Annotated in this window: 102 protein-coding genes, 1 other RNA gene and 3 pseudogenes (2 of these 106 cut by a window edge); 46 read left to right on the top strand and 60 right to left on the bottom strand. The window is 55.3% G+C overall.

Annotation, left to right across the window (positions count from 1 at the left end):
* Positions 1-902 carry the 3' portion of a MocR-like pyridoxine biosynthesis transcription factor PdxR gene (gene pdxR / locus ACUTSU_RS10850; RefSeq protein WP_445654143.1) on the top strand. 565 nt of this gene lie to the left of the window's left edge, so the window shows 902 of its 1,467 coding nt (coding positions 566-1,467); its start codon lies off the left edge, out of view; the stop codon is at positions 900-902.
* Between the two features lie 13 nt (positions 903-915).
* On the opposite strand, the gene ACUTSU_RS10845 is transcribed toward pdxR, so the two are convergent.
* Positions 916-2,535: an ABC-F family ATP-binding cassette domain-containing protein gene (locus ACUTSU_RS10845; RefSeq protein ID WP_445652042.1), complete on the bottom strand. Its 1,620-nt coding sequence runs from the start codon at positions 2,533-2,535 to the stop codon at positions 916-918.
* 425 nt (positions 2,536-2,960) lie between these two features.
* Here ACUTSU_RS10845 and ACUTSU_RS10840 point away from each other — a divergent pair, with 425 nt between their 5' ends.
* A complete protein-coding gene (locus ACUTSU_RS10840; RefSeq protein WP_445654142.1) occupies positions 2,961-4,982 on the top strand; it encodes an oxidoreductase in 2,022 nt (673 codons plus the stop codon).
* Positions 4,983-5,183: 201 nt separating this feature from the next.
* On the opposite strand, the gene rlmG is transcribed toward ACUTSU_RS10840, so the two are convergent.
* Positions 5,184-6,323, bottom strand: a complete 1,140-nt coding sequence (gene rlmG, locus ACUTSU_RS10835; RefSeq protein ID WP_445652044.1) for a 23S rRNA (guanine(1835)-N(2))-methyltransferase RlmG — start codon at positions 6,321-6,323, stop codon at positions 5,184-5,186.
* A 149-nt stretch (positions 6,324-6,472) separates the two neighbouring features.
* On the opposite strand from rlmG, the gene ACUTSU_RS10830 reads away from it, so the two are divergent.
* The 5 genes from ACUTSU_RS10830 (at position 6,473) to sstT (ending at position 11,607) form a co-directional block, all read left to right on the top strand.
* A complete protein-coding gene (locus ACUTSU_RS10830) occupies positions 6,473-6,979 on the top strand; it encodes a M48 metallopeptidase family protein (RefSeq protein WP_445652045.1) in 507 nt (168 codons plus the stop codon).
* Between the two features lie 50 nt (positions 6,980-7,029).
* Positions 7,030-8,010, top strand: a complete 981-nt coding sequence (locus ACUTSU_RS10825; RefSeq protein WP_445654141.1) for a Gfo/Idh/MocA family protein — start codon at positions 7,030-7,032, stop codon at positions 8,008-8,010.
* Between the two features lies 1 nt (position 8,011).
* The gene (locus ACUTSU_RS10820) at positions 8,012-8,743 is read left to right on the top strand and encodes a glutamine amidotransferase (protein ID WP_445652047.1); all 732 of its coding nucleotides are present in this window, start codon (positions 8,012-8,014) and stop codon (positions 8,741-8,743) included.
* Positions 8,744-9,127: 384 nt separating this feature from the next.
* Positions 9,128-10,105, top strand: a complete 978-nt coding sequence (locus ACUTSU_RS10815; protein ID WP_112363732.1) for a TerC family protein — start codon at positions 9,128-9,130, stop codon at positions 10,103-10,105.
* Between the two features lie 266 nt (positions 10,106-10,371).
* Positions 10,372-11,607 (top strand): serine/threonine transporter SstT, encoded by a 1,236-nt coding sequence (sstT, locus tag ACUTSU_RS10810; RefSeq protein WP_445652048.1) that lies wholly within the window; start codon positions 10,372-10,374, stop codon positions 11,605-11,607.
* Between the two features lie 66 nt (positions 11,608-11,673).
* On the opposite strand, the gene ACUTSU_RS10805 is transcribed toward sstT, so the two are convergent.
* Together ACUTSU_RS10805 and uxaC are read right to left on the bottom strand one after the other, a co-directional pair.
* Positions 11,674-13,164 carry a UxaA family hydrolase gene (locus ACUTSU_RS10805; protein ID WP_445654140.1) on the bottom strand — a complete coding sequence of 497 codons (1,491 nt, stop codon included), beginning with the start codon at positions 13,162-13,164 and terminating at the stop codon, positions 11,674-11,676.
* A gap of 20 nt (positions 13,165-13,184) precedes the next feature.
* A complete protein-coding gene (uxaC, locus tag ACUTSU_RS10800) occupies positions 13,185-14,597 on the bottom strand; it encodes a glucuronate isomerase (protein WP_445654139.1) in 1,413 nt (470 codons plus the stop codon).
* A gap of 390 nt (positions 14,598-14,987) precedes the next feature.
* On the opposite strand from uxaC, the gene ACUTSU_RS10795 reads away from it, so the two are divergent.
* The 11 genes from ACUTSU_RS10795 to ACUTSU_RS10745 all read left to right on the top strand — a co-directional run bounded on the left by ACUTSU_RS10795 (position 14,988) and on the right by ACUTSU_RS10745 (position 22,493).
* The gene (locus ACUTSU_RS10795) at positions 14,988-16,286 is read left to right on the top strand and encodes an MFS transporter (RefSeq protein ID WP_445654138.1); all 1,299 of its coding nucleotides are present in this window, start codon (positions 14,988-14,990) and stop codon (positions 16,284-16,286) included.
* 115 nt (positions 16,287-16,401) lie between these two features.
* Complete coding sequence (gene exuR / locus ACUTSU_RS10790) at positions 16,402-17,178, top strand: transcriptional regulator ExuR (RefSeq protein ID WP_445652052.1); 777 nt, start codon at positions 16,402-16,404, stop codon at positions 17,176-17,178.
* 185 nt (positions 17,179-17,363) lie between these two features.
* On the top strand, positions 17,364-17,810 hold the full coding sequence (locus tag ACUTSU_RS10785) for a hypothetical protein (protein WP_445652053.1): 447 nt from the start codon (positions 17,364-17,366) through the stop codon (positions 17,808-17,810).
* Positions 17,811-17,947: 137 nt separating this feature from the next.
* Complete coding sequence (locus ACUTSU_RS10780; protein ID WP_445652054.1) at positions 17,948-18,619, top strand: DedA family protein; 672 nt, start codon at positions 17,948-17,950, stop codon at positions 18,617-18,619.
* Positions 18,619-18,990 carry an EnvZ/OmpR regulon moderator MzrA gene (gene mzrA / locus ACUTSU_RS10775; RefSeq protein WP_445652150.1) on the top strand — a complete coding sequence of 124 codons (372 nt, stop codon included), beginning with the start codon at positions 18,619-18,621 and terminating at the stop codon, positions 18,988-18,990. The genes ACUTSU_RS10780 and mzrA overlap by 1 nt, the downstream gene beginning before the upstream one ends.
* A 223-nt stretch (positions 18,991-19,213) precedes the next feature.
* Positions 19,214-19,585, top strand: coding sequence for a DUF1090 domain-containing protein (locus tag ACUTSU_RS10770; RefSeq protein ID WP_445654137.1), 372 nt, complete (start codon positions 19,214-19,216; stop codon positions 19,583-19,585).
* Between the two features lie 163 nt (positions 19,586-19,748).
* On the top strand, positions 19,749-20,054 hold the full coding sequence (locus ACUTSU_RS10765; protein ID WP_004948431.1) for a DUF883 family protein: 306 nt from the start codon (positions 19,749-19,751) through the stop codon (positions 20,052-20,054).
* Between the two features lie 2 nt (positions 20,055-20,056).
* On the top strand, positions 20,057-20,458 hold the full coding sequence (locus ACUTSU_RS10760) for a phage holin family protein (protein WP_445652056.1): 402 nt from the start codon (positions 20,057-20,059) through the stop codon (positions 20,456-20,458).
* A complete protein-coding gene (locus ACUTSU_RS10755; protein ID WP_012147027.1) occupies positions 20,455-20,742 on the top strand; it encodes a YqjK-like family protein in 288 nt (95 codons plus the stop codon). The genes ACUTSU_RS10760 and ACUTSU_RS10755 overlap by 4 nt, the downstream gene beginning before the upstream one ends.
* A gap of 295 nt (positions 20,743-21,037) precedes the next feature.
* Positions 21,038-21,433, top strand: a complete 396-nt coding sequence (locus tag ACUTSU_RS10750; protein ID WP_202672031.1) for a DoxX family protein — start codon at positions 21,038-21,040, stop codon at positions 21,431-21,433.
* 73 nt (positions 21,434-21,506) lie between these two features.
* Positions 21,507-22,493, top strand: a complete 987-nt coding sequence (locus tag ACUTSU_RS10745; protein ID WP_445652057.1) for a glutathione S-transferase family protein — start codon at positions 21,507-21,509, stop codon at positions 22,491-22,493.
* Between the two features lie 37 nt (positions 22,494-22,530).
* Here ACUTSU_RS10745 and ACUTSU_RS10740 read toward each other — a convergent pair whose 3' ends face one another.
* Entirely contained in the window at positions 22,531-23,436 is a 906-nt protein-coding gene (locus ACUTSU_RS10740; protein WP_445652058.1) for a LysR family transcriptional regulator, read from the bottom strand.
* A gap of 107 nt (positions 23,437-23,543) precedes the next feature.
* Between ACUTSU_RS10740 and ACUTSU_RS10735 the strand changes: the two genes are divergently transcribed.
* Complete coding sequence (locus ACUTSU_RS10735) at positions 23,544-24,245, top strand: pirin family protein (protein WP_445652059.1); 702 nt, start codon at positions 23,544-23,546, stop codon at positions 24,243-24,245.
* Between the two features lie 58 nt (positions 24,246-24,303).
* Here the strand turns inward: ACUTSU_RS10735 and rnpB are convergent.
* Both rnpB and rsmI read right to left on the bottom strand, forming a co-directional pair.
* An RNA gene (gene rnpB, locus ACUTSU_RS10730) (RNase P RNA component class A) lies at positions 24,304-24,682 on the bottom strand.
* A 41-nt stretch (positions 24,683-24,723) separates the two neighbouring features.
* Entirely contained in the window at positions 24,724-25,587 is an 864-nt protein-coding gene (rsmI, locus tag ACUTSU_RS10725) for a 16S rRNA (cytidine(1402)-2'-O)-methyltransferase (protein WP_012147032.1), read from the bottom strand.
* 62 nt (positions 25,588-25,649) lie between these two features.
* Between rsmI and ACUTSU_RS10720 the strand changes: the two genes are divergently transcribed.
* From ACUTSU_RS10720 to ACUTSU_RS10700, 5 genes are all read left to right on the top strand, one after another.
* Positions 25,650-27,674 (top strand): penicillin-binding protein activator, encoded by a 2,025-nt coding sequence (locus tag ACUTSU_RS10720; protein WP_445654136.1) that lies wholly within the window; start codon positions 25,650-25,652, stop codon positions 27,672-27,674.
* Positions 27,671-28,024, top strand: coding sequence for a YraN family protein (locus ACUTSU_RS10715; protein WP_445652061.1), 354 nt, complete (start codon positions 27,671-27,673; stop codon positions 28,022-28,024). The genes ACUTSU_RS10720 and ACUTSU_RS10715 overlap by 4 nt, the downstream gene beginning before the upstream one ends.
* A gap of 51 nt (positions 28,025-28,075) precedes the next feature.
* Positions 28,076-28,666 carry a DnaA initiator-associating protein DiaA gene (gene diaA / locus ACUTSU_RS10710; protein ID WP_020831820.1) on the top strand — a complete coding sequence of 197 codons (591 nt, stop codon included), beginning with the start codon at positions 28,076-28,078 and terminating at the stop codon, positions 28,664-28,666.
* 9 nt (positions 28,667-28,675) lie between these two features.
* Positions 28,676-29,251, top strand: a complete 576-nt coding sequence (dolP, locus tag ACUTSU_RS10705; RefSeq protein WP_445652062.1) for a division/outer membrane stress-associated lipid-binding lipoprotein — start codon at positions 28,676-28,678, stop codon at positions 29,249-29,251.
* A gap of 117 nt (positions 29,252-29,368) precedes the next feature.
* Complete coding sequence (locus tag ACUTSU_RS10700) at positions 29,369-30,931, top strand: S10 family peptidase (RefSeq protein ID WP_445654135.1); 1,563 nt, start codon at positions 29,369-29,371, stop codon at positions 30,929-30,931.
* Between the two features lie 55 nt (positions 30,932-30,986).
* Here ACUTSU_RS10700 and mtgA read toward each other — a convergent pair whose 3' ends face one another.
* From mtgA to ACUTSU_RS10680, 4 genes and pseudogenes are all read right to left on the bottom strand, one after another.
* Positions 30,987-31,718: a monofunctional biosynthetic peptidoglycan transglycosylase gene (gene mtgA / locus ACUTSU_RS10695; protein ID WP_445652064.1), complete on the bottom strand. Its 732-nt coding sequence runs from the start codon at positions 31,716-31,718 to the stop codon at positions 30,987-30,989.
* Complete coding sequence (gene elbB, locus ACUTSU_RS10690; protein ID WP_445652151.1) at positions 31,715-32,368, bottom strand: isoprenoid biosynthesis glyoxalase ElbB; 654 nt, start codon at positions 32,366-32,368, stop codon at positions 31,715-31,717. Before elbB ends, mtgA begins: the two co-directional genes overlap by 4 nt.
* Before the next feature lie 237 nt (positions 32,369-32,605).
* Positions 32,606-34,951 carry an aerobic respiration two-component sensor histidine kinase ArcB gene (arcB, locus tag ACUTSU_RS10685; RefSeq protein ID WP_445652065.1) on the bottom strand — a complete coding sequence of 782 codons (2,346 nt, stop codon included), beginning with the start codon at positions 34,949-34,951 and terminating at the stop codon, positions 32,606-32,608.
* A gap of 92 nt (positions 34,952-35,043) precedes the next feature.
* Positions 35,044-35,537 (bottom strand): annotated as a pseudogene (locus tag ACUTSU_RS10680) (hypothetical protein).
* A gap of 695 nt (positions 35,538-36,232) precedes the next feature.
* Between ACUTSU_RS10680 and gltB the strand changes: the two are divergent.
* The 3 genes from gltB to ACUTSU_RS10665 all read left to right on the top strand — a co-directional run bounded on the left by gltB (position 36,233) and on the right by ACUTSU_RS10665 (position 42,784).
* Complete coding sequence (gltB, locus tag ACUTSU_RS10675; RefSeq protein ID WP_445652066.1) at positions 36,233-40,693, top strand: glutamate synthase large subunit; 4,461 nt, start codon at positions 36,233-36,235, stop codon at positions 40,691-40,693.
* Positions 40,694-40,703: 10 nt separating this feature from the next.
* Complete coding sequence (locus tag ACUTSU_RS10670; protein ID WP_445654134.1) at positions 40,704-42,122, top strand: glutamate synthase small subunit; 1,419 nt, start codon at positions 40,704-40,706, stop codon at positions 42,120-42,122.
* 182 nt (positions 42,123-42,304) lie between these two features.
* Positions 42,305-42,784, top strand: coding sequence for a hypothetical protein (locus tag ACUTSU_RS10665; protein WP_445654133.1), 480 nt, complete (start codon positions 42,305-42,307; stop codon positions 42,782-42,784).
* Between the two features lie 67 nt (positions 42,785-42,851).
* Here the strand turns inward: ACUTSU_RS10665 and sspB are convergent, their stop codons facing one another.
* The 5 genes from sspB to zapE form a co-directional block, all read right to left on the bottom strand.
* Positions 42,852-43,349 (bottom strand): ClpXP protease specificity-enhancing factor, encoded by a 498-nt coding sequence (sspB, locus tag ACUTSU_RS10660; protein WP_445652069.1) that lies wholly within the window; start codon positions 43,347-43,349, stop codon positions 42,852-42,854.
* A gap of 5 nt (positions 43,350-43,354) precedes the next feature.
* The gene (sspA, locus tag ACUTSU_RS10655; RefSeq protein ID WP_445652070.1) at positions 43,355-43,996 is read right to left on the bottom strand and encodes a stringent starvation protein SspA; all 642 of its coding nucleotides are present in this window, start codon (positions 43,994-43,996) and stop codon (positions 43,355-43,357) included.
* 336 nt (positions 43,997-44,332) lie between these two features.
* The gene (gene rpsI, locus ACUTSU_RS10650; protein WP_012147044.1) at positions 44,333-44,725 is read right to left on the bottom strand and encodes a 30S ribosomal protein S9; all 393 of its coding nucleotides are present in this window, start codon (positions 44,723-44,725) and stop codon (positions 44,333-44,335) included.
* A gap of 15 nt (positions 44,726-44,740) precedes the next feature.
* On the bottom strand, positions 44,741-45,169 hold the full coding sequence (rplM, locus tag ACUTSU_RS10645) for a 50S ribosomal protein L13 (RefSeq protein ID WP_012147045.1): 429 nt from the start codon (positions 45,167-45,169) through the stop codon (positions 44,741-44,743).
* A 275-nt stretch (positions 45,170-45,444) separates the two neighbouring features.
* The gene (zapE, locus tag ACUTSU_RS10640) at positions 45,445-46,575 is read right to left on the bottom strand and encodes a cell division protein ZapE (protein WP_445652071.1); all 1,131 of its coding nucleotides are present in this window, start codon (positions 46,573-46,575) and stop codon (positions 45,445-45,447) included.
* 231 nt (positions 46,576-46,806) lie between these two features.
* Here zapE and zapG point away from each other — a divergent pair, with 231 nt between their 5' ends.
* From zapG to degS, 3 genes are all read left to right on the top strand, one after another.
* Entirely contained in the window at positions 46,807-47,208 is a 402-nt protein-coding gene (zapG, locus tag ACUTSU_RS10635; RefSeq protein WP_012147047.1) for a Z-ring associated protein ZapG, read from the top strand.
* Between the two features lie 196 nt (positions 47,209-47,404).
* Positions 47,405-48,775 (top strand): serine endoprotease DegQ, encoded by a 1,371-nt coding sequence (gene degQ, locus ACUTSU_RS10630; RefSeq protein ID WP_445652072.1) that lies wholly within the window; start codon positions 47,405-47,407, stop codon positions 48,773-48,775.
* A 96-nt stretch (positions 48,776-48,871) separates the two neighbouring features.
* A complete protein-coding gene (degS, locus tag ACUTSU_RS10625; RefSeq protein ID WP_445652073.1) occupies positions 48,872-49,930 on the top strand; it encodes an outer membrane-stress sensor serine endopeptidase DegS in 1,059 nt (352 codons plus the stop codon).
* A gap of 68 nt (positions 49,931-49,998) precedes the next feature.
* On the opposite strand, the gene murA is transcribed toward degS, so the two are convergent.
* The 7 genes from murA to mlaF all read right to left on the bottom strand — a co-directional run bounded on the left by murA (position 49,999) and on the right by mlaF (position 54,810).
* Positions 49,999-51,258 (bottom strand): UDP-N-acetylglucosamine 1-carboxyvinyltransferase, encoded by a 1,260-nt coding sequence (murA, locus tag ACUTSU_RS10620; protein ID WP_012147050.1) that lies wholly within the window; start codon positions 51,256-51,258, stop codon positions 49,999-50,001.
* 55 nt (positions 51,259-51,313) lie between these two features.
* Entirely contained in the window at positions 51,314-51,568 is a 255-nt protein-coding gene (ibaG, locus tag ACUTSU_RS10615) for a BolA family iron metabolism protein IbaG (protein ID WP_012147051.1), read from the bottom strand.
* A 140-nt stretch (positions 51,569-51,708) separates the two neighbouring features.
* The gene (gene mlaB, locus ACUTSU_RS10610) at positions 51,709-52,008 is read right to left on the bottom strand and encodes a lipid asymmetry maintenance protein MlaB (RefSeq protein WP_445652074.1); all 300 of its coding nucleotides are present in this window, start codon (positions 52,006-52,008) and stop codon (positions 51,709-51,711) included.
* Entirely contained in the window at positions 52,008-52,637 is a 630-nt protein-coding gene (mlaC, locus tag ACUTSU_RS10605) for a phospholipid-binding protein MlaC (protein WP_445652075.1), read from the bottom strand. Before mlaC ends, mlaB begins: the two co-directional genes overlap by 1 nt.
* A 14-nt stretch (positions 52,638-52,651) precedes the next feature.
* The gene (gene mlaD, locus ACUTSU_RS10600) at positions 52,652-53,203 is read right to left on the bottom strand and encodes an outer membrane lipid asymmetry maintenance protein MlaD (RefSeq protein ID WP_012147054.1); all 552 of its coding nucleotides are present in this window, start codon (positions 53,201-53,203) and stop codon (positions 52,652-52,654) included.
* 4 nt (positions 53,204-53,207) lie between these two features.
* Positions 53,208-53,990: a lipid asymmetry maintenance ABC transporter permease subunit MlaE gene (mlaE, locus tag ACUTSU_RS10595; protein WP_445652076.1), complete on the bottom strand. Its 783-nt coding sequence runs from the start codon at positions 53,988-53,990 to the stop codon at positions 53,208-53,210.
* A 4-nt stretch (positions 53,991-53,994) separates the two neighbouring features.
* Entirely contained in the window at positions 53,995-54,810 is an 816-nt protein-coding gene (mlaF, locus tag ACUTSU_RS10590) for a phospholipid ABC transporter ATP-binding protein MlaF (RefSeq protein WP_135318170.1), read from the bottom strand.
* A 567-nt stretch (positions 54,811-55,377) separates the two neighbouring features.
* Here mlaF and ACUTSU_RS10585 point away from each other — a divergent pair.
* The 11 genes from ACUTSU_RS10585 (at position 55,378) to npr (ending at position 63,555) form a co-directional block, all read left to right on the top strand.
* Positions 55,378-56,355 carry a calcium/sodium antiporter gene (locus ACUTSU_RS10585; protein ID WP_445652077.1) on the top strand — a complete coding sequence of 326 codons (978 nt, stop codon included), beginning with the start codon at positions 55,378-55,380 and terminating at the stop codon, positions 56,353-56,355.
* 20 nt (positions 56,356-56,375) lie between these two features.
* Complete coding sequence (gene kdsD / locus ACUTSU_RS10580) at positions 56,376-57,362, top strand: arabinose-5-phosphate isomerase KdsD (protein ID WP_445654132.1); 987 nt, start codon at positions 56,376-56,378, stop codon at positions 57,360-57,362.
* Between the two features lie 148 nt (positions 57,363-57,510).
* Positions 57,511-58,065 carry a 3-deoxy-manno-octulosonate-8-phosphatase KdsC gene (gene kdsC / locus ACUTSU_RS10575; protein WP_017894144.1) on the top strand — a complete coding sequence of 185 codons (555 nt, stop codon included), beginning with the start codon at positions 57,511-57,513 and terminating at the stop codon, positions 58,063-58,065.
* Positions 58,062-58,640, top strand: coding sequence for an LPS export ABC transporter periplasmic protein LptC (gene lptC, locus ACUTSU_RS10570; protein WP_135318174.1), 579 nt, complete (start codon positions 58,062-58,064; stop codon positions 58,638-58,640). Before kdsC ends, lptC begins: the two co-directional genes overlap by 4 nt.
* Positions 58,609-59,148 carry a lipopolysaccharide ABC transporter substrate-binding protein LptA gene (gene lptA, locus ACUTSU_RS10565; protein WP_445652079.1) on the top strand — a complete coding sequence of 180 codons (540 nt, stop codon included), beginning with the start codon at positions 58,609-58,611 and terminating at the stop codon, positions 59,146-59,148. Before lptC ends, lptA begins: the two co-directional genes overlap by 32 nt.
* Before the next feature lie 6 nt (positions 59,149-59,154).
* Positions 59,155-59,880: an LPS export ABC transporter ATP-binding protein gene (gene lptB, locus ACUTSU_RS10560; RefSeq protein WP_445652080.1), complete on the top strand. Its 726-nt coding sequence runs from the start codon at positions 59,155-59,157 to the stop codon at positions 59,878-59,880.
* Positions 59,881-59,930: 50 nt separating this feature from the next.
* A complete protein-coding gene (rpoN, locus tag ACUTSU_RS10555; protein WP_445654131.1) occupies positions 59,931-61,364 on the top strand; it encodes an RNA polymerase factor sigma-54 in 1,434 nt (477 codons plus the stop codon).
* A gap of 23 nt (positions 61,365-61,387) precedes the next feature.
* Positions 61,388-61,675 carry a ribosome hibernation promoting factor gene (gene hpf, locus ACUTSU_RS10550; protein ID WP_445652082.1) on the top strand — a complete coding sequence of 96 codons (288 nt, stop codon included), beginning with the start codon at positions 61,388-61,390 and terminating at the stop codon, positions 61,673-61,675.
* 163 nt (positions 61,676-61,838) lie between these two features.
* Positions 61,839-62,300, top strand: coding sequence for a PTS IIA-like nitrogen regulatory protein PtsN (gene ptsN / locus ACUTSU_RS10545; protein ID WP_012147064.1), 462 nt, complete (start codon positions 61,839-61,841; stop codon positions 62,298-62,300).
* Positions 62,301-62,431: 131 nt separating this feature from the next.
* Positions 62,432-63,286 carry an RNase adapter RapZ gene (rapZ, locus tag ACUTSU_RS10540; protein ID WP_012147065.1) on the top strand — a complete coding sequence of 285 codons (855 nt, stop codon included), beginning with the start codon at positions 62,432-62,434 and terminating at the stop codon, positions 63,284-63,286.
* Complete coding sequence (gene npr / locus ACUTSU_RS10535) at positions 63,283-63,555, top strand: PTS phosphocarrier protein NPr (protein WP_012147066.1); 273 nt, start codon at positions 63,283-63,285, stop codon at positions 63,553-63,555. Before rapZ ends, npr begins: the two co-directional genes overlap by 4 nt.
* 55 nt (positions 63,556-63,610) lie before the next feature.
* Here npr and ACUTSU_RS10530 read toward each other — a convergent pair whose 3' ends face one another.
* From ACUTSU_RS10530 to ACUTSU_RS10485, 10 genes are all read right to left on the bottom strand, one after another.
* Positions 63,611-65,527, bottom strand: a complete 1,917-nt coding sequence (locus ACUTSU_RS10530) for a BglG family transcription antiterminator (RefSeq protein ID WP_445652083.1) — start codon at positions 65,525-65,527, stop codon at positions 63,611-63,613.
* Between the two features lie 51 nt (positions 65,528-65,578).
* Positions 65,579-66,793, bottom strand: a complete 1,215-nt coding sequence (locus tag ACUTSU_RS10525; protein ID WP_445654130.1) for a lactonase family protein — start codon at positions 66,791-66,793, stop codon at positions 65,579-65,581.
* 92 nt (positions 66,794-66,885) lie between these two features.
* Positions 66,886-67,626, bottom strand: coding sequence for a 2-dehydro-3-deoxy-phosphogluconate aldolase (dagF, locus tag ACUTSU_RS10520; protein WP_130382137.1), 741 nt, complete (start codon positions 67,624-67,626; stop codon positions 66,886-66,888).
* Complete coding sequence (locus tag ACUTSU_RS10515; protein ID WP_445654129.1) at positions 67,623-68,741, bottom strand: DgaE family pyridoxal phosphate-dependent ammonia lyase; 1,119 nt, start codon at positions 68,739-68,741, stop codon at positions 67,623-67,625. Before ACUTSU_RS10515 ends, dagF begins: the two co-directional genes overlap by 4 nt.
* The gene (locus tag ACUTSU_RS10510) at positions 68,725-69,864 is read right to left on the bottom strand and encodes an amidohydrolase/deacetylase family metallohydrolase (RefSeq protein ID WP_445654128.1); all 1,140 of its coding nucleotides are present in this window, start codon (positions 69,862-69,864) and stop codon (positions 68,725-68,727) included. The genes ACUTSU_RS10515 and ACUTSU_RS10510 overlap by 17 nt, the downstream gene beginning before the upstream one ends.
* Before the next feature lie 62 nt (positions 69,865-69,926).
* Complete coding sequence (locus tag ACUTSU_RS10505; RefSeq protein ID WP_445654148.1) at positions 69,927-70,577, bottom strand: DUF4310 family protein; 651 nt, start codon at positions 70,575-70,577, stop codon at positions 69,927-69,929.
* 11 nt (positions 70,578-70,588) lie between these two features.
* Positions 70,589-71,365 carry a DUF4311 domain-containing protein gene (locus tag ACUTSU_RS10500; RefSeq protein ID WP_445654127.1) on the bottom strand — a complete coding sequence of 259 codons (777 nt, stop codon included), beginning with the start codon at positions 71,363-71,365 and terminating at the stop codon, positions 70,589-70,591.
* A gap of 30 nt (positions 71,366-71,395) precedes the next feature.
* Positions 71,396-71,692: a DUF4312 family protein gene (locus ACUTSU_RS10495; RefSeq protein ID WP_061807823.1), complete on the bottom strand. Its 297-nt coding sequence runs from the start codon at positions 71,690-71,692 to the stop codon at positions 71,396-71,398.
* Positions 71,692-72,057: an SFCGS family glycine-rich protein gene (locus tag ACUTSU_RS10490; RefSeq protein WP_445652088.1), complete on the bottom strand. Its 366-nt coding sequence runs from the start codon at positions 72,055-72,057 to the stop codon at positions 71,692-71,694. Before ACUTSU_RS10490 ends, ACUTSU_RS10495 begins: the two co-directional genes overlap by 1 nt.
* A gap of 34 nt (positions 72,058-72,091) precedes the next feature.
* A complete protein-coding gene (locus tag ACUTSU_RS10485; protein ID WP_445654126.1) occupies positions 72,092-72,439 on the bottom strand; it encodes a glycine dehydrogenase in 348 nt (115 codons plus the stop codon).
* 422 nt (positions 72,440-72,861) lie between these two features.
* Between ACUTSU_RS10485 and rnk the strand changes: the two genes are divergently transcribed.
* The gene (rnk, locus tag ACUTSU_RS10480; RefSeq protein ID WP_261092743.1) at positions 72,862-73,272 is read left to right on the top strand and encodes a nucleoside diphosphate kinase regulator; all 411 of its coding nucleotides are present in this window, start codon (positions 72,862-72,864) and stop codon (positions 73,270-73,272) included.
* 57 nt (positions 73,273-73,329) lie between these two features.
* On the opposite strand, the gene cybC is transcribed toward rnk, so the two are convergent.
* Complete coding sequence (gene cybC, locus ACUTSU_RS10475) at positions 73,330-73,716, bottom strand: cytochrome b562 (RefSeq protein WP_445652089.1); 387 nt, start codon at positions 73,714-73,716, stop codon at positions 73,330-73,332.
* A gap of 146 nt (positions 73,717-73,862) precedes the next feature.
* The gene (pmbA, locus tag ACUTSU_RS10470) at positions 73,863-75,203 is read right to left on the bottom strand and encodes a metalloprotease PmbA (protein ID WP_445652090.1); all 1,341 of its coding nucleotides are present in this window, start codon (positions 75,201-75,203) and stop codon (positions 73,863-73,865) included.
* Between the two features lie 177 nt (positions 75,204-75,380).
* Here pmbA and yjgA point away from each other — a divergent pair, with 177 nt between their 5' ends.
* A complete protein-coding gene (yjgA, locus tag ACUTSU_RS10465; protein ID WP_012147082.1) occupies positions 75,381-75,929 on the top strand; it encodes a ribosome biogenesis factor YjgA in 549 nt (182 codons plus the stop codon).
* Between the two features lie 30 nt (positions 75,930-75,959).
* Here yjgA and ACUTSU_RS10460 read toward each other — a convergent pair whose 3' ends face one another.
* From ACUTSU_RS10460 to aaeX, 5 genes are all read right to left on the bottom strand, one after another.
* Positions 75,960-76,259 (bottom strand): barstar family protein, encoded by a 300-nt coding sequence (locus tag ACUTSU_RS10460; protein WP_445652091.1) that lies wholly within the window; start codon positions 76,257-76,259, stop codon positions 75,960-75,962.
* Positions 76,260-76,264: 5 nt separating this feature from the next.
* Positions 76,265-76,714, bottom strand: coding sequence for a ribonuclease (locus ACUTSU_RS10455; RefSeq protein ID WP_445654125.1), 450 nt, complete (start codon positions 76,712-76,714; stop codon positions 76,265-76,267).
* A 243-nt stretch (positions 76,715-76,957) separates the two neighbouring features.
* Positions 76,958-78,925 (bottom strand): p-hydroxybenzoic acid efflux pump subunit AaeB, encoded by a 1,968-nt coding sequence (gene aaeB / locus ACUTSU_RS10450; protein ID WP_445654124.1) that lies wholly within the window; start codon positions 78,923-78,925, stop codon positions 76,958-76,960.
* Complete coding sequence (aaeA, locus tag ACUTSU_RS10445; RefSeq protein ID WP_445652094.1) at positions 78,925-79,860, bottom strand: p-hydroxybenzoic acid efflux pump subunit AaeA; 936 nt, start codon at positions 79,858-79,860, stop codon at positions 78,925-78,927. Before aaeA ends, aaeB begins: the two co-directional genes overlap by 1 nt.
* A gap of 7 nt (positions 79,861-79,867) precedes the next feature.
* Entirely contained in the window at positions 79,868-80,071 is a 204-nt protein-coding gene (gene aaeX / locus ACUTSU_RS10440) for a p-hydroxybenzoic acid efflux pump operon protein AaeX (protein WP_012147087.1), read from the bottom strand.
* Positions 80,072-80,379: 308 nt separating this feature from the next.
* Between aaeX and aaeR the strand changes: the two genes are divergently transcribed.
* Positions 80,380-81,291: an HTH-type transcriptional activator AaeR gene (aaeR, locus tag ACUTSU_RS10435; protein WP_445654123.1), complete on the top strand. Its 912-nt coding sequence runs from the start codon at positions 80,380-80,382 to the stop codon at positions 81,289-81,291.
* On the opposite strand, the gene ACUTSU_RS10430 is transcribed toward aaeR, so the two are convergent.
* Together ACUTSU_RS10430 and ACUTSU_RS10425 are read right to left on the bottom strand one after the other, a co-directional pair.
* Entirely contained in the window at positions 81,254-81,631 is a 378-nt protein-coding gene (locus ACUTSU_RS10430) for a hypothetical protein (protein ID WP_445652096.1), read from the bottom strand. The two genes, aaeR and ACUTSU_RS10430, sit on opposite strands and share 38 nt — an antisense overlap.
* Positions 81,628-81,921 (bottom strand): zinc ribbon domain-containing protein, encoded by a 294-nt coding sequence (locus ACUTSU_RS10425; protein WP_445652097.1) that lies wholly within the window; start codon positions 81,919-81,921, stop codon positions 81,628-81,630. The genes ACUTSU_RS10430 and ACUTSU_RS10425 overlap by 4 nt, the downstream gene beginning before the upstream one ends.
* A 211-nt stretch (positions 81,922-82,132) precedes the next feature.
* Between ACUTSU_RS10425 and uriH the strand changes: the two genes are divergently transcribed.
* Positions 82,133-83,077 carry a uridine-preferring nucleoside hydrolase UriH gene (gene uriH, locus ACUTSU_RS10420; protein WP_445652098.1) on the top strand — a complete coding sequence of 315 codons (945 nt, stop codon included), beginning with the start codon at positions 82,133-82,135 and terminating at the stop codon, positions 83,075-83,077.
* Between the two features lie 137 nt (positions 83,078-83,214).
* Here uriH and ACUTSU_RS10415 read toward each other — a convergent pair whose 3' ends face one another.
* The 5 genes and pseudogenes from ACUTSU_RS10415 to ACUTSU_RS10395 all read right to left on the bottom strand — a co-directional run.
* Positions 83,215-84,552: a HEAT repeat domain-containing protein gene (locus ACUTSU_RS10415; protein WP_445654122.1), complete on the bottom strand. Its 1,338-nt coding sequence runs from the start codon at positions 84,550-84,552 to the stop codon at positions 83,215-83,217.
* A gap of 190 nt (positions 84,553-84,742) precedes the next feature.
* Positions 84,743-85,090 (bottom strand): hypothetical protein, encoded by a 348-nt coding sequence (locus ACUTSU_RS10410; RefSeq protein WP_445654121.1) that lies wholly within the window; start codon positions 85,088-85,090, stop codon positions 84,743-84,745.
* Positions 85,091-85,366: 276 nt separating this feature from the next.
* On the bottom strand, positions 85,367-85,996 hold the full coding sequence (locus ACUTSU_RS10405; RefSeq protein WP_445654120.1) for a VENN motif pre-toxin domain-containing protein: 630 nt from the start codon (positions 85,994-85,996) through the stop codon (positions 85,367-85,369).
* Positions 85,997-86,050: 54 nt separating this feature from the next.
* Positions 86,051-86,434: a hypothetical protein gene (locus ACUTSU_RS10400; RefSeq protein ID WP_445654119.1), complete on the bottom strand. Its 384-nt coding sequence runs from the start codon at positions 86,432-86,434 to the stop codon at positions 86,051-86,053.
* 648 nt (positions 86,435-87,082) lie between these two features.
* Positions 87,083-89,047 (bottom strand): annotated as a pseudogene (locus ACUTSU_RS10395) (hemagglutinin repeat-containing protein); the annotation flags it as partial.
* 211 nt (positions 89,048-89,258) lie between these two features.
* Here ACUTSU_RS10395 and ACUTSU_RS10390 point away from each other — a divergent pair.
* Complete coding sequence (locus ACUTSU_RS10390) at positions 89,259-89,603, top strand: hypothetical protein (protein ID WP_445654118.1); 345 nt, start codon at positions 89,259-89,261, stop codon at positions 89,601-89,603.
* 6 nt (positions 89,604-89,609) lie between these two features.
* On the opposite strand, the pseudogene ACUTSU_RS10385 reads toward ACUTSU_RS10390, so the two are convergent.
* From ACUTSU_RS10385 to csrD, 13 genes and pseudogenes are all read right to left on the bottom strand, one after another.
* A pseudogene (locus tag ACUTSU_RS10385) lies at positions 89,610-90,847 on the bottom strand (IS3 family transposase).
* Between the two features lie 88 nt (positions 90,848-90,935).
* Positions 90,936-91,289 (bottom strand): hypothetical protein, encoded by a 354-nt coding sequence (locus tag ACUTSU_RS10380; RefSeq protein WP_445654117.1) that lies wholly within the window; start codon positions 91,287-91,289, stop codon positions 90,936-90,938.
* Positions 91,289-100,702 (bottom strand): hemagglutinin repeat-containing protein, encoded by a 9,414-nt coding sequence (locus ACUTSU_RS10375; RefSeq protein ID WP_445654116.1) that lies wholly within the window; start codon positions 100,700-100,702, stop codon positions 91,289-91,291. Before ACUTSU_RS10375 ends, ACUTSU_RS10380 begins: the two co-directional genes overlap by 1 nt.
* Before the next feature lie 26 nt (positions 100,703-100,728).
* A complete protein-coding gene (locus ACUTSU_RS10370) occupies positions 100,729-102,399 on the bottom strand; it encodes a ShlB/FhaC/HecB family hemolysin secretion/activation protein (RefSeq protein WP_445654115.1) in 1,671 nt (556 codons plus the stop codon).
* 292 nt (positions 102,400-102,691) lie between these two features.
* Positions 102,692-104,137 (bottom strand): metalloprotease TldD, encoded by a 1,446-nt coding sequence (gene tldD / locus ACUTSU_RS10365; RefSeq protein ID WP_445652105.1) that lies wholly within the window; start codon positions 104,135-104,137, stop codon positions 102,692-102,694.
* A gap of 7 nt (positions 104,138-104,144) precedes the next feature.
* A complete protein-coding gene (gene nit1, locus ACUTSU_RS10360) occupies positions 104,145-105,005 on the bottom strand; it encodes a deaminated glutathione amidase (protein WP_445652106.1) in 861 nt (286 codons plus the stop codon).
* Positions 105,002-108,817 carry an AsmA2 domain-containing protein YhdP gene (gene yhdP / locus ACUTSU_RS10355; protein WP_445654114.1) on the bottom strand — a complete coding sequence of 1,272 codons (3,816 nt, stop codon included), beginning with the start codon at positions 108,815-108,817 and terminating at the stop codon, positions 105,002-105,004. Before yhdP ends, nit1 begins: the two co-directional genes overlap by 4 nt.
* Before the next feature lie 103 nt (positions 108,818-108,920).
* A complete protein-coding gene (rng, locus tag ACUTSU_RS10350) occupies positions 108,921-110,390 on the bottom strand; it encodes a ribonuclease G (protein WP_012147102.1) in 1,470 nt (489 codons plus the stop codon).
* Between the two features lie 38 nt (positions 110,391-110,428).
* The gene (locus tag ACUTSU_RS10345) at positions 110,429-111,013 is read right to left on the bottom strand and encodes a Maf family protein (protein WP_445652108.1); all 585 of its coding nucleotides are present in this window, start codon (positions 111,011-111,013) and stop codon (positions 110,429-110,431) included.
* A gap of 137 nt (positions 111,014-111,150) precedes the next feature.
* Positions 111,151-111,639, bottom strand: a complete 489-nt coding sequence (gene mreD, locus ACUTSU_RS10340) for a rod shape-determining protein MreD (protein WP_012147104.1) — start codon at positions 111,637-111,639, stop codon at positions 111,151-111,153.
* On the bottom strand, positions 111,636-112,640 hold the full coding sequence (gene mreC, locus ACUTSU_RS10335) for a rod shape-determining protein MreC (protein ID WP_445652109.1): 1,005 nt from the start codon (positions 112,638-112,640) through the stop codon (positions 111,636-111,638). The genes mreD and mreC overlap by 4 nt, the downstream gene beginning before the upstream one ends.
* 94 nt (positions 112,641-112,734) lie before the next feature.
* The gene (mreB, locus tag ACUTSU_RS10330) at positions 112,735-113,778 is read right to left on the bottom strand and encodes a rod shape-determining protein MreB (RefSeq protein WP_012147106.1); all 1,044 of its coding nucleotides are present in this window, start codon (positions 113,776-113,778) and stop codon (positions 112,735-112,737) included.
* A gap of 412 nt (positions 113,779-114,190) precedes the next feature.
* On the bottom strand, positions 114,191-115,343 hold the 3' portion of the coding sequence (gene csrD, locus ACUTSU_RS10325; protein WP_445652110.1) for an RNase E specificity factor CsrD. It continues 779 nt past the right edge of the window; the window shows 1,153 of its 1,932 coding nt (coding positions 780-1,932); the start codon falls outside the window, past its right edge — the gene reads right to left on this strand; the stop codon is at positions 114,191-114,193.

Here is a 115,343-nt window from a genome sequence, read left to right as displayed (position 1 = left end):
GCTGTTCGCCGGAGCAAATTCTGATTACCGAGGGCATCCATCAGGCAATAGATCTGGTGACGCGGCTGCTGTGCAATCCGGGCGACAACGCGTGGATAGAAGAGCCGGGCTATTGGGGGATCCGCAATATCCTGCGAATGAACGACGTGAATATCTGCCCGCTGGAGGTTGATGAGGCCGGTATGGTACCGCCGGAGCAACCCACCGGTGCACCACGGTTGATATTTGTCACTCCGTCGCACCAATATCCGCTGGGTTCGGTGATGAGTCTGGCACGGCGACAACGCTTGCTGGCACTGGCACGTAACGGCGGCAGTTGGATCGTTGAGGATGACTACGACAGTGAATTCCGCTTTTCCGGCCAGCCGATCCCGGCATTACAAGGGCTGGAAGCCGACGCGCCGGTGATCTATATCGGTACTTTCAGCAAAACGCTGTACCCGGCGCTGCGGCTGGGTTACGTGGTGTTGCCAAAGCCGCTGGTCGCGGCGTTGAAAACCGCCCATGCCGAACTGTACCGCGGCGGTCATCTGCTGATCCAGACCGCATTGGCGCAGTTTATTCAGGAAGGCCATTACACCGCGCATATTCGTCGCATGCGGCTGCTGTATGCCCGCCGACGGGCATTTCTGACCGCATTGATCGAACAGCATCTGGGCAAGCAGGCATTGAGCGAATTCAACAACAACGCCGGGCTGCACCTGATCCTTAACCTGCCGGATGAGGCGGACGACGTGGCGATCGCCGCCGCCGCCAACCAACGCGGCGTGCTGGTGCGACCACTGTCGCGCTACTACATGTTGCCTAACCATCGCCGTGGCCTGCTGATGGGGTTTGCCTGCGTGCCGGAAGAACAAATGGCCGCCGCCTTTACCCTGCTGTTGGAGTGCATCCGTCCCTGAGCGCGCTCTTCCATCAAAGGCTCTGCAATTGCCACCCTTCCTGCTGCCATTGCAAACGGTGAGTCAATTTCAGCGCCTGCAAAAACGCCTCATCATGGGAGACCACCAGCATCGCGCCGGGAAAACTGGCCAGTGCGGCCTCGATCGCCAGTGACGATGCCAGATCCAGGTGGTTGGTCGGTTCATCCAGCAACAGCAACTGCGCCGGCTCCTGACGCCACAACATGCAGGCCAGCGCCGCTTTCAGCCGCTCACCACCACTCAGCACCGCCAGGGGCAACAGTACGCGCTCGGCGTTTAGCTGCAACTGTGCTAACTGGCTGCGCATCCTGCCCTCATTGAGCGGCGAATCCTGCAGGTCAAGATGCTCAACCACCGAAAGAGACAGATCTAGCTGCGAAAGGTTTTGATCGAGATAAGCCGTCGGTAGCGAGCAATGGCAACAACCGGTTCTGGCGGCCAACTGCCCCAGGATCACCTTCAGCAAGGTCGTTTTACCGCAGCCGTTTGGGCCGGTTAACGCCACGCGCATCGGGCCATCGATGCGTAAATTCAGCGGAGGCATAGTGATAAAGGGCAGTTGCAGCTGTTCCAGCACCAGTACCTGTTTGCCCGCCGCCACTGCGCTACCCGGCAGGGTCAGCATCACCGGACTATCTTCCTCCACCCGCTGCCAGGCTTGATGTACTGCGGCATCGAGGGAGCCTTTCTGCTCCTGATGCTGCTTGCGCAGCGTACCCAGACTCTCTTTGGCCGCCGCCTTATAGGCCACCCGCTCAAAAGAGGCGATGTTCAGCGTATCGACGGCTTTTAGCGTCTGCGCGGAACGCCGCTGGCTGATGTCATGCTCCTTCTGCTGCCGGGCGCGGATACGCCGACGTTCCTGACGCGCATGTTCCAGCCCGGCACGCGCAGCCTGCTGCTCCAGGTCACGCTGGCGGCGATAATCCTGGTAGTTACCGCCGTAGCTCTGCAATGCAGCGGGGGTCAGTTCGACAATACGCTGCATGCGCGCCAGCAATTGCCGATCGTGGCTGGCAACCAGCAAACCGCCACGCCAGCTTTCCAATTGTTGATACAGCCAGTCGCGAGCGCGGGTATCAAGGTGGTTGGTCGGTTCGTCCAGTAGCAGGAAGTCCGCACCACCGAGCATCGCCCCGCACAAGGTGGCACGCATCCGTTCACCACCGCTCAGATCGCTCGCTGGCCGCTTCGGCTCAAATACCGGCAGCCCGGCTGCGCTAAAAGCCGCCTGCAGACGATCGCTGAGATCCCACTGCCCTTCCAGACGCTCGATATCTTCCGCTTGCGGCCGTCCCAGCTCAAGGCGGGCCAACGCGGCAAAGGTCTCGCCGTAGCCGAGTAGCTGCGCCAGCGTGGTCTGCGGTGCGATGTCCGGCTGCTGCGCCACGTAAGCCAGTGAAGCATGGGACTCAACATGGCCGCTACCCGACAAATCCAGCCCGGCAATCAGCCGTAGCAGACGAGTTTTACCGACGCCGTTACGCCCAACCAGGCCACAGTGTTGTTGATCGAAAGTCAGATCCAGCGGGCCGAACAGCGTTTCGCCGTCAGCAAACTGGCAAGTCAGTTGATGTAAAACGAGATAAGGGGACTGCGCAAAATGAGCCATAAGCACTCCTGAATGAGATCAAAACATCCCCACAAAGCACCGATGTGCGTAACGTGGGACAAGATATCAGCAGGCGTGTGTGTTCATTTTCGGTAATGGCTCCGCAGAGAGAAGGAATTTCAACGCGCAAATGCTAACCGATTTGCTGTTCACTATGCAAACAGCAATAAAGATTCATGACATCTATCACATTCAGCGCAATGCAGATTCCCAACGGCAGTGACAACGGCTAGATTTATCTCATCCGACCACTTGAGGTCGAACATAATAATAACTACAGATCATACCCAATAGCTTTCACGCAGCAGCGAGGCAGCAAGTTCGCAAGTCCCCAGGAGCTTACTCAGGTAAGTGACTGGGGTGAGCGAATGCAGCCAACAACACTGCAGCTTGAAAGATGCAGGGGATGAATGATGGAGACTGCAATGAGCAATTACCCACACCTGCTGGCACCGCTGGATCTCGGCTTCACTACCCTGAAAAACCGGGTGTTGATGGGATCGATGCACACCGGCCTGGAAGAACTGCCCAATGGCCCCGAGCGAATGGCCGCTTTCTATGCCGAGCGCGCAGCGGCCGGCGTGGCGCTGATCGTCACCGGCGGGATCGCCCCCAATGAAAAAGGCGTGGTATATCGTGGCGGCTCCACCCTAAGCCAGCCACAGCAGGTCAGCCACCACCGCATCGTCACCGAGGCTGTCCATCAGGCCGGCGGTAAAATTGCACTGCAGATCCTGCATGCCGGTCGCTACAGCTATCAGCCGCAACCGGTCGCCCCCTCCCCGCTGCAGGCACCGATCAACCCCTTCGCCCCCACTGCGCTGAGCGAGGATGAGATCATGCAGACCATCGTCGACTTCGCCCAGTGTGCGGCACTGGCGCAAAAAGCCGGCTACGATGGCGTCGAGGTGATGGGTTCCGAAGGTTATCTGATCAACCAATTTCTGGTGTCACGCACCAACCAGCGCGACGACCAATGGGGCGGCAGCTTCAGCAACCGCATGCGTTTTGCTGTAGAGATCGTCCGGGCAGTGCGGCAGGCGGTCGGCAGCGATTTCATTCTGATTTACCGCCTTTCGATGCTGGATCTGGTGGAAGACGGTTCAAGCTGGCAGGAGATTGAGCAGCTGGCGCTGGCGGTTGAGCAAGCGGGGGCGACCATCATCAACACAGGTATTGGCTGGCATGAGGCGCGGATTCCGACCATCGCCACCATGGTGCCACGCGCCGGTTTTAGTTGGGTTACTCGCAAATTGATGGGCAAAGTGCGCATTCCGCTGATCGCTACCAACCGCATTAACGATCCGGCCGTTGCGGAGCAGGTGCTGGCAGACGGCTGCGCCGACATGGTGTCGATGGCCCGTCCGTTCCTGGCCGACGCCGCCTTTGTGCAAAAAGCCGCCGAAGGCCGCGCCGACGAGATCAATACCTGTATTGGCTGTAATCAGGCCTGCCTCGACCAGATTTTTGAAGGCAAACTCACCTCTTGCCTGGTTAACCCACGCGCCTGCCGCGAAACCGAAATGCCACTGGTTGCGGCAGAAAAACCAAAGAAACTGGCGGTGATCGGTGCCGGGCCTGCCGGGCTAGCCTTTGCCACCACCGCCGCCAGCCGTGGCCACCGTGTGACGCTGTTCGACGCCGCCGATCAGATTGGCGGCCAGTTCAATATTGCCAAACAGATCCCCGGCAAAGAGGAGTTCCATGAAACCCTGCGCTACTTCCGCCGCCAACTGGCGCTGCTGGAAGTAACGCTGAAGCTGGGCAGTTGGGTGAAGGCAGCCGATTTGGCGGAGTTTGACGAAGTGATCCTCGCCTGCGGCATCGTGCCGCGTACCCCGGAGATCCCCGGCATCGATAACGCCAGAGTCTTAACCTATCTGGACGTGCTACGCGACAAAAAACCGGTCGGCCAGCGGGTAGCGATTATCGGTGCCGGCGGAATCGGCTTTGACACCGCCGAGTACCTCAGCCAGCACGGCGTGTCGAGCAGCCTGGATCAGGCTGAGTTTAACCGTGAATGGGGCATCGATGGCCAGCTTAACCATCGCGGCGGTCTGGCTGCAGAAGGGCCTGTGGCGACGCACGCGGCCCGGCAGATTTATCTGCTGCAACGCAAGACCAGCAAAGTGGGTGAAGGCCTGGGGAAAACCACCGGTTGGATCCACCGCACCAGTTTGGCTATGCGCGGCGTAAAAATGCTCAACAGCGTGAGCTATCAACGCATTGATGATGAAGGCCTGCATATATCACGAGCCGAGCAGGAAAGTTGTTTGCCGGTAGACACGGTGATTATCTGCGCCGGGCAGGAACCGCGCCGCGAGCTGCAACAACCGCTACTGGAGATGGGCAAAACGGTGCATTTGATTGGCGGAGCGGACGTCGCCGCCGAGCTCGATGCTCGCCGCGCTATCGATCAGGGCACGCGACTGGCGATGACGTTGTAATCACTATCAGGGGCGCATTTTCTGCGCCCCTCAGACTGATGACAAACCTCATTCCTGCCCAGAGCGAGTAGAGGCCGATAAATAAAAATCCGGAAAATCAATTGATTGATTTTCGGCTGTTCACCACAAAGCAGGAAAAACCACGCTTTTTCCTGCTTTGTCAGCAACCTAAGGGGCGCATTTTCTGCGCCCCTTGTTCAATCAGTAACGAGCGCCGGACTTCACCGCTTTGAGGATCACGAACTTCTTGTTGGATGCGATCAGGGTGCAGTTGCCGAACAAACGTTTCAGCTTCTGGTGGTAATCCAAATGACGGTTACCGACAATGCGCAGCTCGCCGCCCACCTGCAGGCAACGCTTGGCGTCACAGAACATCTGCCAGGCGGTGTGATCGGTGATGGCATGCTGCTGGTGGAACGGTGGGTTACACAGTACCGCCTGCACGCTTTCACGCTCAATCCCCGCCAGCGAGTTGTTCACCTCAAACTGACAACGATCCATATCCTGCGGCAGGTTATGTTCCACATTCAGTTCGCTGGAAGCTACCGCCATGTAGGACTCATCAACAAAGCTCACCTGCGCCTGCGGATTCTGCATCAATGCGGCCATGCCGATAATACCGTTACCGCAGCCCAGATCGATGATGTGGCCTTCAATGTCATGCGGCAGGTGATCCAGGAACAGGCGTGCGCCAATATCCAGGTTGCTGCGTGAGAACACGTTGGCATGGTTGTGGATAATCCAATCGGTGCCGTCCAGCACCCAATTGGTGGTTACCGGCGCTGCCGGTGGCACGATGTCTGCGACTTCACAGTGGATCAACCGCGCTTTCTTCCATGCCAGGCTGGTACGAGTGGGGCCGAGCACCTTTTCAAACAGCTGCATGGTTGAGGTATGCACGTCACGCGCTTTGGCCCCGGCGATGATCACCGTGTCTGGTGCCACTACATCGCGCAGCGCACGCAGTTGCTGTTCCAGCAATGCCAGCGCTTTAGGAATGCGGATCAGCACCACCGCCGGTGACTCCGGCAATTCGGCCAGGGTGTCCAGCAGCGTAACCTGCTCCGGATCCAATTCATTGAGCTTCAGATTATGGCGCGTGGCCAACTGGCTCATATAAGAATCGCTGATGCTGTAAGGCTGGTGACCGTGCAGTGCGCAGGCCAGGGTGCCAAAGTTGTCGTTGAAAATCAGCACCGGACGATCGCCAATGTTTACATTTTCAAGCTGTTGCAGCAGATATTCGTCCGCCGCTTCCCACGCCTGTAGTTGGGTGGATTCTTCCTGTTGGGGATAACGCTCCAGCTCAAGTTGCTGTGTTCCCAGATCGAGTTGGCTCATTGCCCCTCCTGACTGATAAAATTTGGGCTGTTTATCCCCTAAAAACGCCCGCCAGTAAAATGTTTTTTCGGATAAATTGCCCTTTGCGGGCTTTGCGCGAAAAAACATCATACAATGCCCCGCTGAATTATGGCCAATACGGGAAGACGATGTCCGAACTGACTTACCTGCAGGGTTACTCTGAACATCTGCAAAGCCAGGTGCAACAGTTGATCGACCAACAACGTCTGGGTGAGGTGCTGTTACAGCGTTATCCGCAAGTACACGACTGTACCACCGACAAGTCGCTTTATCAGTTTACCGTCGATCTGAAAAACCAGTACCTGCGCAACGCCCAGCCGCTGAGCAAGGTGGCCTACGACGGTAAAATCCAGGTGATGAAACACGCGCTCGGTATGCACACCGCCATTTCCCGCGTGCAGGGTGGCAAGCTGAAGGCCAAGGCGGAAATCCGCGTGGCGACGGTATTCAAGCTGGCACCGGAGCCGTTTCTGCGCATGATCGTGGTGCATGAATTGGCGCACCTGAAAGAAAAAGACCACAACAAGGCTTTCTATAGCCTGTGCTGTCATATGGAACCCAGCTACCACCAACTGGAGTTCGATACCAGGTTGTATCTGACCCACCTGTCGGTGTTTGGCAATCTGTATACCTGACGAGTCCCTGTGATACTCTGATTTCTTACGTCTGGGAACCGGAGATATCTATGATTCGCTTTGCCGTTGTTGGTACCAACTGGATTACGGAACGCTTTATCGACGCCGCACACGAAAGCGGCAAGCTGAAACTGACCGCCGTCTATTCGCGCAAGCTGGAACAGGCGCAGGCATTTGGTGCCAACTACCCCGTCAGTCTGTTTTTCGATTCCCTGGAAGCACTGGCCCAATCAGATTCTATCGACGCGGTTTACATCGCCAGCCCCAATAGCCTGCACTGCCAGCAGTCGTTGCTGTTCCTCAGCCATAAAAAACACGTAATTTGCGAAAAACCATTGGTATCCAACCTGCGCGAGGCCGAAAAGCTGGTGGCCTGTGCGCGTGAGAATCAGGTGGTGCTGTTCGAAGCCTTTAAAAGCGCCCACCTGCCGAATTTCCTGACCTTGCAGCAAATGCTGCCGAAAATCGGCCGTTTGCGTAAAGCCTTTATCAACTACTGCCAATACTCTTCGCGCTACCCACGCTATCTGGCCGGTGAAAATCCAAACACCTTCAACCCGCAGTTTTCCAACGGTTCAATTATGGACATTGGTTATTACTGCCTGGCCAGTGCCGTGGCGCTGTTCGGTGAGCCTGAATCAGTGATCGCCAGCGCCAGCTTGCTGGATACCGGCGTTGATGCGCATGGCACCGCCTGCCTCAACTACGGCGACTTCGACGTGACCCTCTCCCACTCCAAGGTCAGCAACTCGGACATTCCGAGCGAGATCCAGGGCGAAGAAGGCACGCTGGTGATTGAGAAAATCTCGGAGTGTCAGGGCGTGATGCTAACGCCATGCGGTGGTCAACGCCAGGATCTGACCCAACCGCAGCATATCAATACCATGCTGTACGAAGCACAAGTCTTCGCCGGACTGGTGGAGAAACGGCAGGTAGAACACCCGGGGCTGGAAAACTCGCTGATTATCGCCCGCCTGCTGACCGAAATCCGCCGCCAGACCGGCGTAGTGTTTCCTGCCGACGGTGAATAAGATGAAACCGTTATTACTGATGCAAACCGGCGACGCACCGGAAGTTATCCGCCAGGAAAAAGCCAATTTCGACGGTATGTTCCTGCAACAGGGGAATATCGACGCCGATTGCGTCCAGATCGTGCACCTCCCCGCCGGCCAACAGCCGCTGCCACCGCAACACTACTCTGGCGTGGTGATCACCGGTTCACCGGCGATGGTCACCGAACAACTGCCGTGGAGCGAACAGGCCGCCGAATGGCTGCGTCAGGCGATGCTGATCAAACTGCCGATTTTTGGCGTCTGTTATGGCCATCAGCTGCTGGCCTATGCGCTTGGCGGAGAAGTTGGTTATCACCCGCAGGGCATGGAGGTCGGCACGCTGGATATCGAACTATTGCCCGCCGCCGCTCATGACCGACGAATGACCATGCTGCCGCCGCGCTTCAAGGCGAATCTGATCCACTCGCAGAGCGTATTGACGCCCCCTGCCGGTGCCGTCGTGCTGGCACGTTCGCAGCAGGATGCATATCAGATCCTCAGTTATGGCGATAACGTACTGACCACCCAGTTCCACCCAGAGTTTAACGGCGCGGTGATGCACCGGTATCTGAGTTGGCTCGGCGAGCTCTATCCGCAGCAACAGGTGGAGTATCAGCTTAAGCAACAGCAGGTTAGCGATACCCCCTTCAGCCGGCTGTTGTTGCAAGGATTTGTCGTCAGCCTCGGCGCACAAAAAGCCCTGGCCGGGTAACGCAATAAACGTTGACCGCTGACACATTTTGCATTACTTTCTGCCGTGCAAAGGGGAGTAACTTTTATACCTAATAGATTTCAAGGTGCGGCAAGGCGGCAACCGAAGGAATCCTCAGGAGCTTACTTAAGTAAGTGACTGGGGTGACAGAGGGAAGACAACGCAGCAGCGGCTTGAAAGATGAAGGGTATCTTGCCGGTCAATCGTCATTACGGTGCGCAAGCACCCGGTTACCGGGCAACCTGATGTCAGGGAGCACCAAGGTGCACCTTCATCAACGTTGTAAGTGAGACCTTGCCGGAAGGCGAGGTTTGCTTGCAGCGTTCATAAGAGCGGCTAGCGTCTTCCGACGTTGGCCGTTTTTGTTTTTGAAGGATACCTCTGATGATGAATACCGTTGGCACACCTTGGTTATGGGGCAGCTTCGCCGCCATCATAGTTGTGATGCTCGCAATTGACCTGCTGCTGCAGGGCCGCAAGGGCGCACATACTATGACGCTCAAGCAGGCCGCCAGTTGGTCGCTGGTGTGGGTCAGCCTTTCTCTGCTGTTCAACCTGGGTTTCTGGTACTACCTGAACCAAACCGCCGGGCGTGCCGTTGCCGATACTCAGGCGCTGGCCTTCCTCACCGGTTATCTGATCGAAAAAGCGCTGGCGGTTGATAACGTCTTTGTCTGGCTGATGCTGTTCAGCTACTTTGCCGTGCCGGCAAACCTGCAACGCCGGGTGCTGATTTTTGGTGTACTGGGCGCGATCGTGCTACGTACCATCATGATCTTCGCCGGTAGCTGGCTGGTGACCCAGTTCCAGTGGTTGCTGTACCTGTTCGGTGCTTTCCTGTTGTTCACCGGTATCAAGATGGCGCTGGCGAAGGAAGATGGCGCGGCGATTGGCGACAAGCCTCTGGTGAAATGGCTGCGCAGCCATCTGCGCATGACCGATAATCTGGAAGGTGAGCGCTTCTTCGTGCGCCGCAACGGCCTGCTGTTTGCTACGCCGCTGGTACTGGTGCTGATCCTGGTAGAACTGAGCGATGTGATCTTTGCGGTCGACAGCATCCCGGCGATCTTTGCCGTGACCACAGACCCGTTCATCGTCCTGACTTCTAACCTGTTTGCCATCATGGGCCTGCGCGCCATGTACTTCTTGCTGGCTAACGTAGCAGAACGCTTCTCGATGCTGAAATATGGCCTGTCGCTGATCCTGATGTTTATCGGCGTCAAAATGCTGATTATCGATTTGTTCCATATTCCGATCGGTGTTTCGCTCGGTGTCGTCGCCAGTATCCTGACGCTGACGCTGTTGATCAACGCCTGGGTTAACCGCCGGAATGACCGCCTGGCGAATAATAAAGCACCATAATCTGTTATCCGGGGCGCTAGTCGCCCCGTGATTGTTTGGCAATTCGTCTAAAACGCCAAACGTTATTGCGATCACACAAATGTAACCAGTATGTTATCAAGAGTTGATCCGCCCACAGAATTTCACCGCTGGCCCTTTCCAACCCCCCCGGTTTACTGAATACTGATTTGGCAAACATACTTGGTTACAGAATCAAATAAAAGTTGTCCGGCGAGGTTCCCGCCGAGATAAAGCTGTAAGCAACATCATCGGGAAGAAAAAGCACTATGCAAAAACTACTACAAAAGATCGCTCAGGGCAGTCTGGTCAAACAAATCATGGTCGGCCTGGTGGCCGGTATTATCGTTGCGCTGGTCTCACCGGCAACGGCTTCAGCGGTAGGCTTGCTGGGTGCGCTGTTCGTTGGCGCACTGAAAGCGGTGGCGCCGGTACTGGTGCTGGTATTGGTGATGGCCTCCATCGCCAATCATAAACACGGGCAGAAAACCAATATCCGGCCGATCTTGTTCCTCTATCTGCTGGGCACTTTCGCTGCGGCACTGGTGGCGGTCGTGGTCAGCTTTATGTTCCCGTCCAATCTGGCGCTGGTGGCCGGCAATGCCGACATTAACCCGCCGGGCGGCATTATTGAGGTGCTGAAAAGCCTGCTGTTGAGCGTGGTGGCCAACCCGTTCCAGGCGCTGATTAGCGCTAACTACATCGGTATTCTGGCCTGGGCTGTGGGTCTGGGACTGGCGCTGCGTCACTCTTCTGACACCACCAAATCGCTGATTAACGATCTGTCACATGCGGTCACCATGGTGGTGCGTGCAGTGATCCGCTGTGCCCCGCTTGGCATCTTCGGCCTGGTGGCTTCGACGCTGGCAGAAACCGGCTTCGGCGCGCTGTGGGGTTATGCGCAACTGCTGGTGGTGCTGATCGGCTGTATGTTGCTGGTGGCACTGGTGCTGAACCCGCTGATCGTTTTCTGGAAAATCCGCCGCAATCCTTACCCGCTGGTGTTCGCCTGCCTGCGTGAAAGCGGTGTGACCGCGTTCTTTACCCGCAGTTCGGCCGCCAATATCCCAGTGAATATGGAGCTGTGCAAAAAGCTGAATCTGAGCGAGGATACCTATTCGGTTTCTATCCCGCTGGGCGCGACCATCAATATGGCCGGTGCGGCAATCACCATTACCGTACTGACGCTGGCGGCGGTGCATACTTTGGGGATCCCGGTTGACGTGCCGACCGCGCTGCTGCTGAGCATCGTGGCTGCCGTCTGCGCCTGCGGCGCTTCTGGTGTGGCCGGGGGCTCGCTGTTACTGATCCCGTTGGCGTGTAACATGTTCGGCATTCCGAACGACGTGGCCATGCAGGTGGTCGCCGTCGGCTTTATCATCGGCGTTCTGCAAGACTCTGCCGAAACCGCACTGAACTCTTCTACCGACGTCCTGTTCACCGCAGCAGCCTGTCAGGCGGAAGACCAGCGTTTGGCCGATGAAGATCCGCTGAAGTTACGTTAATTTCCAGACTTACTCAGCAAGGCGCTCGTTATCGGGCGCCTTTTTTTTGGCTTCGATATCACAGCCCTACAAGGTCACCCCGCTTTTAAAAATCGCCAACTCACGGAAATCATTCACTTCGTTCCGTGCCGCCTGGCCATTGGCAATCGCCACGATCAGGTCGACAAACTGCTCCAGCAGACTCTCCATCGGGGTGCCGTGGATCAGCCGACCGGCGTCAAAATCAATCCAGTGGGGTTTCTTCGCCGCCAGTTCGCTGTTGGTAGCCAGTTTCACCGTCGGCACAAAGCCGCCATAAGGCGTGCCCCGTCCGGTGCTGAACAGCACCATATGACAGCCGGCACCGGCCAGCGCGCTGGTCGCTACCGCATCATTGCCTGGCGCACTGAGCAGGTTTAAGCCGGGCTGCCGCAAGCGTTCGCCATACTTGAGCACGTCCACCACCTGACTCTGCCCGGCTTTCTGCGTGCAACCGAGGGATTTCTCCTCCAGCGTGGTAATCCCGCCGGCTTTGTTGCCCGGCGATGGGTTTTCATAAATCGGCTGATTATGGGCAATGAAGTACTGCTTGAAGTCGTTGACCATGCTGACGGTCTTCTCGAAGGTCTCCCGATCGCGACAGCGGCCCATCAGGATCCGTTCGGCGCCAAACATCTCCGGCACCTCGGTCAGCACCGTGGTGCCGCCGTTGGCGATCAGGTAATCAGAAAAACGCCCCAGCAGTGGGTTGGCGGTGATCCCGGACAGACCGTCCGATCCACCGCACTCCAGTCCGAACTTCAACTCACTTAGCTTGCCCGACTGACGGCGATCGTCACGCATCACCTGATACAGCGCATGCAGCTGCTCCAGCCCGGCTTCAACTTCATCGTCCTGCTGCTGGCACACCATAAAGCGCACCCGCTGCTCATCAACGCTGCCCAGCGTACTGCGGAATACATCCACCTGATTGTTCTCGCACCCGAGTCCAATCACCAGCACCGCCCCGGCGTTGGGATGGCGCACCATATTTTGCAGCATGGTGCGGGTGTTCTCGTGATCCTGACCCAGTTGCGAGCAACCAAACGGATGGCTGAACAGATGCACGCCGTCGAGCCCCTGCGCATCCTGAGTTTCCTTCAGAAAACGCTGCTGGATCTGTCGGGCAATGCCGTTGACACAGCCAACGGTCGGTACGATCCACAGCTCGTTGCGGATCCCCACCTCTCCGCTGGCACGGCGATAAAGCTGTACCTCACGGTCCGCAGCCTGTGGTGGCAGAGCAGAAAAAGCGGGTTGATACTGATAGCTGTCGAGATCGCTCAGGTTGGTTTTGGCATTTTGCGAGTGAATATGTTCACCCGACGCAATGGCTTCCAGCGCATGTCCAATCGGCAAGCCGTATTTGGTGATCGCCTCACCGGCGGCGATCGGCTGCAGCGCAAACTTGTGCCCACGCGTCACCGGTTGCACCAGCCGAATGGTCTGTGCTTCCAACGCCAACGTTTCGCCAGCAGCGAGATCGCGCAGCGCTACCGCGACATTATCCAGCGAATGAATTTTTACCATGCTTTGCATAAACCCACCTCGGGCAACGGCTACGCCAGTTCAATGGCGAAATAGTTTTTGGCATTGTCGAAACAGATGTTTCTCACCATCTCACCCAGTAGCGTGATATCCGCCGGCGCTTCCCCGCTCTCCACCCAGCCGCCAATCATCTGGCAAAGGATGCGGCGGAAGTATTCATGACGGGTATAAGACAAGAAACTGCGGCTGTCGGTCAGCATGCCGACAAAACGGCTCAGCAGGCCCAGTTGCGCCAACTGCGTCATTTGTCGCTGCATACCGTCTTTTTGATCGTTGAACCACCAGCCGGAGCCAAACTGCATCTTGCCCGGTATGCCCTCCCCCTGGAAGTTGCCGACCATGGTGCCGATGACTTCGTTATCGCGCGGGTTCAGGCAGTACAGAATAGTTTTCGGCAGACCGCCCTGACGTGACTGGGCGTCCAGCAAGCGAGAAAGTGGTTCCGCCAGCGGCCGGTCGTTAATCGAATCGAAGCCGATGTCCGGCCCCACACTGGCCAGCATACGGCTGTTATTATTGCGCAGTGCGCCGATGTGATACTGCTGTACCCATTCGCGACGTTGATATTCGCCGGCCAGGAACAGCAAAACCGCACTTTTGAACTGGGCGCTCTGCTCCAGCGTCGGCAGCTTGCCGCTCAAACGCGCGGTTAAAATCGCGTCCAATGTGCTTTCGTCCGCTTCGCCATACACCACCACGTCCAGCGCATGGTCAGCCACCTTGCAGCCATGGGAGGCAAAATGAGCCATACGTTTTTTCAACGCGTCGCACAGCGCGCTAAAACGGCCAATATTGATATCCGCTGCCGCTTCCAGTTTTTGCAGGTAATCATTGAAACCCGGCGCGTCGATATTGAACGCCTTGTCCGGTCGCCAGCTTGGCAGCACCTTGATATCGAAGCTAATGTCAGCCGCAATCGCTTTATGGTGGCGCAAATCGTCGATCGGATCGTCGGTAGTACCCACCATCCTCACATTCATTTGCTGCATGATGCCACGCGCCCTGAAATCATCCTGCGCCAGCAAGGCGTTGCCGCGTTGCCAGATATCGTCCGCCGTCGTCGGGGAAAGCAGCGTGCCGGTAATCCCGAACGGACGACGCAGCTCCAGATGGGTCCAGTGATAGAGCGGATTACCTAGGGTATGTGGCACGGTAGCGGCCCAGGCGTCAAACTTTTCACGGTCACCGGCATCCCCGGTACACAGCCGCTCAGCCACACCGTTGGTGCGCATCGCCCGCCATTTATAGTGATCGCCCTTTAGCCAGATCTCATATAAATTTTTGAAGCGGGTGTTCTCGGCAATCTGCTCCGGCGGTAAATGACAGTGGTAGTCAAAGATCGGCTGCTCTGCCGCATAGTCATGATACAAACGTCGGGCAAATTCGCTGCCCAACAGAAAATCTTCGCTTAAAAACGTCGCCATCTTTTTGAGTTCCTCGCCTTGCTTACCGTTCGATACTTTGTCCAATTCGATAAAGTTATCACACCAATTTTATTGAGCGTCCAGCAAAATATCACCCTTTGCCTTGTCGTCATCAGCCATAAAAGGCCATTAACCCGCATTTTTACGGCAAAAAGCCGTCTGAATCGCATAATTATCCAGCAATCAGTATTGCCCAATTGAAAAACGGCTTTTGTGATATCACTCAACTTTTAAATCTGTATGACAAGTTATTGTCTCGCCACCCAGTCGCTCATGCGGCGGGAATACGTCGGTGACGGACAGGCCGGCGCAGAACAACGAAAAGGGGGAGCCCCCTAAAACGCTGCCGCCATCTCGGCGCCACCTATTGAAGACTGGGAGATATTTTGGATGCGTAAAATTAAAGGATTACGCTGGTACATGATCGGGCTGGTGACCGTCGGCACCGTGCTGGGCTACCTGACCCGCAATGCCATGGCCGTGGCGGCACCGACGCTGGAAGGCACCTTACATATCACCACGCAGCAGTACTCGTACATTGTCGCGGCCTATTCTGCCTGCTACACCCTGATGCAGCCGGTGGCGGGATACGTACTGGACGTACTGGGTACCAAGGTGGGTTACGCCATGTTCGCCATTCTGTGGGCGCTGTTTTGTATGGGCACGGCACTCGCCAACAGTTGGGGCGGGCTGGCCCTGGCGCGCGGTGCCGTTGGCATGGCAGAGGCGGCGATGATCCCCGCCGGGCTCAAGGCCAGCAGCGAGTGGTTCCCGGCCAAAGAGCGCTCTATCGCCGTTGGCTACTTCAACGTCGGCTCGTCGATCGGCGGCATGCTCGCCCCACCGCTGGTAGTCTGGGCCATAGTGGCACACAGTTGGGAAATGGCGTTTATCATCACCGGCGTGCTGAGCCTGATTTGGGCCATCTGCTGGCTGGTTTTCTATAAGCACCCGAAAGACCAGAAGAAACTCAGCAGTGAGGAACGCGAGTACATTCTGGAGGGCCAGGAAGCGCAGCACCAAACCGACAACGCCAAGAAAATGTCCGCCTGGCAGATTGTGCGCAACCGCCAGTTCTGGGGCATAGCGCTGCCGCGTTTTCTCGCAGAGCCTGCCTGGGGCACCTTCAACGCCTGGATCCCGTTATTCATGTTCAAAGCCTATGGTTTTAACCTGAAAGAGATAGCCATGTTTGCCTGGATGCCGATGCTGTTCGCCGACCTTGGCTGCATCGTTGGTGGCTACCTGCCGCCGTTTTTCCAAAAGCACTTTAAGGTGAACCTGATCGTTTCGCGCAAGCTGGTGGTCACTATGGGGGCAGTGCTAATGATTGGCCCTGGCATGATAGGTTTGTTTACCAGCCCTTATGCGGCTATCGCGCTACTGTGCGTCGGGGGTTTTGCCCATCAGGCGCTGTCTGGCGCGCTGATTACCCTGTCTTCTGACGTGTTTGGTCGCAACGAAGTGGCCACTGCCAACGGCCTGACCGGCATGGCAGCCTGGACTGCCAGCACCCTGTTTGCCCTGGTGGTCGGCGCATTGGCCGATACTCTGGGCTTCAGCCCGTTGTTCGCCGCGTTGTCGGTATTCGATATTCTCGGTGCCATCGCCATCTGGACCATCCTGCAAAATCGACCGGCCTCACAGCCGCAGGAAGATCCACTGCAACCGGCCTCGGCTCGAAGTTGACCCCATCATCCGGCCAGTGTGCCGGGCATTACCTCCGGCCACTGGTAGCTCTGCAGGATAAGTGGTATAACAAATCCATGGTTACGCGCCCCTCTCTACCCTAAGAGCATTCACTATGGAATTCACTGAAACCAGACGCCTGTATCAGCAACTGGCCGCCGAGCTAAAGCAGCGTATTGAAAGCGGCCGGTATCCAGTGGGCGATAAACTGCCGGCCGAACGCTACATTGCCGAAGAGATGAACGTCAGCCGCACCGTCGTGCGGGAGGCGATCATCATGCTGGAAGTGGAAGGCTACGTTGAGGTGCGCAAAGGCTCCGGGATCCATGTGATGTCCAACCAGCAGAAAAATCTGGTGGTTCCGGGCGACAGCATCGAGTTTGCCACCGCCGGGCCATTTGAACTGCTGCAGGCGCGTCAACTGATTGAAAGCAACATTGCCGAGTTCGCCGCCACCCAGGTCACCAAACAGGACATCGTTCTGCTGATGGAGATCCAGGAACAGGCACGTAAGGAAGATCGCTTCCGCGACTCGCAGTGGGATCTGAAATTCCACGTTCAGGTCGCGCTGGCGACTCAAAACACGGCGATGGCCACCATCGTGGAAAAAATGTGGGTACAGCGCGTGAATAACCCTTATTGGATCAAGCTGCATGAGCATATTGACGACCGCTCGATCGCCAGCTGGTGTGACGATCACGATCAGATCCTTAAGGCATTGATACGTAAAGATCCTTACGCCGCCAAACTGGCCATGTGGCAACATCTTGAAAATACCAAGCAGATGCTGTTCAACGCCACCAGCGACGATTTTGAGTATAACGCCGACCGCTATCTGTTCGCCGATAACCCGGTGATTCATCTGGACGGCGTGGCCGCAGAAAATAAATAGCGCAAGCAGTCAAAAACCGTAGTGTTATGTCAGGTATTGTAAAATCCTCTGAATCGATGCCTGAACGGCGATTTGCCGTGTAGTATTTCACCGCTGGCAACGTAGATTTCCCTGTTGCCAATCGTGCTATTTTGGTAAAGTTGAGCCAATTTTTTACCCTCTGCTACGGGGCGGGACGCGAATACATGCGCTGGTTGTTTGCCATGCTTATTGCTCTTTTTTGCTGGACCGGTGCGGTCTCCGGCCAAAAACTATGCGCGGCACCCTCCAAAGCTATCCCCACGGTACTGAACGATCAGTCATCGCTTGCCGAGGCGGTGTTTTCCCCTGATGACCCGGTTTACCGGTTACCGGCAGAACTGCGGCGTAAAGCACCAGGTAAAATGCCGCTGCTGCTGCCGCGGGTGCATTCTTACCCCGGTTCGCTACCCGCCACTGCCCAACTGCTGCCGGTTTATTCGTTAGCCACAGAGTTGGGTCACAGCACTCGACTCCCGCGCCAGAAATCACCTGCGCCAAACCGGCTTGCCCAGATGAACTGGACGCTGCATACCCCGCGGCAGCAAAACAGGCTCGGTGGCTGGAAAGAAAGTAATATGCTTTATCGTGGTACGCTGACTTACCACTCTTGACCGGTGTCGCACCGATTAGAACACACTAAAGCAACGCCGTTTCATCATTATCAGCAGCCAGGATCGCCCGCGCGCTCTGCGCCCACTCCCGATCCGCCGCTGAGACAAAACAAACAATGACGTTTTAGGAACACCGGATGGACATCATTAAAGAACTGTTACATGCCTTATGGCAGCAGGATTTTGAGACGCTGGCGAATCCCTCGCTGGTCTGGACTCTCTACGCCCTGCTGTTTTTGATTCTGTTCCTGGAAAATGGCCTGTTGCCGGCGGCGTTTCTGCCAGGTGACAGCCTGTTGATCTTGGTTGGCGTACTGATCGCCAAAGGTACGATGAATTTCCCGCTGACCATTTTTATCCTCACCGTCGCCGCCAGTCTGGGGTGCTGGGTCAGTTACATACAGGGCAAGTGGCTCGGTAATACCCGAACAGTGCAGGGCTGGCTATCCCATCTGCCGGCTCACTATCATCAGCGTGCCCATCAGCTGTTCCACCGCCACGGGCTTTCCGCTCTGCTGGTCGGTCGTTTCCTGGCGTTTGTCCGTACTCTGCTGCCGACCATTGCCGGCCTCTCCGGTCTGAGCAACGCACGTTTCCAGTTCTTTAACTGGATGAGCGGTCTGCTGTGGGTGGTGATCCTGACCGCGCTGGGCTTTGCGCTGGGTAAAACCCCGGTGTTCCGCAAATATGAAGACCAGCTGATGTTCTGCCTGATGCTACTGCCATTGGTGTTGCTGGTCGTCGGGCTGGTCGGTTCATTGATCGTACTGTGGCGCAAGAAACGCGCCGATCAGGGGAAAGGGGCGTGATGACCAAACGCCCGCGCTGGCAGTATGTGTTGCTGCTTGCGTTAGCTTTACTGGCGCTCGCCACGCTGTTGGTGCCCTGCATGGTGCGTACCGAAAGCGAACTGCGTATCCGTACCGGCCAGCAGGGCCTTTCGCTACCTGACGGTTTTTATGTCTACCAAAGGCTGGATCAGCGAGGCATTCGCATCAAAAGCATCATCCCGGAAGGCGATGGGCTGGTGATCCGCCTGGACTCGCCGGAACAACAGTTGCTGGCGCGCGAAGCATTGCAAAACATTTTGCCGCCGGGCTACATCATCGCCCTGAGCGAACCCCCTGTTCCTACCCATTGGGTGCGTGAATTTGTACGCGCCCCACTCAATCTGGGATAATATCCCCTTCATATGAAGGGTTTTCCTTTCATTTGGCCTCTTTGTTCAATTAATCACCAATCACCACCGAACTGGGGCGGGTTCTTTGGGGGTCTGCGCTTTCCATGACTATGCTAAAGGTTAGCGTCAGTCAGCAGCGTAAGACTCCTGTCGCACTGCCTTTGCTGGCAGTCAGGAACAGAGGATGCATGCCAATGCATCCCATTAATAAGGAACTGATAACATGAAATTACGCCATCCGGCGTTGCTTGCCCTCCCATTATTGCTCTTGCCGGCCCTGTCATTCGCAGCCGAGAATGGCTGTGTGACCAAGGCACAAGAAATTCAGAAACAGATCGATTACGCCATCCAACACGGCAATACTCAGCGTGCCGCCGGGTTGAAAACGGCATTGAGCGAAGTGCAGACCCATTGCACACCAGCCAACCTGCAGGCCGATCGTCAGAAAAAAATCGATGAAAAACAAAGCAAGGTCACCGAGCGTCAGCAAGAGTTGAAAGAAGCCCAGCAGACCGGCAACCTGGAGAAAGTGGCCAAGAAACAGAAAAAGCTGGCGGAAGCTCAAGCCGAGTTGAAACAGGCCCAGACGGAATAATTTTTTACACCAGCGGATTTATCGCTGAGATCAACGCCACACGGGATTTTTATTGTATATAAAATGGATGCTTAGTGATATCAGCTACCCATCCGCCCTTTGCTCCGGCGAAAAAATCCGCTATGTTGAAAGTCTGTCGAAGTTAACGTTAAGGAATAATCACATGGCACATGATTCAAATGCAGAAAACTTACGCGCTGAACTTAAATCCTTAGCCGATACGCTGGAAGAAGTGTTGAACTCTTCCACCGATAAGCCAAAAGCTGAACTGGAAAAGCTGCGTTCCAAAGCCGAAAGCGCGTTGAAAGATACCCGCGTACGTCTGAGCGATGCCGGGGACAAGATTGCTTCCCAGACCAAACAAATCGCCGGCCAGGCTGATGATTATGTTCGTGATAATCCGTGGACCGGTATTGGTATCGGCGCTGCGGTCGGCGTAGTGCTGGGCGTTCTGCTAGCGCGCCGCTAATTATGGCAGAACAACCGCAAGTTCGTGCACAGGGCCCCGCTAAAGGGGTCCTGGATGTCGCTCAGCGCATCATCACTATTCTGGTCGGTATGGTGGAAACCCGGGTTCGCCTGGCCGTGGTCGAGCTGGAAGAGGAAAAAGCCAACCTCATTCAGTTGCTGATTATGGCCGGCATGACCCTGTTATTCACCGCATTTGGCCTGATGAGCCTGCTGATCCTGATTTTCTGGGCTATCGATCCTGTTTACCGTTTGATGGCGTTAGGCGCGACTACTGGTGTGCTGTTGTTCCTGGCCGTGGTTGGCGCTATCTGGACACTGGTCAAAGCCCGCCGCTCCACGCTGCTGGGTGCGACACGCAAGCAGTTGGAAATCGACCGTTCCGAGCTGGAAGGTGAAAAATGAATCGCCGACGCTATCTGGAATGGAGGAAAGAGAAGCTGATTGGCAAGATCCAGCAACAAAGGCTGGATCTTGCCGAAAACAAAGCCCTGTGGCTGGAAAAAACCGAGCGTATCGATCGCGGCTGGCAAACCCTTTTCGGCCTGCGTAAATATCTGGTGGTCGGCTCCAGTGTGATGGCATTGTACGGCATCCGTCACCCCAGCAAACTGATCCGCTGGTCACGCCGGGCCTTTGGTGCCTTTGGTACTATCCGCTTGATCCAAAAAACGTTTTCCAGCAAATAACTTTCCACCCTTCCATCAATACTTCCGATGTTTTGCCCGCCTTTTCACAGAGGCCTTGCGTTTCTGCCGGTGAAGGCTGGGCAACTTTCTGATTATCCACGATTTGTTAGCACGCTAAAGATTCAATTTTTTTGAAGAAATACGACAGTTTTACTTGCTAACAAAGCGTACTCATCCCGATTAACATTCACCCCATCAAAACGAAACGGGCAGCACAGGGTCAGATACCCGGCATACCGCTCACTAACATGACAAACGCCAAAACTGGCAAACAAAAATCACTTTGGAGTAAATGATGAAAAAATTAGAAGATGCAGGTTTGCTGGTTGCTCGTATTCTGATGCCTATCCTGTTTATCGTGGCAGGCTACGGCAAAATGGGTGATGCCTATGCCGGCACCCAACAGTACATGCAATCGATGGGCGTACCTGGTTTCTTGCTGCCGCTGACCATCCTGCTGGAGTTTGGCGGCGGTCTGGCGATTCTGTTCGGCTTCCTGACCCGTACCGTGGCACTGTTTACCGCCGGTTTTACCATCCTGACCGCGTTACTGTTCCATACTAACTTTGCTGATGGCGTAAACCAGCTGATGTTCATGAAGAACCTGACCATCGCCGGTGGCTTCATCGTACTGGCCGTTGCAGGTCCAGGCGGTTTCAGCATCGACCGCATTTTGAACAAAAAGTGGTAAGGTTTTAACACCGACTCAGGGGCCCGCATGTCGGGCCTTTTTGCTTTTTCACTCGGACACGAAGGAGATTCCCATGGGACAACTCGTCAATGGCGTTTGGCAAGACATCTGGTATGACACCTCATCCACCGGGGGCCGTTTCAAACGCTCAACCTCTCAGTTCCGCAATTGGCTGACCACAGGCGGTCAGCCGGGCGAACACGGAGTCGGGGGTTTTAAAGTGGAAAAAGATCGTTATCACCTGTACGTTTCACTCGCCTGCCCTTGGGCACATCGCACCCTGCTGATGCGCAAATTGAAAGGGCTGGAGTCACTCATTCCCGTTTCCGTGGTGCATCCGCTGATGCTGGAAAATGGCTGGACCTTCGGCACCGACTTCCCTGAAGCCACCGGCGACGGCCTGTACCACTCGGACTTCCTCTACCAGCTTTACCTGCGCGCCGACCCGCACTACACCGGCCGTGTGACGGTGCCAGTACTGTGGGACAAACAGCAACAGACCATCGTCAGCAATGAATCCGCAGATATCATTCGCATGTTCAACAGCGTATTTGATGGTGTTGGCGCACGCGCCGGCGACTATTACCCCACAGAGCTTCGCGGAAAAATTGATGAACTGAACGGTTGGATTTATGATCAGGTGAATAATGGCGTCTATAAGGCCGGTTTCGCCACCAGCCAGGAAGCCTATGACGAAGCGGTAAACGGGGTATTTGACGCATTGGCGCGACTGGAACAGATCCTGGGCCAACAGCGTTACCTGACGGGCGATCGCCTGACCGAAGCCGACCTACGTCTGTGGACCACGCTGATACGTTTCGACCCGGTGTATGTCACCCATTTTAAATGTGACAAACACCGTATCAGCGATTATCTCAACCTGTACGGCTTCCTGCGTGACATCTACCAAATGCCAGGCATTGCCGAAACGGTCAGCCTGCCGCACATCCGCAATCACTATTACCGCAGCCACGCCACTATCAATCCGCACGGAATTATTTCTATCGGGCCGGCGCAAGATTTGGATGAACCACACGGGCGCGACCGGCGTTTCGGTTAATGCACGCCTCCCCTCTGCTTAACGGCAAGGGGGAGTTTTACTGACGTTCCAGTTGGGCGAACAGACGTGGAATTTCGCGCAGGAACCAAGCTTTCGCCTCCCCCATGCTATCACGCCGCCAGGCCATTATAATGTCGGCCTCGCGGCTATATTCCGGCCCCACCACACGTAAGCGCCCTTCTTCAATATCTTTCTCGACTATCGGGTAAGGCATGGTCGCCACGCCCAAACCGGCTAACAAGGCCAGGCGCTTGTCTTCAAGGGTACTGACCGTCAGACGCTGCTGTTTATCCAACAATTGCACGGTTAACACCGGACGCTCACGTGCGGTATCCGCTACCGCAATACCACGGTACTTCACACGCGTCACTTCAGACAGCGGCTCCGGCTCCAGGTGGATGGGATGGTCCGGTGCGGCCACATACACGCTCATCACCTTGTACAACTTACGGGTGTTGATTTCGGACGACGCGCGGAAATGCATATCCGGAGCAATAACAATATCCGCACGCCCCTGTTCCAGCCTTTCCCAGGCACCGGCCAGCACTTCGGTCAAGATCGACACCTGGGTATTGGCCTTCAACGCGAGTTTATCGACCAGCGGAAACAGTTTGCTCGGGGGTGATAGCGCCTCGCTGACAATCGTCAGGTGGGTTTCCCAGCCGCGTGCCAGCGCTTCAGCATCGGTGGTCAGCTTGTCTGCCGCCTCCAGCAGCACCCGTCCACGCTCAAGCAGCATACGCCCGACGTTGGTGAACTTGGTGCGGTGGCCGGAACGGTCGAACAGCACCACATCCAATTCTTCTTCCAATTTTTGCATGGTATAGCTGAGTGCCGAAGGCACGCGTCCCAGCTCATCGGCTGCCGCAGCGAAGCTGCCACGTCGGTCGATCGCATCCATAACCCTTAACGCTTCAAGCGTTAACGCCCGATCTCTGGCCATCGAATCTCTCTGTCAGGAAATTTGAATATACCGAGCAGATTAACTGGCTAACAATCCGCCGTCCAGATGCTTACCATCTAGATAATGAATTTAGAGAGCCGATTGCCATGATTACATGCAGAACAGCACAACAATGCGGGCAAGCTGACTTTGGTTGGCTGCAGGCTCGCTACACTTTTTCTTTTGGGCACTACTTCGATCCCAAGCTGATGGGCTATGCCTCACTGCGGGTGTTAAATCAGGAAGTGCTGGCTCCGGGCGCGTCGTTCCAGCCACGCACCTACCCCAGCGTGGATATCCTGAATTTAATCCTGCAGGGTAAAGCGGAATACCGCGACAGCGAAGGCAATACGGTGAGCGCGAAGGCCGGTGAGACTTTGCTGCTGGCCACCCAGCCGGGGTTGAGTTACAGCGAGCAAAACATCAGCAGTGATACACCGCTGACCCGCTTGCAACTGTGGCTGGATGCCTGCCCAGAGCGCAACAACGAACGCGTGCAACGCCTGATGTTGCCAGAGGCCGGCCTGACACTGCTGGCCTCACCAGACGGTGCTCGGGGCAGCCTGCAGTTGCGTCAACAGGTGTGGATCCACCATCTGGATTTACAGCCGGGCGAACAGCAGACGCTGGCGCTGAACGGACCCCGTGCGTACCTACAATCGATCCACGGCACCCTTGAAGCCCAGGGCGAGCGCAACGACAGCCAAAATCTGACCTGCGGCGATGGGGCGTTTATCCACGAAGAAAACCGCCTGACCATCCGCGCCGAGACACCGCTGCGCGCGCTGCTGATCGATTTGCCAGTGTAATGGGCATCCAGAAAGGAAAAAACCCCGCGTAACTTGCGTCACGCGGGGTTTTCTTTATAGAGGGAGCTGACCGGTAAGCCGGGTTCTGTCGTGGACAGTCATTCCTCTAGGCCAGCAATCGCTCACTGGCTCAAGCAGCCTACCCGGGTTCAGTACGGGCCGTACCATGTGAACCCCTATTTGGCCTTGCTCCGGGTGGAGTTTACCGTGCCACGAACTGTTGCCAGTCGCGCGGTGCGCTCTTACCGCACCCTTTCACCCTTACCTGATCCCGCTTGCGCGGGCCATCGGCGGTTTGCTCTCTGTTGCACTAGTCGTAGGCTTGCGCCTCCCAGGCGTTACCTGGCACCCTGCCCTATGGAGCCCGGACTTTCCTCCCCTCCATCTGTCTCCCCCGAAAGGGACGGCAATGAAGCGGCGACTGTCTGGTCAACTCCGGCGCGGATAGTAGCGTTGCACTCACGGCAGGTCAACCGCTTTACTGCTCTTGTTGCTCTAAAGCATATTTATACAACGCATTTTTCTTCACGCCGTGGATTTCTGCCGCCAGTGCCGCCGCCTTTTTCAGCGGCAGTTCTTTTTGCAGCAATGCCAGGGTACGCAGTGCCTCCAGCGGCAATGCGTCTTCCTGCGCCTTGTGGCCTTCAACGATCAATACCATTTCGCCACGGCGTCGAACTTCGTCTTCCTGCACCCAGGCCAGCAGTTCACCCACCGGCGCGCCGGTGATGGACTCCCAGGTTTTGGTCAGCTCGCGTGCCAGCACCACATAACGTTGCGGCCCCCAGACGGTGACCATGTCCTGCAAACTTTCCAGCAAGCGGTGGGTGGATTCGTAGAAAATCAACGTGCGCGGTTCCTCTGCCAGCGCCATCAGCGTATCCTTACGCCCCTTGGTTTTCGCCGGTAGGAACCCTTCGTAGCAGAAGCGGTCAGAAGCCAAACCGGCGGCACAGAGTGCGGTAGTTGCCGCACAGGCACCTGGCAGCGGCACCACACGGATGCCGGCTTCACGGCAACGGCGCACCAGGTGATAACCAGGATCGTTGATCAACGGCGTACCCGCATCGGAAACCAGCGCAATGCTCTGGCCTTCCTGCAGTTTCGCCAACAGTTGATCGGCCTTTTGTTGTTCGTTATGGTCATGCAGCGCAAACAACCGCGCGCTAATCGCGAAGTGTTGCAGCAGCAACCCGGTATGGCGCGTGTCTTCCGCCGCAATCAGATCAACGCTTTTCAGTACCTCTAACGCACGGTGGGTAATATCCCCTAAATTGCCGATTGGGGTGGGCACCACATACAGCGTTGATGCAGAAATGACTGATTGTTGGTGTTGATTCATTGTTTCATCCGGGTTGCCGATTTAATATTGAGCATCTTGAAAAAAACATCACTGGATACAGTATGCTTTCCTCAACATTCGTTCGTACCAAAGCAGGGCGTTCAAAGCCTGTCCGACTTACCGCAGTTATCGCAGCAGCCCTTTTCCTTGCAGGCTGTCCAAGTCAGGCCCCGCAAACGCCGCCTGCCAATATACAGGACGAAGCGAGCGCCAGTTCCGATTACTATCTGCAGCAGTTGCAGCAAAGCAGCAATGATAACAAGGCTGACTGGCAATTACTTGCTATTCGCGCGTTGTTACGTGAAGGGAAACTGCCGCAGGCCAGTGAACAACTGAACCAACTGCCGAAAAACCTCAGCAGCGTGCAACAGGCGGAAAGCCAGTTGCTGGCCGCAGAACTGCAGGTAGCGAACAAAAGCTACGTCAGCGCGCGCAGCACGCTGGGCCATATCGATAGCGGTTCGCTATCAGCCAACCAGTTGGTGCGATTCTACCAGGCGCAGATCGCGGCCAATCAGAGCAAACCTTCCCTGCCGCTAATCCGCGCTTACATCGCGCAAGAGCCATTGCTAACCGGCAAGGCACATCAGAACAACCTGGATCAAACCTGGCAGTCGCTGTTGCAACTGACACCGCAGGGCATGAACAGCCTGGTGATCAACGCCAATGAGAATGTGTTGCAAGGCTGGCTGGATCTGTTGCGGGTATATCAGGACAACAAGCAGGATCCTGACCTGCTGAAGGCCGGGATTAAAGACTGGCAGAACCGCTATCCGCAGAACCCGGCGGCAAAAACGCTACCGACCCAGCTGAACCAGGTGCTGAACTTTACCCAAGCTTCCACGTCGAAAATCGCCCTGCTGCTGCCGTTGAACGGCCAGGTCAAGGTGTTCGCCGACGCGATCCAAAAAGGTTTTGAAGCGGCTAAATATGGCGTAACGCCTTCTACGCCGGTTCAGCAACAGCAACCCGCCAGCGCACCTGAACAGGCAACGCAGCCGACATCAACCGATCAAAATGCCAATGGGGCGGTGAGCACCTCGGCACCAGATGCGGCCCCGGTGACCACCGCCGAGCCTTCTGCGCCTTCCACTGCGCCAATGACACCGCCGCAGGCCGCTAACGCACAGATTAAGGTGTATGATACCTCCAGCCAGCCGCTGGCCACGTTGCTGACGCAGGCACAACAGGATGGCGCGACCCTGGTGGTCGGCCCTTTGCTGAAGGAAAACGTCGATCAACTGGCCAGCAGCACCACTACTCTGAACGTGCTGGCGCTCAATCAACCGGAAACGCCGAAAGATAACCCGAACATCTGTTACTTCGCCCTTTCTCCGGAAGACGAAGCGCGTGATGCAGCCCGCCACATTTGGGAACAGCAGAAGCGGCAGCCGCTGTTGCTGCTCCCACGTGGTGCCTTCGGCGATCGCGTTGCCAAAGCCTTTAACCAGGAGTGGCAGAAACTGGGTGGCCAAACCGTGCTGCAGCAAGGTATCGGCTCCGCCAGTGAACTGCGCCAGATGGTCAACAGCGGTGGCATTCGCATGTCCGGCACGCCAATCTCCGCTGCTCCGGCGCCGCAGGCGGTGACCATTGCCGGGCTGACTATTCCGGCACCACCAAGCGATATGCCCGCAACCAGCGGTGGCAGCGTAGACTCGGTCTATATCGTCGCCACCCAGTCTCAGTTGACGCTGATCAAACCGATGATCGACATGGCTACCAATTCGCGCAGCAAACCGGCAATGTACGCCAGCTCCCGCAGCTACCAGGCCGGAGCTGGCCCGGACTTCCGCCTGGAAATGGAAGGCCTGCAGTTCAGTGATATTCCATTGCTGGCCGGTGCTAACCCGCAGTTGTTGCAGCAGGCAAGCAGCCAATTCCGCAACGATTATTCGCTGGTACGTCTGTACGCAATGGGGATGGATGCCTGGACATTGTCCAACCACTTTGCTGAAATGCGGCAGTTGCCTGGCTTCCAGGTTTCCGGCACCACTGGCGTACTCACTGCCGCGCCAGGCTGTGTGATTAACAGAAAGCTGCCTTGGCTGCAATATCGTCAGGGCACGGTCGTTCCGGTCTCTTGAGTCAACGCGCCATAGGGGCGGACTATGAGTTACAGGCCCGCCACTATCTGGAACGCGCCGGGCTCACCTTCTGCGCCGCCAATGTGGCGCTGCGCAGCGGTGAGCTCGATCTCATCATGCGCGATGGTCAAACCTGGGTGTTCGTTGAAGTCCGCTACCGTCGCAGTGACGCTTTTGGCGGTGCGGCTGCCAGCGTCACCTATCGCAAGCAGCAACGGTTGCTGCATGCCGCCGCCGTGTGGCTGGCAGGACGCGGAGCCAGTTTTGACACATCGTCTTGCCGTTTTGATGTTTTGGCCATTACCGGTAGCCAGTTAGAATGGATACCCAATGCCTTCAATGCGGATTAAACGCGGTTTACCGGTGCAGACCGGCCCTTTGACTTAGTGGATTAATACAACGTGCTGGATAGAATTAAAGCCTGTTTTACCGAAAGCATCCAAACCCAGATTGCGGCGGCGGAAGCTTTGCCCGACGCCATCTCGCGTGCAGCAATGACGCTGGTTCAATCCTTACTTAACGGCAATAAAATTCTGTGCTGCGGTAACGGCACCTCGGCAGCCAATGCGCAGCATTTCGCCGCCAGCATGATCAACCGCTTTGAAACCGAGCGCCCAAGCCTGCCGGCCATTGCCCTGAATGCCGATAACGTGGTGCTGACCGCGATCACCAACGATCGCCTTCACGATGAAGTCTATGCCAAACAGGTTCGTGCGCTCGGCCACGCAGGCGACGTACTGCTGGCAATTTCCACCCGCGGCAACAGCCGTGATATTGTGAAAGCGGTCGAAGCCGCGGTAACCCGTGACATGACGATTGTCGCGCTTACCGGTTATGACGGTGGGGAACTGGCCGGCTTGCTCGGTCAGCAGGATGTCGAGATCCGCATCCCTTCCCACCGCAGTGCACGCATTCAGGAAATGCATATGCTGACTGTAAATTGCCTATGCGACCTGATAGATAATACGTTGTTTCCCCACCAGGACGATTAAGGAACTGAGATGAAGCTAAAAGCCACATTTGCAGTGCTGTCCAGCGCCCTGCTGTTACAAGGTTGTATTGCAGGCGTTGTCGTTGGCAGCGCCGCTGTCGCCACTAAAACGGCCACCGACCCACGCAGCGTGGGTACTCAGGTAGACGATGGGACGCTGGAAGCCCGGGTTGAAAATGCCCTGAGCAAAGATCAGCAGCTGAAAAAAGAGGCTCGGGTGGTCGCAACGGCCTACCAGGGTAAAGTCCTGCTGACTGGCCAATCGCCAAGCACCGATCTGGCGGCGCGTGCCAAGCAGATTGCTATGGGTGTTGAAGGCACCACCGAAGTGTATAACGAGATCCGTCAGGGAACGCCGGTTAGCCTGAGCACAGCCTCTTCCGATACCTGGATCACCACCAAGCTCCGTTCACAGCTGCTCACCAGCGATACGGTGAAGTCATCCAACGTGAAAGTGACCACAGAAAATGGCGAAGTGTTCTTGCTGGGCCTGGTCACCCAACAGGAAGGCCAGTCTGCGGCGCAGATCGCCAGCCAGCTGAGCGGCGTGAAACACGTCACCACCGCCTTCACCTTCGTTAAATGATCCTTCAGGCAAGGGGCCTTCCCCTTGCCGCTTTTCGGCACGCTTCCCCGCTGTTTTACCCTAGTTTAATGAGTCGCGTTTAAAGTCATCTCTCACTTCATTACGGATAAAATTCAAATGGACAGAATTTTAATCGGTTTTCTCACTGCCGTTTCTTTATTCACCACCGGAGTTTCCGCCGCCAATCCGCCACAGGACGCGCCCCGCGCCGAGCACGCCCCGACCCCGATGGCCGATCAAACCGTAGCTACCGAAGGCGCGATCACGGTCAACCAGGTAAAAATCAACTATCAGGCGCAAACCGGGGTGCTGGAATTGAGTAAAGACGACCCGGAAGATCCCGTGACCGGCATGTTCTATGTCGCGTATTTCAAAAAGAATGAGAATAAGAACGAGAACAGGCCGATTACCTTTATCTACAACGGCGGGCCGGGCTCCGCCTCGCTTTGGCTGCATATGGGGGCACTCGGGCCTAAACGGGTTATCGCTACTCAGCCAGAGAAAACACAGCTGGCACCTTACCAACTAACCGATAACCAATACAGCCTGCTCAACGTCAGCGATCTGGTGTTTATCGATGCCCCCGGAACGGGTTACAGCCGCTTTTCCAGTAGTGCCGCCAGCCAACCGGAGAGAGCGCAGCAAAAATCACAGAGTGCCAGCAACGTTTATGGCGTCAACGGCGATGCTCAGGCTTTTTCTCAGTTTATCGTTCAGTTTCTAACGCATTACCAACGCTGGAACTCACCTAAATATTTATTGGGTGAAAGCTACGGCACTACCCGCTCGGTGGTATTAGCCGAGACGCTAAAAAATCAGAATATCGATCTTAACGGCATTATCCTGATGTCGCAGTTTCTGAACTACGACAATAATGTCGACGACCCCAATCAAAACCCCGGCGTCGATCAGCCTTACTATCTGGCACTGCCCACCTACGCGGCCAGCGCGTGGTACCACCAGCGGCTGCCGGGCAAACACCAGGGCCTGCAAACCTTGTTAGACCAGGCCGAGAAGTTTGCTCTGGGGACTTATGCCCAGGCATTGCTGCAAGGTACCAATCTGCCTGAAAAAGATCGCCAAACGCTCGCCGATCAGCTTTACCAATTTACCGGTATTTCGGCCGATTATTGGCTCAAGGCCAATCTGCGCCTAAGTGGGCCGGTTTTCGCCAAACAGCTGTTGAGCGGCCAGGACGAGACCATTGGCAGAATCGATACCCGCTATCGTGGACCGTCGCTGGATAATATCGCCGAAACGTCCAATTACGATCCCAACATCAGTGCAATTACTTCCGCCTACGTCGCGCAATTCCACGATTATCTCGGCAAGACGCTGCATTTTAGCGCCGACCAAAACTATCGCGCCTTTTCCGATGAGATCTATGACTGGAACATGTCCAGCAACAGCCGGGACAGATCATTTAACGTGTTGCCGAGCCTGTCGCGGGTGATGAAAATGAACCCGGCAATGAGAGTGATGGTGATAGGCGGGGTTTACGATCTGGCCACGCCTTACTTCGTCGCCAAATATGAGATGAGCCATCTGCCCGTGTCGCCCAAACTACGCGACAATATCCGTTTTTATTGGTATGACACCGGGCATATGCCTTACGTGGATGAACCATCGCTCAAAAAGATGCATGCGGATTTAAGTGCATTCATCAGCAATAAGTCCTGATGTGGCATTAGTCGCCGAAGAGAGATACCTTGCCCGAAAGCAGGGTATCTCTTGGTTAATCGAGCTTATTCTCTTTCAGGAAGCCTTCCCCACCCAACTGGCGCATCTGGCGCATGATCCACTGCTGTCGCTGTATGACATAGCCGGAAGGCGCATTGGCCTTGAAGCGATGCGGATTGGGCAACACCGTCGCCAGCAGTGCGGCCTCCGAGGCAGTCAGACGCTTGGCCGGTTTATTGAAAAAGCGCCGTGACGCTTCTTCCACACCGAATACACCGTCGCCGAACTCCACTATGTTCAGATAAACCGTCAGGATCCGTCGCTTGGTCCACACCAGTTCAATCCCCGATGTCAGCCCGGCCTCCAGCCCTTTACGCAGCCAGCTGCGGCCATCCCACAGGAACAGGTTCTTCGCCGTTTGCTGGGACAGCGTAGAGGCACCACGGATGCGCGTGGGCCGACGTTCGTTGTGGCTAAGCGCCTTTTCGATCGCCGCCACGTCAAACCCCCAGTGCTCCGGGAATTTCTGATCTTCCGCCGCCATCACCGCCAACGCCATCTGCGGGGATATATCGTCCATCGACACCCAATCGGAATGCGCCACATAACCAAAATCGCCACTCAGCCAGGCGCCGATCTGCCGCTCAACCATCACAGCAGAAAAAGGCACTGGCAGAAAAGCAAAGGCAAGGATCCCCAGTAGCCATACGCCAACCAACGCAATTAATCCACGTTTCAGCCAAAACCAGGGCCGGGAAAAAATCGATTTGCCCGCAGATTTTCTCATTCAGTCAAATCCAGCACCCGTGAAACCAGTTTATCAATTCCGCTGGCCGCCTCAGCGATAGATTTCGCCAGCATATAGGCCGGTGTAGTCACCACTTTGTTCTCGATATCCACTACGATGTCATCTACCGGGCAAATCACCGGCTCGCCGCCCATGGCATCAATCACTTCACCGAGGTCGGGATCGTTGCCAATGGTCAGCCGCACTTGTTGATCCAGCAACTTCGGCAGCAAGGCGGGTGCAATGCACATAAAACCAATTGGTTTATTTGCCTTATGCATTTGCTGCGTTAACTTAGCCAAATCCTTATCAATCCAGCATTCCGCCCCTTCGCTGGCGAAACTGCTGAGGTTCTTTGCCGCACCAAAGCCACCGGGGACGATCAAGGCATCGAGTTGGCTGGCGTCGGCCTGCGAAAGCGGCTGGACCTTCCCCCTGGCAATGCGTGCAGACTCCACTAAAACATTGCGACTCTCCGGCGTTTCATCGCCAGATAAATGATTAATAACATGAAGTTGAGGTTTTTCAGGGGCAAAGCACACCGCCTGCACCCCCGCCCGGTCCAACGCCAGCAGCGTCAGAACGGCTTCATGGATCTCCGTACCGTCATAAACCCCACAACCGCTTAACACTACGCCAACGTTTTTCATCACCCTTCCTCCTGTCGCTACTGTCAACTGGTAAGTGCTCTGAGTTGACAAACACTAATCTACATCACACATTTTAATGAATCTTCTAACAAGAGCGCTTACATTTGCTATGTTGTTGGCTGTATGATGTTTAGGAGTTCTCTACAACCTGCTCGACCAGAACATTAAAACCAATACGCAGGTTCACAATTTCCCTGGTGTTGGCGCAATATTAGCGCACCCCGGCCTAGGTCGGGGTCATTTTTTTTCAGCTTCAGCTTCCGCTACCCACCCACGCAGTACCTGCACATCGTTGCGCCATTCCTGATTCAACTCATCAACCCAATCCTGCACGTTATCCCACCAGGCCGGCAGCGTAGGGGTTTGAATTTGCTGCGCAATCTGTTGCAAATGACGCAGGCCAACCGAGCCGGCGGCACCTTTGATTTTATGCCCCTCCTCCGTGATGCCTTTCTGGTCGCGCGCCGTCATGTTGGAATCCAGCACCGCCAGGTAACCCGGCATCATCTGCTCAAACATCTCCAGGCTCTGATGAATCAACTGCGGCCCCACCAGGTCCATATACTGTTCCAGCATGGTGGTATCCAGTAAAGACTCATTAATCTTCATCGTCTTTTGCTCCGTTTTCTTTGTGGTGTGAGAGGGTTCATGATCCCAGTACTGTTTAATCACCCTGGTCAGCGCCGGTACCGACAGCGGCTTACTCAGCACATCGTCCATTCCCGCGTCGAGGTACTCTTTTTTGTCTTTCAGCACGTTGGCTGTCAGCGCAACCAGCGGTGGCAGTACCTGCCCGGCATAGCGTTCACGCAGTATCCGGGCGATATCCAGCCCGGTCATATCCGGCAGTTGGATGTCCAGCAGCACCAAATCGAACTCGTCCGGATCAAACATGGCCAGCGCATCCTGGCCGTTCATTGCCACTTCAACGCTGTTGCCCAGCTTCTCCAGCACCGAACGCGCCACAATCACGTTCAGCTCAATATCTTCCACCAGCAGGATATGCAGCGCCGGCAATGGCAGTTCCTCTTCGACTGCGGTTTCACTTTCTGCTTCCTGCACCGCCGGTGCCTTGATGGATAAGGTGAAGCAAGAACCCTGCCCCTGCACGCTGCTAACGGTGATATCACCGCCCATGCTCTGCGCCAGGCGCTTGGAAACCGCCAGCCCAATGCCGGTACCGGTCGCCGGACGGCCGCCGTGCTGATCCTTCACCTGATAATACATGGCGAAGATCTTGTCCTGTTCATCCTGCGGAATGCCCATGCCGGAGTCTTCCACTTCAAACACCAGCCGATCCTGTTCTTCACGCCGCACCCGCACCACGATTTGCCCCTGCGGGGTAAACTTCACCGCGTTGCCGATCAGATTCCACAGGATCTGCCGCAGGCGGGTACCATCGGCGATGATTTGTTGCGGCAGCGGTTGTTGCGGCTCCATCACAAACTGCAGCCCTTTCGGCTGCACCAGTAGGCCGGAGAGGTTTTCCAAATCGGCCAGGAAGCCAGTAAAGTCCACCGGTTGATTGTCGAGCTGCACTTTACGGCGCTCGAGTTTGTCCATCTCGATAATGTCATTGAAGATATTACCCAGCGTGATGGCGCTGACATGGATGGTTTTGAGGTATTTCAGCTGTTCGTCGTTTAACTCGGTGTCGAGCAGAATGCGACTCAGGCCGACGATGCCGTTAAGCGGCGTACGAAGCTCGTGGCTGATCGTTGAGATGAAGGTGGTCTTGTCCCTGCTGGCGTTCTCCAACGCGTCCTGATAGCGCTTACGCTCGGTTATATCGCGGCCAAAGCCCATAAGGCCGTGGCGTTTGCCCACGCGGTCGTAAAACGGCACCTTGCGAAGCTCAAAACAGGCCTTGCGACCATCCGGGTAAACCAGCCACTGTTCGTAGGTCAGTGAGACGTTGTGACGAAACACTTTCTCGTCGGTTTCGATGACCTTCTCGGCAATTTCCTCACCGTAGACGTCAAAGGGGGTCAGACCGATCAGCTGCTTTTCGCTTTTGCCGGTCAGCAGTTCCATCGCCCGGTTACAGCCAGAGAACTCTTTGTCTTCGTTGCGGTAATAAACCAGATCCGGTGAGGCATCGAGGAAGGAGCGCAACAGCGCCGACTGCTGGCCCAGTTCTATCTGCGCCAGTTCACGTTGCTCCATCTCTCCCGTCAGTTTGTCCATCACCTGCTGACGTTCTTCTTCCGCCTTGATACGGTCGGCAATTTCCTGATTCAGTTGGCTGATGTTGTCCTTAAGCTGTTGGTTCAGCTCCAGGTCGCGGTGGCGCATCTCTTCGAGCTTATCCACCAGCCGCGTCAGGCGCTGGCGTGACTCCTCAAGCTGTTCGACCACCACCGACAGAAAGTAGACCGCCCATGGCGTAATCAGCAGGCCGAAGAAGATTGAGCGCACCACGTCGATGCTTTCGACTTCCCCGCGCAGCAACATGGTGACCGCCATCTGTACCACCATCGCCAGCACCACCAGCGCCGATGCCAGCAGCAGCGAAAAGCGTACCAGCCCCAATTTTACCATTAAATCAACGTAATACTGGGCTAACACCCGGATTTGCTTCATAGCCGCTCCCATCAGACAGAATCTTGTAAATCATACCGTAAAACCCCGGTGAGATAAGAAAGCAAACGCCGAAGTGTGGGAAAGATTGCAAATCAAAACAGTGCGCAAGGACGATATTGCTGCTTTTTTTCCAACGCGCTGCCCTGACCGCCATGGCGTTGCAGATAGCCCCCCACCGCCTGCATGCCGTTCCAACGGTTTTCGCACCATAATGGTGCCAACAGCGTCGGCCGACGGGCACTGGCGGAGATGCGGTGATACACCACCTCTTTCGGCGTATGGCGGATTATCTCACCGGCACTGCAGGCATACTCCTCGAGCGCCAACTCAGGCAAGCGCCCAGCCTGCCAGACCCGCGACAGGGTACTGCCGGTCACAATAGCGCCAACTGCTCGGCAATACTTTGCTGCTGCATCTGTTCATCGGCGAAAGAGGCCACATTGCAGAAGGTACCGCCACCGCGCCCAAGCCGGCCATCGCGGTTCGGGCAACTGAAACCGCCATGCAGCGTGAGTTTATGGATCTTTTCACCGTAGCGGCGCTGAAGATCGGTGCCAAACATATTGACTAATTGCGGCAACTGCATAATCTTGGAGCTCTCTGTGCTCAAAGCCCGTGATGCTAATAAGAAACGGCTTTTCCCACGATGACAGAGATCAACGCTTTCCCCGCAAGGCTTCAACAGGCATAACTATTCATTATAAATGCAAATAAAATCACTCCAGCCGAGATGAATTTTTCTTATTCTCACGCAACCGTTCACGTCAATATGACAAAGCGATGAAAAATAGTTATAAACAACGAAAAATAATGACTTATTAGAATAAAATTCCGACATTCCCACCCGCACTAGCATGGTGCAGAGATTCAGGCGTTGCACTATAGTGAGACAGCTCACATTTCTCCGGGAGTTATGGCTCTCCTGAGCAAGCCCAAAAACTTAAACAACATATTAAATATCAATTAATTAACTGTTAAATACCCCGTAAGAAACCCCCTTAGGCCTATAGTTGACCTGCGTATTCTTTCTCGCTAAGTTGGAACTCCGCTGGAAGCTTTCTGGACGGGCAAACGTCTCGTCATATTTATGCAGTAATTTAAGACTCCCTCTTAAAACAAGTCATTTACCACTTGTGAGAACCGTCACGAGAGGCCATTAACGGAGGGCGGAAAAGCAGATCGGCGCTATTAAGCTTGCTGATTGGACTTCTGCCAACGTTGGGAAGCCCGCTCGTGAGTCGGTTGTGAGAGTCACGCAGAGCCTGGGGAGGTTCACTGATTATGTTGTACGATAAATCCCAAGAGCGGGACAACTGTGGTTTCGGCCTGATCGCCCACATAGAAGGCGAACCTAGCCATAAGGTGGTGCGTACGGCTATTCACGCACTTGCCCGTATGCAGCACCGTGGCGCAATCCTTGCTGACGGCAAGACTGGCGACGGTTGCGGCCTGTTATTGCAAAAGCCCGACCGCTTTTTCCGCATGGTGGCGGAAGAGCGCAGCTGGCGTTTAGCCAAAAACTACGCCGTTGGCATGATGTTCCTCAGCCAGAATGAAGAGGAAGCCCGTGCCAGCCGCCGCATTGTCGAAGAAGAGCTGCAGAATGAAACGCTGTCGGTCGTTGGCTGGCGTGAAGTGCCGACCAACCCGGACGTATTGGGTGAGATCGCCCTCTCTTCTCTGCCACGCATTGAACAAATCTTCGTTAACGCCCCGGCAGGTTGGCGCCCACGTGATATGGAACGCCGCCTGTTTATCGCGCGTCGCCGTATCGAGAAGCGCGTCCAGGACGACAGCTTCTACGTCTGCAGCTTCTCGAATCTGGTTACGATCTATAAAGGCCTGTGCATGCCTGCGGATCTGCCGCGTTTCTATCTTGATTTGGCGGACTTGCGCCTGGAGTCGGCCATCTGCCTGTTCCACCAGCGTTTTTCCACCAATACCGTGCCACGCTGGCCGCTGGCACAGCCGTTCCGCTATCTGGCGCACAACGGTGAGATCAACACCATCACCGGCAACCGTCAGTGGGCGCGTGCCCGTACTTATAAATTCCAGACGCCGCTGATTCCGGACTTGCAGACTGCTGCGCCGTTTGTTAACGAAACCGGTTCCGACTCCAGCTCGCTGGATAACATGCTGGAACTGTTGTTGGCGGGCGGGATGGATCTGATCCGTGCCATGCGCCTGCTGGTGCCGCCGGCCTGGCAGAACAACCCGGATATGGACACTGACCTGCGCGCCTTTTTCGACTTCAACTCGATGCACATGGAGCCGTGGGACGGCCCTGCCGGCATCGTGATGTCCGACGGCCGCTACGCTGCCTGTAACCTTGACCGTAACGGCCTGCGTCCGGCGCGCTACGTCATCACCAAAGACAAACTGATTACCTGCGCCTCGGAAGTCGGTATCTGGGACTACCAGCCCGATGAAGTGGTTGAGAAAGGCCGCGTAGGCCCTGGCGAACTGATGGTGATCGACACCCGCAGCGGCAGGATCCTGCACTCCGCCGAAACCGATAACGATCTGAAAAGCCGCCATCCGTATAAAGAGTGGATGGAAAAAAACGTCAAGCGTCTGGTGCCGTTCGAAGATCTGCCGGCCGATCAGGTGGGCAGCCGTGAGCTGGACGACTCGCAGCTTGAAACTTACCAAAAGCAGTTTGGCTACAGCAGCGAAGAACTGGATCAAGTGATCCGCGTGCTGGGTGAGATCGGCCAGGAAGCCACGGGTTCAATGGGTGACGATACCCCGTTTGCCGTGCTCTCCAGCCGTCCGCGCATTATTTATGACTATTTCCGTCAGCAGTTTGCCCAGGTGACCAACCCACCGATCGACCCGCTGCGTGAAGCACATGTGATGTCGCTGGCGACCAGCATCGGCCGCGAAATGAACGTGTTCTGCGAGGCCGAAGGCCAGGCGCACCGTTTAAGCTTCAAATCGCCGATCCTGCTGTACTCCGACTTCAAACAGCTCACCACGCTGGAAGGCGAATACTATCGCGCCGATACGCTCGATCTGACCTTTGATCCGGCGGAGCAGGATTTGGAGCAGACTATCCGTGCCCTGTGCGACGAAGCAGAACGCAAAGTCCGCGACGGTGCCGTACTGCTGGTGTTGTCGGACCGCGCGATCTCCACCAGTCGTCTGCCGGTACCTGCGCCTATGGCCGTAGGGGCGATCCAGACCCGTTTGGTAGAGAAAAGCCTGCGTTGTGACGCCAACATCATTGTCGAAACCGCCAGTGCCCGCGATCCGCACCATTTCGCCGTGTTGCTGGGCTTCGGTGCAACGGCGGTCTACCCGTACCTGGCCTACGAAACCCTGGCCAAACTGGTAGATACCCAGGCGATCGACAAGAAATACCGTGAAGTGATGCTGAACTACCGTAACGGCATCAACAAAGGCCTGTACAAGATCATGTCCAAAATGGGCATCTCGACGATTGCCTCTTACCGCTGCGCCAAACTGTTCGAGGCCGTCGGTCTCCATCGCGATCTGTCCGATCTGTGCTTCCAGGGCGTGGTCAGCCGTATCGGCGGTGCCAGCTTCGGTGATATCCAACAGGATCTGCAAAACCTTTCCAGGCGTGCGTGGCTGAAACGCAAACCGCTGGAACAGGGCGGCCTGCTGAAGTTCGTCCACGACGGCGAGTACCATGCGTACAACCCTGACGTGGTGAGCACACTGCAAACCGCAGTCCACAGCGGCAAATACAGCGACTATCAGGCGTACGCCAAGCTGGTGAATGAACGCCCGGTGGCGATGCTGCGCGACCTGTTGGCCATCACGCCGAAAGGCACGCCAATCCCGGTCGATCAGGTTGAACCGGCAGAATCGCTGTTCAAACGCTTCGATACCGCGGCCATGTCTATCGGTGCTCTGAGCCCGGAAGCGCATGAGTCGCTGGCAATCGCCATGAACAGCCTCGGCGGTTTCTCCAACTCCGGCGAAGGCGGCGAGGATCCGGCTCGTTACGGCACCAACAAGGTGTCACGCATCAAGCAGGTGGCATCTGGCCGTTTCGGTGTGACACCAGCCTACCTGGTGAATGCCGATGTCATCCAAATTAAAGTGGCGCAAGGGGCCAAGCCGGGTGAAGGCGGCCAGTTGCCGGGCGATAAGGTGACCCCTTATATCGCCAAGCTGCGTTACTCGGTACCGGGCGTGACCCTGATATCGCCACCGCCGCACCACGACATCTACTCGATTGAAGATCTGGCGCAGCTGATTTTCGACCTGAAACAGGTCAACCCGAAGGCGATGATTTCGGTGAAACTGGTGTCAGAACCGGGCGTGGGTACCATCGCCACCGGCGTAGCGAAAGCCTATGCCGACCTGATCACCATTGCCGGCTACGATGGCGGTACCGGTGCCAGCCCGCTGTCTTCGGTGAAATACGCCGGCTGTCCGTGGGAACTGGGCTTGGTGGAAACCCAGCAGGCGCTGGTGGCTAACGGCCTGCGCCATAAAATCCGCTTGCAGGTAGACGGCGGCCTGAAAACCGGCGTGGATATTGTCAAAGCGGCGATCCTCGGCGCGGAAAGCTTTGGTTTCGGCACCGGTCCTATGGTGGCGCTGGGCTGTAAATATCTGCGTATCTGTCATCTGAATAACTGCGCAACCGGCGTAGCGACTCAGGATGAAAAACTGCGCCGCGATCACTACCACGGCCTGCCGGAACGTGTGACCAACTACTTCCAGTTTATCGCGCGTGAAACCCGCGAGATTATGGCGCAACTGGGAGTCAGCCAACTGGTAGATCTGATTGGCCGCACCGATTTCCTGACTTCGCTTCCCGGCATTTCTGCCAAGCAAAACAAGCTGGATCTGTCGCCGTTGCTGCAAACCGCCACGCCGCATCCGGGCAAGGCGCTGTACTGCACCGAAAGCAGCAACCCGCCATTCGACCAGGGGCTGATGAACAAAGATCTGCTGGCGCAGGCGCAACCGCATATCGAAGCCAGACAAAGCAAGGCTTTCTACTTTGATATCCGCAATACCGACCGTTCCGTGGGCGCTACCCTGTCCGGGGCTATCGCAACCGTGCATGGCGATCAAGGCATGGCCGCCGACCCAATCAAGGCGCACTTCTCCGGTACCGCCGGCCAGAGCTTCGGCGTCTGGAATGCTGGTGGGGTTGAACTGACCCTGACCGGCGACGCCAACGACTACGTCGGTAAAGGCATGGCTGGTGGCCGTATCGCGGTACGTCCGCCGATTGGTTCTGCGTTCCGCAGCCACGAAGCCAGCATCATCGGCAATACCTGCTTGTATGGCGCGACCGGCGGGAAGTTGTTCGCCGCCGGTCGTGCAGGCGAACGCTTTGCCGTGCGTAACTCCGGTGCCATCACCGTCGTCGAAGGTATCGGTGACAACGGGTGTGAATACATGACCGGCGGCATTGTCTGCGTAATGGGTAAAACCGGCATCAACTTTGGTGCGGGCATGACCGGCGGCTTCGCCTATGTTCTGGATGAAGACGGCGAGTTCCGCAAACGTGTGAATCCAGAGTTGGTCGAAGTGTTGGATGTCGAACAACTGGCTATCCATGAAGAGCACCTGCGCGGCTTGATTACCGAGCACGTCCAGGCGACCGGTTCTTCGCGTGCGGAAGAGATCCTGGCCAACTGGCCGGAATGGGCGCCGAAGTTCGCTCTGGTCAAGCCGAAGTCCAGTGATGTCAAAGCATTGCTGGGTCACCGTAGTCGAACCGCCGCCGAGTTGCGGGTTCAGGCGCAGTAAGAGGTCATTAATGAGTCAGAATGTTTATCAATTTATCGACCTGCAGCGCGTTGATCCGCCAAAGAAACCGCTCAAGATCCGTAAAATTGAGTTTGTAGAGATTTACGAGCCGTTTTCGGAAAGTCAGGCGAAGGCGCAGGCGGACCGTTGTCTGTCCTGCGGTAACCCTTATTGCGAATGGAAATGTCCGGTTCACAACTACATCCCGAACTGGCTGAAGCTGGCGAATGAAGGCCGCATCATGGAGGCTGCGGATCTGGCGCACCAGACCAATAGCCTGCCGGAAGTGTGTGGTCGCGTTTGCCCGCAGGATCGTCTGTGTGAAGGGTCCTGCACCCTGAACGACGAGTTCGGTGCAGTGACCATCGGTAACATCGAGCGCTATATCAGCGATAAAGCGATTGAGATGGGCTGGAAACCGGACATGTCCCACGTGCTGCCTACCGGCAAACGAGTTGCGGTTATCGGTGCCGGCCCAGCCGGTCTGGCCTGTGCCGATGTGCTGACCCGTAACGGAGTGAAAGCGGTGGTCTACGATCGTCACCCGGAGATCGGCGGCCTGCTGACCTTCGGGATCCCGGCCTTCAAGCTGGAAAAAGAAGTGATGGTGAAACGCCGTGGCATCTTCAGCGAGATGGGCATTGAGTTCCAACTCAATACCGAAGTGGGCAAAGACATCACCATGGAGACGCTGCTGAGCGAGTTTGACGCGGTGTTCCTCGGCGTCGGTACCTATCAGTCAATGCGCGGTGGCCTGGAGAACGAGGATGCGCCGGGCGTTTATGATGCACTGCCGTTCCTGATCGCCAACACCAAGCAGTTGATGGGCTATCAGGCTGAGCAGCACGAGCCTTATGTCAGCATGGAAGGCAAACGCGTGGTAGTTCTGGGCGGTGGTGACACCGCGATGGACTGCGTGCGTACCTCTATCCGTCAGGGGGCTACCGACGTTATCTGCGCCTACCGCCGTGATGAAGCCAACATGCCAGGCTCCAAACGCGAAGTGAAAAACGCGCGTGAGGAAGGGGTTGATTTCAAATTCAACCTGCAGCCGCTGAGCATCGAACTCAACAGCGCTGGTCGCGTGGCCGGAGTGAAAATGGTTCGTACCCAGTTGGGTGCACCGGATGCCAACGGCCGCCAGATTGCTGAGCAGGTGCCAGGTTCCGAGCACATCATTGATGCCGATGCGGTGGTCATGGCCTTTGGTTTCCGTCCGCACCAGATGGACTGGTTGGCCGCGCACGACGTTGAGCTCGACAAGCAGGGCCGCATTGTGGCGCCGGAAAACACCGATAATGCCTTCCAGACCAGCAACCCGAAAATCTTCGCCGGTGGCGATGCGGTGCGTGGGTCGGATCTGGTGGTGACGGCGATTGCCGAAGGTCGTAAAGCTGCCGATGGCATCATGAGCTACCTGGAAGTCTAATCTTCCGTCAGCGTTTCCCCAAAGGGCCCGCAGGTGATCTGCCGGGCCCTTAGTTTTTTCCACCGCATCCACACGCTTTGTAACAACCACCCTCACAGCGCAACGCCTGAAGCGCTATAGTATTCAGTCAGCATCACTCAGAGGCGCGGTCGTGCCTGATATCTTGATAAGGATAGTTCACCATGAAATTGCCTATTCCCTTATTAACCGGCGCACTGCTGGTTGTCAGTTTCAACTCACTGGCTTCGTCGCTGGATCCTCAAGAAGTGGGTTACAATATTGAAGCACGCGGTGCGGCACCGGTAGTCGCTCAACTGGCCAAGGCAAGCCAGCTTGCGGCGATAGAAAACAGCATCAAACTGGGTGACGACAGCTGGATCGCGCTGGCCCCCAAACTGGCCAATGGCGGCAACGCGGCCTTCACCACCGGCATCAAATCCGCCCTGTCCTTTGCATTGGCCTACAACCCAGCCGCGGTGCTGCATGCCCTCGACAAGGGCAATAACCTGCCCATCAACGACATCTGTAGCGCGCCCCCTGAAGTGCAAGGCGACACAGCCATTACCTCGTTTAAACAGCGCGCGACCCACGCACTCACCACCGTGCGTATCGGTGACCTCAGCGCCCCACGTGATGCCTGTATTGCATCACTGAAAAGCTGAGGATTTGCCGGATCGCAAGCCATAAAAAAGGCCGCCGAAGCGACCTTTACTGTTTACTGCTGCAGGATTATTTCACCACGCGCAGTGCCGGGCGGCCACCACGTGGTGGCGGTGGCGGCTCGTCGTCTGGATCATTACCTTCATCCAGATCGGGGAGATCGCCATCAATCACCGACATCAGGCTTTCCGAAGGGATCGTCTCATTGTCCAAACCCTCAAACGTGCCTTCCACTTCATAAGCGGCCTCCGGTTCGAACATGGTACCTGCGCCATTTTCACGGGCATAAATTGCCAGCACCGCGGCCATTGGCACCCAGACTTCACGTGGCACACCACCGAAACGTGCGTTGAAATGCACGTCATCGTTGCCTAATTCCAGGTTGCCTACCGCACGCGGCGCGATGTTCAGAACGATCTGACCATCACGGGCGAATTCCATCGGCACTTGCACGTCAGGACGCGTCACATCCACCACCAGGTGCGGAGTCAACTGATTCTCCAACAGCCAGTCATAGAAAGCTCGCAGCAGATACGGACGGCGCGGAGTCATCTGAGACATATCCATAACACTTAGCCCCGAGTCTGCAGGCGCATTTCGCGCTCGGCTTCGGTCAGGGAGGCCAGGAAGGCGTCACGCTCAAACACGCGAGTCATGTAGCCTTTCAGCTCTTTGGAACCGGCGCCGCTCAGTTCAATGCCCAACTGCGGCAAACGCCACAGCAGCGGCGCCAGGTAGCAATCCACCAGACTGAACTCTTCGCTCATGAAGTACGGGGTCTGACCAAAGATAGGGGCAATCGCCAGCAGCTCTTCGCGCAGTTGACGGCGAGCTGATTCAGCGTCCTGGCCGTTGCTCTGCTCGATTTTGTACATCAGCGAATACCAGTTTTTCTCGATGCGCAACATCATCAGGCGGCTCTCACCACGAGCAACCGGGTAGACCGGCATCAATGGTGGGTGCGGGAAACGCTCATCGAGGTATTCCATGATGATACGGGATTCATACAGGGTCAGTTCGCGATCGACCAGGGTAGGCACCGTCTGGTACGGGTTGAGGTCAATCAGATCCTGCGGCAGGTTATCCAACTCAACCTGCTCAATCTCAACGCTGACACCTTTCTCCGCCAGTACGATACGTACTTGATGGCTAAAAATGTCGGTCGGGCCAGAGAACAGCGTCATTACCGAACGTTTGTTGGCAGCGACAGCCATGAAAACCTCCAAGTTATCTAGAAAATACTGCGAATAGCCAACTGACAGGCTGCTATCCTGAATGATCTTGACCGCAGGCCAGCAACTTGCAGCGAAACCTTAGGTCATAAAAACGGCCTCGGAGGTAGACTGATAACTGCTGCATGGCGAACAGGCGCAAAAGTGGATGATAGTTTACCAGATTTTGCTTGTTTTGTGGGGGCTGTGCGGTGATTTCGTATTGAATTGTCTGATATACCAAAGATTTTAGTAGCGACAAGTTGATTTTCAGGCATAAAAAAACCCGGTGAAACACCGGGTTTTTGGCGTAAATTCCACTGCCGAGGCAGTAAAAAATTAACGCTTGGAGAACTGCGGACGACGACGTGCTTTACGCAGGCCGACTTTCTTACGTTCAACCTGACGGGCGTCACGAGTAACGAAGCCAGCTTTACGCAATTCACCGCGCAGAGTCTCGTCGTACTCCATCAGTGCACGGGTGATACCGTGACGGATAGCGCCAGCCTGACCAGAGATACCACCACCTTTAACGGTGATGTACAGGTCAAACTTACCAACCATGTCGGTCAGTTCCAACGGTTGACGAACTACCATGCGGGCAGTTTCGCGACCGAAGTACTGTTCCAGACTACGCTGGTTAATTACGATGTTACCACTGCCCGGCTTGATGAAAACGCGAGCGGCGGAGCTTTTGCGGCGACCAGTGCCGTAGTATTGATTTTCAGCCATTGCCTATAATCCCGATTAGATGTCAAGAACTTGCGGTTGCTGTGCCGCGTGAGTGTGCTCGGTGCCCGCGTAAACTTTCAGTTTACGGAACATTGCACGACCCAACGGACCCTTTGGCAGCATGCCTTTAACCGCGATTTCAATCACACGCTCTGGGTTGCGGGCAATCATCTCTTCAAAGGTCGCTTGCTTGATACCACCGACGTAGCCGGTGTGACGGTAATACACTTTGTCTGTACGCTTGTTGCCGGTTACAGCAACTTTTTCTGCGTTCAGAACGATGATGTAGTCACCGGTATCAACGTGCGGGGTGTATTCCGCTTTATGCTTGCCGCGCAGACGACGAGCCAGTTCAGTAGCGAGACGGCCTAAAGTTTTACCATCTGCATCAACAACGTACCAGTCGCGTTTTACGCTCTCTGGTTTAGCTGTAAAAGTTTTCATTAGAAAGCTTACCCAATAATTAGTTACACGTTGGTGAACACCCAAACGCTCGAAAACAGTTGAGGCTCACACGACCATACAAGTCCAGCAAACCTACCCCTTCGAATAGCCATTGCCGGCACTAAAAAGTTTTTGGGAAAAAAACTTTGTTGTAACGTGGGGTCGCAAGATTATAGAGAAGTCGCTCACAAAGATCGAACGCTTTTTGAATAGAAACGCAATTAAACGCCAATGGCGGAAAAGCGGGGACGCCAGCGGTCTGGGTCCCCTGGACGTCACGGCAGATGCGGCAACTTCAGATACTCTTCGCTCTGCATTTCCTGCAGCCGCGACAGGCAGCGCTGGTACTCGAACTTCAGCCGCTCGCCCTGGTAGATATCGAACATCGACACTTCGGCAGCGATCACCAGTTTGACGTGACGTTCGTAAAATTCATCGACCAATGCCAGGAAACGACGCGCAGTATTTTCCTTCAGCGGCCCCATCACCTGCACATTATACAGGATCACGCTGTGGTACAGGCGCGACAGGGCAATATAGTCCAACTGGCTACGCGCCTCTTCGCACAACGTGTGAAAATCGACTGCCAGCACGCCGTCTACCGCGTTGATCGCCTGCAACGGCCGATGATTAATCTGCAATACCGGTGCCGCCTCTCCTTGCTTGCCGGCCAGCTTCACAAACATCCGGTCCATAGTCAGCCGGGTCTGCTCATCAAGCGGCGTCAGATACAAATGCGCCTGGGTCAAAGTGCGCAGGCGATAATCAATACCAGCGTCGACATTCATCACGTCACAGAATTCGTTAATCAGATCGATCGCCGGCAGGAAGCGCGCCCGCTGCAGGCCGTTACGGTACAAATCGTTCGGCGGAATATTGGAGGTCGCCACCAGCGTAATGCCTCGGGCAAACAGCGCCTGCAACAGCGTAGCCAACAGCATCGCGTCGGTAATATCAGAAACAAAAAACTCGTCGAAACACAGTACGTCGGTCTGCGCCTTGAAACCATCAGCAATGATTTCAAGTGGATTTTCCTGTCCCTGCAGTTCGGTCAGCTCTTCGTGCACCCGCAGCATAAAACGGTGGAAATGCAGCCGCAGCTTGCGATCCCCCGGCAGGCTATGGAAGAACATGTCCATCAGCCAGGTCTTGCCGCGCCCAACGCCGCCCCACATATATAAGCCCTGGACCGGACGCTGCCGAGTCGTTTCACTGCTCTTGCCCAGCCAACGATTCAGTTTGCCGCGCAGGCCCGTGGCCGGCGCACCGACAGCGGGCGTCTGCTGCAATAATGCCTGGTAGATATGATCCAGTTGAGTCACGGCCCCCATTTGGACTTCATCGGCCTGGTATTCTCCCGCAGCAAGCAGCCGCTGGTAGCATGATAACGGTGATTGTGCCTGCATCTGCTCGATGTTCCTTCACAACGCTTAGAAATTATTTAGCCCATTTTCGCGGCAACTTTGGGTGGCTTCGCGCCCTTATCGCTACAAATACCCGCTCAGGACGGCGCTGAAAACCCTGAAGAAATCAGGTCATGCTTCATCAGGATTCCACTCGGACAAGGTTAACGGTTATAGTGGATATTATTAAGTGAAAAATCCCTGCGGAACAACGAAGTCAAAATAGGAGTCATCATGACCTGGGAGTATGCGCTGATTGGTTTGGTGGTCGGTATCGTCATTGGTGCGGTAGCGATGCGTTTTGGTAACCGCAAATTACGTCAACAACAAGTTTTGCAAAACGAGTTGGACAAGAGCAAAACCGATCTGGAAGAGTATCGTCAGGAGCTGGTCGGCCACTTTGCCCGCAGCGCCGAGCTGCTGGACAATATGGCACGCGACTATCGCCAGCTGTATCAACACATGGCGAAAAGCTCCAACAACCTGCTGCCGGACCTGCCAATGCAGGAAAACCCGTTCCGCTATCGCCTGACCGAAGCCGAAGCGGATAACGATCAGACGCCGGTTGAAATGCCGCGCGACTATTCTGAAGGCGCATCAGGCCTGCTACGTGGCGAACGTCCACGCCGCGACTAAACGCCGTTCTTCGCCCGTGGGCCAGTTCCACGGGCTTTTGCTCCCCCATGCTTTTTCTTCCCCATGCCGAGCTCTCCTTAAAAACTGGCGCCTGAGTGAACTTTTCACGCAAATTCACGGTCTTACCCTTCACTATGGTATTGCTGCTGCATTATCATCACCCTTTCACCGGCAGGTATTGAGAGAGTTATAATCAATGAATAAAAAGTCGTTAATTCTTAGTGCATTGGCAATGAGTATTGGCCTCACACTGGCCTCCGTACCGGCTGCCACCGCCGCGATGCCCGTCGCCGTTCAAGGGCAGCCGCTGCCAAGCCTGGCACCGATGCTGGAGAAGGTCTTGCCCGCAGTGGTCAGCGTGCATGTGGAAGGCACCCGGGTACAGCGCCAGCAAGTTCCGGAGGAGTTCAGACGCTTCTTTGGCCCTGGCGGCCCTGGGCAACAGCAAAGCTCACGCCCGTTTGAAGGCTTAGGTTCCGGCGTCATCATCGACGCCGCCAAGGGCTATGTGCTGACCAACAACCATGTGATTAACAACGCCGATAAAATCAGCGTACAGTTGAACGATGGCCGTGAAGTGGACGCCAAGCTGGTAGGCCGTGACGAACAGTCCGATATCGCCCTGCTGCAGCTCAATGACGTGAAAAACCTGACTGCTATAAAAATGGCGGACTCCGATAAACTACGGGTCGGCGATTTCGCCGTGGCCGTCGGCAACCCGTTTGGCCTGGGCCAAACCGCTACTTCCGGCATTATTTCCGCGTTGGGCCGCAGCGGCCTGAACCTGGAAGGGTTGGAAAACTTTATTCAGACCGATGCGTCCATCAACCGCGGTAACTCCGGTGGCGCACTGGTCAACCTTAACGGTGAGCTGATCGGTATCAACACCGCCATTTTGGCGCCAAGCGGCGGCAACGTCGGTATCGGTTTTGCCATTCCGAGCAACATGGCGCAGAACCTCAGCCAGCAGTTGATCGAGTTTGGCGAAGTGAAACGCGGGCTACTGGGCATTAAAGGCAGTGAAATGACGGCTGATATGGCCAAAGCCTTTAATACCGACGCGCAACGCGGGGCATTCGTCGGTGAAGTACTGCCGAAATCCGCTGCTGCCAAGGCGGGCATCAAGGCCGGCGATATCCTGGTTTCGGTGGACGGCAAGCCTGTCAGCAGTTTCGCCGAGCTGCGCGCCAAGGTCGGCACCACTGCGCCGGGCAAAACCATCAAGGTCGGTCTGCTGCGCGACGGCAAACCGCAGGAAGTTTCCGTTACGCTGGATAACAGCGAAAGCGCCTCAACCAATGCCGAAACGCTTTCCCCAGCTCTGCAGGGAGTTTCACTCAGCAACGGGGCGATCCCAAGCGGTGAAAAAGGCGTGAAGATCGATAAAGTGGATCAAGGCTCTGCGGCGGCACAAATCGGGATGCAGAAAGACGATGTTATCATTGGCGTCAACCGCCAGCGAATTGAGAACATCACGGCGTTGCGCAAGGTGCTTGAAGCCAAACCACCGGTCATGGCGCTGAACATCGTGCGCGGCGGCGAAACCATTTATCTGCTGTTGCGCTGATCGTATATTTGTTTAAAAACCGGGCGCAGTGACATACTGCGCTCGGTATTCTCATGTTATCCTCCGTGTATCTTTCATCTCACGTACTAAAACTCCATGTTTGCTAAGCTCTTGCGTTCCGTCGTTATTGGTCTAATCGTTGCCGGCCTGCTGCTGGTTGCTTTACCCGTGCTACGTTCTTCCAATGCCTTGTTCGCAGAAAAACATGATAGTACCCTTGATGAAACGCCCGTCAGTTACAACAAGGCGGTACGACGTGCCGCGCCTGCAGTAGTCAATATCTACAACCGTAACATGAACGGCACCGCCAACGTGCTGTTGCTGGGGTCAGGCGTGATCATGAATGAACGTGGCTATATCCTGACCAATCGACACGTGATCAAGAATGCGCAACAAATTACCGTGGTCGTCCAGGACGGCCGCCGCTATGAGGCACTGCTGGTGGGCTCTGACAGCCTGACCGATCTGGCGGTGCTGAAAATAGATCAGGGCAACCTGCCGGTGATCCCAATTAATACCGCACGCACCGCGCATGTGGGTGACGTCGTGCTGGCGATTGGCAACCCTTACAACCTCGGCCAGACCGTGACTCAGGGGATCCTCAGCGCCACCGGCCGTATCAGTATGAGCACCACCGGGCGTCAGACCTTCCTGCAAACTGATGCCTCGATTAACCGCGGCAACTCCGGCGGTGCTTTGGTCAACTCCCTGGGCGAATTAATCGGTATCAATACCCTGACCTACGATAAAATCACCGACGGTGAAACGCCGGAAGGCTTGGGCTTCGCCATTCCCATCGAACTGGCCACCAAAATTATGGATAAACTGATCCGTGATGGCCGCGTCATCCGCGGTTATTTCGGTATTCAGGGCAAAGAGATTATTCCCCTGCGCTCATCCAACTCCGGCATCGATCGCCTGCAGGGCATTATAGTGACCGAAATTACGCCGAATGGGCCGGCAGGCAACGCCGGCTTCCATATCAACGACGTGATCATCAATGTCGACAATAAACCGGCAGTATCGGTGCTGGAAACCATGGACCAGGTGGCGGAGATCCGCCCAGGTACTGAGATTCCGGTGATTGTGTTGCGCGAAGGCAAACGCACAACCTTGAAGATGACCGTGGGTGAATTCCCGGAAGACAGTAATTAAAAAGGGCCCGGCAACGCCGAGCCCTCCAATACTGCATTGCGCCGGGGGAGCCCCCGGCATCCAACAGATTATTCGCCTTTCACACGCTCGATATTCGCACCCAGCGCACGCAGCTTGTCTTCGATGCGCTCATAGCCACGGTCAATATGATAGATACGATCGACAACGGTCACGCCATCGGCGATGCAACCGGCAATCACCAGGCTGGCTGAAGCGCGTAAATCGGTCGCCATCACCTGAGCACCGGACAGCTGCTCAACGCCGTGACAAATCACGGTATTGCTCTCGATCTCGGCGTGTGCGCCCATACGGATCAATTCTGGCACGTGCATAAAGCGGTTTTCAAAGATGGTCTCGGTGATCACACCGGTGCCTTCCGCAACCAGATTCAGCAAGCTGAACTGGGCCTGCATATCGGTCGGGAATCCCGGGTGTGGCGCGGTGCGAATGGTCACTGCTTTCGGACGTTTGCCATGCATGTCCAGACTGATCCAGTCTTCGCCTACTTCGATATCCGCACCGGCTTCACGCAGTTTGGCCAGTACGGCATCCAGCGTATCTGGACGGGTATCACGGCACATCACTTTACCACCGGAAACCGCGGCAGCGATCAGGAAGGTACCGGTTTCGATACGGTCAGGCAAAACGCGATAAACACCGCCTCCCAGGCGCTCAACCCCCTCGATGGTGATGCGGTCACTGCCGGCTCCGGTAATTTTCGCACCCAGCGTGTTAAGGAAGTTGGCGGTATCGACAATTTCCGGCTCACGTGCGGCGTTCTCAATCACGGTAGTACCGGTCGCCAGGGTGGCGGCGCTCATGATGGTAACGGTGGCACCAACGCTCACCTTGTCCATCACGATGTGTGCACCCTTCAGGCGGCCGTCAACGGAAGCTTTTACGTAACCTTCTTCCAGTTTGATCTCTGCCCCCAGCTGTTCCAGACCCGTAATATGCAGATCAACCGGACGAGCGCCGATCGCACACCCCCCCGGCAGGGAAACCTGACCACGACCAAAACGAGCGACCAACGGCCCCAAAGCCCAGATAGAAGCACGCATGGTCTTCACCAGATCATACGGCGCGCAGAATTCGTTCACGCCGCTTGCATCAACGAAGACGGAACCGTTACGCTCAATTTTGGTGCCTAACTGGTTGAGTAGCTTAATGGTGGTATCGATGTCCTTCAGCTTCGGGACATTCTGCAGCTCGACCGGCTCTTCCGCTAATAATGCGGCGAACAGGATCGGCAGGGCAGCATTTTTGGCCCCGGAAATAGCAACTTCACCGCTTAGGCGGGTCCGGCCCTGCACACGAAATTTATCCATTTGACTACTCTCTATTATCTGAACTGATGCTGCCCGCCCCGCTGGGCAAACAGCCTTAAAATCCGTTGAGTTTGCGGTCTCGCTGCCACTCTTCTGGGGTGTACGCCTTGATCGACAAGGCATGGATCCGGTTGTCCGCAATGTATTCCATCAGCGGTGCATACACCGTCTGTTGTTTCTTGACGCGGCTCATGGCGGCAAACAGCTCGCCGACCACGATCACCTGAAAATGGCTACCGTCACCGGTAACATGTGCTTCATCCAGTGCCAATGCTCGCATCAGCACATCTTTAATCTCGTTATTTTCCATAGTATCCAGTTCTGCATCAAAAGGATCATAATCAGCCTGACATCTTAGTGGAATCAGACGTTTTCTTAAACTAAAGAAAAAGCCCCTGTGTAACAGGGGCTTTCTGAGGAGAAACCGTCTTTAGCCAGTCGAAAGTCGGGCTAACCAGCGGTATCAACAGGCATTATTGCTTGCAGGTTGTACAGCGTGATCAAGGTTTTCAGGCGATCGCTGGCACCAGAAATTTTTAATTCCACGCCGCGCTGATGCTGCTGTTCACGCAGATGTACCAGCAATGCCAGCCCGGAAGAGTCCACACGCTGCAATTGCGTAACGTCGATGACAGTTTTATCCGCCAGCAACGTTTCCCGCTGTTCCCACAGCGACAACAGAGTTTCCCGATCCAGTTCACCGCGCAGGATCAGAGTCTGCTGCTGCGATTCAAAGCTGAGCGCGGTCATCAGTTTTTCTGATCCAGCGTGATTGGACGCTGCGCCGCCACCTGCAGTTGTTTGGTCAGGCCGTCAATCCCTTGGGTACGCAGAGTAGATGCCCACTCGTTTTGCTTGGTGGTGATCATGCTGACGCCTTCGGCGATCATGTCATACGCCTGCCAGTAACCGGTCTTGCTGTTTTTGCGCCACTGGAAGTCCAGACGCACCGGCGGACGACCGCCTTGGTCAATGATGGCCACGCGGATGGCAACGATATCGGCATTATCCAGCGGCTTTTCAGGTTCGATCTGGTAAGTCTGGCCGTGGTACATCGCCAACGCCTGGCCGTAGGCCTGTTCCAGGTAGGCCTGGAATGCGGTGAAGTAAGCTTCACGCTGCGCCGGAGTCGCTTCTTTGTAATAACGGCCCAGCACCAGCGCACCGGCGTATTTAACCTGTACAAAAGGCATCAACTCCTGATGCACCACGGAACGCAGGTAGTTGGGATCCTGCTTGATTTTCGGCTGCTCGGTTTTCAGACGGTTAAAGGTCTTTTGAGCCGCGTCCTGCATCAGGCTGTAAGGATTGGTTTGATCGACCGCATTCGCCAGCGGCGCAACCACCAGCAGGGCGACCATAAGTAAACGTTTAAACATGCAGGCTTCCTCTTTTAATGAATAGGGGCAGCAGGTTGCGGCGCAGTACCGGCAGCCGGGCTGGCAGCCGCGTCTCCCGCTTTATCTGCGTTATCCTGGCCGCCGCTCTTATACAAGAACTGGCCGATCAGATCTTCCAGAACCATGGCTGATTTGGTGTCCTGAATAGTACCGCCATCTTTCAGGATGGTAGTCCCCATATCCGGGTCTTCAAAACCGACGTTCAGTGCCAGATATTGCTCCCCCAGCAGGCCGGAGGTGCGGATCGCCAGCGAGCTGGTATCCGGTATCTGGTTGAATTTATCCTGGATATCCAGGGCAACGCGCGGGGTATAAGTTTTAGGATCGAGCGAGATATTGGCCACTCGGCCAATCACCACGCCGCCGATTTTCACTGGTGAACGTGCTTTCAGACCACCGATATTATCGAAGGTCGCGTAAATACGGTAGGTCGGCTCGTTACCGATCGACTTAATGTTCGCCACTTGCAGGCACAAAAACACGACGGCGCACAGCGCAATCAGCATAAATGCCCCAACCCAGATTTCACTCTTCTTAGTTTGCATCGAATCAATTCCCAAACATCAGTGCTGTCAGCACGAAATCCAATCCCAACACCGCCAGTGACGAATGTACCACGGTACGGGTCGTTGCCCGGCTAATCCCTTCAGAGGTCGGCACCGCATCATACCCATTGAAAATGGCAATCCAGGTCACGGTGATGGCGAATACCACGCTCTTGATCAGGCAGTTGAGCAAGTCTTTTCTCCACTCCACCGCGCCCTGCATCGCCGACCAGAAGAAGCCGCTGTCGATGCCCTTCCAATCCACGCCGACTATCGCTCCGCCCCAGATGCCCACCGCGACGAAGATAATCGTCAGCAGAGGCATGCTGAGCAAACCGGCCCAGAAGCGTGGCGCGACAATACGCCGCAGCGGGTCGACCGCCATCATTTCCAGGCTGGAGATTTGTTCGGTCGCCTTCATCAGGCCAATTTCGGCCGTCAGCGCGGAACCGGCGCGGCCGGCAAACAGCAGTGCCGTCACCACCGGCCCCAGTTCACGCAGCAGCGACAGCGCCACCATCATGCCCAGGCTGGCTTCGGCACTGTAGGTGGTAAGCACCAAATAGCCCTGTAGCCCCAGTACCATGCCGATAAACAATCCGGAAACCATGATAATCAGCAGTGATTGCACGCCCACACTGTGCATTTGCTTGAGCAGCAACGGCCACTGTTTGCGCGGCTCGGGCCGCCCGACCAGCGCGCCCCACAGCATCAATCCGGCGCGCCCAAAGCTGGCGCTGGTGTTGATGCCACGGCGTCCTAACGACGCTAACGCCTGTAATAACATCAGCTTATTTACTCCCTAAACCTAACAACTCGGCCTGGTAATCGCCGGCCGGATAACGGAAAGGCACCGGCCCATCGGCAATACCATCCAGGAACTGGCGCACGCGTGCATCAGGATTGTTCTGTAATTCTTGCGCCGTGCCTTCGGCAATCACCCGATGATCGGCAACAATGTACGCGTAGTCGGCGATACTCAGCACCTCCGGTACATCATGCGAAACCACAATGCAGGTGATGCCCAGCGCGTGATTGAGCTCATCGATCAACTTAACCAACACACCCATGGTGATCGGATCCTGGCCGACGAAAGGTTCGTCGAACATGATCATCTCCGGGTCGAGCGCAATCGCCCGCGCCAGTGCCGCACGCCGCGCCATACCGCCGGACAACTCATTGGGCATCAGCTCGGCCGCGCCACGCAGTCCGACCGCCTCCAGCTTCATCATTACCGTACTGCGCAAAATAGGCTCCGGTAAGCGACTGTGTTCACGCAGCGGATAAGCCACGTTTTCAAACACCGTCAGATCGGTGAACAGCGCGCCTGACTGGAACAGCATGCTCATTTTCTTACGTGCTTCATATAGCTGATGGCGGGACAAGGCGGGAATGTCGTCGCCATCAAACCAGATCTCACCGCTGTCCGGTGTCAACTGGCCGCCAATCAGACGCAGGAGCGTTGTTTTACCAATACCGGACGGCCCCATGATCGCCGTCACCTTGCCACGGGGAACCGTCAGGTTGATGTCTTCGAATATTAGTCGATCGCCACGCGAAAAAGTCATATCGCGAACTTCGACCAGATTCTCTGCCTTCTGGTGCATGTTAATGGATCCTTTGCGGCTTATTTTTGCCAAATCTACCCGCGATGTTAAAGCAACGGGCGCAATGCGTCTCATCTTTACAAAAACTTACCGGCATTTCGTTACCAATGGTGCGCTAAGGCTGTGCTTCTCCTTGTGCGTGGCACCGTCGCAGACCCAAAAGTCCGTAATCAAGGCGGAAGGTGATGGGCATAGTGGACCTACGTTCAAGCCCGACAACGCAGAGTACGGGCTTTTGGGGCGCGACCTTAAGGGCTGGGGCCATTTGAGCGCGCCCCTGTGTTACGAGCCGCTTATTTGGCACACCAAATCTCACGACTCGCGCCTTGCTGCGCACTCAAATTGCCACCAGCGGTGCTCACGCACAAGGAGAAGCACAGCCTAATTTTACTTTTAGGCTGCAGACGGTCAAAATTGGCATCATAACGAAAAAAACGAAAGCGTTCATATATTAGCCGGGAAATCCCGTTGCTGCGGCTTTAGCCTGCGCAACGGAGGGCAAAGCAAGATAGCCGAATTACGGCTTTTAACCAACGAACCGGGATAATACCCAACAAAGGACCCTGCATGTTTCTCGCGATAGTTTTATTAATCGTTGGTTTATTTTTACTGGTGTATGGCGCAGACCGCTTAGTTTACGGTGCTGCGGTGATTTCTCGTTCACTTGGTGTACCACCGCTGATTATCGGCATGACCATCGTCGGCATCGGCACTTCGCTGCCGGAACTGTTTGTTTCGACCACCGCCGCACTGAACGGGCAGATAGATATGGCGGTGGGAAACGTAATAGGTTCCAACATCACCAATATATTATTGATCCTTGGTGTTGCCGCGCTGATCCACCCGCTGGCTGCGCGTTCTGAAGTATTGCGTCGCGAACTGCCGCTGATGTTGGCGGTCACAGTATTGTGCGGTTTCGTGCTGATGGACGGCACGTTAAGTCGGCTGGATGGCGTGGTGCTGTTGGCCGCCGCCGCCGTCTTCATTCTGTTGATGTTGAAAATTGCCCGGCTGGCACAGCGTGAAGGCAACGACAGCCTGACCGTGGAACAAATGGCCGAACTACCGCAGGACAGCAGCAACACCGTGGCGGTGCTGTGGCTGGTGCTGGCGTTTATCATTCTGCCGCTGTCTTCCAAAATGGTGGTCGATAACGCCACGGTGATCGCGCACTTTTTCGGTATGAGTGAACTGGTGGTCGGCCTAACCCTTATCGCTGTCGGCACCAGCCTGCCGGAACTGGCCACCTCCATCGCCGGAGCACTAAAGGGTGAGGATGATATGGCGATTGGCAATATCATCGGCTCCAACATTTTCAATACGGTGATAGTGCTGGGTGTCCCCGCACTGCTGTCCCCTGGCAGTGTCGATGGCGCCGCCTTCCACCGCGATTACTGGGTGATGCTGGCGGTCAGCATTGTGCTCACCGCCTTGTGCGCAGGGCGTAAACATCGCATCGGTCATCTGGCAGGGGCTCTGTTATTATGTGGCTTTATTGCATATCTTGCTGTGCTGTTTTTTAACCCTTTCAGTACTTTCGGCTAAACCGACGGGCGGGAATGAGTATGTCGAACATTCAGTTGCAACCAGGCTTTGATTTTCAGCAGGCGGGCAAAGAAGTGCTGCAGATTGAGCGTGACGGGCTGGCCCAGCTCAGCCAATACATCAATGCGGACTTTACCCGCGCCTGCGAGTTGATCGCCGAATGCACCGGTAAAGTGGTGGTGATGGGCATGGGTAAATCCGGCCATATCGGCTGCAAGATTGCCGCTACCTTCGCCAGCACCGGTACGCCTTCGTTCTTTGTTCACCCTGCGGAAGCCAGCCACGGTGACCTGGGCATGGTGTCTGCGCAGGATATTGTGCTCGCCATCTCCAACTCCGGCGAGTCCAACGAAATCCAGGCGCTGATCCCGGTATTGAAGCGCCAGCAAATCCCGCTGATCTGCATGACCAACAATCCGGAAAGCTCGATGGGCAAGGCGGCGGATATTCACCTGTGCATCAAGGTGCCACAGGAAGCCTGTCCGCTCGGCCTGGCACCGACCACCAGCACCACCGCCACCCTGGTGATGGGCGATGCGTTAGCCGTCGCCCTGCTGAAAGCCCGCGGTTTCACGCCGGAAGATTTTGCGTTGTCACACCCTGGTGGCGCTCTGGGCCGCCGACTGCTGCTGCGCGTGAGTGATATCATGCACAGCGGCGATGAAATTCCCCACGTCAGCGCTGATGCATCGCTGCGCGACGCGCTGCTGGAAATCACCCGAAAAAATCTGGGCATGACGGTCATCTGTGACGAGCTGATGAAGATCGCCGGTATCTTTACCGATGGTGACCTGCGCCGGATTTTTGATATGGGTATCAATCTCAACGAGGCCAGGATCGTCGATGTTATGACCCTCGGTGGCGTGCGAGTACGTCCGAACCTGCTGGCGGTCGACGCGCTGAACCTGATGCAGCAACGTCATATCACCTCGGTGCTGGTTGCCGATGGCGACCAGTTGCTGGGTGTGGTACATATGCATGACATGCTGCGCGCCGGCGTCGTTTGATTTTCAGGCCATTTTACTTGCCATTTTGGCGTTGGGCAGTGCTCGAAATCCTCACGTACTACGTGTACGCTGCGGTTTCTCCGCGCTGTCCGCCACCAAACTGGCTACGCCAATGGTGCCTGATTTATAAAAAACCTGAGGGAACTCAATGAGTCTGGTTGAAACCTGCTACGGACCTGTAGAACAAGACGTCATGGCGCGCGCCGGTAAAATCCGTCTGCTGATTTGTGATGTCGATGGCGTGCTGTCAGACGGCCTGATTTTCATGGGCAACAACGGTGAAGAACTAAAAGCGTTTAACGTGCGCGACGGTTACGGCATTCGCTGCCTGAAAACCTCGGATATTGAAGTGGCAATTATCACCGGCCGCTCCGCCAAACTCCTGGAAGACCGCGCGAATACCCTCGGTATTACCCATCTTTATCAGGGGCAATCCGATAAGCTTTTGGCCTTCCGCGAACTGTTGGATACACTGTCGCTAACGGCAGATCAGGTAGCCTATATCGGCGACGACCTGATCGACTGGCCGGTGATGGCTCAGGTTGGCCTGGCAGTCGCGGTAGCCGATGCGCATCCTCTGCTACTGCCACGAGCCCACTATATTACCCGCATCGCCGGCGGCCGCGGTGCGGTACGCGAGCTGTGTGACATTATTCTTTTGGCTCAGAACAAGCTGGAGGACGCCAAAGGGCTGTCGATATGAGTAAAACCAAACTTTGGATCACCATCCTGCTGGCGGTGATCGCATTGGCACTGATTGGCTGGAACATGACGGATGTCAATGATGATGCCACGCCGGGGCCGGTTAACAGCCAGGACCCGACTTATCAGAGCCAGCACACGGTCACCATAGTGTACAATCCGACCGGCAAGCTGAGCTATAAGCTGGTGGCGGAAGACGTAAAGTACTATGAGGCCGACGAATTAAGCTGGTTTACCCAGCCAGTGATGACGCTGTTTGATGAAAACGCGGTGGCCACCTGGTCAGTTCGCGCAGATCGCGCCAAACTGACTAAAGACCGGATGCTGTATCTTTACGGCCATGTCGAGGTGAACAGCCTGACCACCACCTCACAGCTGGAAAAAATTAAAACAGACAATGCTCAGGTGAACCTGGTGACCCAGGATGTGGCTTCGGATGACGAAGTGACGCTCTATGGGACGAACTTCACCTCTAACGGCATGAAAATGCGTGGGAACCTGCGGGCCAAAACCGCTGAGCTGATTGATAAGGTTAAGACCAACTATGAAATTCAGAACCAACAAACAAAGCCGTAATCTTTTGATCGGTAGCTTGATTTTGGCCGCCAGCGCACCCGCCTGGGCGCTGAAGTCCGACTCCAGCCAACCGGTAAGCATCGACTCGCTGAAACAGTCTCTGGATATGCAGAGCAACGTCAGCACCTTTACCGATAATGTGGTGATCAAGCAAGGCACTATCGATATCAAGGCCGACAAGGTGGTGGTAACACGACCAGGCGGCGATCAGAACAAAACTTATATCGAAGCCTTTGGCAACCCGGTGACCTTCTATCAGATGCAAGACAGCGGCAAGCCGGTGAAAGGCCACGCGCAGAAGGTCCGTTACGATGTCGCGTCGCAGTTGGTGACCCTGACCGGGAATGCCTATCTGGAGCAGCTCGACAGCAACGTAAAAGGCGATCGCATCACCTATCTGGTGCAACAGCAGCAAATGCAGGCGTTTAGCGACAAAGGCAAACGCGTGACTACGGTTCTGGTACCGTCGCAGTTGCAAGACAAAAACGGGCAAAAGAAGAGTAACTAATCACTTATGGCTACACTCATCGCAGAAAACCTGGCGAAAGCCTACAAGGGCCGAAAAGTTGTTGAAGACGTCAGCCTGAAAGTGAAATCCGGCGAGATCGTCGGCCTGCTGGGGCCAAACGGCGCCGGCAAGACCACCACCTTCTACATGGTGGTGGGTATCGTTCAGCGTGATGCCGGGCGTATCGTGATTGACGAAGAAGACATCAGCCTGCTGCCGCTGCACGCCCGTGCGCGCCGTGGCATCGGCTATTTGCCGCAGGAAGCATCCATCTTCCGCCGCCTCAGCGTGTATGACAACCTGATGGCCGTGCTGGAGATCCGTGAAGATCTCAGCAGCGAGCAGCGAGCAGACCGTGCGCTAGAGCTGATGGAAGAATTCCATATCACCCACCTTCGCGACAACCTGGGCCAGGCACTGTCCGGTGGTGAACGCCGCCGCGTCGAGATCGCCCGTGCGCTGGCGGCCAACCCGAAATTCATCCTGCTGGATGAGCCGTTCGCCGGGGTTGACCCGATTTCCGTTATCGACATTAAAAAAATTATCGAGCACTTGCGTGACAGCGGCCTGGGCGTGCTGATCACCGACCATAACGTGCGCGAAACGCTGGACGTGTGTGAACGCGCCTATATCGTCAGCCAAGGCAAACTGATTGCCCACGGCACGCCGGATGCTATTCTGGTCGATGAGCAGGTGAAACGCGTTTATCTGGGCGAAGAATTCCGCCTCTGAGTACCAGCGCGTCCTGATGGACGACTGTTAACGGAAGTAGACTGAAGATTATGAAGCAAGGTTTGCAACTCAGGTTTAGCCAACAACTGGCCATGACCCCCCAGCTCCAGCAGGCTATCCGCCTGCTGCAGTTGTCCACGCTTGAGCTCCAGCAGGAGATACAGCTGGCGTTAGAGAGCAACCCATTGCTTGAACAGAGCGACCTGCACGAAGAAGTCGACACCAAAGAAACTGTCGAAACCGAAGGTTTGGATACCCGCGAGGCGTTGGAACAAAAGGACATGCCCGAAGAGCTGCCGCTCGACGCCACCTGGGACGAAATCTACACCGCCGGCACGCCGTCCGGTACCCGCACCGATTACAGTGACGATGAGCTCCCGGTTTATCAGGGCGAGACTACCCAGACCCTGCAGGATTACCTGATGTGGCAAGTGGATCTGACGCCGTTTTCTGATACCGATGCCGCTATTGCCACCTCAATTGTCGACGCCGTTGATGACACCGGCTATCTCACCGTGCCGCTGGAAGACATTCTGGAGAGCCTGGGTGACGAGAATGTGACAATGGACGAAGTCGAAGCGGTATTGAAGCGCGTACAGCGTTTTGATCCGGTTGGCGTCGCCGCGCGCGACCTGCGCGATTGTCTGCTGGTTCAGCTTTCCCAGTACGCTAAAGACACGCCCTATCTGGCTGAAGCACGCCTGATCATCAGCGAGCATCTGGACCTGCTGGCTAACCACGACTTTCGCAGCCTGATGCGAACAACGCGCTCAAAAGAAGATACACTGAAAGAAGCGATGTTGCTGATCCAGTCATTGGATCCCCGTCCGGGTCAGTCAATCAACACCGGCGAATCCGAGTATGTGATCCCGGACGTGCTGGTGCGAAAAGTGCAAAATGTCTGGACGGTTGAGCTCAACAGCGACAGCATTCCACGCTTGAAGATCAACCAGCAGTACGCCGCGATGGGCAATAGCGCCCGTAACGACAGTGACGGCCAGTACATCCGTAGCAATTTGCAGGAAGCGAAGTGGCTGATCAAAAGTCTGGAAAGCCGAAACGACACTCTGCTGAAGGTTTCGCGCTGCATCGTCGAGCAGCAACAGGCGTTCTTTGAACAGGGTGCAGAATTTATGAAGCCCATGGTGCTGGCAGATATAGCCCAAGCCGTGGAGATGCATGAATCGACAATTTCACGTGTGACCACGCAGAAATTTTTGCACAGTCCGCGCGGCATTTTCGAATTGAAATATTTCTTCTCCAGCCATGTGAATACCGACAGCGGGGGCGAAGCCTCCTCTACGGCGATCCGGGCAGTGGTGAAGAAAATGATCGCGGCGGAAAACCCCGCCAAACCGCTCAGCGACAGCAAGCTGGCCACCCTGCTCTCCGACCAGGGGATCATCGTGGCGCGGCGCACCGTCGCCAAGTACCGAGAGTCTTTGTCCATCCCGCCGTCCAACCAACGTAAACAGTTGGTTTGACCTCTATTGAGAAGGAAGACATTATGCAGCTCAACATTACCGGACACCACATCGAGATCACCGAACCTATGCGCGAGTTCGTGAACACCAAGTTCGCCAAACTCGAACAGTATTTTGACCGCATAAATCAGGTGTATGTCGTGCTTAGTGTGGAAAAAGTGCAGCAGATTGCGGAAGCGACGGTGCACGTGAATGGAGGCGAGTTGCACGCCACCTCGGAAGACGAGAACATGTATGCCGCAATTGACTCCCTGATCGACAAACTGGCGCGTCAATTGAACAAACATAAAGACAAACTGAAGCAACACTGACATTCTGGGCCGTTTCCGTCAGCGGGTACGGCTCAAACGTAGCCTCGGCCATCGGCGCGTTGCCTGTAAGGGTATCGCGCCGATAAGCCATCAAGGGTTAAACAAGGCGAAAAATCACCTCACAAGCCTCCTGCTTGCTGGTGTGATTTTAAGTGAAGATGAGATGAACAACGAAACAATGCAATTAAGCTCGGTGTTAAATATCGAGTGCACCAGAAGCTCCGTCCACTGCACCAGCAAGAAACGGGCTTTGGAAATTATCAGCGAACTGGCCGCAAAGCAGCTCAACCTGTCATCACAGGTAGTGTTTGACGCGGTTCTCACCCGCGAGCGTATGGGCAGTACCGGTATCGGCAATGGTATCGCTATTCCCCACGGCAAACTGGAAGAGGACACACTGCGGGCCGTTGGCGTGTTTATCCGTCTCGACCAACCTATCGCCTTTGACGCCATTGATAACCAGCCGGTCGATCTGCTGTTTGCCTTACTGGTCCCTGCCGACCAATGTAAAACCCATTTGCATACTCTGTCGCTGGTCGCCAAACGCCTGGCCGACAAAACCGTATGTCGTCGCCTGCGTGCGGCGCAAAGTGACGAAGAGCTTTACCAAATCATCACCGAGTAACGCCCGGCTGGCGTGACTTCCAGCCCGGATAACGATACTGTTTAGCCACGATGGGTCCCGGTTCGGACAGGGATCCTAAAGTTTCTAACGGTGGCGATAAACGCCACTGAGATGCCAGGGGGAGTTGCCACATGGTGCTGATGATTGTCAGCGGCCGTTCCGGTTCAGGGAAATCCGTCGCTTTGCGGGCGCTGGAAGACATGGGTTTTTACTGCGTTGATAACCTGCCCGTGGTACTGCTGCCGCAGCTTGCCAATACGCTGGCGGAACGCAATAGCTCTGCTGCGGTAAGCATCGACGTACGTAACATGCCGGAATCGCCGGAAGTGTTTGAATATGCGATGACCCAACTGCCGGACAGCTTTTCGCCGCAATTGCTGTTCCTCGATGCCGACCGTAATACGCTGATCCGCCGCTACAGTGATACTCGCCGTCTGCACCCGCTATCGAGCAAGAACCTGTCGCTGGAAAGCGCCATCGATGAAGAGAGCGACCTGCTTGAGCCACTGCGCTCCAGGGCCGATCTGATCATCGATACCTCGGAAATGTCAGTGCATGAACTGGCCGAAATGCTGCGTACCCGCCTGTTGGGCAAACGCGAGCGCGAACTGACCATGGTGTTCGAATCCTTCGGCTTTAAGCACGGTATTCCAATCGACGCCGATTATGTGTTCGACGTACGCTTCCTGCCTAACCCGCACTGGGATCCGAAACTGCGCCCAATGACAGGCCTAGATAAACCTGTCGCCTCGTTCCTCGATCGCCACACTGAAGTGCACAACTTTATCTACCAGACCCGCAGCTATCTCGAACAGTGGTTGCCGATGCTGGAAACCAACAACCGCAGCTACCTGACGGTCGCCATTGGTTGTACCGGCGGTAAGCACCGTTCAGTCTACGTGGCAGAACAGTTGGCCGACTACTTCCGCTCACGCGGTAAAAACGTGCAGTCACGCCACCGCACGCTGGAAAAACGCAAACAATGACGGTCAAACAAACGGTTGAAATCAAAAACAAGCTGGGCATGCACGCGCGCCCGGCGATGAAGCTGTTTGAGCTGGTACAGAGCTTTGATGCCGAGGTGATGCTACGCAACGACAGCGGCACCGAGGCCGAGGCCAGCAGCGTGATTGCGCTGCTGATGCTGGACTCCGCGCAGGGGCGTCATATCGAAGTGGAAGCCACCGGCCCGGATGAAGCGAAAGCACTGGCGGCGGTAATTGAGTTGATCAATTCCGGTTTTGACGAAGACTAGTAGCTTGGGGTGTCGCATACGGGGCCCCCTCTCGCTGACTCCCTGTAATTCCCCACTAAATCCGGCTTAAACAGTCCAGCGCTACCGCCTTGAAGCTGTCGAAATTGTCACTGCCCAACAGGCGACTCATCGAACGTTCGCGCACAAAGGTAACGAACAGATCGTAGATTGCCATCGCCTCTTCGTAATCGCTTTTGCTGATTGCCAGTAAGAAAATCACGTGAGCAATTTCACCTTCACCCCAGACCACCCCCTGCGGTGCCAGCAGCGTCACCACTACGGTTTTCTTCGCCAGCAACCCCAGCGAGTGCGGCAATGCTATCCCTTCACCCAGCAGTGTAGAAACAATCGCCTCGCGCTCCACCACCGACGGATAGAAATCTTCGCCAACATAGCCTTCGCATTCAAGCTGGCTACACACCTTCTGGAATAATTCCGCCTGGGTCAGCGGTTCATTGACCAGCATAAAATGCTCGGCGTCGAAAAACTTCTCCAGCATATAGGGCTTGGTGCGATCCACCAGCACCAGTTTGCCAAGCTGTTCGAGCTGGTATTCGGTCGGGAACGGCGACATCACCACCACCGGCTTGTTCTTTTCGCTGATCCGCGCATTGGAAATAACGAAGTCTTCGTCGATATGCTTGAGTACCTCGTAATCACGCAGCGAAACGATGCGCGTCATCACCAGCTGTGGGTATTTGCGCGCGATCTGCGCCTGGATCATCCGCACCGTCGAGTTACCGGTATCGCACACCAGCATCACCTGCGGATGTCGCTCATAGCCAATGTTGTAATGCCGCTCCAGCCCAACGCCAATGTGCAGTACCAGATAACCAATCTCGTTTTCACTCAAGGTGTAAGGCGTATATTTTCCCCAGCTGGAGACCGCGGCCAGCGTCACGTCATAGGCCATCGGGTAGTGTTGCTTAATGTTCGCCAGCAATGGGTTGGGGATATTAATCTGATATTTCACCCGGGTGATCATGGTCTTGATATGGGTCAGCAGATCGGCTCGCAGCTGCTTGTCACCCTGCAGATTGTAGTTATAGTGCGCGTTGATGTACGACAGAATGTAATCCACCAGCGCTTCTTCATCGTCGGCGTTGATCTCGGTAGGTTGCACCTCCTGTACCCGCCGCGCGGCGATGTTCACCCGCAGGTAGGCCTCTTCCGCTATTGATATCTCTTTGCCACTGGCTTTGCGCAGTTCCCCGGCCAGCCAGGTCGAAACCTTGCGCACGGCGTCATCCCCGTCCTCAACGTCAAAGTCCGGCAACGGATAGCCATCGGTAATGCGTCGCAGCGCCACTGCACAGTAGAAAATCAGATACTGCTCACCTTCGTCCGTCAGACGAATGGCATATTGCGACAGCAACGGATGCAGCAAACCGGCAAAGGTCACCACCTGCGGTTGCCGCAGGATCTCATTGTTGAGCAGTGGATTTTCGGCATCGGCCAGATGCAATTGGAATAACAGATCGGTCAGACAGGCGCGGATCGCCATCTCCGAACCAAACAGCTTCATGCCGTAGCGCGGTTTGGTTTCAATTGTCAACTGGTAGTGCGCCAGACGCTCTCTCACCTCAGCCATGTCGTTTTGCAGCGTGCCGCGGCTGACAAACCATTCATCGGCTAAATCTTCAAGCTTCAGAGAAAAGGCTGAGGTCAAAAAACGAATCAGCAGATAGTGCACCCGTTCCTGGGCGCTGCGTGGCGTAGCGTGTTTTTTACGTTCCTGATGTTGCAGTGCGCTAAACAACGCGGCGTCATCGACCTGCAGGCGATAACCCGCCCCACGGCTATGCACAAAGTGAGCGCCGTAGTTTCCCAGAATATCATTCAGCGCGGTAATGTCGGCGCGCACGGTTCGGGTGGACACGGCGAAGCGCTTCGCCAGCTCTTCCTGTGGCAAAGTCTCAGACTGCAAAGCATCAAACAGATAGGCTAAACGCGGGTAGGGAAATCGCACCATTCTCATTCCGTCAATTAAGGTGCCCGCCAGGGGAATCAGGCGGGCAACGGGTTACTTCGCCACCGGCAAGAACACCATTTGCGAAGGGCTGCCCACCGGCGTATAGCCTTCAACAAAGCTGAGTTTGCCGCTGGCCTTATCCACGCCAAAACGGGTGACATTATCGCTGCGTTGGTTCATGGCATACAGATAACGACCGTCCGGGCTTAGCGTCAGGGATCGTGGATAATCGCCGCGCGTCCAGGTTTCCGCCACCGCGTGCAACTCTCCATCGTTATCGATGCTGAACTGCGCAATGCTGTTATGTAGCCGGTTGGCGACATACAGATTTTTCCCGTCTTCGCTCAGAACCAACCCGGCAGCAAAGTTGGTCCCCTTATAATCGGCAGGCAGCGAAGAAACGACATGTAACTGTTTCAAAGTTCCTTTCTGGCTGTCGAAACGGTAACTGGCCAGCGTTGAAGCCTCTTCATTCACCAGCAGTACAGTTTTGCCGTCCGGATGGAAGACAAAGTGACGCGGGCCGGCACCAGCAGAAGATGCGGCGATCCACGGCGGATCGTTCGGTGCCAGTTGGCCACTGGCATCGTCAAAGCGCCACTGGTAGATCCGATCCAGCCCCAGATCGGTAGAAAACACAAACTTGCCACTCGGATCGCTGGCGATCATATGCGCATGCGGCCCATTGTGATCGCTGATGGCAAAACTGCCTTCCACCGCGCCCTCCGGCTTGCCGGCACCTGCGGGCCCTTGCTGTTGCTGTACCGAGCTAGCGTTACCCAGCCTACCATCGCTCTCCAGCGGGAAGGCCGCCACGGTACCGCTGACGTAGTTCGCTACCAGCAGATAACGGCCGTTAGGCGTCGGAGAAAGATATACCGGCCCTGCGCCTTGGGAATCGACCTGATTAAGCTGAGTCAGATTACCATCGGATGGATTGATGCGGTAAGCGATGATGCCGCCGTGTTTAGTACCGTTAAAATCTGCCACTTCGCTGGCAACATACAACGTCTGGCCTTTGGCATCCACGGTGAGCTGTGCCGGGTTGGCCTGCTTGCTGACCAGCGTTCTGGCGCTCAACGCACCGCTGGCCGAGTCAACCTGCACCCGGTAAACGCCTTCACCGTTAGGATTGTAGGTACCGATATAAGCAAAATGAGATGACGTAGATTTCATTGCATCCTCAGCATGCAGCACCGGGCTGGTCATCGCCAGTAACGCCAGGGTTAACGCGGTGCGTAGGGTTGGAGACTGCCAGTTTCGCATAGTTATCCTTATGATAGATAGCGGCGCGGAATGCCCGCGCCGGTGGATACAAAGCCTGTCGCCTCCCTGCCTTACGTCATCCGATAATGCGTTTACCCGACCAGTTTTTTGGTGATTGCCAGCAGGGTTTTAACGTCCTGTGGGCGAGTGTTGCCAGTAGCAGAGTCGATGATGGAGCTGTAGATATGTGGGATCACCCGTTTCACACCCGCAGCCAGTGCGATCTCGACGATCGGCTCAAAATTTTCCAGATCAATGCCACCGGTCGGCTCCAGCATAAAGTCATGTTCGGCGCAGGCCTGGGCCACATACTGGTATTCTTCTTTGCACGCCAGCCCGCCCATCGGGAAATATTTGATTGAGCTGCCACCCATATCCTTTAACAGGGCAATGGCGGTTTCCACCGGCACAATGCCGTCCGGTGCCGCAGCACTCAGCGGGCCGGTCGAGATTTTCACCCAGCCGACTCGGCCGGTAGGTGACACCAGGCCATTGACCACGCTGTCATTTTGGCCCAGCAGCGCGCGGCTGGCACCGACACCGGTAAACACCTGGTTTACATGTTGTGGCTGCACCTGCTGAGAAATCAGGCTGACCATCGCCGATTGTTTCGGATCTCCCGCGCCCAGCCCCACCGACAGCGCATTTTCAATCAGCCGCGCATAGCGCTGCATGTCTGCCACCGCGCTGTCGACGTCCGGGTAATTCTTGGACAGAACGCCCACCAGCACGTGCCCTTCCGCCGCCGCATAAATGTCCTGCGCATTGTCTTTCGAGCCGGCCAATACGTTGAGGCACACGCGATCGCGATAGTAGTTAGGTTGCAGCTTCATGCTTGTTTCTCCGTGAACAGATTTTTAATACAGGTGAAGACGGTCATCAGCTGTTGCTGATCAACGCTGCGCACATCCACTTCAATCTTGCCTTCGTTGGCCTTATAGCCACGGAAGTAGATAGCGATATCGCCGGTTTTCAGCGCCTGCACGATGTCGTAGGTCGAACGCCCAAGCACCGCTTCGTCAAAAGTGATCTCTGCCCGCGCAATATCGCGGCCGGCACTGTCCCAGACGGTTTTGGCGCTGATGCCGGTCAGGGTGTTCAGGCTGTCGATAAACGGCGTCATTCTTTCCACCATTTGCTGACCGGTGGTTTTCTCCAACGTCAGATAGCTTTCGATCGCCTGCGTCAGGCCGAGGATCCCCTCTTTGCCCACTTTCATCGCCCGACCGATGCCGCCGGATTGCAGCTTCACCCACTCGACGTATTGCTTCTTGCCAATAACCAACCCGCTGGTGGGGCCTTCGATGGCTTTGGCACCGCTGTAAATCACCAGGTCGGCCCCCATCTGGTAGTAACACAGCAAATCTTCTTCCGCCGCAGCGTCGACGATCAGTGGCAGGTTATGCTTACGCGCCACCACCACCGCCTGTTCAACGGAAAGAATGCTTTTCTGCACGCAGTGGTGCGACTTGATATAGAGAATAGCGGCGGTCTGCGGCGTGATGCTGGCTTCGAGCTGCTCAGCAGAACACTCGTTGGCATAACCCGCCTCGACCACTTTGCCGCCACCCAGCGCCACCATGGTGTCGACCGGTGCGCCGAAGTTGACGTTATGGCCACGCGGCAACACGATTTCGCGCGGTACGGTAATCGGCGCAAAGTGCAAATTCACCAACAGGTTGGCGTCATCTTTGACGATCAGTGCCGCCACCGACTGGGCGATGCCTGCCGAGGCGCAGGAAACGATCACCGCATTTTCGACATTCAACAGATTGGCGATATAGGCCCCGGTCTTGTCGACCAGATCCTTGATTTCAAAATAGTTATTCAGGCCATAGTCAACCGCGTCAATAACGTCCTGACGCGGTGTGGACACGCCAAGCATGGTCATACGGCCTGAAGTATTAATGACTTGTTTTAAATTATATTTTTCATAAATCGAAGACATGAGCGGCTTTCCCTTCATCGGTTAATAGGATTTCCCCGGCCACCACCGCGGCCAGCGGAACCAGCAACTGTTGGCCGGCTGCCGATTGCCCTTCTGAATCGGCAAACACCTGCGGCCCCTGGCGGAGATCAAACAGGGTGAAATCGGCGTCACAACCCACTTCGAGCCGGCCCTTATTGACCAGGCGTAGCGCCGACGCAGCATTCTCAGTCACGCAGGCGATCACCTGCGGCAGCGACAACCCGACGCTGAAGAATTTGGACATCACCGTCGCCAGGCTGTGTACCGGCCCGGCCATGCGGTTGCGGCAGTAAATATCGGAACTGATGGTATGCGGCAAAATGCCCAGTGATATCGCCTGCCGGGCGACCTCAAAACTGAAGCTGGCACTGCCGTGGCCAACGTCGAGCAACACACCGCGCTGTAGCGCACGCTGGATAGAATCACGCAGCGTGCCCGCCGGGGTCAGGATACGATTTGGCTTGCCGTTGTAGCAGTGGGTAATAATGTCGCCACGGGTCAGCAGATCGGCGATCTCATCGAGATCCGGAGGGTTATTACCGATATGCACCATCAGCGGCAATTGGTTATTTTCCCGTTGGATCTCTTTGGCAAGCACCAACGGCCGGGTACCATTCTGGCCGACCACGCTGCTGCTCATACGCGCCTTGATACCAATGATAAAACCCGGGTGTTCACCGATCGCCTGGCTGACTTTCTGCTTATCGATATCAGCCAGGTCTGCCAATTCGTTCTGTCTCAACAGACCGATGCGCGAAATATTCAGGAAGGCAAAAACGTTGGTTTTAGCACGGCGCGTCAGTGCATAAAACGTATCTACATCGTCAGTGCCGGTGCTACCAGCGTCAACTACCGTAGTGACGCCACAGGCAGTGCCGACCAAATCCGGTTCGTCATGGTAAATCGGCGAGGAAGGGTAGCAATGCACGTGAGAGTCGATCCAGCCGGCACTCAGGTGGTGATTGCCCGCCAGATCCCATAGCCGATGCGCGCGAACGTCTTCGGCCAGTTGCCCGATCTCGGCAATCTTGCCGTCCTGAACCGCCAAATCGACCAGTCGGCCATCCGCCAGTCTGGCGCGTCTGATTACTAAGTCATACATACTGCATTACTCCTTTTCAAGCAGGGGAGCGGCATGCCGCTCCCCAACAATCACAGTCGCATTTAAGCGATGGCTACCGGGAAAATAGCCCCTAACAGCATCGCCCCGAGGATCGCCCCGCCGGTGATTGGCTTATTCCAGATATAGAACAGCAGTGCCCCGAGCAATGAACCAATGCCAATCGGAATCGAGGCGGTCATCGCCGACAGGATGATCAACGGCCCCAGGAAACGACCGGAGGAGTTACCTGCGCCCATCATCACGTCCGCCCCGTAGGTGGAGTTGCTCTGGTTGATGGTAAATTTACGCGCCAGAATGATCAGGTAGCCAATCGCCAGACCTATCACCAGGCCGGTGATCAGCGAGGCGACAAAGTTGGCAACCGGGAAGATAATGCCTGCCCCGAGCAACAGTGCCGGCACTCCCAGGCCTACACCGGTCTGGATTGCACCACCAATGTCCAGGATCCCTACCAGCGAGCCTTCGATGATGCGCGCAAATAGGAAGCTGGCACCAAATGCCGCTACCGCGCCATAAATGCCGGTATCCATTCCGGCCCGCAGCATGGAAACGAAGGCCACTTCGTTAAAGGCACCGATACCGTACAGGTAGTACATGTGCGTCCCGGCGAACACGCCGGACGAGAGCAGGCCAACAAAAATCGGGAATGACCAGTCGGCATACCAGAAGCCTTTTTGGGTTTGTTCTTCCATCATCCAGCTCCTTATTTACCGCTCAGGGTATTGTGAATGGCATCCAGCCAGCCCGGCACGCCGAGGCTGAAGGACTCGAGGACTTTCATGTCGAAGCCGCGGAAGAAACCGCTCAGCACGAACAACAGCACGATCACGGCCATCATGATCTTGGTGATTTTGTTCCAGCCGCTTTCTTCCACGCCTTTACCAATCAGGATGCCCAGCACCAGACCCGGTACCGCGTTGCCCATAATCAGCTGCGCCAGGCCGCCGAAGACAGTGCCCCAGAAACCGGAGCGACGCCCGGCGTCGATAGCCGCCAGCCAGAAGATCACCGGCATCACGGTGTTCACCAGCAGGTTAGCTGCCGGCACCAACACTTTAATCGCCGTCACCTGCAGCGCAGCAGGCACTGCAGAAGCGGTGGTATTGAGGAAAGCCACCACCAACATGCCGATAATGCCGCAGGCGATAGCCATTTTTTTCGGGTCGTGCAGCGTTTGCGCCAGGTTGCGGTTCTTGACCATCAACGCTGCCGCCCCCCAGTGTGGGATGATGCGGTGGTCAACGTCCTGCGTGAAGGCCCCCGCCGCCACGGAAGACGCCCAAGCGTTGAAGAAGAAGCCCAGACCGAATGAGAAATGGGAAGCCGGATCGCCCTCGCAGGAGTTCAGCTCGCCCAAGGTACGGAAAGCGCCCATGCCCTGAGTGGTTGGGGCATGGAACATGCGCGCGGCGCCGGCCCCTACGCCAACCCCCACCAGTCCGCCGATAATAAGCGACTTAAACAAGATGATTAAAAACATCAGTATACCCTTTGATTTATGCTAACGTTTTTATTTCGTGACGAAGACAACTTTTTCTGTATTGATGATTGTCACGTTCACGGTTATTTCCAGAGATACGGAATAATTCTTTCTTTCGCGCGGCAGAAAGAAGAATAGAAACTTTTCTTTTGTTATTTTCTCTTCCGCTCTTAATACGCTGACATCCTGCGGTTCAATTCGCAGCAGAATATTACTGGTGGATTTTAATACCGCGCCCTGCACATTGGCCAAGGCAGAAGCAAAAGCTTTCGCTTTGCTGTCGCCCTTGCCCTCTACCTTTACCGACGTTGTATATTGTTCTTTCATTACGGATTGCCGTGTTTTTTAACGTAGGCCTCAACCAGCCTTTGCCCCAGCTCTTCTTTATCCATAAAACCGAAACCCAACACGGTGCAACCTTCGTTAATTGCCGTCACGCCTTCATCAATCGAGCGCATGCCGTATTTGGCTTTGTAGCCGTATTTGGTCTGAGCGGTAATGGCCCCTGCACCGCCGCTGCCGCAGAAAGAAATACCCAACTGCGCGCCTTCCGCTTTCATCACATCGCCCAGCTTCATATCTGCCGCTACGCCAGGGATAACAATGGCTTTTCCACCTGCATTCTCAATGCCCTGACCCACTTTCTGACCTTTACCCAAACGATCGCCAATCACTACGATAATCTGACCCATGGTATTTCTCCTGATTAAATTAATTCGTTAACTGCTATTGGTTATTATCTTTTGCCACTTCAAAATGGACGGAAAGCAAATAAGCCTCTTCGATCGGTAAAGTGGCAAACTGCCCCACTACCCGCTCGGCCATTTGCATTGATTCCGCCGAAATTTCATCAAACAGTGATTTATCGACTTCCGGTAATGGCTCGCCGGTTATTGAACGTAGCACCATGGCACGAATATGCGACTCCAGCATCTGTTGCTGTACCGCGTTGGTATAAATGCCCTCGGCGTTTAGCATCTCGGTAATACCTGCCAGCACCCGTTCGGTGATTTTCCCGGCCAGGCTGACATCGGGTTGCTCACTATTTTCTATCGCAACAGATCCATCATTCACTTTTCAGTACCCCTAGATCCAAACATGATTCGGTCAATTGCACGGCATCACCTGAATAACCCGCCTTCTCTGATGCCTTTACCCTAACCCCGGGAGGATTTCCTGTGTAGCCTGTTTTTTTCCAGTTGGAAGTGGAAATTCAGTGACCATCAGGGATCCATTTCGCAAAATAAGCATTTGCCAGATCATTCAATTAAATTACAAAAAGATAACACCACAAACTGTTTCCAGTTCGCCCAGCGGTGGTGAAAAGCTTCGTGATCGGGATCTCTTTCTTTTCCCCGCCTAACCGCCTACTATCGGTAAGACAATTTGACATCAACAACACCCCCGTTCCTCTGGCGCGGGGGTGTTGCTTTTGTGCTGTTTTTCCGAATTTATGGGCGCGTAACCTGCGCCCTTTGATTTGACTGGAGAGTGGAATGACCAAACCAACCATTACTATTAATGAGCTGGATGCGGAGCGCCTGGATGCACTATTGGCACAACCGGCCTTTGCCAACACCGATGTCGCCACCGCGCTGAACATCGAGCTGGATCGCGCCGAAATTCTGCCGCCATCCCAGATCCCAGCCAACGTGGTGACCATGAACAGCCGCGTGCGTTTCCGCGATCTGCATACTGCAGAAGAACACGTGCGGACGCTGGTTTACCCGGCTTCGCTGAAGGACAGCCACGAACAGCTTTCGGTAATGGCACCTTTGGGCGCAGCCCTGTTGGGGATGCACATAGGTAACCAGATTACCTGGCAGTTGCCGAACGGTGAGGAAGCTCATATCGAAGTGCTGGAACTGTTGTACCAGCCGGAAGCGGCAGGTGAATACCACCGCTAAGCGGTTATCAGGGCGGTATCCTGCCGCCCTTTCTGTGCCCTGCCTTGTCCGAAAACCTTAACGGAACTTCTTGTGGTTGGCGTCGCGGGTTTGCTTGAAGCCCTGCGCAACCTGTTTGGCTTCGGCCAGCTTGCCCTGATTAGCCAGCGCCAGCGACTGATCTATCTGGCCGATCAGCGTATCCAGCCCGTGGTGGAAATCTTTTATCTCTGGGCTATCGTTGGCCTTGTCTTCCATTTTTGGCGGCTTGCTTTGCTTGGCATCCACTGCCGCAGCACGCATATTCTGCAAGCTTTGTTTGAGGGTATCGGTGGAGTCGGTGCTCAGCACCTTTTTGTAATTGCCTGCGATGGTATCCATATCGTCGGCCAGATCGGCCGCGACCGCCAGTGAACTGGCACCCAGCAGCGTCAATGCCATAAGCGCTTTCAATTTGTTCGACATGCTTGCTCACCTTCCAGTTATTGTTTTATTTGACCCAGCCTAAACATAGGCAAAGGAGCGGAAAATCAAAACCAGAGATTTGTAAGCAAGGTTAAAACGGGGAAGTGATGCGGCTGGCAATCGGAGCGGCCAGCCGTAAGCCAGGTTTACTGACCGGCAATTTTCATGTCCGGCAACAACACGGAACCACACTGGATGTTGCTGCGGGTTTCGATGTCGCTGCCCACGCTGACAATGTTGCGCAGCATATCCTTGAGGTTGCCGGCGATGGTGATCTCGCTGACCGGATACTGGATCTCGCCGTTTTCCACCCAAAAACCGGCGGCGCCACGCGAGTAGTCACCGGTGATACCGCTAACGCCCTGGCCCATCAGTTCGGTCACCACCAGGCCCCTGCCCAGTTGCTTCAGCATGCCGGCAAAGTCATTACCCTGCCCGGCAATGCGCCAGTTGTGAATACCGCCTGCGTGCCCGGTGCTGTGCATACCGAGCTTGCGGGCCGCATAGCTGGTCAGCAGCCAGGTTTGCAGTACGCCATCTTTAACGATGTCGCGCCGTTGGGTGCGTACGCCTTCGCTGTCGAACGGCGTGGAAGCCAGACCTTTCAGTAGGTGCGGGTGTTCTTCAATGGTCAGCCATTCCGGCAGGATCTGCTTGCCCAAAGAATCCAGCAGGAAAGTGGATTTACGGTAAACGCTGCTGCCACTGATGGCGCCAACCAAATGCCCGAACAGGCCGGTCGCCACCTCGGAAGCAAACAGCACCGGGGCGGTCATGGTAGACAGCTTGCGCGGCGCCAGGCGCGACAGCGTGCGACGGGCACATTCCTGCCCCACCCATTCAGGGCTTTCCAGATCGCCCATCGCACGACCGATGGTATAGGCGTAGTCGCGCTCCATATCACCATCCTGCTCAGCAATCACGCAGCTCGACAGCGAGTGCCGGCTGGAACAGTAGCTTTGCAGCATGCCATGACTGTTGCCGAACACCTTGATGCCGTAGTGGCTGTTAAAACTGCCGCCTTCAGTATTGGTGATGCGCTTGTCAGCCGCCAGCGAAGCCTGCTCTGCGCGAGCAGCCAATTCGATACCGCGTTCGGCGTCCAGTTCTGCCGGATGGAACAGATCCAAGTCCGGTGCTTCAAACGCCAACAGGTCCTTTTCCGCCGGGCCGGCGTTCGGATCTACCGAGGTGTAACGCGCAATATCCAGCGCCGCCTGCACGGTGCGGGCAATGGCATCCGGGCTGAGATCGGTGGAAGAAGCGCTGCCTTTGCGTTGCTGGTGATAGACGGTAATGCCCAACGCGCCATCGCTGTTGAACTCAACGTTCTCCACTTCGCCAAAGCGAGTGCTGACGCTGATACCGGTAGATTTGGTCACGGCAACTTCTGCCGCATCAGAACTGGCGCGCGCCAGTTCCAAAGCCTGTGAAACGGCCTGTTCCAGCGCCTTGCGCTGCTGTGCAACTTGAGTGACTACTTTCATCAATCTGCCATACTTAATCAGAAAATCGTTGAGAAAAGTGCCGTGGCGGCGTGGTTACGCGCGGAGTCACGCGCAAAAAACATGAGATTTATGCTTTTGAGTCTAACAGGAACCGCGTGGAATTTCGCATAAAGCCGGCAACCTGTTAGGATTAGCCTCTTTTTAACGGAGCCTACCATGAATAAACAGCCTGAAGACTGGCTCGACGATGTCCCGGAGAACATTGACGAGGAAGATGACGAGATTATCTGGGTCAGTAAAAGTGAAATTAAACGTGATGCCGAAGCGCTGAAAGACCTGGGCGTTGAACTGGTCGAGCTGGGCAAGAACGCGCTGGAACGCATCCCGCTGGATGAAGATTTGCGCGCTGCGATTGATCTGGCACAGAAAATCAAAAAAGAAGGTCGCCGCCGTCAGCTGCAGCTGATTGGCAAGATGTTGCGCGCCCGCGACGTAGAGCCGATTCAGACCGCGCTCGACAAACTGAAGAACCGCCATAACCAACAGGTTTCGCTGTTCCACAAGCTGGAAGCATTACGTGACCGCCTGGTCGAAGAAGGTGATGACGCGATCCCGCCGATTTTGGCGTTGTATCCGGAAGCCGATCGCCAGCAGCTGCGCTCACTGGTGCGTAACGCACAGAAAGAGAAAGCCGCTAACAAGCCGCCGAAAGCCTACCGTCAAATCTTCCAGTACCTGCGCGATCTGGCCGAGACTGCAGAATGATCGCCGCCGTCACCACGGGATGAACCCAGTTCATCCCCGGTGATGTGCAGGTTCACCGCTACTTTCACGGATATTGAAACGCAGGCTGCCTTCCAGCTCTTCCTCCGCCTCTTCAAACAACAGGATTATCGCGCCAAAGCGACGTTTGCTGCGGGCATTGAGATGGGTGAATTCTATCTCCACCGGCAAACCGATGTCCGCCGTCACCACATCCCAAAGTGCATCCAGATTGGCACCAAACGGCTCATCCAGCGCAAACTTTTGCGCGAAGTCGCGGTAAAAAGCCGGCAAATCGTTAATCTGATTAAAATCGAACTCTACTTTTACCATCAAGCTCACTCCACCCGAATGAAGTTTTTATAATGGTCACGCGTGACAAAAATCAGGCCGTCGCTGGAATACAGCAAACGATCGCCGCCGCGCCGGCCGCATTGATAATTGATATCCGCCTCACGCCATACCCGACTGCGGGCCGTGGGCAGTTGCCCTTCACGGTTTGAGAAACGATCGCCGCCAATCGCTTTGCCCGGCAACACCGAACACAGATTACCGTTACGTGCATCCCACCCCTGTTCACGCGCCTGCTTCTTGGTGATGTAATAGTCCGGCAGCCGCTGGTGCTGCTGCAGATAGCTCACCACCCTTTGCTGCTGCGTCAGTTGGTCAATACTCTGACCTTCGGCCACCGCCGGTACGTTGGCAATCACCCGATCGCTACTGCGCAGTGCATTAAAACCGGCTATCACAACGGCGATAACAATCGCCACGAGGATCCGCTTGTTCATTGCTGTCCCTGATTTATGGCCGACAGGGGTGCATCAGCACCCATGCTGGTTGGATTTATAGATGAAAAGGATGAAGCAGAGATGACTGGCTTGTAACGTTTTCACTTCAGGGAAAGCGCGCCGAACAACCTGCATCACCCGTTCAAGCTAATTATGCCATTTTGCAGCCGGTCAGGCACTCAGTGCAACTCTGAAACGGGGCTATCTCAGGCAAGTATAGCCCCGGCAAGAATATTTGAGGTATTAGTCAATCAGGGCGTGGCGGTAGCGATACAGCATGTCGGCCAGACGTTTTACCGGCCCGGTGACGCTGAGCGGAGCCTGATAATCCACCAGTTTCTGCTGATAATCGTTCATTTCGCTCAACAACCGATCGTAATAATAAGCACGTTTTACGTCGTTTTTCGCCGAGACCATGTGGTCGGCGGTATTGCGGATCTGCTTATGGAAAGCCGAAAGCTCCTCGCTAACTGGGATCTCAGCTCGCTGCATACGCTGGTGAGCAATAATCAGGTTCAGCGCCAATCGGTACTTGGCAATATCGTTCGGGAACATCATCAGCAACTGATTCAACTGCTGATACAGCGCAGGCAGGTGGTTTTGCTGACGGCGTGAGGCCTTGGTGGTCAGCGCAGATACCGCACTGCCGACAAACTGGTTCAGCAGCGTGCGACCAGTGCGTTCACGCGAGTTATCGCGAATCAGCAGCAGCACCATCAGGCCCACACAGCTGCCGAGGAACTGGCCGAGTGCACCATCGAGGAACTGCGTGACGTTGAACTCCATCGGGTTGCTCAATACCAGAATATTGATGGTCCCCGCCAGCAGGCCGAGCGAACCCAACCGCCGTTTTTGTACTTCGATACCGATGAAAAACGCCAGCAGGCCCAGGCTGAGGCACAGCAGTAAAATACTTTGCTGCGTCGCCGGCAGGATCACCATAAAGTACAGTGAGCCGACCGGGATCGCCGCCAGCATGCCCAGTATAAAGTCCATCGCCACCATGCGCGGTGCCGGGGTGCGCATCGCCAAGGAGGTGATCACCGCAATGATCACCATAAAGCCGCTGCCGGAGGTCCAGCCGGTCCACAGCCACAGCAGGCTGCCAAAAGCCGTCGCCACAAAGGTACGCAGGCCGTTAATCATCGCGTGGTGGCCTTCCGCCGAGGTCGGTTTAACCACCACCTCACTGCTCAACACCCCTTCTTCTACCGAACTGATGCTGCTGTTGGTATGTACACCTTTGGCCAGCAGCAGGTAGCGAGTGGCCGCCCCTACCCAACTGGTGATGGTTACTAATGTCTCGTCGGTACGGTTGGTCGTCAGCACCTGCCGCAACAACTTCATGCGTTTATGGATTTCCTGCGGCGTTTGGGCCGGTACCATCAGCAACTCACGAACATTTTCTTTCAGCGCATCCGGGTGATTCAACAGGATTAAATAGGTCTCGCAGGCCTGGGTAATCAAGGTTAGCGAAAGCGTATGCAGCGCCAGAATACGGCGATTCGCCTTTTGCCAGCGTGATGACTCCATCATCAGGTTACTGCGCATACCGTTCAGCGCAGTGGTACTCTTCACCAAATTGCTCCAGGCGCAGTCGATATCTTCTTTCTCAGCATTGCTGATGCACATCTGCATCAACAGGTACTGATCCACCAGCAGTTTATCCACCACCCGATCGATATCCTGTTTGATTGAGCGCGGCGAGAACAGCAAGTCCGCCAGCACGGCGCTGACGATCCCCAGCACGATCTCGCTGCAGCGCTCAATAGCGAACTGCGGCGCTTCCAGCAGATGCGCTTCACTGCTGGCAACGGTGACAATAATGATCAGCGCGGTATAACCCGCCAGGCCCCAGGCATAGGAGTTTTCAACTTTAACCAGGGAGGAGAGCCAGGTACAAAAGCCGGCCCAGATGCAGCACAGCAACAACATCACCACCGGTGCACGCGCCGTAGTAACGATAATCGCTATGCCGACAAAGCAGCCGATAAATGTGCCGATAATACGCAGCCAACCGCGATGGCGAATAGCACCGGAAAAAGGCTCGCCGCCCGCGGCAAAGGCCGTGCCGGCGGCCACGATGGCGGCGGTCATCGCCGACCAGCGTGGGGTTTCCAGATTGAGATGGAAGCCGACGAACAACGCAAACACCACCGCAAAACTAAGTTTGAAGGCAAATCTCAGCCGGATAAAAGTTGGGTTATTCATTAACCGAACTCACGCAGCCGATGCATCAAGCGAACAAAAGGCGAGCCGCTGTCGGTAGCACGGTCATTCTTACCGGTGATCACCACGGTGGCGGTGGTGCCCGCCGGGTACGGGTGCAATTGGTCTTTGTCATCCAGCAGGATTTTCACCGGCACGCGCTGCGCCAGACGCACCCACTCCAGGTTACTGTCGATCGACGCCAGCCCTTTGCTGTTCACGGTGCTGCTGCTGTTGTTGACGGCGGCAGCCAAGCTATCGACGGTGCCATGCATAATACGGTTGCTACCCAGCGGGGTGATTTCCGCACGGTCGCCTTTGTTCAGGCCATTGAGCTTGGTTTCTTCCAGATAGGCCAGAATGTAGAAGCTGTTTTTCTTCACCAACGCCACGGCGACTGAACCCCGGGTGATGTATTCACCGGCATGCACGTTCAGGTTGGTGATCCACCCGTCGGCCGGTGCGCGCACCGTGGTCCGTTCCAGATCCAATTTAGCCAGTTCACGGGTCGCTACGGCCTTCGCCAACTGATGTTCTACGGTTTGCAAAACGTTATTCGCCTGGTCGATCTCTTCCTGCGACATCGCCTGCACACCGAGGCGCACACGGCGGCCGGCTTCACGTCTTTTTTCTGCCGCCAGCGTCTGGTAGTAGGCGACATCGGCATTGGCTTGCGCCAGTGCCTGTTGGTAGCGCGGCTGGTCGATAACCAACAGCACCTGCCCTTTCTTCACCAGTTGGTTATCCACCAGAGGAACATCGGTCAACAGACCAGTGACGTCCGGAGCAATTGCCACCACGTCAGCGGTAAACTTGGCGTCACGCGTCCAGGGGGATTCGGTGTAAAACACCCAGGCCTTGAATATGGCAACGATCCCCAGCAGGACCAGAATCAGAGTGATCGCGATCCGGGCTATTTTTATTGAAAAATTTTTCACAGCGACCTCAAACGAAAAGACAGGTAATCAGATAGAACAAACAGCAGTACAGCGCGGTATTAAACAGCGCTGGATGCCAGACAAAATCGTAAATCCCGGTGGGTTGCAGCAGGCGGCGCAGCAAAAAAAACAGCGCCAGCGAGAGCAGCAACTCAAAAAATATTGGGGGAAAAGACAGTCCGAAAATGACCATAACCGGAAGCAAACTCATTAATTTTTCCTTATCACTCACTGCGCCGGGCGTTAAGAACTCTATCCATTCACATTCTCTTTACATTTTAGCGGACACGCACCACAAATTCTGGCCCAGACAGGTCAGGAACCTGAAATAAGAGTAAACTCTGGAGCGTACATCCGCGATAGGGACTGCGAGGATATCGGAGGGATCGGCCACCATGGCGCTGCCGATCGCACTCGCGCGTTAGTAAGGTCTTTTCACCCGACCTGTTTATATTAGCGTGCTTACTATCAAGTCATCAACAATCTGTGATCTAAATCACTTTTAAGCCAGAGTGAATAATGGAAAGACTAAAACGGATGTCGGTATTCGCCAAAGTGGTTGAATGCGGGTCATTTACTGCGGCAGCGCGCCAGTTGGATATGAGCGTTTCATCTATCAGCCAGACCGTCTCCAAACTGGAGAATGAGCTGCAGGTCAAGCTGCTCAACCGCAGTACGCGCAGCATTGGCCTGACGGAGGCCGGAAAAATCTATTATCAGGGCTGTCGCCGCATGCTGCTGGAAGCCAGCGAAGTGCATGAGCAGCTGTACGCGTTTAACAATACGCCGACCGGCACGCTGCGTATTGGTAGCTCGTCCACCATGGCGCAAAACGTGCTGGCAACCATGACTGCCGATATGCTGAAAGAGTACCCCGGCCTGACGGTGAACCTGGTAACCGGCATCCCGGCACCGGATCTGATCGCCGACGGGTTGGATGTGGTGATCCGCACCGGTGCGCTGCAGGATTCCAGCCTGTTCTCCAAACGCCTGGGTTCAATGCCGATGGTGGTGTGCGCCGCCAAAAGCTATCTCAGCCAACACGGCACGCCACTAAAACCCAGCGATATGGTCAATTTTTCCTGGCTGGAATACAGCGTGCGACCAGATAGCGAGTTCGAGCTGATCGCGCCAGAAGGCATCAGCACGCGCATCTCACCGCAGGGGCGTTTCGTCACCAACGATTCACAAACCATGATCCGCTGGCTGAAAGCCGGAGCGGGTATCGCCTATGCCCCGCTAATGTGGGTGATCGAGGAGATCAAACGCGGAGAGATCGAGATCCTGTTCAAAAACTATCATTCGGATCCTCGCCCGGTGTACGCGGTGTACACCGAGAAAGATAAGCTGCCGCTCAAGGTGCAGGTGTGCATCAATTATCTGACCGAGTACTTTAAGCGCGTGGGGGAAGTCTATCAGGGCTATCGCTGAGCAGCACACGACCCGCCAAGGCGCCAAGCACCAGTAATGCCAGCATGCCCAGTCCCCAGATTAACCAGACGGCATACTTCACCCAGGTGAGCAGCAGTGGGAAAGACCCGACCAGCCAGTTCCCCAGTTGCTGCAACTGCGGCAGCCAAGTGTCCAATAGCGCCTGTGGCACCAGGCTGAGCACCCCGGTAAGCTGCGGTGCCAACTGCGCCGAACCGTTCTGCGCCAGCCCCATTAGTGCGGGCAACCAGCCCAATACGCCAGAAACCCCCCAGGCCAGCAGCGTCCATAACGCCATTGCCGCCAACAGCACGGCCACACTCCATCCACGTTTTGTCATGGTTGCCCTCCAGTAGTATTAACTGCCTTGCCGCATTGCTGGCAAAAACGGCTACCTGGCGGCAAGGGAGCGGAACATCCGCTGCATTGTGCCACCGCCGTCTCAAAAGGCTGACCACAACGATGGCAATAACGGGCACCTGGCTTGTTAGGTGCCTGACATTGCAGGCATTGCGGCCCCTGATCGCCGTGCTGATTATAACGGTTGCCATGGTGGCCACTGCGATGCCCTGAGCGTTGATGCCCGCCGCCAATACCGCCTTGCCCCAAGAGCTTTTTCAACAGGCTCATCGCCTTCTCCTCTTTGCTTTACGCCGGGTGACAGAATAAACCCTGGAGTAAACTCCAGGGTAAAGCACAGCGAGAGATATTTACGTTTAATTACACCGCCATACCAGCAACGCTTTGATGTGGTTAACAAAAAGCATTATCGGTCATTACCCCGCCGGCTAGCGTTGCGCTATGCTGCGGTGACCTCTCCCTGCATCAGGAACAAATAACAATGAAAAAAATCATACTGGACTGCGATCCGGGACATGACGATGCGATCGCCATGCTGCTGGCCTGGGGTAACCCACAGATCGATCTGTTGGCCGTGACCACCGTGGTGGGCAACCAAACGCTGGATAAGGTCACTCGCAATGCGCTGGCCGTCGCGCGCATCGCCAATATTACCGGTGTGCCCTTTGCTGCCGGCTGCCCACGCCCGCTGGTACGCCAGATAGAAGTCGCACCCGATATCCATGGCGAATCCGGCCTAGATGGCCCGGTGTTACCGGAGCCAACGCTGACGCTGGAACCCTGCCACGCGGTAGATCTGATCATCGATACCATCATGGCTCACCCGCCGGGCAGCGTGACGCTGGTACCGACCGGCGGCCTCACCAACATTGCCATGGCAGTACGCAAAGAACCACGCATTGCTGACCGGGTGAAGGAAGTGGTGCTGATGGGCGGCGGTTACCACGTGGGCAACTGGAGCGCGGTGGCCGAATTTAATATCAAGATCGATCCGGAAGCAGCACACATCGTATTCAATGAAAAGTGGCCGCTGACCATGGTCGGGCTAGATCTGACCCATCAGGCACTCGCCACGCCAGAAGTCTGTGCCCGCATTGCCGATATCCAAACCGGACCGGCCAGATTTGTCGGCGAACTGCTTGATTTCTTTGGCAAGATGTATCAACAGGCGCAGGGCTTTAGCGCCCCGCCAGTACACGATCCTTGCGCGGTGGCCTATGTGATTGACCCCGAAGTGATGACTGTACGTAAAGTCCCGGTAGATATCGAACTGACCGGCACCCTGACGCTGGGTATGACGGTGGCCGACTTCCGCGCCGCGCCGCCGCCGGACTGCCACACCCAGGTGGCGGTAAAACTGGATCAGGATAAGTTTTGGGATTTGGTGGTGAATGCACTGGAGAGGATTGGGGAAGTGAGGGTTTAAGCTGCGGCGTATAAGGCAGGTAATAGTAAGGCGGCAGGCCGGGTAGCTTTTGGATTGCCGCCCGGCCTGGGTTTATCGCGGAGAAGGAACTAAATAGCTTAATACTAAAATAAATCATACTACAATCAGGCTTAGCATTAATCCAAAAAAAACACGACCTTATTATTAACTAATGGAATATTTATTTTATCGACAAGAGTTTTTAATTTGATTTTTTGTGAATGTGAAGGTTGGATACCAGAAAAATTATAATTTTCACTCCAGTGATTAATTTGTATTTTGGTGAAGTCAATATCATATTTATTTATATTTTCAAGAATTAAAATCAAGTTATCCCATTTATTTAAAGCACGAGCCATAGAATAATAAATAGGTATGTGTGACGGTGAGGGTGATTTATCTAACAGTCTTTGTACATCTATGTGGTTAAAGACTATTTTCTCTTTAATAATCAAATTCAAGGATAATTTTACAATTCCAATAAGTGGATGACTCATTGATTCAAATAATAAGCCGCTTGCAGCAGCTCCCTTATTTTGAGCTATAATCTTTAATGATGTCATATAAACACCAATAAAATTTGAATCTAAATTATTTTCTGTAATCTCTATAATTTTACCATATCGATGTTCGTTCAGTGCACAAAGTGCAACCCTCCTCTTTGCTACACTATTTGATGAATTATTAAAAACATCAAGATAGAAAGAGACCACATCAAATTGATTGTTCGCAATTAGTTTATGTATCCTTGATCGTACAAGAGAGTTTTTATCAAGTAGTAATCTAAAACAGAGATCTTCAGGCACTCTCAACATATTATTAATCATGTATTGTAAGACAAGCTGTTTTATAGGAGAGAAAGAGTCAATGAGCATAACTCTGATATAATTCTCTTTATTATCACAACCACTATCCAATTTATATTCAGTTGCTCTCATTCTGACAATAGGATTGGGATGTAACATAGCTTGCTCAAAAATAAAATCAAGCGGAAATAGACTTTTATTTACTAACATACACAGTGATCTTTCAGCAACGACTTTATCAGGTGAAGATAAACCATTCAGTAAAGCATACTTATTTTCTTCACTAGATAAAAAATCCATGACTTTAAAAACAAATAGACTATGGTCATCGCGTTGGCATTCTAATAGCCAAATTAGATGCGGTAGACATTTAACAAACTCGGCGGCGTTAGTACTCACCAGCAACCTTTCAATACTCTGTCTTGCCGATTTTCTCACTGGCTCTGCCCAATCATTTGTACGATTAATAAGTTCAGGCAAGGCAGAAACATCACGAATTAAACCAAGGCATAAAACAGCTATTTCTCGTATATGTCCATTATAGTGCCTAGTCAACTCTTTAAGATGTCCTTTACTATATAATTTATAATTACTCTTAGACCAAAAGTAATTTTCCTTTTCTGCTAATAATTTTCCCAACTTAATATATAAAAAATATTCTGAAGCCATTTATATTTACCTACCATGGTAATAAAAACCCCGTTATTTTCACAAAGTTCCACTTATTAATACTACAAGGAACATTGCATCGACGTAACTTAAACATTTCATTTTTCACACTTATACTTCGCCGCCTTCAGGCCATAGATATCACCTTGCTTATGGGGAGAGATAACGGCGAGGTGATTATCGGTGGCGACTAGCTTACCGCGTCCGGGATCACCGATACGGAACCGCAGGAGATCACCGCCGCACCCGGTATAATCCCGATTGCCGCAACCAGATAATCCAGCGCGCTTTGCGCCTCCGCAAAGCTCTTGATATCCCCAACCACCGGCACAAAATCCGCACCAAACGAAGCCATACCCTTCAACTCTTCACGGCGCTGATTGTACATCTTCACCGAGCAGGCTTCCGCGCTCATTCCGGCACAGTTTTGCTGCTTATAGCGCTCGTTCTCTGCGTCGACACGCTCTGCGGCGACCTGTTGAGGAGTTTTGCCCTGCGACGCAGCGTCAACAACATCACTCAGCGAGTTATTCTCCACAACAATCGCGTGAGTTGGGACTGTTATGCTACCGGTATCTTTTTTTGCTGTAGTGCTGATAGTAAATCCACCAACACCCTATTGCTATCAAAGAACCTGCGAAAGATGCCGCTTTGACATACTTGAGCAAATCATTGCTAAGCAATTCAAACGGCACATCGTACATAACCATAAAAAGTAGTCTTATCACACTGTATAACAGCACTACAAAAACGTTCATAGCCAAAATGCATGAAATAAGAAGATAAATGAAAACTAACAGACTTCTTTTGAAGGTCATTTTTCATTCCCCTTCAATTTTTCAACATCTACTTTACCAGCCTGGTCATTTATTATTTCGGTGCCTAAACTGGCTCCAGCATTGCCGAAGGCTCCGGACAATGGATCTATCGACAATGGTTTGGATATTCCCATACCAACATCAGTCCAGATCCAGTCTTTCCATGGCTTCATTGGATTTAAAACTTTATCAAGTGGCAACTCAACCAGTTTACCAACACCATAGCCCAGCCCAGACGCCGCCCCACTGATAGTGCCACCTTTCAACGGATCATCTCCTTTAAGGTAGCTGGACGTAGCACTACTACCTGCATTTACTGCCATAGTGCCCCACAACCCAGTTCCTGCCGTGAATGCACCTGTCCAGTAACCGAGGATTACATCATTAGGATTCACTTCACCATTAATCAATAAGCCCACACCAGCATTAGCTCCCGCCCCTATCAGGCTTGTCGTTGCAGCAGCTCCAGGCAACAGCGGCCAGGCCATCGCGCTACTTACCGCAACAACCATCGTCTGGCATGATACTGGCGTACCTCCACTACAAGCTTCCTTAATGGCAGCCTGTTGTTCTGCCTGCCATTTCTCAATAGTTCCGGGTTTGTTCTTCTCAGCCGCCGCCAGCACATTGGCTAGGCCATTATTCTCCCCCCCGACCAATGGTCGGGGTTGGGGTTGTAATCAATTACTTACTGATATTGAAGGACTAACGGAGGCTAAAATATCTATAACATCGTCTACAGTTGAGAGCATATAATGAGCAACTTCGTCATGCACATTACCACTTTGTTCATTAAACCATTCTAGATACTTAGAATTTTCAACGAGATAAAGACCAGTAAGCATCTCCCCTTTCTGCTCTTCCTGCATTTTTAGCAGGTCACCTTCATCTGTCACTCGGAAAGAATAAATCCAGTCGAACAACACCTTCACTTTACTGCCTTCTTCGTTATCCCCAGAAGACAAAATTAGTTCAAGGGAACCAGAGGAGTATCGAAAATCCTCTAGTTGACTATTTTGAAGGGAGCCTTCAGTAAGAAGAACTTTATTCAGTTTTTCAGTCATATATGATTACTCGTCATACCTAAACTTGATCCTATTCTTACCAGACTGGATCTCTAATGTCGGACGACCATCCGTACTACGTTCACGAACGATAACAGTTCGACCATCTGGCAATTTGCCGACCCTTCCGCCAGGTATATCTTTAATCTCTGTCGGGGATAAGGCATCAAACTCTTTGTTAGCAGCGTTACTACCACCTGTTCTTTCGAAGAGTTTTGAACGCCCTGTAGTCTCATTCCCTTTTGATGATGTCGAGGTTAAATCTTCGACAGTAATATTCTGTTTTTCACTATTCCGAGCATTCTCCTCATCCTGAGGCTCCCAGCCGCCTGGTGTTCCAGACCCCGAACCACCCAGCTCTTTCTTCTGTTCATCAGTCAGATCCTTGCCAATATTCGGATTTGAGGATGCGCCAGGTGCGTATTTATCCTGAAGTGAACTCAGATATTTTCCGGTGATCTCGTCGTTACCCATCATTTTCAAGGTAACAAGATGCTCCAGTTCATCGGACGTCATCTTGTCCGCAATATCTTTGATCGCGGCACCTGCCAACCCGGCGATACCTGCTTTTGCTCCTATCTCCAGCAGTTGCTCTGCAACCTTGCTACGACATGGGGCAGCAATGGCACAACCTTCCGCAACGACCTTCAGGAAGTTATTCTCCACCGCATTCTTAGCGGCTTGCGAACCTGTCACCACGCCTGCGCCGCTGTCTGCAGCAAGACCGCCTGCCAGCCCTGCGGCCAGTTGGCTCAGTGCGCTCACCTGCTGTTTCTCGCTTTCTGTCAGGTCCGAGATTTTACGGCCCTGGAACATCTCACTCAGTATTACCCGCGCTACCAGCTCGCCACCACCGGCACCCACCGCTCCGGCTACCGCCGACTGGTTGTTCAACTGCGCGGCTATCGCTCCCAGCACCGCATGCGCCATCGCGTTGGCGGCCACGTTGTCATCACCGATACGCGCTTTGATTTCTCTCGCCAGATACGGTGCCGCGCCACTCGCCAAGGCTCCAGCAAGATTGTTCCCCGCCAACGCCTGCAACGCCCCGGTCACCGCCTGCGCGGCTCTTTGCATATCGCTGCCGGTACCATAGCTTTCCATGGTCTTTTTATAGGCGTCGCTGTTACGCAGAACCTTAACGTCTTTTTCAGTCGGGTTGGCCGCCTTCGCCGCCTTCAGACCATTGATATCACCCTGGGTACGGATAACATCCATCGTCTGCCCGGCTATCTCGCCAATCAGCTGTGCCTGCTTCAGCCGGTTTTGCTCTTTCTCCTTGTCGAAAATCGGCCCGATACTGCCGTTGGCGTTATCGGTATCCCGGCTCAGTTGATTAACATCCTGCTGCTGGTTGGCCTGGTCCCGAATAACCACGCTACCGCCCGACACCGCCGCCTGCGTGGTGCCTTCTGCATACCCTTTATTACCCGCGCCGGACAGGGCTGCGCCCGCCAGATTGGTCAGCAAATCGACCCCCACTGGGCCACCGCTGCTGATGCTGCCCCCCTGATGCTCGGCCTTGAAATCCGCCTGATTATGGATATCACTGAAGCCCAGAGTACCGGTATCGAGACGGTTTTTATCCGCTGTGGCGGTACTGGCAATCACTGCACCGTCCAACTGCGTATGCTCACCAACCTTAACATCATAGCCGCCCTTGCCGGCAAACAGACCGGTTTGCTCCTGCACGCTGTCATAATTACTGTGCAGTTTGTCACGACTCATGCTTAGGCTGGCAGAGCCACCGGCACCGATGATGGCTACGCTGACACCACCACTGACGCTGGTCTGTTTGGCGTCGTAGTTATCGCTATCCTGCTGGCTTTGCAACGTCAGGTTACGCCCGGCATCCACCTTCACCGTTACACCACTGGCCTGCGCACCCGACAACAGGGTATCCCGGCCGCTGTGCAGCGACAGTTTGCCGCCACTGTCTATCGTTGTTTCACTCCAGAACGTGCCATCGCCATGCTCACTACCCTGACTCTTATTGGCATTGGCGAACACGCTCAATCCGGTCTGTTTACCCACGCCAATACTGACGCCAATATTGCCGCCGCTGCTCTTGTTGCTGCCCTCGGTCTTCTGCGTATTGGCCGCGCCCAACAGCAATACATCCCGTTCGGCATTCAGGGTGGTATCGCCCCCTGCTTTGAGCTGACTGCCCACCACGGCAATATCGCCACTGTCGGCCGTATTACCCTTGCCAGTTGCCGTCACCTGCAAATTATTACCGGCGTTGAGCGTTGAACCGGTAACGCTAGTTTGCTCCTGATGCTGCTTCGACGACGATTGCTGTGCCCCCAGCGAAACGCTGATGCCCACCATGCTGCCTTCTTCAGTATCGGTATTGCCCACTGTGGCCAGTTGCCCTGCCTGAACCGCCTGCACGCCGGATAAGGCCGCTTTGGTGCCCTGCAATGCTGCCAGTCGCCCATCGGTTTCCTGCTTCGCCTGCTGGGCCGTCGTTACCGCCGTGTTGATGGCGCTGCCTACCGTGCCGGACAAGGCGAGGCTCAGACCACTTTGTTTCTGTTCGAAGGTTTCATCACGACGACGGATATCCTGGCCCGGGTCGATCTGTACGCTATCTCCCGTCACCGACAGGTTCTTATCCGCGATCACGTCCGCGCCACCGATATGCGCCTTGCCGCCGCCGCTGAACACGCCGCTGGTTTTTGTCTCGTTCAGCCAGTAGTGCGATTGCGCTTCGGTGGCGGCGGCATAGGCAAATCGGCTTTACCACCGACCAGCGGATCGAGGTGATCACCGAGCCGGGGCAGTTAATCATCCGCATCGCACCGGCCACGAAGGGCGCCGCATGAACATCACCTTTACTCCTGAACCGATCCCGGAGCTGATCATCGCTGGTGCTTCACTGGCAGCACTGGGATTTAGTGCAGGGCCGCCGTTGCAGCTTACGCTCAGATCCGATGGGCTGTGGATCACCACCGTCACCGATGATGCCACCTGGGAAGCCCTCTGTAAGGCCAGCCAGCACCGCCCGGATCTGGGCGCGGACTGGGTAAGGCAAAACGGCGAACTGGTGATTGCTGGGGACTGGCTCACCGCGTCTGGCATTACCGAGGCAGAACAACTGGAGATCACCGCCGCACTCGGAGTGAGCCGGTTGCAGCGGCGGGAAGTGGGAGGATTTGAGGCGTAGAAGTGACTAGTCCTGATATAGGTTGACACTTTTCAGCCTTATAACGCCCGGTGAACTTCATCGGGCGTTTTGTATTGTAGCGACAGATGCGGTCGCCGCGTGTTGTAGATTTCCACCGACTCCCTGACCATCTTCCTTGCCTGTCCGATATCTTTCGGTCTGCTGAGCAGGTATTCCATTTTCAGTATCCCGTTTACCCGTTCCGCCAGCGCATTCTGGTAACAGTCATATCCGTCCGTCATCGAACAAGTTACGCCATGTCGTTGATGTAACGCCTGATATTCCTGCGAGCAGTACTGGATACCCCGGTCTGAGTGATGCACCAGCGGCGCTGCCGTGCGCCTGCCGGCCAGCGCCATTTTGAACGCGCTGGCGACATGCCGGGCATGCAGGCTGTCATGGACATGATAGCCCACGATTTTTCTCGACCACGCATCCGTCACCAGACTTACGTACGCCGTCCCCGTCCGCAGGGGAAGGTACGTGATATGCCGCCACCCAAACCTGTTCCGGGCGGTTGGCTATCACCTGATTGTCTCCTGTTTTCAGCAAGTTGGGATGGCGGTAAAAACGATGATGGCTGTGCGTTGTCTTGTGATACGCCCGCTTAGGCATCACCAGTAACCGGGCGCAGCGCAGTATCCGGAACAGGCGGTCTCGCCCCACATGTACGGGGGCTTCCGGCTGTTGTCGCAGCAGGTGGTGCAGTTTACGTGTTCCCAGTCGGGGCTGGTGTAAGCGGATGGCGGCCACCTGTTCGACGATATGGCGGGCTTGCTCTTCTCTCCCGCGTTCACGTTGCAAGGACTGATACCACGCCTGTCGGCTGATACCCATCAACCGGCAGGCGTGCGTTACTGTGAGTCGCGGCGCTTGTGTTTGCGCGATAAGGCGGCCAACTGCTTTTTTGTCAGAGTGGCTCCGAACTCGGTATTCATCACTTTCACGACTGCTTCAAAGAACTGGGCTTTGACTTCCGATTCAGCCAGTTGCTGTTCGAGTTCTTTGATTCGCTGTTCGGGGGTCAGGGGTAACGTAGGCATATTGTCTCCGCACAGTCTGGTAGAAGAGGAGGTGCGCCAGTCGAGTTGGCCATATTTACGCAGCCAGTTCATGACGGTATGACTGCCCTGGATACCGTAGCGGTCTTGTGCCTGACGGTAAGTCATCTCGACTTGTTCGACGACGGCCAATTTAAAGGATAGAGAGTAATCGCGTTGTGTGCGTTTAACATACTGGTTCATCACATTTTCCTCAGTGTGTGAGTAAAATGTGTCAACGCTATTCAGGACGGGTCAAAGCAAAGATCCCGGCCAGTTGACCGGGGTCTTTTTATCTAACTAAAGAGCTACTACTTACTGATATATATGGCCTTACACGTATTACGACTTTCGTAATTAACTCATCGGTAATAATTTCAGAGTATAGATATTCGCCTGTAGCATCCTTTTGCAGCTTTATCTCGCTAACATTTTCGGAAAGGTACCTAGACACTTCTTTCCCATTAAACGAGATGACCGTTTGTATCCAGCCCGCCGTAGCACAGAATGAAAAAATAATCTCAACCCCATTGTCATCATTAGTTTGATATGCAAAATGTAAATCAGCAACTTCACTAGTTGCCATGGGCGGTGACTCAAAAAAGCCCAATAAATCAATTTCATCAGGGAATGACTTAATAAACATTACTTTTTACCATCTTTAGGAATAGTTGTGACAAATCTACGAGAACCATCAGGCATGATCTCAAAAGCAGTTTCTAATTTAGCCGCCTTTCCTGAAAGGCCAATAAGCAATGACTCCCGCACTTCAAAGGCTTGATTTCCTTTCGTATAGGTATCTACAACATTACCTTTCGTATTTGCTACCTGCTTTAAGTGTTCGGTAAGTACACTAGCCCCTTTCTCATTGGTTTCTAATCCCAAACGGTTCATTGTCTGAGCTAACTGAGTAGAGCGATCAGCGTTATGCTCACTACTTTTCACATTACCAAAGAGATAATCAAACTTCTTGGGATCAATAACTGTTTTGGTCGCATTTTCAGCGGCACTTGTAGAGCCTGTACTTGGTGTCTTCGTCACGGCCAGAACAGCTTTCGCCGCCACATACTGAACTAACTTAGCTTCACTGGTCGGCACACCGCTTGCCACGATCTCCGCTGCTCTTTGCGGCGTCATTTCTCCATCAGCAGTTAATGCACTGACCGGCACCCCAAAGAACTCACCCCAGGCGGTCAACAGACCTTTAACAGCATCCTGGCCTTCCGGCATATCTCCCTGGGCATTTTTGACCAGAGCCGCTGCAATTTCATCCGGTGTAGCACCATCCTTAACCATGGAGGCACCGAGCGAGGTTTGCGACATCCCTCTGTCCGCCATGCCCTTACCGAAGTCATTCGGACTCAGCGAGTTATTCTCCACCGCATTCTTAGCGGCTTGCGAACCTGTCACCACGCCTGCGCCGCTGTCTGCAGCAAGACCGCCTGCCAGCCCTGCGGCCAGTTGGCTCAGTGCGCTCACCTGTTGTTTCTCGCTTTCTGTCAGGTCCGAGATTTTACGGCCCTGGAACATCTCACTCAGTATTACCCGCGCTACCAGCTCGCCACCACCGGCACCCACCGCTCCGGCTACCGCCGACTGGTTGTTCAACTGCGCGGCTATCGCTCCCAGCACCGCATGCGCCATCGCGTTGGCGGCCACGTTGTCATCACCGATACGCGCTTTGATTTCTCTCGCCAGATACGGTGCCGCGCCACTCGCCAAGGCTCCAGCAAGATTGTTCCCCGCCAACGCCTGCAACGCCCCGGTCACCGCCTGCGCGGCTCTTTGCATATCGCTGCCGGTACCATAGCTTTCCATGGTCTTTTTATAGGCGTCGCTGTTACGCAGAACCTTAACGTCTTTTTCAGTCGGGTTGGCCGCCTTCGCCGCCTTCAGACCATTGATATCACCCTGGGTACGGATAACATCCATCGTCTGCCCGGCTATCTCGCCAATCAGCTGTGCCTGCTTCAGCCGGTTTTGCTCTTTCTCCTTGTCGAAAATCGGCCCGATACTGCCGTTGGCGTTATCGGTATCCCGGCTCAGTTGATTAACATCCTGCTGCTGGTTGGCCTGGTCCCGAATAACCACGCTACCGCCCGACACCGCCGCCTGCGTGGTGCCTTCTGCATACCCTTTATTACCCGCGCCGGACAGGGCTGCGCCCGCCAGATTGGTCAGCAAATCGACCCCCACTGGGCCACCGCTGCTGATGCTGCCCCCCTGATGCTCGGCCTTGAAATCCGCCTGATTATGGATATCACTGAAGCCCAGAGTACCGGTATCGAGACGGTTTTTATCCGCTGTGGCGGTACTGGCAATCACTGCACCGTCCAACTGCGTATGCTCACCAACCTTAACATCATAGCCGCCCTTGCCGGCAAACAGACCGGTTTGCTCCTGCACGCTGTCATAATTACTGTGCAGTTTGTCACGACTCATGCTTAGGCTGGCAGAGCCACCGGCACCGATGATGGCTACGCTGACACCACCACTGACGCTGGTCTGTTTGGCGTCGTAGTTATCGCTATCCTGCTGGCTTTGCAACGTCAGGTTACGCCCGGCATCCACCTTCACCGTTACACCACTGGCCTGCGCACCCGACAACAGGGTATCCCGGCCGCTGTGCAGCGACAGTTTGCCGCCACTGTCTATCGTTGTTTCACTCCAGAACGTGCCATCGCCATGCTCACTACCCTGACTCTTATTGGCATTGGCGAACACGCTCAATCCGGTCTGTTTACCCACGCCAATACTGACGCCAATATTGCCGCCGCTGCTCTTGTTGCTGCCCTCGGTCTTCTGCGTATTGGCCGCGCCCAACAGCAATACATCCCGTTCGGCATTCAGGGTGGTATCGCCCCCTGCTTTGAGCTGACTGCCCACCACGGCAATATCGCCACTGTCGGCCGTATTACCCTTGCCAGTTGCCGTCACCTGCAAATTATTACCGGCGTTGAGCGTTGAACCGGTAACGCTAGTTTGCTCCTGATGCTGCTTCGACGACGATTGCTGTGCCCCCAGCGAAACGCTGATGCCCACCATGCTGCCTTCTTCAGTATCGGTATTGCCCACTGTGGCCAGTTGCCCTGCCTGAACCGCCTGCACGCCGGATAAGGCCGCTTTGGTGCCCTGCAATGCTGCCAGTCGCCCATCGGTTTCCTGCTTCGCCTGCTGGGCCGTCGTTACCGCCGTGTTGATGGCGCTGCCTACCGTGCCGGACAAGGCGAGGCTCAGACCACTTTGTTTCTGTTCGAAGGTTTCATCACGACGACGGATATCCTGGCCCGGGTCGATCTGTACGCTATCTCCCGTCACCGACAGGTTCTTATCCGCGATCACGTCCGCGCCACCGATATGCGCCTTGCCGCCGGCCACGATATTCACGTCGCCGCCGGTAGAGCCAATGGTGCTGACGCTCTGGCTTTGGGTGGTACCGTCTTCGTTCAACTGATGGCGGGAAGATTTGCTGCCGAAAGTCACGCCGATGCCACCGCCGCTGAACATGCCGCTGGTTTTTTTCTCGTTCAGCCGATAACGGGATTGCTCCTCGGTGGCTGCCACAATGTCGACGTTATTGCCTGCCTGCAGGTTTACCTTGCCGTCGCCGACTACCGTCGAGCCTTGCACCTTGAGATCGTTACCGGCATTGAGCGAGACGTTGTTCCCGCTCAGCAAGCCGCCTTTCTCGTGGGTGGCGTAGTCCTCTTCCACCGTATGGGTGGTGGTTTTGGACATCAGGCCTTTTTTGACCTTGGTCTCTTCGAAGAAGCTGTAGTCGCTTTCAGTGGCGCTATTGAGCGCGATATCACGCCCGGCGCTCACCGCCACGTCACCGCTGGCCTGGGCCTGGGTGGCGTTGAGGGTCGCGTCCCGCCCGGCCTGAATGCGCGTGTCGCCACCGCTGGCAATCTCAGTGCCCTGCTGGCGTATGGACTCGTTCACTCGCTGCTGGCGACCACCATGGCTTTCCTGATATTCCCGGCTTTGTTGGGTATTGAGGTTAACGTCACGCCCGGCGCGCAGGCCGACGTCGTTGTCTGCCACCAGCGCCGCGGCCTGTGAATTCAGGTCACGTCCGGCCTGCAACTGCAGATCACCGCCGCTGGTGAGGGTGCTGCGCGTCGCGCCACTGCTGGTGTGCTCGCTATTGTTGGTTTTATCAATAGATTCAATACGATTGGCAAGCAGGTTGACGTCACCGCCCGCCCGCAGCTCCATTGCACCGCCAGAGGTAACCTGCGCCCCGGTAACATCAATATTGTTACCGGCCTGCATGTTCAATGTATCTCCGGCACGGATCACTGCAGTATCACCGACTTCCGTGCGCGACAGCGTCAGCGATTGGCCACCTTGGGTTCCGGTGGCATCCCACTGGCGGGCCTGAGTTTTATTGCTAATGCTGCCGTCCTGGCTTTCAAGCTGCACCCGCTGCCCACTGATGGTCGAGCCGATATTGCTGATATCACCAATAGCGCTCAAACTGAGCCCGTCGTTAGCGTTGATCATCCCCTGATTAAGATTGCTGATGCCTGCCTGGCTGTTGACGTTCAGCCGCTCACCGCCCTGCAGCGTGCTGGCGTCGTTGCGGATGCTGCCACCGTTCAGGTTAACCTTGTTGCCGGCAATCACGCTGCCGCTCAGTGGGGCGACGTCACCTTTGGCCAAATAGAGTTTGGGTGCCAGCACCGTCTGGCCATTGACCGTTACCTTCTCCCACCAGACGATGCTGTGCTCCAGCTGTGAAACCTGTAACGGCGTCAGGCTGATGCCGAACTGCAGGTTCAGGCCGCTCTGCGCCCACGCCGCGTTATCGATCAACTGCTGCATCTGCGCCAGATCGGATCCGACGCCGTTAAGATAGCGCTGGCCGGTTTGATTAAGCATCGCGTTGCTGATGTAACGGGTATCGAACGCCGCGTCCCCGAGGAAGCGGTAGTCGTAATCCGGGTTTAATTTCAGGCGGTCGAGGAAATAGGCCGAACCGATAAACTGCTTTTCATCGGTGAAACGGCTGTCGTTTTCACGCGGGGCAGTACCCGGCTGCTGGCCCAACATGGCGTAGAGATCGTTGAACAGGCTGCCGTCCAACTGCCCCAGGCCATCCAGCTTGGGGTTGGTGGTGATCAGATAGGGGCTGCTTGGATCTTCAGTGACAACAAAGCGGCCATTGCCACCGCTTGGCAGTGGGTAATCTGACAAGTCTACGGCGTTATTGCCGAGCGTGCCGAGCACCTCCTGCAGGTTGTCTTTCCACTCCGGCGTGCCGAAAGCGACGCTTTGATCCTTCGCCAGGGCTTGTTGTTCCACACCGTTGACGTCATCCGGCTGCTGCAAGCTGTCCAGCGTTGGCCGCGCCAGAGTGTGGCTGAGGCTACCCGCGTTCGGGGTCAGCGTGGTGTTGCCGATATCGTCGCTAAAGTTGGCGTTGACCGTGCCTCCGGCCTGCATCACGCTGCGGTAAACAACGGTGTTTTCGTTCTGGTACTCTGGCTGCCCGGTTAAGCGGTACTGAATCGCTGTGTTGACGTTATCACGGATGTAATTTCCGCTCTTTTTGAAGTCAGCCAGCGAATGGCGCTTGCCGAAATCATACTGTGCGGTTTCACCATCATAGTGATAATTCAGGTATTTACTCTGGTCTCCTGCTTGTACACTCTGATTATTCAGCGTGCCGCCAGTCAGCGAGATATCGCCATTGGCCAACATATCGCTGGCGATATTGTCAAAACGTTCAACGGTGCCAACAATGTCTTTTCCTGCTGCAATACGCCCAGTTCCGCCATTCGCCGTTACGATCACTTTGGACGATTCAACCAGAATTTTTTTGTCCACCGCGGGCGCTTTAGGCGCTAAATAATAGTAATCATCAACTGAACCGTTGCCGTGGCCCATGCTACCGCCGGTGCGCACAGTTTTGATGTAATAACCCAGCTCGCTTTCGGCCAGATCCCCCAGTTTCATATTGACCAGCGTCTGGCCATTCCACAGTGGATCCTTCACCGCCGTCTGCTTTTCTGTACTCACAGACCAGCCATCACGCTGATTAAGCAGATGCGCGGTGTTGATATGAATATCGCCGGTTTCGGTTTCGATAGTGCCGGAGGTATTGACGATTTGGCTGTTGGCCTTGCCGTCGGCGTCTTTCTGCATCCACAGGTTTTTGCCCGCCAGAATATCGCCACGCTGGTTGGTGATACGGTCCGCCAGCAACCTCATATCACCACCGGCGTATAGCATACCGCTGTTGATCAGTTGGTTAGCGGCACTCAGTAGGAGATCGCCTGCGGTACCGATAAAGCCGTTATTGCTGATATCGCCCCGGCTCAGCAACTGCACCAACCCGCCCGATTGCAGGCTGGCATCGCTGTTTTGCGTGATCCCGGCCGCTTCCAGGCGCATGTCACCGCTGCCGCCGCGCAAGGTGCCTGCGTTGGTCAACTGGCCACCGCTGCGCAGATCCAAGCTCTGGCCCTGAGTGGCCCCCTTTAGCAGAATATCGCCATCACTGGTCAGGGCCAGCGCTTTGCCCGCCGCCAGGGTGCCGCTCTGGGTAAAAGCGTCTTTCAGACTCAAAGCCATATTGCCCAGCGCCACCAGTTGGCCGTATTGATTCAGCAAGGTGCTGGTCAGTGTGGCATCGCCACCGCTGAGCAGCTTGCCACTCTTCTGGTTATCCACCTGCCACGCTTTGAGGCTCATCTGGCTGGTGGCCAGCAGCGTGCCGGCGTTATCCAGGCTGTCTGCCTGCAGGGTTAAATTACCGCCCTGCAACGTCCCCGTATTCTTCAGACTATCGAGCGTGAGCTGGTTATCACCGGTGGTGCTCAATGTGCCGCTGTTATCCAATTTGGTGCCGTTAAACGTCAGGCTATTAGCCTGTAGCCAACCGCTGTTGTTCAGCGTCAGGGCTTGCAGACTCAAGGCACCGCCAACCTTCAGCTTGCCTGAGTTGCTCAACAGACGATCCAACTGCAGCACGCTGCCGCCATCTCCCTGCAGCTCACCGGCGTTATCCAGTTCGTCCGCCTCTATCCGCAACCCGGCCAAACTGCGCACATTGCCGCCTGCCAGGTTGTTGAATACGCCGCTCAATTTGGCTTCGAAGTGGGTTTGCCCCTGTAGCCTCCCGCTGTTGGCCAGGTCGGTGGCTTTCAACAACAATTCACCCGCCTGCATTAGCCCCAGATTATTGATGTTATTAGCATTCAGCTTCAGCACACCGTTACTTAGCATCTGTCCTGTAGCTTGCTGCGTAGTCGTTTTTGCTATTTCGGCATCCAGCCGGTTAACACCAATCAGTGTTCCACTATTACTCAGACTGTCACCTGTCAGACGTAACGCCCCCGCCTGCCAACTTCCCTGGTTATTCAGTGCCAGTGCCTTGATTGCCGCTTCACCATTGGAGAGGATCTTGCTACCCGCATCAGCATTAAGATCGCCGCTCAGATCCAGCGAGATCCCTTTCCCCGCCTGTAGCGTACCCTTATGATCCAGTTTCTGAGCCGTCAGCGTAATAAGATCGCCCTGCCATAATCCGCTGTTATTAACCGTCGCTGCGCTGGCCGTGAGTTCACCGTCACTCAGCAGTTTACCGACAGTGGCGTTGATCAGATCCTTTTCCAACTGCAACACCAGCTTTTGTATACCAATCAGGTTGCCGCTGTTGTTCAGCGACTTGGCGGTGATATTGGTGGTTGCACCTTGCGCCTCCCCCTGATTGCTGACGCTATCGGCGGAAAGCTGTAACGCTCCCTCACTCAGTATTTTTCCAGGATTATTCAGCGTGGCGGCCGTCAGTTTCATCGGCCCTTCGCTCAGCAGTTGCCCGCTGTTTCCCAGTCCCAGCCCAACCGCGGCGGTCAAGCCTTTGTCGCCCAACGCGCTGCCGCTGTTGTCCCAACGCTGCACGTCAATATCCACACTCTGGCCCTGCAGCTTGCCGGCATTGTTCAGCTCGGTGCCCTGCAGCGTCAATGTGCCACCGGCCAGCAGCTGGCCTGCCAAGCGGTTTTGCAGATCTTTGCTGGTGATATTCGCGTTTTCCCACGCCTGCAGTCGTCCGCTGTTGTCCAGGCTGTCGGCATTGAGCTCGACGCCTTTGGCGACCATTACCCCCGAATTGAACAACGATGGCGTGGTGAGGAGTAACGTATTTTCCGCCTGAAACTTACCGGCGTTGTTGAAGGTTTTGGTGAATTTCAGATCCAGCGAGCGGGCTTCAATGTCACCGCGGTTATCCGCCGTAGCGGCAGAAAACTTCAAATCCCCCAGCGTGTTGAACACGCCGGCCAGCTGCGCGTCTTGCGCAACCTTGATGGTCATGTCCTGTTTGGACTGGGTGCGGGCGCCAACGGTAGACAGCAGGTTTGGCGTTACCAGCGTCAGGCCTTGCTCACTAGAAAGCAGCCCGCCGAGCTGCATGTCATCGGCGTTGAGGGTGATATTGCCGTCGCTCAGCAACAATGAGCCCAGCTCGGTTTTCAGCACGCCGGTGTGAGCAAGGGTGACCCCCTGCTTGCCGCTGGCGCTTCCGGCCAGCAAAAACTCCCCTGCCTGTACCGTTAGCAGACCATCGGCAGACAGTGAGCCACCGACATTAAGTTTGTCGCGTACCCGCAGATCGAGTTGTTGCAGGGAGGTGATCGTCCCCTGATTGTCGACACCGTTGGCGGTAATGGTGTGCACAGTGCCCACTTTCAACTGCCCCGAATTGTCGAGTTGGGTACTGGTCAGGTTCTGCGTGCCCTGAGCCTGGATCAGTCCGCTGTTGGTCAGGTTCTGTGTGTTAAGACGGCTGTCGCGATTGGCCGCCAGCTGGCCAGCGTTGTTCAGATGATTGGCCTGCAACTGCAGATCGCGTCCAGCGGTCAGCGTGCCCTGCCAATTGCCGTCGCCACTGAGCGTCAGGTTGATGTCACCTTCGGCCGTCAGACTGCTGTTTTTATCGCTGCTCAGGCTGGCGGCATTCAACTGCAAGCGGCCATCCGTGTCGGCCTTGCCAGCCTGTAGTTTGCCTGCGGCGGTCAGTTGCATATCCCCTTTGGCGCTCAGCGTGGCCTGTTCCATCGCAATGTCGCCACTACTGTTCAGGGTAAACGCCTGTTCGGCCTTATGGTTGCCGCTCAGCGTCATCCCTGCCGCCGTGGCATTCAGGCTGCCCTGCGCCAGGGTTTTGTTCAGCCGCAGTTGGCCATTGGCTTCCAGTTGAATATCGCCTTCACGCGCGGTGAGGTTACCGAGGTTGACCCCCACCCCTTTGTCACTGGACACCAAATGAATACGGTTGGCGTACATACCGCCCAGCGCACCGGTATCGATGGCGACTTTGGGGACTTCGCCCTGACCGGCGATCACCGTGGCCTTGCCGGAGGCGTCGACCCGGTTGGCACCGAGCGTGATGTTGAGGTCTTTGGCATGCAGTTGCGCGTTGATCTCGGTCGCACGGGCAATCAGGGCGAATTTGTCGCTGCTGTCGGCATTGAGCCCCTTGCCCTGAATAGTGATGGTTCCCTGGGTCACTTCCAGTGCCTGCAGCTTGCCGTCTGCACCCAGCACCGGCTTGCCGGTGGTCAGCGTCGCGTTAGGGGTGTTGATAAAGCCGCAACCGTCACAGGTGATACCATAGGGGTTGGCGACCATCACGCTGGCCTGCTTGCCTGCCACCTCGAGGTAGCCCTGCAGCTGTGAAGGATTTGGGGCCACCACTTCGTTGATGATGCCCTGTGCTTCCTTGCCGGCCTGTAGGTTGGGGTTGTTCTGGATCAGGCCGCCGAGCTGGGTCTGGTTGAGCTGCCCGGTGGCGTTATTGAGGATCATCCCCTCTTTGCCAATGTTGAAATCGTTGTATTTATTATGAGAAATGCCAGCCTGATTCGGTGTGGCAATGTTGACCACCGGCACGCCGTTGGCGGCCTGCTCGACTCGGGTATTGCCCTCGGCAACGTTAACACCTTGGGCCAGCGCAGGCAGCAGCGGTTGCCCGGCCAGCAAGATGCACAGGGTGTAACTCAGCAGGCGCTGAGGTTTTTTAAGTAGTTGATTATGTTGGCGTTTCATCCTTGAAACCTTCCTGTGCATTAGCATTAAAGTACGATATTCACCCGGTAATAAACCGAGACCCGATCCGGTTTGAGCCAGTCGGGATACGCCAGCGGCCAGCCGAGGGTCAGTTGGCTGCTGAAATAACTGCCGCGGCTGCCCAACCCCACTGCACCACCCCACAGCGTGCCGGAGGCGTTAGCATCCAGCTTGTCGCGCTGCAAATAGCCACCGTCGAGCGCCGCCAGGGCGCTAATGCTACCGAGGTACGGCAATGTCACCAGCGTGCGGTTGACCTCGTTACGCCAGTAACCGCCCTTGTCACCGGAGAGGTATTGTTCCTTGAAACCGCGCACCGAGCTTTCCCCACCGATCGTCAGGCGTTCACTGCCGTATAAACGGTGGTTGCTCCATTGACCGTATAAACTGGTGAGATAGGTCCAATTCTGCGCCAGCGGCAGGTAGTAGCTGCCGGAAAGCGAAAGCTTGTGAAACTCGGCCCGGGGTGCTTCTTTAACTTTCCCACTGTCATTTTCTGCGCCCAACCAGGGAACACCACGACTGTAGGCCGGGTTCAGGGTGGTGAAACCACCCAGCAGTTTCTGGCTATGACTGACCCCCAGCGCCACGCTGGTCAGCTTGCGGCTGCTGCTGAGCCGGGTATCATTGAGATAGTTGCGATTGATACGGTGCATCAGCCCCAGCGACAGGCCGGTTTTCATTTCGCCGTCACGGAACAGCACCCGCGAAACGCCCAGGCGATGAGCCTGGCTGTCACCGCTGGAACGCCAGTCGAATCCCCGATTGTTAATGGTGGTCAGGTAGTCGCTGTAGGAATAGTTGTAATCCAGCGTCCAGTACCCATAGGGCAGGCTAACGCCGGTCTGCACGCTGCGTGCGTTGTGATCGTTGGCAAAATCACTGCTACGTGCCCCGGCGACAAACCATTGATCCGCCAACCCCAGCAGGTTGTTGCCGGTCAGCGATCCGTTAAGTTGCCCGGTTCCGGTGCTTTTTTGCCCGCTGTTGTCGAACCCCAGCCCAGGCATCAGCGGAAACTCAGGTTTGGCACTTAAATTGACCACCGAGTAGCCCGGCTGGCTGCCAGGCAGGATTTCTATCTGCACCGGCTGCTGGCGCAGGCGGTTAATCTGCTCCATGCCCTGCTCGATGTCGCGCAGGTTAAGAATGTTGCCTTGCAAACCCGGAAAGGCCATTTTCAGCATGCGATCTTCGTGCTGTTCCAGCAGGATTTTCTCAAGCCGACCTTCCAGCACCAGTAACCGCAGTTCGCCACGCGACAGATCCTGCTCGGTCAGGAATGCGCGGCTGGTGATATAACCACGGCCGATATACCAGTCGGAGATCTGCTGCACCAGCGTTTGGATTTGCCCCAGATCCAGGCATTGCTGCAGATAATCCTGAGTGAGCTTGTGTTGAGCACTGACAGGCAGATGCTCAGCGCCTTCCAGGCGAATATGGCTGATGGTGAAACAAGGGCCACCCGTATTGGCGCTGGGTGCCGGGGTTACGGGCAGAGTCGGCGTCAGGCTGCGCTGCAGTTCCTGCCGCTGCTGCTGGTTTTGTTCCAGCAAGTCGCGCTGCTGTTGTTGGATACTGTCGCGGTCCGCCGGGCTAAGCAGGTTAGCGCCGGTGGCGGAGGAAAATAAAAGGCACAGCAAAGCTGCCGAAAGTCGTGGAGTGACTGAATCCATTCAGAAGACCATCCGTGTGTTTTTCAGCATTTTAACGTCAGAATGGAGAATGTAACAAGATGCAAATCATTAGCCACCAACTCGATCTGACTGATAATACGAGAGAATTCTCAAGTCAGTCCGCATAAAATCATTTGAGTCAGTTAAATATAACTTATTGATTTGCACAAAAAGGGAAAAAACAGTGAATCGCTCTTTAATTTCAACGAAACTCAAAAATTGCCGCTAATGCGATAAGCGCCACAAAAAAGAGGCTAACAGGGGCCATGAATCGGCCCCTGGGGAGTATGGATTACGCAGTACCACCGACGGTCAGGGTGTCCAGCTTCAGGGTTGGTTGACCAACCCCCACCGGCAGGCTTTGCCCCTCTTTACCGCAGACGCCGACACCTTTATCCAGCGCCAGATCGTTGCCCACCATCGAAATCTGCTGCATCGCCTCAATACCAGAGCCGATCAGCGTAGCGCCTTTCACCGGTTTGGTAATGCGGCCTTTTTCGATCAGGTAGGCTTCGGTGGTGGAAAACACAAACTTGCCGGAGGTGATATCCACCTGGCCGCCACCAAAGTTCGGCGCATACAGGCCGTATTCAACGCTGGCGATGATCTCTTCCGGCGTTGACTTGCCCGCCAGCATGTAGGTATTGGTCATGCGCGGCATCGGCAGGTGCGCATAGGACTCGCGGCGGCCATTACCGGTCGGCGCAACCCCCATTAGGCGCGCATTGAGTTTGTCCTGCATATAACCTTTCAGGATACCGTTCTCAATCAACATGTTGTACTGGCCCGGTACGCCTTCGTCATCGATCGCCAACGATCCCCGTAACCCCTGCAAAGTGCCGTCATCCACCACCGTGCAAAGCTCGGAAGCCACCAACTGGCCCATCTGGCCGCTGAATACCGAAGTACCGCGACGGTTGAAATCACCTTCCAGCCCGTGCCCCACCGCTTCATGCAGCAGCACGCCCGGCCAGCCTGCGCCCAACACCACCGGCATATTGCCTGCTGGGGCCGCCACCGCAGAAAGGTTAATCAATGCCATGCGCACCGCTTCTTTGGCGTAAGCATCGGCACGGACTTCACCATCGGCAATTTCCAGAAAATAGTCATAGCCGAAACGACCGCCACCACCGCTGGAACCGCGTTCACGCTTACCGTCTTGTTCCACCAGCACACTGACTGACAAACGTACCAACGGGCGAACGTCCGCTGCCAGAGTGCCGTCGGTTGCCGCCACCAGGATCTGCTCGTACACGCCGGTGATGCTGGCATTGACTTCCTGTACCCGCTTGTCGGCCGCACGAGCGACCTTGTCAATGCGGTGCAACAGCGCGATTTTCTCTTCACGCGGCAGGCTTTGCAGCGGGTCAAGCAGGGGATACAGCGCCTTATGGCTGATTTCACCCAGGGTATGCACCTGACCATTACCGCTGTCACGCACTATGCTGCGCGCGGCCTGGGCGCTTTGCTGTAAAGCGTTCAGGGTGATTTGATCGGCATAGGCGAAGCCGGTTTTCTCGCCGCTCACGGCGCGTACCCCGACCCCTTGATCGATATTGTAAGAGCCATCCTTGATGATACCGTCTTCAATCACCCAGGCTTCGTGGTAGCTCGACTGGAAATAGAGATCGGCATAATCGAGGCGGCGTTCGGCCAGTTGCCCCAGGACGGAAAACAGGTCCTGGTGACTCAGCTTATTAGCAGAAAGTAACTGCTCACTGACAAACGTCAGGCTCATAATTTTTTCACTCTTTAATGGAGGATGTGTTGTCAAACGGCACCGTCAGCGACGTCTGGAATCGGTTGTGTTGCAATACCGGCATCTGCTCGCGAATGGTTTTCAGGCCGGTAATATCGACCCGCACTTTCAACGCCGATACCGTATCCGGGTTTTCAGCCAATACCTTGCCCCAGGCATCCACCGCCAGCGAATGGCCCCAGGTACGACGAGTCGGGCCATGACTGCCAACCTGCGCCGGCGCCAGGATCACACACTGGTTTTCAATCGCCCTGGCACGCAGCAGAATTTCCCAGTGCGCCTCGCCGGTCACACGGGTAAAAGCCGCCGGTACGGAAATCAGTTCGGCGCCCTGTGCCCGTAACGCCTGGAACAGCGCCGGGAAGCGCAGATCGTAGCAGATGGTCATGCCAAGCCGCCCGACCGGGGTATCCACCACCGTGAGTTGCTGGCCATGCTGATAGGTGTCCGACTCACGATAATGGCCGTGAGAGTCGTTAATGTCCACGTCGAACATGTGCAGTTTGTCATAGCGCGCGCGGATCTCGCCCTGGTCGTCGAACAGCAGGCTGCTGGTGGTGATCAGCGCAGGGTTTTCACGGCTGACCAATGGCATCGACCCCACTAGCAACCAGACGCCATAACGCCGTGCCATCTCACGCACCGCATTCTGCAGCGGGCCATCCCCCTGGCGCTCCGCATGTTCACGATAAGCCGCAGAATTGGCGAACAGCAGCGCGTTTTCCGGCGTCATCACCAGTTTTACCCCGGCATTGAGCTGCTTAATTTGCTGTTCAATCTGGGCCAGATTGTCACGCACCCGATCGCCACTGCACAACTGTAACAACGCAACGTTAGCACTTTTCATGACGCCTTATTCTCCTTTGGCTTACGCAGGACCTCGTTGACCTTCGGCTGGTCCAAATCGCCGCTGATATGGTAGCGAATCAGCGAGATCTTATTCCACAGCGGCCCCAGCACCTGCGAGGCAGCAAACACCGCCGCGCCAACGATAGGGTTAATTACGAACGCCGTGGCTACGCCGACAGTGGTTGAAATGGCCGGTGCGACCACCGCTTCCATATCAATCCGTCGGCGCGCCAAATCGACCTGACCGCTCATGACAATATCCGCCGCCAGCCCGTCAACCAACAGGTTATCGGTATGCATTATGCCATCTTTCAGCCACGCAGTGCTGCGGATGGAGTCAAAGTAGAAACCTTTGCCGAAGGTATCACTGAAATCGAACTGCAGTTTACGTAACAGGGAGTCGACGCTGACCAAACGCAACAGCTGGCCAGCACGCCCGCCGCCCATGCTGTCGATCTCACCCTTGCCCATATTGACCTTCATCGCACCGCTGAGGGTACTCATCTGCGGTTTCCACGGTGTGCCATGCCAGTACAGATCAAAATCAATGTCATAAGGCGCGCCTTTCAGCGGCGTGGTGATACCGAAGAAAGCGGCGGTTTCATCAATTTTGCCACCCAGCAGTTTGCCTTTCAGCGAACTGCGTTCTTCCTGGGCGTTCTGCTTCCACAGGCCGCTGGCGGTCATGCGCCCTTTGCCGGTATCGACTAAACCATGCTCCAGGGTCAGGGTATCGCCCTGATTGGCCAGATCCGCCTCCACTTTGCCGAGGTTTTGCCCCATGACCCAGCATGACTTGCAGCGCAGCATCAACGACGGCCAATCACGGAAAGAAACCTTTTCTGCCGCCGCCAGCGGGTTGGTCACCGTCGCCGCCGTCCCCTTGCCCTCGCTAAACTGCGGATTGTAATAAAGATAATTGATATCGGCACGCCACGGCCCACGATCCGTCATCCGCAGACTGCCGTCGACTTCATCCCCCTTGGCGCTGACCAGGGGGCCGCCGAGCTGTTTTTCAGCCGATAGTGTCAGCTTGTGCCAGGCCTGGCCGCCCAACAGCAGCTGCGGTGTTTTCAGCGCTACGGTGGTCGGGAAGTTGAAGCCGCCCACCTGTCCCGAGCCACCGCCTTGTTTTAACGCCGGAGCCATTAATCCCAGCCACTTTTCACCGTCCAGTGGCGGCAGGTTGAGCGTCAAAGATTTACCGGCCGGTAAGGGTGGCGTTCCACCGCCTTCGGTTTGCCATGCCGCACGTGCCAGCGTCACCTGCTGTTTGGCGAAGGTCCATTCGCTGTTGAAATGGTTCTGCTTGCCGGCGCTGCCGGTCAGCATGAAGCCATTCAGGCCGCCTTTCACTTTTACACTCAACGGCAGTGGCTCACCCTCGGGTTTATCCAGTGGAGAGGGTAAGTGACTGCTTACTTTTTTGAGGTCTGCATCAATGCCGATGTCATAGCTGGCGTTGCCCTTATGCGGCAAGGTAATGGCAACCTGGCCCTGCCAGGGCGCGCTGCCACTCAGGGCATCGGCGACTTCCTGCGGAATACCGGGGAATTTACCCGGCTGCCAGTCAGCCTTCAGACCCACATTGACCTTGTAGTCGCTTTTACCTTCCAGCGTATTGAAATTCACCGCAACCGGCTGCCCGAACCAGTTGGCCGATAACGTATCGCTGGTCAGGTTGCCGTTATCGAAGCGGAACTTGCCGCTGACCTTTTTCAGCTCACTTTCGATCGGCTTAACCAGCAATGAGTTGTTGTTCAGTGCCACCTCGCCCGTAGCGCGCACCAGCTCGCCGTTCAAGGGGATATCGAGATGTAAGCGCCCACTGACATTGCCACCAATCTGCAGCTCATTCAGTGCCGCACCCAGCGAATCATGCAGCGGTGTCTGCTCGAAATAGTCATGGATTTCCTCCCCCTGACCCGCCACATCAGCGTCAACCAACAGGCGCTCTTTCAGGTAGTCCGGAATGATTGCGGTAACATTTTTGCCATCGACTTTACCCAGTTTGGTCTGCGGAGCATTCATCCACAGCCCTTCATTGGCAAAATCGAGATCGATGGACAAATCGGTCAATGCCGGCCAGTCCGGTTGGAACTGGAAGGTCGAATGGCGCAGCGGGACAAATACTTCAAACTGGCCTTCGTGTTTACGGTAAGGGAAATGCTGTGGGTCACCGTTGTAAATCAGCGTGGCGTTATCCACCTGCCCGCCCTGAATGGCACCATTGAGGTAGTCCACCAGGTGCTTGCCCATCAAGGGTTCCGGGAAGTAACGCCAGGCATCTGCGGCATCATACAGGCGGATACCGGCAAGAATATTCAGCCACGGGTCACCCTTGGCTGGCTGCTGGTAGCGGAAATCACCGTTCACCCACAGCGATTTGGCCTTCACGTCCAGATTTTTACTCGCCAACTCCCAGCCCTGTGGGTTATTCAGCCAGGTTAACGCACCGCGCGCGCTGCTGACTTCCAACGGGGCTCGGAACATATCGCCGTACGGCAAGGTGCTGTCGTTGAGGTCAAGTTGCAGACGACCATTTTCGACACCACCACTCAGTGCGCCTGAGAAATGATTGATCCCCGGCAACAGTTTCCACGGCTGCCAACTGACGTCCTGCCAACAGGCCTGGAAGCGGGTCTTTTCCGGCTGTTTCAGCGGAATATCAAGCGCCAATGCATTGACCTTGCCCTGCGGTTGCAGATCGTTCCAGCGCTCCAGCACGTCCGGGCTGAGGAACGAGAAAGTCGGCAACAGCGCAGACAGGCGTTCAAGCTGAATGTTGGTCGCTCGCACGCGCAGTTCTTCCGTTTGTCCCGGCCCCATAAACTCGGTGTTCTCCGGTAGCCACAGCCCGGATAGCTTGCCTTGCGGCCAGGCCTGACCGTCAGTGGCCAGGTTGAGCTGCGGCACCTCGACTTGCCAGCCGGTCCCCTGGCGGCTGAGCGTCAGCGCCAGATTATCCACGTCCAGACGGTGCTGTTGTTTACCCACGTTCCAGTTGGCGGCACCCTGCTTTAACAATGCACTACCGCCGGCAATTTCACCGTTCTGTATTTGCAACCAGGCAGCCAGACTGAAGTCGGCACTTTCCAGGCCGGTATTGGCTCGTAACCAACGGGTGAACCAGGGCTTCATGTCGATATTATCGGCCTGCATATAGACCGTGCCCACATTCAATAACCCCTGGTTATCACGAAGATCCATCCGCAGTTGAACCACACCATGCTGGCCGTTCAGCGTCGACAGACTTATCTGCCCCTCGGCACGGTGACGATCGCGGCCGTTAAGCCAGGTTAGCTGTGGAACCTCGAATTCGGCGCGCGCACCGGCAGGCGTCAGGAAGGAAAGGCGGCTGTCACGTAGATTAAAGTGATCCACCTGATGCAACAGCAAATCGCTGATTTTACCCGGCTCGATGGTACTGCCCTGATGCTCTTCGCCACCCAAAGTGGTATTGAGATCGAACTGGAGTTGGTAGAAAGTGAGATCGCGGAACTGCCAGCGCCAGTGCAACAGCGACTGCCATACGTCCAGCGCCAGCGTAACGCGTTCTATATGCAGGTTGCTTTTGGGCAGCGTGGCACGCACGTTACGCATTTCCAACTGCGGGCCGAAGGTTTCCCAACTGCCCTGCATAAAGTCGATCTGCACCGGCACGCCGGAGAGGCTTTCGACCTTGGCCAACAGTTGCGGGCGGTAGTTGTTCAGTTCAGGCAGCGCCAAACGCAGCCCGCTGATCAGCAACGCCACGATGACAATCAGACTGGCGCCTGTAGCTAACAAAATCCCAGGCAGTCGCCCCACGCAGTTCTCCTTGCTTCCGCTGCCTGGCAACGGGATATCTATGCATGGGGGGCCCAGCATGCTGGGCCCCACCAATACCGGACTTTGGCCGCCAACAGGCGGACTACATCATGACAACGTCAAACTGTTCCTGGCTGTACAAGGGTTCGATCTGCACCTTGACCTGTTTGCCAACAAAAATTTCCACTTCGGCCAGCGCATGGGACTCTTCGCTTTTCAGCGCCTCGCCCACCGCCGCAGAAGCGTAAACCAGGAAACGATCTGAATCATAAGCATGGTGCACGCGCACAATTTCACGCAAAATTTCGTAGCACACGGTTTCCACAGTTTTCAGAGTGCCGCGTCCATGACAAGTAGGACAATCATGACACAGCACATGTTCAATGCTTTCACGCGTGCGTTTACGCGTCATTTCCACTAAGCCTAGCTGAGAGAAGCCGTTGATCGTGGTTTTTACCCGATCTTTACTCAGCGCCAGTTCCAGCGAATGCAGCACCCGACGACGATGTTCGTCATTATTCATATCAATAAAGTCGATAATGATAATGCCGCCCAGATTGCGCAGCCGCAGTTGGCGGGCAATGGCCTGGGTCGCTTCGATATTGGTATTGAAGATGGTTTCGTCGAGATTGCGATGGCCGACAAAGGCGCCGGTATTAATATCCACGGTGGTCATCGCTTCGGTCTGGTCGATGATCAGGTAGCCGCCGGACTTCAGCTCAACCTTACGCTCCAGCGCACGCTGGATCTCGTTTTCGACATCGTACAGGTCGAAGATCGGCTGGCTGCCAGTGTACAGCTCCAGCTTGGCGGTAATATCCGGGATGTACTCACCGGTAAACTCCACCAGCAGATCGTGGGTCAGACGGGAGTCTACGCGGATCCTATCCAGCGCCGCACCGGCGAAGTCGCGCAAAATACGCTGCGCCAGCGCCAGCTCACCGTACAACTTGTATTTGGTCTGGTTGCGTTTTTTACGCTCCATCACCTTTGTCCACAGGCGTTTGAGGAAGGCGGCGTCTTGCGACAGCTCTTCTTCACCAATGCCTTCTGCCGCGGTACGGATGATAAAACCACCCAGTTCATCGCAGTAACCGGCGACGGCTTTTTTCAGGCGATCGCGCTCTGCTTCACTTTCAATACGTTGCGAAACGCCAACGTGCGCCGCCCCCGGCATAAACACCAGGTAACGCGAAGGCAAAGTGATGTCAGTGGTCAGGCGCGCGCCTTTGGTGCCTAGCGGATCTTTCACCACCTGCACCATCAGATCCTGCCCCTGGCGTACCAGCTCGGCAATGTCGCGCACGTGGAAATTTTTCTGCTCATCGCCGGCGACACATTCGGTGTGCGGCATAATATCGGAGGCGTGCAGGAAGGCCGCTTTGTCCAGGCCGATATCGACGAATGCCGCCTGCATACCCGGCAACACGCGACTTACGCGTCCTTTATAAATATTGCCGACGATACCGCGCTTGGATTCGCGCTCGATATGGATCTCTTGCAGGATGCCGCCATCAATATAGGCAACCCGCGTTTCAGACGGTGTGATATTAACCAGTAGCTCAGCTGTCATGCCTTCTCCTCAGAGCCGGTCGATAATGGCAGCGCCCATCAACCGGTTCTTACATCACGTAATGCGACAAAATTACTGAGCAGCTCATGTGTTTCGACCAACGGTAAGCCCATCACCGCGTGATAACTCCCGGTTATCGTCCTGACGAAACAACCACCCTTTCCTTGAATTCCATAGGCGCCCGCTTTATCCATCGGTTCGCCCGTTGCAATATAGTCGCAGATATCCTGCTGTGACAGGTTGCGGAATGTCACGTCTGTCACCACTAGCTGGCACAGAACGTCGTGGCGATCGGCGATCGCTACCGCGGTCATCACCTGATGCTGTTTACCCGACAGCGCCGCCAGCATTTGCGCCGCATGCGTCTCGCTTTGGGGTTTTTCCAGCACCCGGCCATTGAGCACAACAATGGTATCCGCGCCCAGCACCGGCCAGTCCTGCTGCGCCAGCGCCACGCCTGCCCTGGCCTTATCCTGCGCCAAACGGCGCACATAGACTTCTGCCGCTTCCCCTTCCTGCCGCTGTTCTTCGGTATCCGTCAGGATAATTTCAAACGCTACGCCCAACAGGGTCAGTAATTCACGTCGACGGGGAGAGCCAGAGGCCAGATAAAGCGAATTCATTGATATACCCTTCATATTTCAAGCTGCAGCGGCGTTGGCTGCCCTCAATCAACCCAGTCACTTGGCAATCCAAGCTCCTGGGTATTCACTCGGTTGCCGCCTTGCTGCAACTGGAAATCTCTTGGGTATAAATACCCTTATTGTACGGCGAACTGACGGCGAATTTTGCGCATCAGCAGGAATAACCACGGCCACAGAATGCCGTTTACCACACTACTCCAGAACACCTCTGGGCGGAAAGAAACGTTGATCACCAAAAACTCGGCCCAGAACACCACAACATCCATCGCCAGTGACAATAGCACTACGATCAGCGCCTGTTGCCAGAGGGCCATGTTGCGGAACAGTTGGAATTTGAACGCGACCAGATAGGCAATGATCCCCAGCGCCAGGGCACGCACGCCCAGCGTAGAGCCGAGGATCAGATCCATAATCAGCCCCAGCACAAAGCCGGTGCCAACGTTAACCCGGTGTGGCAGTGCCATTACCCAGTAGATCAGGATTAAAGCCAGCCAGGAGGGCCTGAACATGTAGATCTGTTCCGGCCACGGCATAATTTGCAGCACCAGCGCCACCAGGAATGATAGCCAGATTATCCAGCGCCCATTACTGCGGTAGCGATTCATTGGGTGACTCCCGCGGCTGGTGCGGGGGTTTGCGGCACAGCAATGCCGGTCGCCGGTGCCGGCAGAGGCTGTTGTGGCCCCATGGCATCGGCCGGTGGCAGCACCTGAGGCATCATCTGCATCAGGCGCTCATTGGCAACACGGTGCACTTCATCCGGCGGCAACGGCATATCGCCATTGCGATCAGCGCCCCACAGCAACAACAGGTAACGCAAACGCTGCAGACCCGCAGTCGGACGCGCCTGGATCACGGTATAAGCACGCTGGTTATCTACTTTAACCGAGGACACCACCGCCACCGGATAGCCTTCCGGGAAGCGGCCGCCCAGGCCGGAAGTGACCAGCACGTCGCCCACGCGAATATCGGTATTGTTCGGCAAGTGTTCGAGCTGTAAATCATCGGCACAACCGCTGCCTGCAGCGATCACCCGGATATCATTGCGCAGTACCTGGATAGGCAGCGCGTGTGAGGCATCGCAGATCAGCAGCACACGGCTGGTGACTTTCGCCACCGCGACGACCTGGCCGACTACGCCTTTATCACTGATGACCGGCTGGCCTTCATAAACGCCGTTGTCTGAACCTTTGTCGATCACCACCTGATCGCTGTAAGGATCAGACCCAGTCGAGATCACCTGGGTGACCATTTTGTGTTCGTCCTGGCGCAGCGGCGAGCCTAACAACTCACGCAAACGGGCGTTTTCCTGCTTGAATTGGCCAAGAAGAAGAATATCGCTGTTTTTCAGCAGCAGTTCCTGCCGCAGAGCACGGTTTTCCAGCTCCAGCTGTTGGCGGGTAGCCAGCGTTTCTGAAACGCTGTCCAAAACTTTACGCGGCCCATTGGCCAGAAAATAGAAAGGGCTGACGGCCGTATCCATGTAGTTACGTATTTTCACGAACGTACCGAGACGGCTGTCGGCAACGATCAGGCAGATAGCCACAATCACTGCTAAAAAAAGTCGTAGTTGCAGGGAAGGCCCCCTGCTAAAAATCGGCTTCATAAATTATGCGTGTTCCTCGACAACAGAAAGAGGAACCGTATCCGATTTTCGCTTTGCGCATTCATCCGATACGATTCCTCCTTCCTGGGGCTGACTATTCTTCGCTGAACAAATCGCCGCCATGCATGTCGATCATTTCCAACGCCTTGCCGCCACCGCGAGCTACGCAGGTCAGCGGATCTTCTGCCACGACGACCGGAATACCGGTTTCTTCCATCAGCAGGCGATCCAGGTTGCGCAGCAATGCGCCACCGCCGGTCAACACCATGCCACGTTCGGAAATGTCGGAAGCCAGTTCAGGCGGACACTGTTCCAGCGCGACCATCACCGCACTGACGATGCCGGTCAACGGTTCCTGCAGCGCTTCAAGGATTTCATTGGAATTCAGGGTAAAGCCGCGCGGCACGCCCTCGGCCAGGTTACGACCGCGAACTTCGATTTCATGAACTTCATCGCCCGGATAAGCTGAGCCGATACCGTGCTTGATACGTTCGGCGGTCGCTTCACCAATCAGTGAGCCATAGTTACGACGCACATAATTAATGATGGCTTCGTCGAAACGGTCACCACCGATGCGCACGGAAGAAGAGTAGACCACACCGTTCAGTGAAATCACCGCCACTTCGGTAGTACCACCACCGATATCCACCACCATTGAACCGGTAGCTTCAGAAACCGGCAGGCCTGCACCGATTGCCGCAGCCATTGGCTCTTCAATCAGAAACACTTCACGCGCACCAGCCCCTTGGGCGGATTCGCGGATAGCACGACGTTCAACCTGAGTTGCGCCGACCGGCACACACACCAGCACGCGCGGGCTTGGCCGCATGAAGCTGTTGCTGTGAACCTGTTTGATAAAGTGCTGCAGCATTTTTTCAGTCACGAAAAAGTCGGCGATAACGCCGTCTTTCATCGGACGGATAGCCGCAATATTGCCGGGGGTACGCCCCAGCATCTGTTTAGCCTCATGACCCACGGCCGCAACGCTCTTGGGTGAACCGGCACGATCCTGGCGAATGGCAACCACCGAAGGTTCGTTCAGTACAATGCCTTGCCCTTTAACATAAATCAGGGTATTGGCGGTACCCAAGTCGATGGACAAGTCATTGGAAAACATGCCACGAAATTTCTTAAACATAACTAAAGGATAATCCTGCAAGCTGGGGGCGGAAAATAAAATCCGCCTACTTTACCAACCACACGAAGCAGCGACAAGGCGCAAAAATGTTCTACTTCGGTGAAAAATAGTCTGTATTGTTTCTGCTCGAATGCACGGAAATTGGATGAGGCCTGAATTCCCTGAACAAAGGCTCAGTTTACCACCCTGTCAGCGCACGAAACGGCGTAACACAGCTCATAAAATCTAACATATTCCCTGATTGCCGTTGGTGGTAAGTACCTACCAACGCTCAACAGAAAAGGACTGACAAGAGCCTATATCAAATAGGCGTCATTGTCGCAGGCAGTTTGGGGATAATCCCAAAAAGACAGATAAAATAGCCCAGATGAATTGGCGCTCATTCTACGTCAATTTTTGCCCGGCATTCAGGTTAAACGCGATAACGATGCGAATATTTTTTACACCCTACATCTATCGGTTCCGGCGCCGCGAAAAAGTCGCCCTGCCCGCCGAGGATCCCGCGATCTTTCAGGGTCTGCCATTCATTACGCGTCCGCACGCTGGCGGCAAAAACCTGGGTGCTGGTCCCTTCACAGGCACCAGTCAGGCTCTGAACGAACAGTTGATTCTCATCCCGCTTATCAATACTCCGCACCAAACCCGGATGGAGCTTGACCAGTTCCACCGGTAAGGACTTGATATAGGAGGTACTAACCACGGTTAACCCCGCCTGGGACACAGCCAGACGACACCCCAGTCCTGAAAGTAATCTCAGCACCGGACGCAAACGGTCGATATGTTGACACACGTCTGCCTCTGCAAGTTCAATCAGAATTCGTCGACGATGACTTTTTTCACACTGTAACAGGCTATCACGCAGCCAACGCTGGAAAGTGCGCTGCAATAATGAGTCAACGCACAGCGTAAATGCCAGCGTTTCTTCAGGCCACAGCGCCAGTAAAGGAAGAATACGACTCAGGTGCTGGCGGTCGTAGCTTTCCGCCAGACCCAACTGTTGTACCAGCGGCATATACTCGGATGGCAGCAGTTCCTGGGTGCCATCGTATATCCGGCTCATGATCTCCCGGTGATGAACTTCCCCCGCCACCGTCACCGCCGGTTTCTGGTACAGCCGTGGGCCGCCCCGTGCCAGCACCTGCTCCAACAGAGTGCGCCATTTAACGCTGCCGCGCCCTTTTTCCGGCACCTGACTGTCGTAAACATACCAGCCGTTTTCCCCCTGCAGCGTGGCATGGCGCGTGGCCTGCTCGGCATAATCAATCACCTGTTCGGTGCTTTGTCCGCTGCGGTAGGCCACAATACCGATATGCAAAAACGCCTCGCGATCGATAAGCGCCGTTGAAGGCAGCGCGTCAATGGCATGAACCAACTGTGAAGCAATGCCATCCGCCTCTTTCAGCGTGCGATGCGGCAACAGCACGGTAAAATCGCTATGGAAATAGCGCGCCAACAACGCCGCCGGGTAGCGCATCACAAAAGTCGACAACAGATTGACCAGCGAATACATCAGTTCCTGCACAGCACTGTTGCCGTGGGTTTCCCGCAGCGTGTCGAAATCCGGC

It is taken from the genome of Serratia sp. NA_13 (genome assembly GCF_052691735.1).
This window is presented reverse-complemented; position numbering and strand designations above follow the sequence as displayed.

What these genes read in the sequence shown, in the direction of transcription:
- ACUTSU_RS10845 (WP_445652042.1), bottom strand. Translation starts at nt 2,535, where the DNA reads ATGGCTCATTTTGCGCAGTCCCCTTATCTCGTTTTACATCAACTGACT.
- ACUTSU_RS10840 (WP_445654142.1), top strand. Translation starts at nt 2,961, where the DNA reads ATGAGCAATTACCCACACCTGCTGGCACCGCTGGATCTCGGCTTCACT.
- rlmG (WP_445652044.1), bottom strand. Translation starts at nt 6,323, where the DNA reads ATGAGCCAACTCGATCTGGGAACACAGCAACTTGAGCTGGAGCGTTAT.
- ACUTSU_RS10830 (WP_445652045.1), top strand. Translation starts at nt 6,473, where the DNA reads ATGTCCGAACTGACTTACCTGCAGGGTTACTCTGAACATCTGCAAAGC.
- ACUTSU_RS10825 (WP_445654141.1), top strand. Translation starts at nt 7,030, where the DNA reads ATGATTCGCTTTGCCGTTGTTGGTACCAACTGGATTACGGAACGCTTT.
- ACUTSU_RS10820 (WP_445652047.1), top strand. Translation starts at nt 8,012, where the DNA reads ATGAAACCGTTATTACTGATGCAAACCGGCGACGCACCGGAAGTTATC.
- ACUTSU_RS10815 (WP_112363732.1), top strand. Translation starts at nt 9,128, where the DNA reads ATGATGAATACCGTTGGCACACCTTGGTTATGGGGCAGCTTCGCCGCC.
- sstT (WP_445652048.1), top strand. Translation starts at nt 10,372, where the DNA reads ATGCAAAAACTACTACAAAAGATCGCTCAGGGCAGTCTGGTCAAACAA.
- ACUTSU_RS10805 (WP_445654140.1), bottom strand. Translation starts at nt 13,164, where the DNA reads ATGCAAAGCATGGTAAAAATTCATTCGCTGGATAATGTCGCGGTAGCG.
- uxaC (WP_445654139.1), bottom strand. Translation starts at nt 14,597, where the DNA reads ATGGCGACGTTTTTAAGCGAAGATTTTCTGTTGGGCAGCGAATTTGCC.
- ACUTSU_RS10795 (WP_445654138.1), top strand. Translation starts at nt 14,988, where the DNA reads ATGCGTAAAATTAAAGGATTACGCTGGTACATGATCGGGCTGGTGACC.
- exuR (WP_445652052.1), top strand. Translation starts at nt 16,402, where the DNA reads ATGGAATTCACTGAAACCAGACGCCTGTATCAGCAACTGGCCGCCGAG.
- ACUTSU_RS10785 (WP_445652053.1), top strand. Translation starts at nt 17,364, where the DNA reads ATGCGCTGGTTGTTTGCCATGCTTATTGCTCTTTTTTGCTGGACCGGT.
- ACUTSU_RS10780 (WP_445652054.1), top strand. Translation starts at nt 17,948, where the DNA reads ATGGACATCATTAAAGAACTGTTACATGCCTTATGGCAGCAGGATTTT.
- mzrA (WP_445652150.1), top strand. Translation starts at nt 18,619, where the DNA reads ATGACCAAACGCCCGCGCTGGCAGTATGTGTTGCTGCTTGCGTTAGCT.
- ACUTSU_RS10770 (WP_445654137.1), top strand. Translation starts at nt 19,214, where the DNA reads ATGAAATTACGCCATCCGGCGTTGCTTGCCCTCCCATTATTGCTCTTG.
- ACUTSU_RS10765 (WP_004948431.1), top strand. Translation starts at nt 19,749, where the DNA reads ATGGCACATGATTCAAATGCAGAAAACTTACGCGCTGAACTTAAATCC.
- ACUTSU_RS10760 (WP_445652056.1), top strand. Translation starts at nt 20,057, where the DNA reads ATGGCAGAACAACCGCAAGTTCGTGCACAGGGCCCCGCTAAAGGGGTC.
- ACUTSU_RS10755 (WP_012147027.1), top strand. Translation starts at nt 20,455, where the DNA reads ATGAATCGCCGACGCTATCTGGAATGGAGGAAAGAGAAGCTGATTGGC.
- ACUTSU_RS10750 (WP_202672031.1), top strand. Translation starts at nt 21,038, where the DNA reads ATGAAAAAATTAGAAGATGCAGGTTTGCTGGTTGCTCGTATTCTGATG.
- ACUTSU_RS10745 (WP_445652057.1), top strand. Translation starts at nt 21,507, where the DNA reads ATGGGACAACTCGTCAATGGCGTTTGGCAAGACATCTGGTATGACACC.
- ACUTSU_RS10740 (WP_445652058.1), bottom strand. Translation starts at nt 23,436, where the DNA reads ATGGCCAGAGATCGGGCGTTAACGCTTGAAGCGTTAAGGGTTATGGAT.
- ACUTSU_RS10735 (WP_445652059.1), top strand. Translation starts at nt 23,544, where the DNA reads ATGATTACATGCAGAACAGCACAACAATGCGGGCAAGCTGACTTTGGT.
- rsmI (WP_012147032.1), bottom strand. Translation starts at nt 25,587, where the DNA reads ATGAATCAACACCAACAATCAGTCATTTCTGCATCAACGCTGTATGTG.
- ACUTSU_RS10720 (WP_445654136.1), top strand. Translation starts at nt 25,650, where the DNA reads ATGCTTTCCTCAACATTCGTTCGTACCAAAGCAGGGCGTTCAAAGCCT.
- dolP (WP_445652062.1), top strand. Translation starts at nt 28,676, where the DNA reads ATGAAGCTAAAAGCCACATTTGCAGTGCTGTCCAGCGCCCTGCTGTTA.
- ACUTSU_RS10700 (WP_445654135.1), top strand. Translation starts at nt 29,369, where the DNA reads ATGGACAGAATTTTAATCGGTTTTCTCACTGCCGTTTCTTTATTCACC.
- mtgA (WP_445652064.1), bottom strand. Translation starts at nt 31,718, where the DNA reads ATGAGAAAATCTGCGGGCAAATCGATTTTTTCCCGGCCCTGGTTTTGG.
- elbB (WP_445652151.1), bottom strand. Translation starts at nt 32,368, where the DNA reads ATGAAAAACGTTGGCGTAGTGTTAAGCGGTTGTGGGGTTTATGACGGT.
- arcB (WP_445652065.1), bottom strand. Translation starts at nt 34,951, where the DNA reads ATGAAGCAAATCCGGGTGTTAGCCCAGTATTACGTTGATTTAATGGTA.
- gltB (WP_445652066.1), top strand. Translation starts at nt 36,233, where the DNA reads ATGTTGTACGATAAATCCCAAGAGCGGGACAACTGTGGTTTCGGCCTG.
- ACUTSU_RS10670 (WP_445654134.1), top strand. Translation starts at nt 40,704, where the DNA reads ATGAGTCAGAATGTTTATCAATTTATCGACCTGCAGCGCGTTGATCCG.
- ACUTSU_RS10665 (WP_445654133.1), top strand. Translation starts at nt 42,305, where the DNA reads ATGAAATTGCCTATTCCCTTATTAACCGGCGCACTGCTGGTTGTCAGT.
- sspB (WP_445652069.1), bottom strand. Translation starts at nt 43,349, where the DNA reads ATGGATATGTCTCAGATGACTCCGCGCCGTCCGTATCTGCTGCGAGCT.
- sspA (WP_445652070.1), bottom strand. Translation starts at nt 43,996, where the DNA reads ATGGCTGTCGCTGCCAACAAACGTTCGGTAATGACGCTGTTCTCTGGC.
- rpsI (WP_012147044.1), bottom strand. Translation starts at nt 44,725, where the DNA reads ATGGCTGAAAATCAATACTACGGCACTGGTCGCCGCAAAAGCTCCGCC.
- rplM (WP_012147045.1), bottom strand. Translation starts at nt 45,169, where the DNA reads ATGAAAACTTTTACAGCTAAACCAGAGAGCGTAAAACGCGACTGGTAC.
- zapE (WP_445652071.1), bottom strand. Translation starts at nt 46,575, where the DNA reads ATGCAGGCACAATCACCGTTATCATGCTACCAGCGGCTGCTTGCTGCG.
- zapG (WP_012147047.1), top strand. Translation starts at nt 46,807, where the DNA reads ATGACCTGGGAGTATGCGCTGATTGGTTTGGTGGTCGGTATCGTCATT.
- degQ (WP_445652072.1), top strand. Translation starts at nt 47,405, where the DNA reads ATGAATAAAAAGTCGTTAATTCTTAGTGCATTGGCAATGAGTATTGGC.
- degS (WP_445652073.1), top strand. Translation starts at nt 48,872, where the DNA reads ATGTTTGCTAAGCTCTTGCGTTCCGTCGTTATTGGTCTAATCGTTGCC.
- murA (WP_012147050.1), bottom strand. Translation starts at nt 51,258, where the DNA reads ATGGATAAATTTCGTGTGCAGGGCCGGACCCGCCTAAGCGGTGAAGTT.
- ibaG (WP_012147051.1), bottom strand. Translation starts at nt 51,568, where the DNA reads ATGGAAAATAACGAGATTAAAGATGTGCTGATGCGAGCATTGGCACTG.
- mlaB (WP_445652074.1), bottom strand. Translation starts at nt 52,008, where the DNA reads ATGACCGCGCTCAGCTTTGAATCGCAGCAGCAGACTCTGATCCTGCGC.
- mlaC (WP_445652075.1), bottom strand. Translation starts at nt 52,637, where the DNA reads ATGTTTAAACGTTTACTTATGGTCGCCCTGCTGGTGGTTGCGCCGCTG.
- mlaD (WP_012147054.1), bottom strand. Translation starts at nt 53,203, where the DNA reads ATGCAAACTAAGAAGAGTGAAATCTGGGTTGGGGCATTTATGCTGATT.
- mlaE (WP_445652076.1), bottom strand. Translation starts at nt 53,990, where the DNA reads ATGTTATTACAGGCGTTAGCGTCGTTAGGACGCCGTGGCATCAACACC.
- mlaF (WP_135318170.1), bottom strand. Translation starts at nt 54,810, where the DNA reads ATGCACCAGAAGGCAGAGAATCTGGTCGAAGTTCGCGATATGACTTTT.
- ACUTSU_RS10585 (WP_445652077.1), top strand. Translation starts at nt 55,378, where the DNA reads ATGTTTCTCGCGATAGTTTTATTAATCGTTGGTTTATTTTTACTGGTG.
- kdsD (WP_445654132.1), top strand. Translation starts at nt 56,376, where the DNA reads ATGTCGAACATTCAGTTGCAACCAGGCTTTGATTTTCAGCAGGCGGGC.
- kdsC (WP_017894144.1), top strand. Translation starts at nt 57,511, where the DNA reads ATGAGTCTGGTTGAAACCTGCTACGGACCTGTAGAACAAGACGTCATG.
- lptC (WP_135318174.1), top strand. Translation starts at nt 58,062, where the DNA reads ATGAGTAAAACCAAACTTTGGATCACCATCCTGCTGGCGGTGATCGCA.
- lptA (WP_445652079.1), top strand. Translation starts at nt 58,609, where the DNA reads ATGAAATTCAGAACCAACAAACAAAGCCGTAATCTTTTGATCGGTAGC.
- lptB (WP_445652080.1), top strand. Translation starts at nt 59,155, where the DNA reads ATGGCTACACTCATCGCAGAAAACCTGGCGAAAGCCTACAAGGGCCGA.
- rpoN (WP_445654131.1), top strand. Translation starts at nt 59,931, where the DNA reads ATGAAGCAAGGTTTGCAACTCAGGTTTAGCCAACAACTGGCCATGACC.
- hpf (WP_445652082.1), top strand. Translation starts at nt 61,388, where the DNA reads ATGCAGCTCAACATTACCGGACACCACATCGAGATCACCGAACCTATG.
- ptsN (WP_012147064.1), top strand. Translation starts at nt 61,839, where the DNA reads ATGAACAACGAAACAATGCAATTAAGCTCGGTGTTAAATATCGAGTGC.
- rapZ (WP_012147065.1), top strand. Translation starts at nt 62,432, where the DNA reads ATGGTGCTGATGATTGTCAGCGGCCGTTCCGGTTCAGGGAAATCCGTC.
- npr (WP_012147066.1), top strand. Translation starts at nt 63,283, where the DNA reads ATGACGGTCAAACAAACGGTTGAAATCAAAAACAAGCTGGGCATGCAC.
- ACUTSU_RS10530 (WP_445652083.1), bottom strand. Translation starts at nt 65,527, where the DNA reads ATGGTGCGATTTCCCTACCCGCGTTTAGCCTATCTGTTTGATGCTTTG.
- ACUTSU_RS10525 (WP_445654130.1), bottom strand. Translation starts at nt 66,793, where the DNA reads ATGCGAAACTGGCAGTCTCCAACCCTACGCACCGCGTTAACCCTGGCG.
- dagF (WP_130382137.1), bottom strand. Translation starts at nt 67,626, where the DNA reads ATGAAGCTGCAACCTAACTACTATCGCGATCGCGTGTGCCTCAACGTA.
- ACUTSU_RS10515 (WP_445654129.1), bottom strand. Translation starts at nt 68,741, where the DNA reads ATGTCTTCGATTTATGAAAAATATAATTTAAAACAAGTCATTAATACT.
- ACUTSU_RS10510 (WP_445654128.1), bottom strand. Translation starts at nt 69,864, where the DNA reads ATGTATGACTTAGTAATCAGACGCGCCAGACTGGCGGATGGCCGACTG.
- ACUTSU_RS10505 (WP_445654148.1), bottom strand. Translation starts at nt 70,577, where the DNA reads ATGGAAGAACAAACCCAAAAAGGCTTCTGGTATGCCGACTGGTCATTC.
- ACUTSU_RS10500 (WP_445654127.1), bottom strand. Translation starts at nt 71,365, where the DNA reads ATGTTTTTAATCATCTTGTTTAAGTCGCTTATTATCGGCGGACTGGTG.
- ACUTSU_RS10495 (WP_061807823.1), bottom strand. Translation starts at nt 71,692, where the DNA reads ATGAAAGAACAATATACAACGTCGGTAAAGGTAGAGGGCAAGGGCGAC.
- ACUTSU_RS10490 (WP_445652088.1), bottom strand. Translation starts at nt 72,057, where the DNA reads ATGGGTCAGATTATCGTAGTGATTGGCGATCGTTTGGGTAAAGGTCAG.
- rnk (WP_261092743.1), top strand. Translation starts at nt 72,862, where the DNA reads ATGACCAAACCAACCATTACTATTAATGAGCTGGATGCGGAGCGCCTG.
- cybC (WP_445652089.1), bottom strand. Translation starts at nt 73,716, where the DNA reads ATGTCGAACAAATTGAAAGCGCTTATGGCATTGACGCTGCTGGGTGCC.
- pmbA (WP_445652090.1), bottom strand. Translation starts at nt 75,203, where the DNA reads ATGAAAGTAGTCACTCAAGTTGCACAGCAGCGCAAGGCGCTGGAACAG.
- yjgA (WP_012147082.1), top strand. Translation starts at nt 75,381, where the DNA reads ATGAATAAACAGCCTGAAGACTGGCTCGACGATGTCCCGGAGAACATT.
- ACUTSU_RS10460 (WP_445652091.1), bottom strand. Translation starts at nt 76,259, where the DNA reads ATGGTAAAAGTAGAGTTCGATTTTAATCAGATTAACGATTTGCCGGCT.
- ACUTSU_RS10455 (WP_445654125.1), bottom strand. Translation starts at nt 76,714, where the DNA reads ATGAACAAGCGGATCCTCGTGGCGATTGTTATCGCCGTTGTGATAGCC.
- aaeB (WP_445654124.1), bottom strand. Translation starts at nt 78,925, where the DNA reads ATGAATAACCCAACTTTTATCCGGCTGAGATTTGCCTTCAAACTTAGT.
- aaeX (WP_012147087.1), bottom strand. Translation starts at nt 80,071, where the DNA reads ATGAGTTTGCTTCCGGTTATGGTCATTTTCGGACTGTCTTTTCCCCCA.
- aaeR (WP_445654123.1), top strand. Translation starts at nt 80,380, where the DNA reads ATGGAAAGACTAAAACGGATGTCGGTATTCGCCAAAGTGGTTGAATGC.
- ACUTSU_RS10430 (WP_445652096.1), bottom strand. Translation starts at nt 81,631, where the DNA reads ATGACAAAACGTGGATGGAGTGTGGCCGTGCTGTTGGCGGCAATGGCG.
- ACUTSU_RS10425 (WP_445652097.1), bottom strand. Translation starts at nt 81,921, where the DNA reads ATGAGCCTGTTGAAAAAGCTCTTGGGGCAAGGCGGTATTGGCGGCGGG.
- uriH (WP_445652098.1), top strand. Translation starts at nt 82,133, where the DNA reads ATGAAAAAAATCATACTGGACTGCGATCCGGGACATGACGATGCGATC.
- ACUTSU_RS10415 (WP_445654122.1), bottom strand. Translation starts at nt 84,552, where the DNA reads ATGGCTTCAGAATATTTTTTATATATTAAGTTGGGAAAATTATTAGCA.
- ACUTSU_RS10400 (WP_445654119.1), bottom strand. Translation starts at nt 86,434, where the DNA reads ATGACTGAAAAACTGAATAAAGTTCTTCTTACTGAAGGCTCCCTTCAA.
- ACUTSU_RS10390 (WP_445654118.1), top strand. Translation starts at nt 89,259, where the DNA reads ATGAACATCACCTTTACTCCTGAACCGATCCCGGAGCTGATCATCGCT.
- ACUTSU_RS10380 (WP_445654117.1), bottom strand. Translation starts at nt 91,289, where the DNA reads ATGTTTATTAAGTCATTCCCTGATGAAATTGATTTATTGGGCTTTTTT.
- ACUTSU_RS10375 (WP_445654116.1), bottom strand. Translation starts at nt 100,702, where the DNA reads ATGAAACGCCAACATAATCAACTACTTAAAAAACCTCAGCGCCTGCTG.
- ACUTSU_RS10370 (WP_445654115.1), bottom strand. Translation starts at nt 102,399, where the DNA reads ATGGATTCAGTCACTCCACGACTTTCGGCAGCTTTGCTGTGCCTTTTA.
- tldD (WP_445652105.1), bottom strand. Translation starts at nt 104,137, where the DNA reads ATGAGCCTGACGTTTGTCAGTGAGCAGTTACTTTCTGCTAATAAGCTG.
- nit1 (WP_445652106.1), bottom strand. Translation starts at nt 105,005, where the DNA reads ATGAAAAGTGCTAACGTTGCGTTGTTACAGTTGTGCAGTGGCGATCGG.
- rng (WP_012147102.1), bottom strand. Translation starts at nt 110,390, where the DNA reads ATGACAGCTGAGCTACTGGTTAATATCACACCGTCTGAAACGCGGGTT.
- ACUTSU_RS10345 (WP_445652108.1), bottom strand. Translation starts at nt 111,013, where the DNA reads ATGAATTCGCTTTATCTGGCCTCTGGCTCTCCCCGTCGACGTGAATTA.
- mreD (WP_012147104.1), bottom strand. Translation starts at nt 111,639, where the DNA reads ATGAATCGCTACCGCAGTAATGGGCGCTGGATAATCTGGCTATCATTC.
- mreC (WP_445652109.1), bottom strand. Translation starts at nt 112,640, where the DNA reads ATGAAGCCGATTTTTAGCAGGGGGCCTTCCCTGCAACTACGACTTTTT.
- mreB (WP_012147106.1), bottom strand. Translation starts at nt 113,778, where the DNA reads ATGTTTAAGAAATTTCGTGGCATGTTTTCCAATGACTTGTCCATCGAC.